This window comes from Micromonospora sp. NBC_01405, assembly GCF_045040155.1.
Lineage (GTDB): Bacteria > Actinomycetota > Actinomycetes > Mycobacteriales > Micromonosporaceae > Micromonospora.
The window spans coordinates 5,001-120,343 of record NZ_CP109532.1 but is presented as its reverse complement, the minus strand read 5'-3'; the positions used below and the strand labels follow the sequence as shown (position 1 = coordinate 120,343).

Sequence of the window (115,343 nt, the reverse complement as noted above, 5' to 3'; positions counted from 1 at the left end):
CGTACGTCCACCCCGCCGACCGGGAGTTGCTGGCCGACCCGGGCAAGGCGCTGTCGATGGACCTCACCCAGCTCTTCGGTGGCCGGCTGCCCTACACCGAGCCCGACGACGTCGCCGAGCTGACCGACGGGGCCACCCTCGCCCTGGCCGGCCTGGAGATCACCGTCGACCACGCCCCAGGCCATACCGGCGGGTCGGTGCTGTTCCGGCTGCCCGGCGCCGGCTCGCCCTGGGAGGCCGAGCAGGTCTGCCTCTCCGGCGACGTGCTCTTCGCCGGCTCGATCGGCCGCACCGACCTGTGGGGCGGCAGCATGCCCCGGATGCTCGCCAGCCTGCGGGACAAGATCCTCCCGCTGGCCGACGACACCGTGGTGCTGCCCGGCCACGGCCCCGCGACCACCATCGGGCGCGAGCGCGCGAGCAACCCGTACCTCGTCGAGGTGGCGGGCTCCGGCGGCGCGCGCCCCGCCGCGCCCACCCGCGGCCTCTAGATCCTCCGCCCGCGTCGCGCGGGCCACGACCTCACCGCGCCGGGCGGCGCGGAGCTGCAAGGAGTACGCCATGAGCAAGCCCACGCCCATCTCCGGCTTCCCCGAGTGGACGCCGGCGCAGCGGATGATCGAGCAGTTCGTCCTCGACCGGATCCGCGACACCTTCGAGCTGTACGGCTTCGCCCCCCTGGAGACCCGCTCGGTGGAGCCGCTGGACCAGCTCCTGCGCAAGGGGGAGACCTCGAAGGAGGTGTACCTGCTGCGCCGGCTCCAGGCCGACGCCGAGGGCCCGGCCGGGGACGACGCGCTCGGCCTGCACTTCGACCTGACCGTCCCGTTCGCCCGCTACGTGCTGGAGAACGCAGGCAAGCTCCAGTTCCCGTTCCGCCGCTACCAGATCCAGAAGGTGTGGCGGGGTGAGCGCCCGCAGGAGGGCCGCTACCGGGAGTTCCTCCAGGCCGACATCGACATCGTCGACCGGGACACCCTGCCCGCCCACTTCGAGGCCGAGATGCCGCTGGTCATCGGCGACGCGCTGCGGTCGCTGCCGATCCCGCCGGTGCGGATCCAGGTCAACAACCGCAAGATCTGCGAGGGCTTCTACCGGGGCATCGGGCTGACCGACCCGGAGGCCGCCCTGCGCGCGGTCGACAAGCTCGACAAGATCGGCCCGGCGAAGGTGGCCGAGCTGCTGGCCTCCACGGCCGGGGCGAGCGAGGCGCAGGCCAAGGCGTGCCTGTCCCTGGCCGAGATCTCCGCCCCGGACGCCTCCTTCGCCGACGCGGTGCGCGCCCTCGGGGTGAGCCACCCGTTGCTGGACGAGGGCGTCGACGAGCTGGTCGCGGTGGTGGAGACCGCCGCCGCGCACTCGCCGGGGCTGTGCGTGGCCGACCTGCGCATCGCCCGTGGCCTGGACTACTACACCGGCACGGTCTACGAGACGCAGCTGGTGGGCTACGAGCGGTTCGGCTCGATCTGTTCCGGCGGCCGGTACGACAACCTGGCCAGCTCGGGGGCCGCGCGGTTCCCGGGGGTGGGCATCTCGATCGGGGTGACCCGGCTGCTCGGCCTGCTCTTCGGCGCCGACGCGCTGTCGGTGTCCCGCAGCGTGCCGACCTGCGTGCTGGTCGCGGTCACCGCCGAGGAGCAGCGGGCGGCCAGCAACGCCGTCGCCGACGCGCTGCGCAGCCGGGGCGTGCCCACCGAGGTGTCGCCGAGCGCGGCGAAGTTCGGCAAGCAGATCCGCTACGCCGAGCGGCGCGGCATCCCGTACGTGTGGTTCCCGGGGGCCGACGGCGCGGCGGACGAGGTGAAGGACATCCGCTCCGGCGAGCAGGTGGCCGCGGCGGCGGGGGAGTGGACCCCGCCCCGGGCGGACCTGCGGCCGCTGGTCGGGCAGGGCTGAGGACCGCCGGCAACGCCCACGAGCTGGCGTTACTGGCGCGTACGTCGACGAGCACCTACGGTTGCGTAAGTTACGCCACCGTAGGTAGGGAGATCGTCGTGACCGCACTGAGCCAGACCGCCCTGCTCGTCGAGCTCGAGCCCGTCGTGGAGAAGAACCTCGACCGGCACCTCTCGATGGCCAAGGAGTGGTTCCCGCACGAGTACGTGCCGTGGAGCGAGGGTCGCACCTTCGACGGCCCGCTCGGCGGCGAGGCGTGGTCGGCATCGGACTCGACGATCCCCGAGGTGGCGCGCACCGCGCTGATCGTGAACCTGCTCACCGAGGACAACCTCCCCTCGTACCACCACCAGATCGCCACCCTCTTCGGCCCCGACGGGGCGTGGGGGACCTGGGTGGGCCGGTGGACGGCGGAGGAGGGGCGGCACGGCACCGCCATCCGGGACTACCTGACCGTGACCCGGGCGGTCGACCCGGTGGCCCTGGAGCGGGCCCGGATGGTGCACATGACGGCCGGGTACTCCAACTCCCACGACGACTCGATGCTGCGCTCGCTGGCGTACGTGTCGTTCCAGGAGTTGGCCACCCGGATCTCGCACCGCAACACCGGCCGGGTGACCGGCGACCCGGCCTGCGAGGCGCTGCTGGCCCGCGTCGCGGCCGACGAGAACCTGCACATGGTCTTCTACCGCAATCTGCTCGCCGCCGCCCTGGACCTCGACCCGAGCCAGACGATGCGGGCGATCGCCGAGGTGCTGGCGGACTTCCAGATGCCCGGCGTGGGCATCGAGGGCTTCGCCCGCAAGTCGGTGGCGATCGCCCTCGCCGGCATCTACGACCTGCGCCAGCACCGCGACGAGGTGGTCGCCCCGGTGCTGCGTCAGTGGGACGTGTTCAACGTCTCCGGCCTGGACGCCGACGGCGAGGCGGCTCGCGATGAGATCGCCGCCCACCTGGACACCCTCGAGACCCACGCGGCCCGCTTCGAGGAGAAGCGCGCCGCCCGCGCCGCCCGCCTCGCCGCCACCCGCTAGCCCCCACCCCCACCCACCCCTCTCCCGCGATCTTGCGGTTGCGGCCCCCGCAAAAGCCGCATCACGCCCAGTTCGCGGGCCCTAAGTGCAAGATCGCCGGGGGTGGGTGGGGGGTCAGGCTGGTCACCAGCCGAAGCCGGCGGCGGCATTGTCGTCGAAGTCGCGGTTCGGGCCGTACGCGGCGCACGCCTGGGCGAGCTGGGTGCTGTAGTCGACCACCCGCTGGCGGACCCGGGCCCGCCGGTCCACGTCGGCCTGCGTCGTGGAGGTGGGGTTGGCCGGCGGCGGCGAGGGCGGCCAGGACGCGTCGAACAGGGCTCATGGTGGCCTCCGGTTCATGAAAATCGGAGTTCATCGATTATATGGATCGATGTCAGTGGCCACAATGTCGCTGGTCCGCGTCGTGTTCGGCTCGGGTGGTGCAGGTGGATCTGGGCCTTGCCGGTGATCTTAAATATGTGAATACTTCACTTTGCCAGGTCGGTTCCCCCCAGATCCGGTCGCCTGGCCCTCGGGTCCGTCACCCCCGGCGCGACCCGTCACCCCCTTCCGGGAGGTTGTTGTATGCGACCCACGAGGTCATCGCTGCTCCGCGCCGCATCCGTAGCCGCAGCCGGAACCCTGGTCGCCGGCGCGCTGATCGGCGCGCCCGCCCAGGCCGCGCCCTCGCCCGCTTCGCCCGACGCCGCGGCCACCCTGGCCGAGCGGCTCGGTGACCGCTCCGCCGGCACGTACGCCGACGCCAGCGGCAAGATGGTCGTCACCGTGACCGACGAGGCCGCCGCCCGTCAGGTCCGCGCCTCCGGCGCGATCGCGCAGGTCGTGAAGCGGGGCGCCGTGGAGCTCAACCGGGCCACCGCCGAGCTGGAGCGCTCGGCGAAGATCCCGGGCACCGCCTGGTGGACCGACGCGGTCACCAACCAGGTCGTCGTCTCCGTCGACAGCACCGTCACCGGCGCCAAGCTGGAGCGGGTCAAGGCCGCTGCCGCCCGGACCGGCGGCGCCGTCCGCGTCGAGGCCGAGGCCGGCGTGCTGAGCACCCGGATCTCCGGTGGCCAGGCGATCTACGCCGGTGGCGGCGGTCGCTGCTCGCTCGGCTTCAACGTCCGCAACAGCGCCGGCACGACCTTCTTCCTGACCGCCGGGCACTGCACCAGAATCGCCGCGACCTGGTACTCCAACTCGGGCCAGACCAGCGTCCTGGGCACCCGCACCGGCAGCAGCTTCCCGGGCAACGACTACGGCATCGTGCGGCACAGCAACTCCGCCAACGCCACGGGCAACGTGTCCCTCTACAACGGCAGCTACCGGGACGTCACCGGCGCGGCCAACGCCTACGTCGGTCAGAGCGTGCAGCGCTCCGGCAGCACCACCGGCCTGAAGGGCGGCTCGGTGAACGCCACCAACGCCACGGTGAACTACGCCGAGGGCAGCGTTTCCGGCCTGATCCGCACCAACGTCTGCGCCGAGCCCGGTGACAGCGGCGGCTCGCTGTTCAGCGGCAGCAGCGCCGTCGGCCTCACCTCCGGGGGCAGCGGCAACTGCTCCTCCGGCGGCACCACGTTCTTCCAGCCGGTGACCGAGCCGATGAGCGTCTACGGCGTCAGCATCATCTGATCCACCGCACCGTCCGCGAAGCGGGTCGCCGGCCTCCCGGTGGCCCGCTTCCGGCGTACCGGGAGAAGGCGGCGACCGGCGGGCGCGTCCGAGCGCCGGCCGAAGGGCCGGTCACGGGGGACCGGCTGCTCGCCGTCGACCACCACGGAGGGCCAGCACCGCCAGCAGCGGGCAGAGCGCCTCGGCCCCGGCCGCCACCCGCTCGGCGAGGCCGAGTCGGGCGCCGCCGCCGACCAGCTCCACGACCAACCAGCCCACCAGGCCCAGCAGCAGCGCCGCCGCGGCCGTACCGGGGAATGCCGGCACCGCGGCGGCGTCGCCGGGCGGGCGGCGCGCGGGCGTGGCGAGCGCCGGCCAGAGCGCCAGCGCGCCGAAGGAAACCACGGCGGCGGCGCGGTGCGGGGCGGCGGTGCCGCTCATGGCCGGCAGCGGGAGGGCCGCCACGGCCAGCGTGGCCACCCCGCCGAGGGCGAGCAGCAGGCGGCCGGCGGGCCGCGCCGGCCGCAGCCCGGCCGCGGTGACGCAGTGGCACAGCCCCAGGCCGAGCAGCCCGACGGTCATGATCCACCGGTCCGCGGCGTCGACCGCCGCGAGCGCGCTGATCGTGCCGCCCACCTGGTCGAAGCCGCCCGGCTGCCGGCTCGCCGCGAGCGTCCAGCCACCGATCAGGAACACCGGGGCGGCGGCGGAGGAGAGCAGGGCCCAGCGGGGTACGGCGCGCACCGCCACACGGTACGCGGGCGCGCTCCGCGACCGCCATCGGCGGCGCGGGACGGGATCCGGCCGGCGTGCGCCGGGCTCGCCCGGTGGCGGCGCCGTCCGGGTGCCGTCCGCCGCCCGGTGGCGGCGGGGGGCGGGGCGCCCTGACAGAATGCGGGAGCAGACCGACCGCAGACGAGGGAGACGCAAGCCGTGATCCGTACCCATGACGCCGGCAGCCTGCGCGCGACGGACGCCGGCACCACGGTGACGCTCGCCGGGTGGGTGGCCCGCCGGCGCGACCACGGCGGTGTCATCTTCGTCGACCTGCGCGACGGCTCCGGCATCGTCCAGGTGGTCTTCCGCGAGGAGGACGCCCACGCGCTGCGCAACGAGTTCTGCGTGAAGGTGATCGGCGAGGTGACCCGCCGCCCCGAGGGCAACGAGAACCCGGAGCTGCCCACCGGCGGGATCGAGGTGACCGCCAGCGAGCTGGAGGTGCTCTCGGAGGCCGCGCCGCTGCCGCTGCCCGTCGACGACCAGATCGAGGCCGGCGACGACATCCGGCTCAAGTACCGCTACCTCGACCTGCGCCGGGGCGGCCCGGCGAAGGCGATGCGGCTGCGCTCGCGGGCCAACCAGCTCGCCCGGGGCGTGCTGCACGACCGGGACTTCCTGGAGATCGAGACCCCGACGCTGACCCGGTCCACCCCGGAGGGCGCCCGCGACTTCCTGGTCCCGGTCCGCCTCCAGCCCGGCAGCTGGTACGCCCTGCCGCAGTCCCCGCAGCTGTTCAAGCAGCTGCTCATGGTGGGCGGCATGGAGCGGTACTACCAGATCGCCCGCTGCTACCGGGACGAGGACTTCCGCGCCGACCGGCAGCCGGAGTTCACCCAGCTCGACATCGAGATGTCCTTCGTCACCGAGGACGACGTGATCGACCTCGGCGAGGCGATCGTCTCGGCACTGTGGAAGGACCTCGCCGACCACGAGATCTCCCGGCCGATCCCGCGGATCACCTGGCACGACGCCATGGCCCGGTACGGCTCCGACAAGCCCGACCTGCGCTACGGCGTCGAGCTGACCGAGCTGACCGACTACCTGCGCGGCACCGCGTTCCGGGTCTTCGCCGGCGCGATCGACGCGGGCGGGTACGTCGGCGCGGTCGTCATGCCGGGCGGGGCCGGCCAGAGCCGCAAGGAGCTGGACGGCTGGCAGGACTGGGCCAAGGCGCGCGGGGCCAGGGGCCTGGCGTACGTGGTGCTCGACGCCGAGACCGGCGAGGCGCGCGGCCCGGTGGCGAAGAACCTCTCCGCCGAGCACCTGGCCGGGCTGGCCGACGCCGTCGGCGCGAAGCCGGGCGACGCGGTCTTCTTCGCCGCCAGCACGGCCACCCGGGAGGCGCAGGAGCTGCTCGGCGCGGCCCGGATCGAGATCGCCAAGCGGGCCAAGCTGATCGACGAGTCCGCGTGGGCGTTCTGCTGGGTCGTCGACGCGCCCATGTTCGAGAAGACGGACGAGGGCGGCTGGACGGCCGTGCACCACCCGTTCACCTCCCCGAACACCGAGTGGGTCGACCGGTTCGAGGAGGCCCCGGACCGGGCCCTCGCGTACGCGTACGACATCGTCTGCAACGGCAACGAGATCGGTGGCGGCTCCATCCGTATCCACCGGGGGGACGTGCAGAAGCGGGTGTTCGACCTGCTCGGCATCACCCCGGAGGAGGCGCAGGACAAGTTCGGCTTCCTGCTGGAGGCGTTCAAGTACGGCGCACCGCCGCACGGCGGCATCGCGTTCGGCTGGGACCGGGTCTGCATGCTGCTCGCCGGCGCCGACTCGATCCGTGAGGTCATCGCGTTCCCGAAGACCCGGGGCGGGTTCGACCCGCTGACCGGCGCGCCGACGCCGATCACCGGGCAGCAGCGCGCCGAGGCGGGCATCGACGCCAAGCCGAAGTCGGCCGCCGCCGCGCACACCGGCACCGCCGGCCCGGCCGCCCCGGTGGCGGACCCGGTCTGACCGGTCTTTCGCAGGGTTCGGCGGGGCGTCACCGAGGTGGCGCCCCGCCGCCGTGGAGGGGGAAGAGCGTGACTCTGCTCGTGGTGGGCGCCAGCGGGTACCTCGGCGCCGAGGTGTGCCGGCAGGCCGTCGCGGCGGGGGAGCGGGTGGTCGGCACGTACCACGCGAACCCCGTCGAGCTGGCCGGGGTCGAGGCGCGCCGGGTCGACGTGACCGACCGGGCCGCCGTGCGCGCGCTGGTCGCGGCCGTGCGGCCCGCCGCCGTGGTGAGCACCCCCTACCGGTACGACGACTGGACGGTCACCGCCGACGGGGCGGCCCACGTCGCGTACGCCGCCGCCGAGGCGGGGGCCCGGCTGGTGCACCTGTCCAGCGACGCGCTGCACGCCGGCCGGCCCGAGCCGTACGCCGACGACGAGGTGCCCACCCCGGTCTTCCCGTACGGGGCGGCGAAGGCGGCGGCGGAGACCGCCGTGCGGGTGATCGACCCGGGGGCCGCGCTGGTGCGTACCTCGCTGATCGTGGGCGACGAGCGGAGCAAGCAGATCCGGCTCTGCCTGGACGCCCTGGCCGGCCGGGCGATCCTGTTCACCGACGAGGCCCGCTGCCCGGTCGACGTGGCCGACCTGGCCGCCGCCGTGCTGGAGCTGGTGGCGGGCGACCACGCCGGCCCGCTCAACGTGGCCGGCCCGGAGGCGGTCAGCCGCGCCGAGCTGGGGCTGCTGGTGGCCCGCCGGTTCGGCATTGACCCGGCCGGCCTCAAGACCGCCACCAGCGCCGCGTCGGGCCTGCTCCGCCCCATCGAGGTACGCCTCGACAGCTCCCGCGCCGCCGGCCTGCTGCGCACCCGCCTGCGCGGGGTCACCGAGCTTCTCGCCTCCTGAGCGTCCCCACGGTCGCTGTCAGATGTTGCACACTTTCTATGCACAATTATTGTGCATAGAAAGTGTGCATGGATACTGTGCAGGCATGGACAGCGAAACCTCGCCAGGAACGCCCAGTGCCGTCCGGCTGGACCACCGACAGGTGCGGGTGCTCGCGCATCCGCTGCGGCTGCGGCTGCTCGGCGCGCTGCGGGTCGCCGGCCCGGCGACCGCCACGGACCTCGCCGGGAAGCTCGACACCAACACCGGCGCCACCAGCTACCACCTGCGGCAGCTCGCCGAGGTGGGGCTGGTCGTGGAGGACCCGGATCGGGCCATCGGCCGGCAGCGCTGGTGGCGCGCCGCGCACGACGTCACCGACTGGGAGCCGACGGACTTCGACGACGACCCGGACGCCCGGGCCGCGATCGAGTGGATCCAGGGTGACCAGGTGCGACTGCTCGCCGAGCGGGCCGAGCGGTGGTTCGCCGCCCGCCCCGAATGGTCGCCCGCGTGGCGGGATGCCGCCGGCATGAGCGACGCCCTGCTCCACCTGGGACCGGCCCGGCTCCAGGCGCTCGAAGCGGAGATGTGGCAGGTCCTCATGCGCTACCGCGAGGAGTCCGTCCCCGACGAGTCGGACGTCCAGCCGGTGCACGTCTTCCTGGCCGGGTACCCGATGATCGGAGAGAACCGGTGAGCGCGCTCACCGTGCGCCAGGTCCGGTTCCGCTACCTCGCCCTCTACGGCCTGCGCTGGCTGCCCACCGGCCTGCTGATCCCGGTCATGATCCTGCTGATGCAGGAGCGCGGCCTGACGCTGTCCCAGATCGGCCTGGCCGTCACCGCGCAGGGCCTGGTGGTGCTGGCGCTGGAGCTGCCCACCGGCGGGGTCGCCGACGCGCTGGGCCGCAAGCCGGTGCTGGTCACCGCCGGGGTGCTCAACCTGGTCTCCCTGGCGCTGTTCGCGGTGGCCGACTCCGTCGCCCTGTTCTTCCTGGTCTTCGCGGTGCAGGGGGCCTACCGGGCGCTCGACAGCGGCCCCCTGGAGTCCTGGTACGTCGACGCCACCCTCGCGGCCGACCCCGACGCCGAGTACGAGCGTGGCCTCGGCCACGCCGGCACGGTCGCCGGCGTCGCCATCGCGGTCGGCGCGCTGCTCAGCGGCGGCCTCATCGCGCTCGGCCCGGTCGGCCCGGTGAGCGCGCTGACCATGCCGGTGCTGGTCGCCTTCGCGTTGCAGGCGGTGGCGCTGGCCGCGCTGCTGACGCTGCTGGTCGAGGTCCGGCCCGGCCGGGGATCCGGGGCGCTGCGCGCGTCGGTCGCCGAGGCGCCCCGGATGGTCGGCCAGGCGTTCGGCCTGCTGCGTCGCTCCCGGGTGCTGCTCGCCCTGGTGGCGGTGGAGCTGTTCTGGGGCTTCGGCATGGTCACCTTCGAGTCGTTGCTGCCGGTCCGCCTCGCCGAGGTGGTCGGCGACCCCGAGCGGGCCGCCGCCCTGCTCGGCCCCGCCAGCTCCGCCGCCTGGCTCGCCTCGGCCGCCGGGGCCGCGCTGACCCCGCTGCTGCTGCGCTGGCCGGGGGCGGCGCCCGGCGCCGCGCTGCTGCGGGTTCTCCAGGGCGCGACCGTGGTCGGCATGGGGTTGCTCGCCGGCCCCGTCGGGGTGCTGGTGGCGTACCTGGCCTGCTACACCGTGCACGGCGCGTCGAACCCGCTGCACCTGGGGCTGCTGCACCGGCAGGTCGACGGCCCGTACCGGACCAGCGTGCTCTCGCTGAACTCGATGATGGGCCAGCCGGCCGGCGCCCTGGGCGCGGTGGCACTGACCGTGCTGGCCGACCGCACCAACGTCAGCACGGCGATGCTGGTCGGCGCGGTGGTGCTCGCCCTGGCCGCGCCGCTCTACCTGCCGGCCTGGCGGGCCGCCCGTCGCGCGACCCCGGCCCCCGCGCCCGGTTCCGCGCCCGATCCCGCCGGGACGGTCGCCGCGTCCGTAGGGGCCGCCGACCCCGGGCGGTGACTGACCTGCGCGGACGGCCATCCACGGTGGAGATTGGCGACCGGACCGGTTGGGTACATCACCCGGCGACCTACTGTGAACCCCCACCGGAGGACCGACATGCTCGCCATTCTCGCGGCCATCGTCTTCGGCTTCGCCCTGTTGATCGACCTGCTCGACACCAACTTCGGCGCACCGGACCTTTTCAACGTACACACCCTGCTGATGCTCGGTCTGCTGCTGCTCTCCCTCTACCTGGCCGGCGTCGGCAGTGGCCCGCGCGGTGGCGGCGGCGGTGGCGGCGGTGGCCGCGGCCGCTGGTACCGGGGCCGGCGCCCGGGTCGAGGCTGACCGGAATCGATCACTCCGGGCCGGGTCCGCGCCGCAGTTCCGGCGGCGCGGACCCGGCCCGGTAGTGTCTTCCTGATGGAGTCCGACGCCCTCTTCTCCCTCGGTGCGCCCGCCGGGGCGCCCGGCGCCCCCACGGGGTCCGTCGGTGTCGACGGCTTCACCCCGGTGTCGGCCGACTCGCCCCTGCCCGTCCGGATGCGCCCGGCCGGCATCGACGAGCTCGTCGGGCAGGACCACCTCCTCGCCCCCGGCGCCCCGCTACGCCAGCTCGTCGGCGGCGTCACCCCGATGTCGGTGATCCTCTGGGGCCCGCCGGGCAGCGGCAAGACCACCATCGCCCACCTGGTGGCCCGGGCCACCGACCGCCGCTTCGTGGCGATGTCGGCGCTCTCCGCCGGGGTGAAGGACGTCCGCGCGGTGATCGACACCGCCCGCCGGCAGCGCCGCTCGGGCGGCCCGCCGACCGTGCTGTTCATCGACGAGGTGCACCGGTTCAGCAAGACCCAGCAGGACTCGCTGCTCGCCGCCGTCGAGGACCGCACGGTCACCCTGCTCGCGGCGACCACCGAGAATCCGTACTTCTCGGTCATCTCGCCGCTGCTGTCCCGGTGTGTGCTGCTCACCCTCCAACCGCTGGACGACGCCGCCGTGCGCGGCCTGCTGCGCCGCGCGGTCACCGACCCCCGCGGCCTCGCCGGCGCGCTCACCCTCGAGACCGAGGCCGAGGACCACCTCGTCCGCCTCGCCGGCGGCGACGTGCGCAAGGCGCTGACCGCGCTGGAGGCGGCTGCCGCCTCGGCCACCGCGCTGGGCGTCGAGCGGATCGAGCTGGCCACCGCCGAGCAGGCGGTGGACGTCGCCGCAGTGCGCTACGACCGGGCCGGCGACGCCCACTACGACGTCACCAGCGCCCTGATCAAGAGCATGCGCGGCTCCGACGTGGACGCCGCGCTGCACTGGCTGGCCCGGATGCTGGTGGCCGGTGAGGACGCCCGGTTCATCGTCCGGCGCCTGGTCATCTTCGCCAGCGAGGACGTCGGGATGGCCGACCCGACCGCGTTGGGCGTGGCCACCGCCGCCGCCCACGCGGTCGAGTTCGTCGGCCTGCCCGAGGCCCAGCTCAACCTCGCCCAGGCGGTGATCCACCTGGCCACCGCGCCGAAGTCCAACTCGGCGACCAGCGCGATCGGGGCCGCGATGGCCGACGTCCGCGCCGGGCGGGGCGGGGCGGTGCCCCGCAACCTGCGCGACGCCCACTACTCCGGGGCCCGCGGGCTCGGTCACGGCGTGGGCTACCGCTACCCGCACGACGACCCCCGAGGGGTGGTCACCCAGCAGTACGCTCCGGACGACCTCGTCGGGGCCGACTACTACCGGCCCAGCGGGCACGGCGCCGAGCGGTCGGTGGCCAACCGGCTGCCGTTGCTGCGCCGGATCGTCCGAGGGCTGCCCGCCCCGGCGCGTCCGGACGCGCCGGCCCCCGCCGGGAACGGCCGCCACCTGTCGGGCAACGGGCACGCCACCGTGGCGGACGAGGACGGCGCAGACGCCGTCGGGGAGGGTCAGCAGTGAGATCCCGTGGTTCGGAGCGACCGGAGGACGACCCCGACGAGCGGCGCGAACAACGCGCCAAGGGGCGTCGGTGGGGTCGGGGCCGACCCGACAGCGAGCCCGAGGAGCCGGTGAGCGGCGAGGAGTTCGGCTGGATCGACGACCTGCGGTCCGCCAAGCAGCAGCGCGCCGAGCTGGGCCCCGACGGCCTCCCACCCGGCGAGGTCCCGCCGTCGGGCCGCCCCGACCCGGCGGCCCGGCGCGGCCCGGCCGGCCCCCCGGCCGCGCCCCCGGTGCGCGGCGGTGAACCCGGCCCCGCCCGGCCCCGCCCGGTCGACGGGCCGTGGCCCGGTTCGCCGGAGCCGGGCCCCCGCCCCGCCCCGGCCGCCCCGCCCCGCCCGCCGCACGGCTCGCCCCCGTCAGCGGCGACCCCGCCGGTCCGCCCAGCTCAGGGCCCGACCGCTCCGGCCGCACCACCGACCGCTCCGGCCCACCCGCCGTACCCCGCGGCGCAGCCGGCCCACCCGCCGTACCCGGCAGACGCCGCGCCCCGGCCTCCGCAGGTCGGCCCGGAGCCGGCCCGCGACCAGCCTCGTGCGGCCGGTCCCGGCGGCCCGGTGGGCGGCCCGCCGGGGGACCGACCCCGGCCGCCGGGAGCCACGCCGGGGGCCGGCGTCCCCGGACACTCCCCCCGCCCACAGGGCCCGCCGGCAGCTCCGGCCGTAGGCGGGGGCCAGCCCCCGACCGGCGGCTGGCCGGTCGGCCCGGGTGGGCCGCCGCCCACCGGCCGGGCCACCGCCGCCGCACGCCGCCCGGCCCCGGAGCCGACCCCGCCGCCACGCCGCGCCACGCAGGCGCAGCCCCCCGTCGTCGGTGCGGCCCACCCGGCCCCGGCCGACCCGCCCCGGCACGAGCCGGGGGAGCACCCCGGCCGGGTCCCCGGCGGTCCCGTCGCGGCCGGGCCGGACGAGCCGACCGGCCGTGGTGTCGCCGGGCCGGTCCCGCCCGTCGCCCGCCCGACCGGTCGCCGGCGTGCCACCGAGGAGTCGCCGCCGGTCGTCCCGCTCAGCGGCAACGCCCCCCCGGTGCCCGGGCTGCCGGCCGGTCCGCCGCCGACCGCGGCCCAGGGCGAGGGCGGGCTGCGGACCGGCCGGCCCGAGCCGGGCCCGGACGAGACCGCCGCTCGCCGCCGGGTCACCCCCGCCGGCCCGGCGGACGAGGGCCCCGAGGAGCGGGGCGGGGCGACGTCGGGCAGGGGCGACCGTCCGCAGCGCCCGGCGGAGTGGCTCCGCCAGGCCGGCCGCGGCAGCCATACCGACCCCGCCATGCCGATGGTCAACCGTGCCGCCGTGCCGCCTGCGCCGCCGGCCGTCGTGCCCCCGGTCGGGGAACCGACCGGCGCCCGCCGGATCGTCGGCGAGGCCGGGCGGGCGTCAGTCGGCCGGAGCCGGCCGGGTGCCGCGCCCGCCGCTGGGCCGGGGGATTCCGGCCCGCCCGCCGCCGCCCGGGCCGCCGCCCCGCCCCGCCCGCCGGCGGCTCCCCGCCCCGGCGAGGTCGGGCCGCCCCGGGAACCGGGTACGGGCGAGATCCGGCCGCCGCACGAACGCGTCGCCGGTGAGGCCCGGCCGCCCCGGGAACGGATCCCGGGCGAACCGGGCACCGGCGAGGTCGGTGGGCCCCGCGACCCCGGGACCGGCCAACTCCGACCGTCGGGTCCGGCGCGGGGCACCGCCCGCCCCGGCGCGCCCGCTGACGCACCGCACCCGGGCCGGGCGGCCGTCCCCGAGGACCGCCGGTCGCCGGCCGGCCCGACCGGGCTCGTCCCGCGCCCTGGTGCCGCCCCCGCCCCTGGTGCCGCCCCCGCCCCTGGTGCCGCCCTGGCCCCTGGTGCGGCCCCCGGCGTCCGGCCGGGTGTCCGGCCCGGCGCTGCCGGTCCGCGCCCGGGTGTCGAGTCCGCCCCGGGAACTCCGCCGGAGGCCGGGGTCCGCCCAGGCGTCCCCGCAGGCCGGGCGGCCCCGCCCGGCGCTCCGCCCGGCCGGGCGACCCCGCCCGGCGCTCCGCCCGGCCGGGCGACCCCGCCCGGCGCGCCCGCCAACCCCGCCGTCCGTCCCCCCGCGGCCCGGGTGGCGGCCCCCGCCGGCCGGCCCGACAGCGGGCCAGAGGACCGGGTGGCCGGTCGGGCCGCCCCGCCACAGCACGAGCCGGGTCGCGGCGAGCCCGCCACCGGCCCGTCCCCGGCCCGGCCCGAGCAGCCACCCGCAGTCGCCCGGGCCACCGTGGTGGTGCCTCGCGCCGACGCCCCCGCCGACCGACCCGGGCCGGAGCCCGCCGGGCAGACCGCGGGCGGGGCGACGCTGCGGCCCGACGGCCCCGACGGCGCTGACGACCCCGCCGGGGACGCCACCGCCGGCCCCGGCGGCCTGCGCGGTGCCCGCTCGGAGCTGCGCCGGCGGATGCGAGAGCGCCGCCGGCTCCGGATGGGCGTGCTCGCCCTGGTCAGCCTGGTGCTGCTCGGCGCGATCCCGCTCTACTTCGGCCTCCGGGCGCTGAGCCACGACCCGGTCTTCGACACCCTGGACGAGCTGGACGTGCCCGGCTGGGCGGCCACGGAGAGCGTCGACAACGTCAGCGGCAGCCGCTGGTGCCTGGAGGAGTGCCGGCTGCGCGAGCGCACCGTCTCCTCCGAGCGGCCGGTGAAGGAGACCACGCAGGCGTACGAGCGAGCCCTGACCGGGGACGGCTGGCGGGCGTGGAAGGTGAGCCGCTGCCCGGAGCAACAGGCAAAGGGTGTGTACACGTGCTGGCGCCGCGACGAGCTGACCCTCGACCTGTGGGTGCGCGAGCCGACCTGCGTCCCGCCGCCGGTCGACGGCGAGCCCGCGCCGACGCCACAGGCCTCGCCCGCAGCGCGGGAGTGCACCGGCTCGTTGGTGTCGGTGAAGGTCCGCAACGCGATCGACGACGAGCGGACCCGGCCGCAGCCGAGCACCGACCCGTCACTCACCGGTGAGGATCCCTTCCCGACCCTGAGCGAGGATCCGCTCGGCGAGCCGACACCCTCACCGTCGTGAGCCGGGTTTCATAACTGACGGTAGGGTCTGGGGCTGGCAGGCCCGCCTGCTCCCGCTGATCCGGCGAGGGTCGTCGAGCGCCGGTGCGGGTATGACGGTCGCGCGTTCCGGGACGTCGGGTCCTGGAACTCTGCTTGAGGAGGACATGCGTGGATGGTGGACAGATCGCTGCGCTGATCGCGGCCGGCGCGTTCCTGATGCTGGTGCTCGTGCTGGCGGTGCCGATCCTGCGCCTGCGGCACACCGTGGATGCCACGACCCGGATGATCAACGATCTCAATGACCGCACCGCACCGCTGCTCGGGGACGTCAACACCACGGTGAAGAACGTGAACACCGCGCTGGAGCAGGTGCAGACCTCGCTGGACGGGGTGAACCTCCAACTGGCCAAGGTGGACACCATGACCACCCATGCCCAGAACGTGACGGCGAACGTGGCGAACCTGGCCACCGTGGTCTCCGCCGCCGCGGCGAACCCGCTGGTGAAGGTGGCCGCGTTCGGCTACGGCGTGCGACGGGCCGCTTCCGCCCGACGCAACGCCGAGACCGAGCGTGACGTACGCGACACCATCAAGCAGCAGCGTCGCGCGGCCAAGCGCGGCAACGGCTGAAGCCGGCCGGCGACGGAGGGATGAAATCATGAGGCGCCTGTTCTGGCTGGGCATCGGGCTGGCTGTCGGCGTGGTGGTGGTCCGTAAGGCGACGCGTACCGCGCAGGCGTACACGCCGGCCGGCATCGCCGGCGGCCTGTCACAATCCGCCGGCGGTCTGGTGGAGTCGCTGCGTGGCTTCGTGGAGGATGTCCGGATCGGGATGGCCGAGCGGGAGCAGGAGATCCACGAGGCATTCGCCCGGGGTGAGGCGTTCGACGACCAGTTCGCCGAGCTCCGGGAGGACCCGCACATCGGCGACCGAGAGATCTTTCCGGAGGATCGCCAGCGATGAGGACGGCGGAGATCAAGCGGCGGTACCTCGCGCACTTCGAGGCGAACGGCCATGCCGTGGTGCCGTCCGCTCCGCTGCCCGCCATCAGCGACCCGAACCTGCTGTTCGTCAACGCCGGCATGGTGCAGTTCGTCCCCTATTTCCTGGGGCAGCAGGCTCCGCCCCATCCCCGGGCGGTCAGCGTGCAGAAGTGCATGCGCACCCCGGACATCGACGAGGTCGGCAAGACCAGCCGGCACGGCACGTTCTTCCAGATGAACGGCAACTTCTCCTTCGGTGACTACTTCAAGGACGGGGCGATCTCGCTCGCCTGGGACCTGGTCACCAAGCCGGTCGCGCAGGGCGGCTTCGGGCTGGACCCGGAGCGCGTCTGGCCGACGGTCTACCTCGACGACGACGAGGCGTACGGCCTCTGGCGCTCCGTGGGCGTGCCGGCCGAGCGGATCGTCCGCCGGGGCCGGGCGGACAACTTCTGGTCGATGGGGATCCCCGGTCCGGCCGGGCCGAGCTCCGAGATGTTCTACGACCGGGGCCCGGAGTACGGGCGTGCGGGCGGGCCGGAGGTCGACGAGGACCGGTACATGGAGTTCTGGAACCTCGTCTTCATGCAGTACGAGATCGCCGACATCACCAGCAAGGAGCACTTCCGGATCGTCGGTGAGCTGCCGGCGAACAACATCGACACCGGCATGGGCCTGGAGCGGATGGCCTCCATCCTCCAGGGCGTCGACAACCTCTACGAGATCGACGAGGTCCGGCCGATCCTGGACCGGGCCGCCGAGCTGACCGGCAAGCGGTACGGCGCGCACTCCGGCCAGGTGGCCAGCGAGTCACACCCCGACGACGTGCGGCTGCGGGTGATCGCCGACCACGTCCGCACGGCGCTGATGCTGATCGGCGACGGCGTCACCCCGAGCAACGAGGGGCGCGGTTACGTGCTGCGCCGGATCGTGCGCCGCGCGATCCGGTCGGTGCGGCTGCTGGGCTACCAGGACCGGGCGCTGCCCGAGCTGCTGCCGGTGGCCCGGGACTGCATGGCTCCGTCGTACCCGGAGCTGGCGGCCGAGTTCGGCCGGATCTCCCAGTACGCGTACGCCGAGGAGGACGCCTTCCTCTCCACGCTGCGCGCCGGCACCACGATCCTGGACACGGCGATCGCCGAGACCAGGTCGGCGGGGAAGGCGGCGCTGACGGGCGACAAGGCGTTCCAGCTGCACGACACCTACGGCTTCCCGATCGACCTGACCTTGGAGATCGCGGCCGAGCAGGGCCTGACGGTGGACGCCGAGGGCTTCCGCCGGCTGATGGCCGACCAGCGCAACCGGGCCAAGGCCGACGCGCGGGCGCGCAAGACCGGGCACACCGACGTGTCGGCGTACCGGTCGGTGCTGGACGCGGGCGGGCCGGTGGAGTTCACCGGTTACACCGAGCTGAACCGGGAGTCCCGGGTCCGCGCGGTGCTGGCCGGCGGCGGCGAGGTCGGCGCGGCGGTCGAGGGCGACACGGTCGAGCTGGTGCTCGACACCACCCCGTTCTACGCCGAGGGCGGCGGTCAGCAGCCCGACCAGGGCCTGATCACCGTCGGCGGCGGGCAGGTCGAGGTCTTCGACGTGCAGCAGCCGGTGCCGGGCCTGATCGTGCACCGGGCCCGGGTGGTCCGGGGCGAGGTGCGCGCCGGCGAGACCGGGTACGCCGAGATCGACGTGACCCGGCGGCGGGCGATCTCCCGTTCGCACACCGCCACCCACCTGGTGCACCAGACGATGCGCAACTTCCTCGGCGAGTCGGCCACCCAGGCCGGTTCGCTGAACGCCCCGGGCCGGCTGCGGTTCGACTTCAACACCCCGACGGGGGTGGCGCCCAGCGTGCTGCACGACGTGGAGCAGCAGGTCAACGAGGTGCTCCTGGCCGACCTGGAGGTGCACGCCTTCATCACCACCCAGGAGGAGGCCCGCCGGATCGGCGCGATGGCGCTGTTCGGCGAGAAGTACGGCGAGCGGGTCCGCGTCGTCGAGGTCGGCGACTACGCCCGCGAGCTGTGCGGCGGCACCCATGTGGCCCGCTCGGCGCAGCTCGGCCTGGTCAAGATCCTCTCCGAGGCGTCGGTCGGCTCCGGGGTGCGGCGGATCGAGGCCCTGGTGGGCATGGACGCCTTCGGTTTCCTGGCCCGTGAGCACCTGCTGGTCTCCCGGCTCGCCGAGCTGTTCCGGGTGCCCGGCGACCAGGTCGCCGACCGGGTGGAGCAGACCGTCACCCAGCTCCGCGACGCGGAGAAGGAGCTGGAGAAGCTGCGCGCCCAGCTCGTGCTCGGCGGCGCGGCGGCCCTGGCCGGGCAGGCGAAGGACGTCCGCGGGGTGGCGTACGTCGGCACCGAGGCGCCCGAGGGCGCGGCCGGCAACGACGTGCGGACCCTGGCCCAGGAGATCCGGGGCAGGATCGACCCGGCGCGGCCGGCTGTGGTGGCCGTAGCGGCGCGTTCGAACGGCAAGGCGTCCCTGGTGGTGGCCGTGAACGCCGCCGCCCGGAGCCGGGGACTCACCGCGAAGGACCTGGTCAAGGCCGCCTTCTCCGGTCGGGGTGGCGGCAGCGACGACCTCGCCCAGGGCGGCGGCCTGCCGGCCGCCGAGGCGCCGAAGCTGCTCGCCACCGTCGAGAAGGCGATCGCCGACGCGTGAGCGGATCGCACGTCGAGGCAGGGCGGACCATGCCGGTTCGCCCTCACTCGTGCCAGGGCAAGGTGAAGGACTGATGACCGAATCGTGGCACGGAGTCCGCCTGGGGGTGGACGTCGGGCAGGTCCGGGTCGGGGTGGCCCGCTCGGATCCGCACGGGGTGCTGGCCACCCCGCTGGTGACACTCGCCCGGGACCTGACCAGCGCCGAGGACGCCGTGCCCCGCGACATGGCCGAGCTGGTGGGGCTGATCGCGGAGCACGAGTGCGTCGAGGTGGTCGTCGGCCTTCCGGTCAATCTCGCCGGTAAGCACGGCCCGGCGGCGCAGAATGTGAAGGCGTACGCTGACCGGTTGGCTGAGGTGATAGCCCCCGTTCCGGTAACGCTTACTGACGAGAGGATGTCGACCGTGGTGGCTTCTCGTAGGCTGGCCGAGCGTGGCGTCCGGGGAAAGCGCCAACGCGCGGTGGTGGATCAGGCCGCTGCGGTCGAGATCCTGCAGAGCTGGCTGGAAGCGCAGCGGAGGCGGACGCGATGATCGACGATCTGGAGCTCGGGTTCGACGACTCGGAGCAGGGCGGTGACAAGGGCAAGCACCGGCGCAGCTACGTGCGCAAGCGCAAGGGGGAGTCGGGCGGTGGCCGGGGCAAGACCGTCCTCGCCCTGCTCATGGCCTTCGTGCTGCTCGGGGTCATCGGCGGCGGGGCCTTCTACGGCTTCGACCGGATCCAGGGCTACTTCGTCACCCCCGACTACGACGGGTCCGGCACCGGCGAGGTGACCGTCGAGATCAAGGAGGGCGCGCTGATCGCCGACATGGCCAGCGCGCTCTACACCGCCGGAGTGGTCAAGAGCGCCAAGGCGTTCATCGAGGCGGCCGAGGCGAACTCGCGCAGCAAGAACATCCAGCCCGGCACGTACAAGGTGCGCAAGGAGATGAGCGGCGAGCGGGCTCTCGTCATGCTGCTGGACCTGAAGAACAAGGTCACCAACGGCCTCACCATCCCCGAGGGGACGACCGCCAAGCGCGTCTACAAGCTGCTGTCGGAGAAGACCGGGATTCCGGTCAAGGAGTTCGAGGCCGCCGCGAAGGATCCGAAGGCGCTCGGCGTGCCGGACTCGTGGTTCAAGCGCACCGACGGCAAGCCGGTCAAGAAGTCGATCGAGGGCTTCCTCTTCCCGGACACGTACGAGATCCCGCCGAAGGCCACCGCCGAGAGCATCCTCACCCTGATGGTGGAGAACTTCCTCGCCGTCACGGACGGGATGAAGTTCGTCGACCGGGTCAAGGAGGAGCGCGGCGGCATCAGCCCGTACGAGGCGCTGATCGTCGCGTCGCTGGCCCAGGCCGAGGCGGGCAACAAGGACGACCTCGGCAAGGTCGCCCGGGTCGCCTACAACCGGGTGTACGGCAAGTTCGACTGCAACTGCCTGGAGATGGACGTCACGGTCAACTACTACTTCGAGTCGATCGGCCAGGAGGGCAAGCGGTCGAAGGACATGACCGACGCCGAGCTGGACAACAAGAAGAACCCGTACAACCGCAAGCTGCGCGGGATGATCCCCACCCCGATCAACAACCCGGGCAAGCAGGCCCTGGAGGGGGCGATGGACCCGCCGGAGGGCAAGTGGCTCTACTTCGTGGCGATCGACAAGGAGGGGCACTCCGAGTTCGCCGAGACGTTCGAGGGTCACGAGAGGAACATGGCGAAGGCCAAGGAGGCCGGGATCATCTGATGACGACGCCTCGGCGGGCGGCGGTGGTCGGCAAGCCGATCAGCCACTCCCTCTCCCCGGTGATCCACAACGCCGGCTACGCCGCGGCCGGCCTCGCCGGGTGGTCGTACACGACGATCGAGTGCGCGGAGGCGGAGCTGCCGGCCATGGTGGCCGGCCTCGGCCCCGAGTGGGCCGGGCTGTCGGTGACCATGCCGTGCAAGGAGGCGACCCTCGCCCTCGCCGCCGAGGTGTCGCCGGTCGCCGCCGCGATGGGCGCGGCGAACACCCTGGTCCACCGGCCCGACGGCTCCTGGTACGCGGACAACACCGACGCCGCCGGGATGGCCGAGCTGCTGGCGGCGGCCGACGTGCGGCCCGGTGCCCGGGTGACCGTGCTCGGCGCGGGTGGCACCGGCCGGGCCGCGCTGGCCGCCGCCGCCCGCCTCGGCTCGGGAACCGTGACCGTGGTGGCCCGGCGCGCCTCGGCGATCGACGAGCTGCGCCCGGCCGCCGACGCGCTCGGCCTGCGGCTGACCGGCGCGGACTGGGCCGACGCCCTGCGCCACACCGACGCCGACGTGGTGGTCTCCACCGTGCCGAAGGGCGTCGCCGATTCCCTCGCCGCCGACGCCCCCTGGACGCCCGGCGCGGTCTACTTCGACGCGCTGTACGACCCCTGGCCGACCCCCCTCGCAGCCTCGGCCGGGGCCGCCGGGTGTCGGGTCGTGTCCGGTCTCGATCTGCTGGTCGCCCAGGCGGTCGGCCAGTTCGAGCACTTCACCGGCGTCCGCGCCCCGGTCGCGGCCATGGCCGCCGCGCTCTCCGCCGAGGTCGGCATCGAGATCCACCCGGTCCGGTAGCCCGGTCTCGCCAGCCCGGTCGAGCCGGCGCTCGGCGACCAGCAAGATCATTTGTTGGCGCATCCGGAAAGCATCAGCTCCGCGCGGAGGCGAGCGGCCCCGGGGGCGCCGCGACCGCCGAGGTCACCTGCACTTCACGGTGCGGGCCGTCACGGGCGGCGGCCCGCACCGCCCCTTTCACTGAATTTCCGGACGCGCCGGGATCAATCGGTGCATTGGTCTTCCAAGTTGATCGATCAACTCTTATTTCCCCAGCTGAGCCCGTTGCTGTTCGTGGTCGGTGGAACTTCCACGGGCGGCTGACCTGGCCTTTTGTGGGCGGCCCGGCGGTCGCTCAAAGTATTGATTGACCTGGATTCCTGACGCACCATAGCGTCCACGTCACTCAATGCCCAGTCGACCCCAGGGGAGGGCCGTCAGTGGCTCCTGCGCGTGCAAGATTCGCGTCAATCGTTCAAGTCGCCAGACTCAGCAGAACAGGACTGGGTCGCTTCACCCTCGCCGGGATGGCCGCGGTCCTCGCGGTCACCCTGGCCGACGTGCCCAACCGCCCGGTGCAGGCCGCACCGGCGAAGGCGCCGGACCGGGTGCTGGACCGCCCCGACGAGATGGCCGCGCTGGTCACCGCGCGGCTGACCGGCCAGCGGGTCCGGATCACCGGCATGACCACCGAGACCGCCGAGTACGTCGCCCACCCGAACGGGCAGGTGGAGGCGACCGTCCACGCCAGCCCGGTGCGGATCCGGCGCGACAACCGGTGGGTACCGGTCGACCTCACCCTCCAGCCCGCCGCCGACGGCTCGGTCCGCGCCCAGGCACACCCGCTGGACCTGCGGATCTCCGGCGCTCGCAAGGCCGGCGGGGAACTGGCCGCGGTCGGCTCCGGCGACGGCCGGCTGAGCATGGGCTGGGCCGGAGCCCTGCCCGCACCGGTGCTCGCCGGCAACCGGGCCACCTACCCGGAGGTGGCCGCCGGCATCGACCTGGTGGTCGAGGCCACCCGGACCGGCTTCTCGCAGTTCCTGACCGTGAAGAACCGGCAGGCGGTGGACCGGCTCCCGACGCTGGCGTTCCCGCTGACCGGCAAGGGACTCTCCTCGTTCAGCCAGGACAGCTCCGGCGGGCTGCTGCTCAAGGACGCCAAGGGCCGGCCGATCGCGGCCGTGCCGGCGCCGGAGATGTGGGACGCCCGACGGAACCCGGGCACGGAGGAGCCGACCCGGCGAAGGGTGGTGTCGGCGAAGTCCGAGCGGCCCACCGCGCGGTCGGGCCAGGCCAACGGCCTGACCATGCGGCTGAGCCCGGACCTGGCGTGGCTGAAGGACCCGGCGACCCAGTACCCGGTGACCATCGACCCGCAGGTCAACCCCCTCTACACGACGTTCGACACGTACGTGAAGGAGGGCGACAGCGTCGACCGGGGCGGGGCGAACGACCTCCAGCTCGGCCTGCTGGCCGGCACGCCGAACACCAAGGCCCGGTCCTTCGTGCACTGGGGCGTCTCCGCGCTGCGGGGCAAGCAGATCACCTCGGCGACGGTGAACTTCTGGAACTTCTGGTCGAACACCTGCACCGCCACCTCGTGGGAGATCTGGTCCACCGGCGCCGCCTCCTCGGCGACCCGCTGGGGCACCCAGCCGACCTGGGCGCAGCAGGAGGCCACCTCCACCCAGACCAAGGGCGGCACGGCCTGCGCCGACGGCTGGGTGGGCATCAGCGGCACGACGTTCTTCCAGCGGGCCGCCACCGCCAACCAGTCCACCGCCTACATGGGCGTGCGGGGCACCGACGAGACCAGCCTCAACAGCTTCAAGCAGTTCCGCTCCCGCAACGCGGCCGACAACAGTCAGGTCCCGTACGCGGTGGTGAACTACAACTCGTACCCGACCGTCGGCACCCGCTCCACGGTGCCGGCCACCGCCTGCGCGACCGGCGCGTCCCGGCCCAAGGTGAACACCGCGACCCCGCAGCTGAAGTCGGTCGTCGCCGACGCCGAGGGGTCGACGGTCAAGGCCGAGTTCGAGTGGTGGACGCTGACCGGCACCACCAAGCTCGGCAGCGCGATCACCGGCACCGCAGCGTCGGGCACGACGTTCAGCACCACCGTCCCGGCCGCGACGTTCACCCACAACACCTCGTACAAGTGGCGGGTGCGCGGCAACGACGGCACGGTCAACGGGACCTGGTCGCCGTTCTGCGAGTTCACCGTGGACACGTCGATCGGCAGCCCGCCCATCGTCAGCTCCACCACCTACCCGGAGAACCAGTGGGGCGGTGACGCGAACGTCGCCGGCAGCTTCACCTTCGAGGCCAACGGCATCGCCGACGCGGCGGCCTACGAGTACAGCCTCGACGTGCAGACCCTCAACAAGGTCGTCAACACCGCCACGCCGGGTGCCAACGCGACGGTGAGCATCACCCCGCTGACCCCGGGCTGGCACAACATCTGGGCGCGTACCCGCGACTCGGCCAACAACGTGACCGACGTGCGCAGCTACCCCTTCAAGGTGGGCACCGGCGCGGTGACCTCGCCGAAGGCCGGCGACGTCAGCGGGGCGAAGGTCGTGCTCGGCTCGACCGCCGCGCCGTCCTTCGCCAACGCCACCTACCAGTGGCGGCGGGCCGGCTCGGACGCCTGGGTCGCCATCCCCACCGCCCACGTCACGTACGCCGTCGGCGGCGGGGCGGTGACCTGGCCCGTCGCCCTCACCTCCGGCGTGGCCCCCAAGCTGAACTGGGACGTGGCCGCCACCCTCGCCTCGGTCGACGGGGCGAGCATCCCGCGCGACGGGCCGGTGCAGGTGCGGGCCTACTTCAACCTGAGCAGCAACGGGGCGCCGGCCGACAACGTGAAGTTCCGGTTCGACCGCAACCTCGCCTCGGCCGACACCGCACAGGTGGGCCCCGGTTCGGTCAACCTGATCACCGGCAACTACCAGATCTCCTCGGCGGACGTCTCGGTCGCCGGTCTGGAGATATCCCGTACGGTCAACAGCCGTCAGCCCCTCGGCCAGGACCCGCTGTTCGGTCCCGGCTGGGTCTCCGGCCTGGTAGCCACCAACGCCGAGTCCTCCTACGCCAGGCTGACGACCTACGGCAGCCTGGTCCAGGTGAAGATGCCGGACGACTCGACGATCGGCTTCACGAAGGTCGACAGCGCCGGGGTGAACTACGAGCCGCAGGTCGGCGCGGAGTCCTACACGCTGACCTTCAGCTCGGCCACCAGCACCTTCACCCTGGCCGACGGTGAGGGCAACACGGCCGCCTTCACCCGGGCCGCGACCGACCCGGCGAACGTCTACACGCCGGCCACGGCCGCCGCGCCCGGCGCGGGCAACACCACCACGTACCAGTGGGAAAAGGCCACGGTCGGGTCGAACGAAATCATGCGGCCGACCCGGATGTTGGCCCCCGTCCCGGCGGGGGTCACCTGCACCACTCTGGTCAAGGGCTGCCGGGCGCTGACCTTCACCTACGCCACGACGACGACCGCCACCGGCCTGGCCGACGGCACCTGGGGGGACTACGCAGGCCGGGTGAAGCAGATCTCCTACATCGCGTGGGATCCGGACCTGGCGACCCCGGCGATGCGGACCGTCGCGCTGGCCCGCTACACCTACGACAACGGCGGTCGGCTGCGGACCTTCTCCGACCCCCGCCTCGACCACACCAGCGGCGGAAGCACCCAGCAACTGCGGACCGTCTACTACTACAACGGTGATGGGATCATCGTCTCGCTGACCCCGCCGTCGCAGCAGCCGTGGCAGTTCTCCTACACGACGGTGCCGAACGACCCGGGCAAGGGTCGGCTGCACAAGGTGACCCGGTCCGCGCTCACCGCAGGCACGGCGGTCGAGACGGTCGTCTACCAGATCCCCACCTCCGGCGGCAGCGCGCCGTACGACCTGTCCGGAGCCCAGACCGCGAGATGGGGGCAGACAGAGCCGCCGACCGACGCCACGGCGGTCTTCCCGGCGACGCAGGTGCCCGCCGGCGATCCCGCCACCGGCACCCTGCCCAGCTCGTACGAGCGCGCGTCGGTGACCTACCTCGACGCCAACGCCCGGACGGTGAACACCGCGCGGTCCGGCGGTCGTGTCGACACCGCCTGGTACGACCGGTACGGCAGCACGCTGGGTCAGCTCAGCGCGGCCAACCGAAAACGCGCGCTGGACGCGTCGAGCAGTGACACCGCCATTGCCGAAGCACAGCTCGCCGGCCGGTTGTCGCAGCTCAGCGTGTACTCCGAGGACGGCCTGAACCTGCTGGAGACCTTCGGGCCGGAACACGACGTGGTGCTGCCCTCCGGCACCGTGGTGCGGGGTCGGGTCCACAACCGGTACACCTACGACGAGGGCGCTCCCGCCACCGGAGGGCCGTTCAACCTCGCCACCACGACGCAGGTCTCGGTCAGCCACGTGCAGGCGGGCCAGACTGTGGACAGCGACGTGCGGACCACCACGAGCCGGTACGACTGGGCCCTGCGTCAGCCGGTGCAGGTCGTCGTCGACCCCGGCGACCTGGAGTTGGTGACGACCACGACGTACGACATCTCGGGGAAGGTCACCTCGGTCACCACTCCGGGCGGCGGCAGCGTGGACACCACGCCGTCCACCCGCCGGACGGTCTACTACAGCGCCGGGCCGGGCTCCGGGCACACCGACTGCGACAACAAGCCGCACTGGGCGAATCTGCCGTGCCTGAACACCTTCGGTGGCACACCGTCGGCGGGGCCGCAGCTGCCGGCCTCCCTGACGACGTACGACCTCTACAACAACGCGGCCACGATCGTCGAGCGCACCGGCGCCGGCGTTCTGCGTACCCGCACCATCAGCCACGACGCCGCCGGCCGCGTGCTCGACGTGACCGTGGTGGGCGCCACCGGCACCGGGCAGGCGCTGCCGACCGGTCGCAGCGTGTACTCGCCCCAGACCGGTGAGCTGACGCAGAGTCAGTCCATCGGGTCCGGCGGTCAGGTTCTCGCCTACGTCGAGCGGCAGTACGACACCCTGGGACGCCTGACCTCGTACCGGGACGCCGACGGCAACGTGTCGACGATGACGTACGACATCGCCGGGCGGGTTGTCACGACGAACGACGGCAAGGCATCCCAAACCAACGAGTACGACGCTGCCTCCGATCTGACGCAGCCGGCGGTCGCGATGACCGACTCGACGGTCGGCAGGTTCGAGGCGGAGTACGACGCGGACGGGCAATTCGTGCGGGAGGAGTGGCCCAACGGGGTGCTCGTCACGGCCCAGGTGGACGAGGCGGGAGCGACCGTCGGGCTCACCTACGACAAGCCCGGCTGCGGAAGCGCGAACTGTGTCCTCTACGCGGACTCGGTGCTGCCGTCGGCGCACGGGCAGTGGCGGGAACGCCAGTCGACGATCTCCGGGCAGCGGTTGGCATACGACGACGCGGGACGGCTGCTCTCGGTGCGGGACACGGTCGGGTCGCAGTGCGAGACGCGGACGTACGTGTACGACGCGAGCACGAACCGTACCGGGGTTGCGGCCCACGCCCCGGCGGCCGGCGGGGCGTGCCAGGAGACCGTCGTTTCGGCGAGCCGCGAGTGGGAGTTCGACACGGCCGACCGCGCGAGCGGGGGGTACGACCACGACTCGCTCGGACGGGCGGTGACGGTGCCCTCGATCGACTCGCCGACCGTCGCCGACGGCAACATCAGCCTGAGCTACTACTCCAGCGACCTCGTCAGGTCGATCAGCAACGCGTCCGGGCAGACCGAGTACACGGTCGACGTGATGGGTGACCGCGTGCGGTCGTGGACCACGACCGGTCCGGGCGGCAGCGGCAGCGGCACCCACCACTACGCCTGTGACGGCGACAGCCCTGTCTGGACGGCCGAGGGCGCGGGCCGGTGGACGCGGACCGTCACCGGCCTGGCGGGTACGGCGGGGATCTGGGACAGCGTGAGCGGAGGCACCTGGAAGCTGACCAACCTGCACGGCGACTTCGTCGCGACGATCCCCGAGGGGCAGTCCACACCGTCGGCGACCCACGAGGCGACCGAGTTCGGACTGGCCCGCTCCGGAACCACGGCCGATCAGCGGTACGGCTACCTCGGCGCGTACCAGCGGGCGACGGATCCGACAGCGGGCCTCACCCTGATGGGGGTGCGCCTCTACAACCCGGTGAGCGGTCGTTTCCTCCAGGTGGATCCGCTCGTGGGTGGCTCGGCGAATCCCTACGAGTACACCGGTGGCGATCCCTTCGTCAACCTCGACACGGACGGTCGCGCCTGGAAGTGCGAGATCAGGTGCAACCTCGAGGGCATGGGTGGTAAGAACCCCTGGTGCAACGGGAAGCGCGTCTACGGGTACGGCGAGGGTAAGACGGAGTCCGAGGCAGTCAAGAACGGGAAGCATGATGCGGCGAGCAAAACCCCGAAAGGCTGTTATCCGCGCCACTGCAAGGCGACGAAGTGCTCCAAGAACAAGTTCATGCAGTGGGTCCGGGGCATCACCCGTGGGGCCATCCACAGCAAGAACGGGTCCGCCTGGCAGATGAAGCTGAACTACTACAGCGGCGGTCTCCTCTACCGCAACGAGCCCTGGGCAGGTGGCTGCGGCTGCTGGTAGTCGCGCCGTCCATCGCTTGAGCCGAAAGGGGGCGTCAATGTCGACACCCCCTTTCGGCGGGCCCGTTTCATTCGGGCCGGTCGGGTGGGTTGGTTCGGAGAGGCGGCTATGAGTTCCGAAGAGAAGAAGCTCTGGAAGATTCAGATCCCTGTCCTCGCGACCGGATCCGAGATCGAAGCGGTGACCGACGCCCTCGGGCGAGCCCTGTGCCCGGACGACGATCATGCGGGCAGTTGCCCGGTCCCGTGGTTCATCGTCGTGACCGACGGCGATTCGCTCGACCGACAGGAACGTCTCGACCTGGAGGAACTGCTGCACACGCCGGACGACCACGGTCCGGGCGAGGGCGGCTAGGCCAGGGCGCCTGACGGCGGCGGAGTCCCCCGCGCCGGCCGACGGACCAACGTCGTTCGCGTACGCGTTCCACGCTCGTGTCCGTAGGTCGGGACACGGCGGGCGGCGCGGTGGGACGCGACCCGGTCGTGACAGACTTGCCGACGTGTTGCGTTGGCTGACTGCAGGTGAATCGCACGGTCCCGCCCTCGTCGCGATGCTGGAGGGCGTGCCCGCCGGGATCGAGGTGACCACCGGCGAGATCGCCGGTGAGCTGGCCCGCCGCCGGCTCGGCTACGGCCGGGGCGCCCGGATGGCGTTCGAGCGGGACGAGGTCGAGGTGATCGGCGGGCTCCGGCACGGCGTCACCCTGGGCAGCCCGGTGGCCGTCCGGATCGGCAACTCCGAGTGGCCCAAGTGGCAGACGGTGATGGCCGCCGATCCGGTGGACCCCGACGAGCTGGCCCAGCAGGCCCGCAACGCGCCGCTGACCCGCCCCCGCCCGGGCCACGCCGACCTGGCCGGCATGCAGAAGTACGGCCACACCGACGCCCGTCCCATTCTGGAGCGGGCCAGCGCCCGGGAGACCGCCGCCCGGGTGGCCGTCGGCACCGTGGCGAAGGCCCTGATCAAGCAGGCCCTCGGCATCGAGATCGTCTCGCACGTGGTGGAGCTGGGCCCGGTCGCGGTGAAGCCGGGGCTGCGCCCGACGCCGCAGGACGCCGAGCGGATCGACGCCGACCCGCTGCGCTGCCTCGACGCGGAGGCCAGCGCCCGGATGGTCGCCGAGGTCGACGCCGCGAAGAAGGCCGCCGACACCCTCGGCGGCGTGGTCGAGGTGCTGGCGTACGGGGTGCCGCCGGGCCTGGGCAGCCACGTGCAGTGGGACCGCAAGCTCGACGCCCGGCTCGCCACCGCGCTGATGTCGATCCAGGCGATCAAGGGCGTGGAGATCGGCGACGGCTGGCAGCAGGCCCGCTCCCGTGGCTCCGAGGCGCACGACGAGATCATTCCGACCGCGACCGGGGTGCGCCGGGTCACCGACCGGGCCGGCGGCCTGGAGGGCGGCATCACCACCGGCGAGCCGCTGCGGGTGAAGGCGGCCATGAAGCCGATCTCCTCGCTGAACCGGGCCCTGGCCACCGTCGACGTGACCACGGGGGAGGCGGCGACGGCGATCAACCAGCGCTCCGACGTGTGCGCCGTGCCGGCCGCCGCCGTGGTCGCCGAGGCGATGGTGGCCCTCGTGCTCGCCGAGGCCGCCACGGAGAAGTTCGGCGGCGACTCGGTGGCCGAGATCCGCCGGAACCTGGCCGGCTACCTCGACTCCCTGGTGATCCGGTGAACCAGACGCGACCGGTGGTCGTCCTCGTCGGGTCGCCGGGCTCCGGCAAGACCACCGTCGGGACGGCGCTCGCCGCGCTGCTCGGGGTGGGGTTCCGGGACACCGACGCCGACATCGAACAGCTGGCCGGCAAGCCGATCCCGGAGATCTTCATCGACGAGGGGGAGGCGCACTTCCGTACCCTCGAACGGGCCGCCACCGCCGCGGCGCTGGCCTCCTGCGCGGGGGTGCTCGCCCTCGGCGGCGGCGCGGTGCTCGCGGAGGAGAACCGGGCCGCCCTCATCGGGCACACCGTGGTGCACCTGAGCGTCGAGCTGCCCGACGCGGTGAAGCGGGTCGGGCTGGGCGCCGGCCGGCCGCTGCTGGCGATCAACCCGCGGGCGACGCTGAAGTACCTGATGGACCAGCGCCGCCCGCTCTACGCCGAGGTGGCGACCGCGACCGTGGTGACCGACGGGCGGGCCCCGGAGGAGATCGCCGCCGAGATCGCGGCCCTGCTCAAGCCCTGACCCCGCCGGCCCCTGCGGCGCGGGGTCAGGAACGGGCCGGCTCCCGCGTCGGACGCGGCGGAGGTGTCGGACGCGCCGGCCTCGGGCCCTTGCGCACCGGTCGCCAGGTGGCGAGCAGCGCCAGGGCGAGGGCGATCTCGGCGAGGTCGCCCCCGTAGTACATGACCGTCGCCCCGGCCCGGAGCTGCTCGGGTGGTCCCGGCACGTCCACGGCGAGCCCGGCGTACAGGAGTTGGGCGAGGGCGGCGTGGGCGGCGACGGCGACGCCGAGCACCACCAGCCGGACCGGCACCCGGGGCCGGTGCGGGCCGGGGTCGGGGCCGGCGACCGACCAGGTGAACAGGCAGCCGGCGAGCAGGAAGTGCAGGTGCACCAGGTGGTGCGCCGCCGGGTGCGCCACCGTGGCCCGGTACAGCGGCGTCAGGTACAGCAGGTACAGCCCGCCGGCGGTCAGTGCCAGCCCGGTGACCGGGTGGGCGAGCGCGGCCAGGGCCGGCCGGCGTAGCAGCCGGACCAGCGCCCGGCCGCGCCGGCGGTCCACGGTGCGCAGCAGCAGGGTGCCGGGCGCGCCGAGCACCAGCCCCAGCGGCGCCAGCATGCCGATCAGCAGGTGCTGCCACGCGTGCCCGGCGAAGCCGCCCGCCGGCAGGGCGAGCCCGACCGCGAGCAGGCCCGCGCCGGTGCCGAAGGCCGCCGTCCGCCGGTGCGGCCACCCGCCGCCGCCCGGGCCCCGCTGCCGCAGCGCGGCGGCGAGGTAGACCCAGAACAGCGCCAGAGGTACGAGCAGCGCCGGCCCCGGGGCGAACGCGTCGTGGCCGGCGTGGGCCGGGGTCACCGCCGGTCGGCGCAGAGGTCCACGGCCGTGCCGCGCCGCTGCACCAGCCAGCCGCCGGCGACCAGCGCCGCGCCGAGCGCCAGGAACCCGAGGTCCCACCAGGTCTGGTACTCGCCGCCGCGCACGTGGTGGATGCCGAACAGGTGGTGGTCGACGACCCCCTCGACGAGGTTGAACAGCCCCCAGCCGACCAGCGCCCAGCCCCACAGCACGGGCGAGCGCCACAGCCGGCCCCGGGACCGGGTCACCCGGGAGTAGAGCAGGGCCAGGCCGGCCAGCACCGCCACCCAGGTCACCACGTGGAAGATCCCGTCCCACAGGGTGTTCATCTCCAGCCCGGGCACGGTGTCCACCGGGTACGACTTCACCCCGACGTTGTCGCTGCCGGTGCTGCTGAGCATGTGGTGCCACTGGAGCACCTGGTGCAGCACGATGCCGTCGGCGAAGCCGCCGAGGCCGACGCCGAGGATGGTGGCGGGCACCCGGATGTCGGCGCCGTCGATCGTGGCGGGCGCTCGGGTGTCGGTGTCGTCGGTCGTGGGTGTGGTCATCGCGGGTACCTCCGCCTCGTAGGCCGGTGCGTGCTGAACGCTGCCCCCCGCTCCTCCTGGCTAAACGCTTCCGGGCCGCACTGGTCACGCCCCGGTGACGATCCGCCCGCCACGGATTGGACAGTCGCCGCCGGGCCCCCGCCGGCTGGACTAGGCTGCCGGGCGATGGACGAGGTGACCCGTATTCCGGTCGGCGGCGAGCGGCCGTACGACGTGCTGGTGGGACGCGACCTGCTCGACGCGCTCCCGACGCTGCTGCCCGACGCGACCCGGGTGGCGGTGCTGCACGCGCCGCCGCTGAAGGGGCTGGCCGACGCGCTCGGCGCCCGCCTGGCCGCCGCCGGGATGACCCCGCTGACCCTGGAGGTGCCGGACGCCGAGGCGGGCAAGGCCGTCGAGGTGGCCGCCGCGTGCTGGGACCGGCTCGGCGAGGCGGGCTTCACCCGTACCGACGCGGTGGTCGGGGTGGGTGGCGGCGCGGTCACCGACCTGGCCGGCTTCGTCGCGGCCTGCTGGCTGCGCGGGGTGCGCTGGGTGGCGGTGGCGACCTCGCTGCTCGGCATGGTCGACGCCGCCGTCGGCGGCAAGACCGGGATCAACACCGCGGCCGGCAAGAACCTGGTCGGCGGCTTCCACCCGCCGGTCGGGGTGCTGTGCGACCTCACGGTGCTCGACAGCCTCCCGCCGGCCGACCTGGCGGCCGGCCTGGCCGAGGTGGTCAAGTGCGGGTTCATCGCCGACCCGGTGATCCTGGACCTGGTCGAGCGGGAACGGGTCGCGGCCACCGACCCGACGTCGCCGGTGGTGCGGGAGTTGGTCGAGCGGGCGATCCGGGTCAAGGCCGACGTGGTCTCCGGCGACCTGCGCGAGTCCGGGGTGCGTGAGGTGCTCAACTACGGCCACACCCTGGCACACGCGATCGAGAAGGTGGAGCGGTACCGCTGGCGGCACGGGCACGCGGTGGCAGTCGGGCTGGTCTACGCCGCCGAACTGGCCCGGCTCGCCGGCCGGCTGGACGCCGCGACGGCGGCGCGGCACCGCACGGCGCTCACGGCGCTCGGGCTGCCGACCGGCTACCAGGCAGACGCGTGGCCGCAGCTGCTGGCCGCGATGCGGGTGGACAAGAAGACCCGCGGCTCGCGGCTGCGGTTCGTGGTGCTCGACGGCCTGGCCCGCCCGACGATCCTGGAGGGCCCGGACGACGAGCTGCTGCACGCCGCCTACCGGGAGGTCAGCCCCCGGTGAGCGCGAGGAGTGCAGCGCAGCGGAGCCCCGCAGTCGCGAACGAAGGGCGGTAGAGCGTGAGGGTGTACGTGCTGAACGGGCCGAACCTGGGCCGGCTGGGCACCCGCCAGGTCGACGTGTACGGGGCGACCAGCTACGCCGACCTGGTGACGCTGTGCGCCGAGACCGGCCGGGAGCTGGGGCTGGACGTGGTGGTCCGGCAGACCGATGCCGAGCACGAGCTGGTCGGCTGGCTGCACGAGGCGGCCGACGAGGGCGCGGCGGTGGTGCTCAACCCGGCCGCCTGGTCGCACTACTCGATCGCGGTCCGGGACGCCTGCGCGATGCTGCGGGGCCCTCTCGTCGAGGTGCACATCTCCAACATCCACGCCCGCGAGGAGTTCCGCCGGCACTCGGTGGTCTCCGCCGTGGCGACCGGCGTGATCTGCGGCCTGGGCGTCGACGGCTACCGTCTTGCCCTGCACCACCTGGCGGCCCGCCCGGGCGCGGAGGCGGCCGGCGGTTGACGGCGGGCACGGCCGGCGGCGGCAGGCAGTAGACTTGCCAGGTCTGTCCGCCAATTGATGATCAAGGCAGGAAATGGCCTCCACCAACGACCTGAAGAACGGCCTGGTACTCAACCTCGACGGAGAGCTTTGGTCCGTCGTCGAGTTCCAGCACGTCAAGCCCGGTAAGGGTGGCGCATTCGTGCGTACCACCCTGAAGAACGTGCTGTCCGGCAAGGTGGTCGACAAGACCTTCAACGCGGGCACCAAGGTCGTAACTGCGACCGTGGACAAGCGCACCATGCAGTACCTCTACGCCGACGGCGAGGACTACGTCTTCATGGATCTGGAGACGTTCGACCAGATCACCGTCCCCGACGGCACCGTGGGGGATGCGGCCAACTACCTCCTCCCCGAGGCCGAGGCGACCGTCGCCACCCACGAGGGCGTGCCGCTGTACATCGAGCTGCCGACCTCTGTCGTGTTGGAGGTCACCTACACCGAGCCGGGCCTCCAGGGCGACCGCTCCACCGGCGGCAACAAGCCGGCGACCGTCGAGACCGGCGCGACCGTGCCTGTGCCGTTGTTCATCACCACCGGCGAGAAGATCAAGGTCGACACCCGCGACGGCCGTTACCTCGGCCGCGCCTGATGGCCGAGGGCGCCAAGCAGCAGATGCCGGCACGCCGCAAGGCGCGCAAGCGGGCGCTGGACGTGCTCTACGAGGCCGACCTGCGCAACCGGCCTCCGGTGGAGGTGCTCGCCGGCTACCTCGAGCGGATCGAGAAGCCCCACCCGGAGCACCTCGGGTACGCGGTCGGCCTCGTCGAGGGGGTGGCCGCGCACCTGGACCGGATCGACGAGCTGATCGCCAGCTACGCCGAGGGCTGGACGCTGGACCGGATGCCGGTCGTCGACCGCAATCTGGCCCGGATCGCGGTGTACGAGCTGCTCTACGTCGATGAGCTCGACGACCCGGTGGCGATCAGTGAGGCCGTCGAACTGGCCCGGCAGATGTCGACCGACGACTCGCCGCGCTTCCTCAACGGGGTGCTCGGCCGGATCGCCGAGTACGCCACCCGCTGAGCCGGCGGCGTCGCCGCACCCGTACGACGATGGAAGGGCCCGTGCCGACCGGCACGGGCCCTTCCGACTGTCGACCTCGGTCAGGAGGCGAAGAACGCCCGCGGGTCGGCGACGAGCACGCCGTGCTCGGTGAGGCGCTCGATCAGCCCGGACGGCGAGGCGTCGTAGACGATCGCCAGGGCACGCAGGTCGTCGGCGCGGATGGAGAGCACCCGGCCGTTGTAGTCGCCGCGCTGCTGCTGGATGGCGCGGGCGTACCGGGCGACGTAGGCCAGTTCCTCGGAGGCCTCGTCGTAGAGCCGCTCCAGGTCCAGCACGATCTTGCTGGTGGGCTCGTGACGCACTCCGCTGCCGTCGGGCAGTAGCTCGGAGACGGGCACCCGGTAGAAGTCGGCCAGCTCGGCCAGGCGGGACACCGTGACGGCGCGGTCACCGCGCTCGTACGAGCCGACCACCACGGCCTTCCACCGCCCGTTCGACTTCTCCTCCACCCCCTGCAGGGACAGGCCCTGCTGCTGGCGGATGGAGCGCAGGCGGGCACCCAGCGACTTGGCGTATTCAGAGGGCATTCGGACACTCCCAGTGCTGCTCGGGGTTCTCCCAGCGATCGCTACGGAGCGTGACGGTACGGGGATTGCGACACGTGGTCAAGTGGTCGTGACCCTGCTGTTGGGAGCGCAGGGTGAGTTATCCCGATTCGCCACCCTGATCCTGGGGTCAGTGCCGGCGGCGGAGGGGCCCGTGACCGCTGGTAACGTGGGGTGAAGCCCCGGCCCGGGCCGTTCGCGGTCCGCCGGAGGTGCCAGACATCCTTTAACGACCCGTCCCGTGAGGCGGGGAAGGAGGTCCGCCGTGGCCTACCCACCGGCTGCCCATCCGTCGCCACCGCGACAACCCTCGGTGAAGGTGATCCTCACCGCAGCGGACGTCTCGCGCGTGGTGGACCGCATCGCCCACCAGATCCTGGAGAAGACCCAGGGCGCCGCCGACACCGTGCTGCTCGGCATCCCCACCCGGGGCGCGCCGCTGGCGAGGCGCCTCGCCGCCCGGATCAGCACCTTCGAGGACGTCGCCGTTCCGGTGGGTGTGCTCGACATCACCCTCTACCGCGACGACCTGCGCCGCAACGCCACCCGCGCGGTCGGACCGACCCAGCTTCCGCCCGGCGGGATCGACGGCAAGCGGGTCGTCCTCGTCGACGACGTGCTGTTCTCCGGCCGCACGGTCCGGGCCGCCCTCGACGCGCTCGGCGACGTCGGCCGCCCCGCCTCGGTGCAGCTCGCCGTGCTGGTCGACCGGGGCCACCGGCAGTTGCCCATCCGCGCCGACTACGTCGGCAAGAACATCCCGACCGCGCTGGCCGAGAGCGTGCGGGTCACCCTCGCCGAGACCGACGGCGCGGACGAGGTCCGGCTGTACGGAGAGGCGCTCCCCTCATGATCCGTCACCTGCTCTCCGCCGCCGACCTGGACGCCGCCACCGCCACCCAGATCCTGGACACCGCGGCCGAGATGGCCACCGTCGCCGGGCGCGAGGTCAAGAAGCTGCCGGCGCTGCGCGGCCGGACCGTGGTGAACCTGTTCTACGAGGACTCCACCCGGACCCGGATCTCCTTCGAGGCGGCGGCGAAGCGACTCAGCGCCGACGTGATCAACTTTTCGGCCAAGGGCTCCAGCGTCACCAAGGGGGAGAGCCTGAAGGACACCGCGCTCACCCTCCAGGCCATGGGGGCCGACGCGGTGGTCGTCCGGCACCCCGCCTCCGGCGCGCCGCACCGGCTGGCCGACTGGGTGGACGGGTCGGTGGTCAACGCCGGCGACGGCACCCACGAGCACCCCACCCAGGCGCTGCTCGACGCGTACACGATGCGCTCCCGGCTGGGCCGGCTCGCCGGCCTGCACGTCGCGGTGGTCGGGGACGTGCTGCACTCCCGGGTGGCCCGCTCCAACGTGCTGCTGCTGTCGACCCTCGGCGCGAAGGTCACCCTGGTCGGCCCGCCCACCCTCATCCCGGTGGACATCGCCGCCGCCCTCGCCCCCGGCACCGCCGTCTCCTACGACCTCGACGTCGTTCTCCCCGACGTGGACGTGGTGATGATGCTGCGGGTGCAGCGGGAGCGGATGAACGACTCCTACTTCCCCTCCGCCCGCGAGTACGCCCGCCGCTACGGGCTCGACGGGCCGCGGCTGCGTCGGCTGCCCGAGCACGCGATCGTCATGCACCCCGGGCCGATGAACCGGGGCATGGAGATCACGCCCGAGGTCGCCGACTCGCCCCGCTCCACCATCGTCGAACAGGTCGCCAACGGGGTCTCCGTGCGGATGGCCGTCCTCTATCTCCTGCTCGGGGGGAACAAGCTGTGACCGCGTACCTGATCACCAACGTGAGCGTCGTCGGCGCCGCGCCGACCGACCTGCTGATCCGCGACGGCGTCGTCGCCGCCACCGGCGCGGGGCTGCGCGCGCCGGACGCCGCCGTGGTCGACGGCACCGGGCTGGTCGCCCTGCCCGGCCTGGTCGACCTGCACACCCACCTGCGCGAGCCGGGCCGCGAGGACGCCGAGACCGTCGAGTCCGGCTCCCGGGCGGCGGCTCTGGGCGGATACACGGCGGTCTGCGCGATGGCCAACACCTCCCCGGTCGCCGACACCGCCGGGGTGGTCGAGCAGGTCTGGCGGCTCGGCCGGGAGGCCGGCCTGGTCGACGTGCAGCCGATCGGCGCGGTCACCGTCGGCCTGGCCGGCGAGCGCCTGGCCGAGCTGGGCGCGATGGCCGACTCGGCGGCCCAGGTGCGGATCTTCTCCGACGACGGGCACTGCGTCGCCGACCCGTTGCTGATGCGCCGGGCCCTGGAGTACGTCAAGGCGTTCGACGGGATCATCGCCCAGCACGCCGAGGAGCCCAGGCTCACCGAGGGCGCGCAGATGCACGAGGGCGAGGTCTCCACCCGGCTCGGACTGACCGGCTGGCCGGCGGTCGCCGAGGAGGCGATCATCGCCCGGGACGTGCTGCTCGCCGAGCACGTCGGCAGCCGGCTGCACGTCTGCCACGTCTCCACGGCCGGCAGCGTCGAGGTTCTGCGCCAGGCCAAGGCCCGCGGCGTCCGGGTCACCGCCGAGGTCACCCCGCACCACCTGCTGCTGACGGACTCCAAGGCGGAGACGTACGACCCGGTGTACAAGGTCAACCCGCCGCTGCGCACCGCCACCGACATCGCCGCGCTGCGCGCCGCTCTCGCCGAGGGCGTGATCGACATCATCGCCACCGACCACGCCCCGCACGCCGTGGAGGACAAGGAGTGCGAGTGGGCGTACGCCCGGCCGGGCATGCTCGGGCTGGAGACGGCGCTGTCGATCGCCCTGGACGTGCTCGGCCCGCAGTGGGAGTTGATCGCCGAGCGGATGTCCCGCGCCCCGGCCCGGATCGCCGGGCTCGACACCCACGGCCTCGACCCGGCCCCCGGCGTCCCGGCCAACCTCACCCTGGTCGACCCGGCCGCCCGGCGGGTCATCGAGCCCGCCGAGCTGGCCAGCCACAGTCGCAACACCCCGTACGCCCGCATGACGCTCCCGGGTCGCATCGTGGCGACCTTCCTGCGCGGCGAGCCGACGGTCCTGGACGGAAAGGCTGTCAAGTGATTCGTGCGAGGAGTGCAGCGAAGCGGAGCCCCGCAGTCCGCATCGAAGGAAGTGCAGCATGAGAAGGCGTCCCGCGATTCTCGTCCTTGAGGACGGGCGCACGTTCCACGGCGAGGCGTACGGCAGCGTCGGGGAGACCTTCGGCGAGGCGGTCTTCAACACCGGCATGACCGGCTACCAGGAGACCCTGACCGACCCGTCCTACCACCGGCAGGTCGTGGTGCAGACCGCGCCGCACATCGGCAACACCGGCGTCAACGGCGAGGACGACGAGTCCGGCCGGATCTGGGTCGCCGGGTACGTGGTCCGCGACCCGGCCCGGATCGGCTCGAACTGGCGGGCCACCGGCGGGCTGGAGGACCGGCTCGCCGCCGAGGGTGTGGTCGGCATCGGCGGGGTGGACACCCGGGCGCTGACCCGGCACCTGCGCGAGCGCGGCGCGATGCGGGTCGGCATCTCCAGCGTCGACGACGACCCGCGCGCCCTGCTGGCCCGGGTCCGCCAGGCGCCGCAGATGGTCGGCGCGGACCTGTCCGCCGAGGTGACCACGCCGCAGCCGTACGTGGTCGAGGCCGACGGCGCGCACCGGTTCACCGTGGCCGCCCTGGACCTCGGCATCAAGCGCAACGTGCCGCGCCGGCTCGCCGCGCGCGGGGTCACCACCCACGTGCTGCCCGCCTCGTCGAGCATCGACGACCTGCTCGCCACGGGCGCGGACGCGGTGTTCATCTCGCCCGGCCCGGGCGACCCGGCCACCGCAGACGGCCCCGTCGGGCTCGCCCGGGAGGTGCTGAGCCGGCGGATCCCGCTGTTCGGCATCTGCTTCGGCAGCCAGATCCTCGGCCGGGCGCTGGGCTTCGGCACGTACAAGCTCGGCTACGGCCACCGCGGCATCAACCAGCCGGTGCTCGACCGGGTCACCGGAAAGGTCGAGGTGACCAGCCACAACCACGGCTTCGCGGTCGCCTGGCCGGGCCGTGAACAGGAGCCCGGCGCCGTGCCGACGCCGGGTGCGGTCGTCCCCGACCAGGTGATCGAGACCGAGTTCGGCGGCGTCCAGGTGTCGCACGTCTGCCTCAATGACAACGTGGTCGAGGGGCTGCGGGCGAGGGACGTGCCCGCCTTCACCGTCCAGTACCACCCGGAGGCGGCGGCCGGCCCGCACGACGCGGACTACCTCTTCGACCGCTTCGCCGAGCTCATCGAGGGCCGGACCCACAGCGAGGGGCGCACGAATGCCTAAGCGGACCGATCTCAAGCACATCCTGGTGATCGGCTCCGGGCCGATCGTCATCGGGCAGGCCTGCGAGTTCGACTACTCGGGCACCCAGGCGTGCCAGGTGCTGCGCAGCGAGGGGATCCGGGTCAGCCTGGTCAACTCCAACCCGGCGACCATCATGACCGACCCGGAGTTCGCCGACGCCACGTACGTCGAGCCGATCACCCCGGAGTTCGTCGAGCTGGTCATCGCCAAGGAACGCCCCGACGCCCTGCTGGCCACCCTCGGCGGGCAGACCGCGCTGAACACCGCGGTCGCCCTGCACTCCGCGGGCGTGCTGCAGAAGTACGGCGTGGAGCTGATCGGCGCGAACATCGACGCCATCAACCGGGGCGAGGACCGGCAGCTGTTCAAGGACGTCGTGGCGAAGGCCGGCGCCCGGATCGGCATCGCCGAGCCGACCGGCCTGGTGCCGCGCTCCCGGGTCTGCCACTCCATGGCCGAGGTCGAGGCCACCGTCGCCGAGCTGGGCCTGCCGGTGGTGATCCGGCCGTCGTTCACCATGGGCGGCCTGGGCTCCGGCATGGCGCACACGGACGCCGACCTGGCGCGGATCGCCGGGGCGGGGCTGACCGCCAGCCCGGTGCACGAGGTGCTCATCGAGGAGAGCGTGCTCGGCTGGAAGGAGTACGAGCTCGAACTCATGCGCGACCGCAACGACAACGTGGTGGTGGTCTGCTCGATCGAGAACATCGACCCGATGGGCGTGCACACCGGCGACAGCGTCACCGTGGCCCCGGCCATGACGCTGACCGACCGGGAGTACCAGCGCCTGCGTGACCTGGGCATCGCCGTGCTGCGCGAGGTCGGGGTGGACACCGGCGGCTGCAACATCCAGTTCGCGGTGAACCCGGCCGACGGCCGGATCGTCGTGATCGAGATGAACCCCCGGGTGTCGCGTTCCTCGGCGCTGGCGTCAAAGGCGACCGGCTTCCCGATCGCGAAGATCGCCGCGAAGCTGGCCATCGGCTACACCCTCGACGAGATCCCCAACGACATCACGCACAAGACCCCGGCGGCGTTCGAGCCGACCCTGGACTACGTGGTGGTGAAGATTCCCCGGTTCGCGTTCGAGAAGTTCCCCGGCGCGGACCCGGAGCTGACCACCACCATGAAGTCGGTGGGCGAGGCGATGAGCCTCGGGCGCAACTTCACCGAGGCGCTGAACAAGGCGATGCGCTCGATGGAGACCAAGGCAGGCGGGTTCTGGAGCGTGCCGGATCCGCAGGGGGCGACGAGGGAGGACACCCTCGCCGCGCTGCGCGTCCCGCACGACGGCCGGCTGTACACCGTCGAGCGGGCGCTGCGCCTCGGCGCGTCGATCGCCGAGGTCGCCGCCGCGTCCGGCGGGGTGGACCCGTGGTTCCTGGACCAGATCGCGGCGCTGGTGGAGCTTCGGGCGGAGATCGTGGACGCCCCGGTGCTCGACGGCGACCTGCTGCGCCGGGCCAAGCGGGCCGGTCTGTCCGACCGGCAGCTCGCCGCGCTCCGTCCGGAGCTGGCCGCCGAGGACGGGGTACGCACGCTGCGCCACCGCCTCGACATCCGGCCCGTCTACAAGACGGTCGACACCTGCGCCGCCGAGTTCGAGGCGACCACCCCCTACCACTACTCGACCTACGACTCCGAGACCGAGGTCGCGCCGTCGGACCGGCCCAAGGTGCTCATCCTGGGCTCCGGGCCGAACCGGATCGGCCAGGGGATCGAGTTCGACTACTCGTGCGTGCACGCCGTGATGGCGCTCAGGGCGGTCGGCTACGAGACGGTGATGGTCAACTGCAATCCGGAGACCGTCTCCACCGACTACGACACCGCCGACCGGCTCTACTTCGAGCCGCTGACCTTCGAGGACGTCCTGGAGGTCTGGCACGCCGAGGACTCGTCCGGCCGGGCGGCCGGCGGACCGGGCGTGGTCGGGGTGATCGTGCAGCTCGGCGGGCAGACCCCGCTGGGCCTGGCGCAGCGGCTGAAGAACGCGGGCGTGCCGGTGGTGGGCACCTCGCCGGAGTCGATCCACCTGGCCGAGGAGCGCGGCGCGTTCGGGTCGGTGCTGGCCCGCGCCGGGCTGCGCGCCCCCGCGCACGGCATGGCCACCTCGTACGAGGAGGCGAAGGCGATCGCCGAGGAGATCGGCTACCCGGTGCTGGTCCGCCCGTCGTACGTGTTGGGCGGGCGGGGCATGGAGATCGTCTACGACGACCCGACGCTGCGCGACTACATCGGCCGGGCCACCGAGATCTCCCCGGACCGCCCGGTGCTGGTCGACCGGTTCCTCGACGACGCCATCGAGATCGACGTGGACGCGCTGTGCGACGCCGACGGCGAGGTGTACCTCGGCGGGGTGATGGAGCACATCGAGGAGGCCGGCATCCACTCCGGCGACTCGTCCTGCGCGCTGCCGCCGATCACCCTGGCCGGTTCGCACCTGACGGAGGTGCGCCGGTACACCGAGGCGATCGCCCGGGGTGTGGGGGTGCGCGGCCTGCTCAACGTCCAGTACGCGCTCAAGGACGACGTGCTGTACGTGTTGGAGGCGAACCCGCGGGCGTCCCGGACGGTCCCGTTCGTGTCCAAGGCCACGGCGGTGCCGCTGGCCAAGGCGGCGGCCCGGATCGCACTCGGCGCCACCATCGCCGAATTGCGCGCCGAGGGGCTGCTCCCGCCGACCGGCGACGGCGGGACGATGCCGGCCGACGCGCCGATCGCGGTGAAGGAGGCGGTGCTGCCGTTCAAGCGGTTCCGCACCCCGTCGGGCAAGGGCATCGACTCGCTGCTCGGCCCGGAGATGAAGTCCACCGGCGAGGTGATGGGCATCGACACGAACTTCGGCCACGCCTTCGCCAAGAGCCAGGCCGCCGCGTACGGGTCGCTGCCGACCGCCGGGAGGATCTTCGTCTCGGTGGCCAACCGGGACAAGCGCGGCATGATCTTCCCGATCAAGCGCCTGGCCGACCTGGGCTTCGAGATCGTCGCCACCACCGGCACCGCCGAGGTGCTGCGCCGGCACGGCATCGCCTGCGAGCAGATCCGCAAGCACTACGAGTCCGGCGCGGGCGAGGACGCGGTCTCGATGATCCTCGGCGGCGACGTGGCGCTGGTGGTCAACACCCCGCAGGGCTCCGGGGCGAGCGCCCGCTCCGACGGCTACGAGATCCGCAGCGCCGCCGTGACGGCCGACATCCCCTGCATCACCACCGTCCCGGGCGCGGCGGCGGCGGTGATGGGCATCGAGGCCCACATCCGCGGCGACATGCAGGTCCGCCCCCTCCAGGACCTGCACGCCACCCTCCGAGCCACCCGATGACCCCACCCCGGCCCACAACCCCAACCCCCCGCCCGGTCGGCGTTGATCAAGAGGTTCCGGTCGCCCAGGGGCCCGTTCCCGGACGCAAACTTTGTGATCAACGCGGCGGTGCGACCCGGGGGAGGGTGTGGTGATTTTCGAGAAGGTGGTGCGGCCCGGGTTGTTCCGGGTGGGTCGGGGGGATGCCGAGGCGGCGCACGAGTGGACGCTGCGGCGGCTGGCCGCCGTGTCGCGGTCGCCCGCGGCGCTGGCCGGGCTGCGGGCCCGGTACGCCGTGCGGGCGCCCCGGACGGTGTTCGGGGTGGAGTTCCCGAACCCCGTGGGGCTGGCCGCCGGGATGGACAAGGACGGTGCGGCGCTGCCGGCGTGGCCGGCGCTGGGCTTCGGCTTCGTCGAGGTCGGCACGGTCACCGCGCACGCCCAGCCGGGCAACCCCCGGCCCCGGCTGTTCCGGCTGCGTGACAGCGAGGCCGTGGTGAACCGGATGGGCTTCAACAACGCCGGCGCGGTGGCGCTGGCGGGCCGGCTGGCCGCGCTGCCCCGCCCGATCGGGGTGCCGCTGGGGATCTCGCTGGGCAAGTCCAAGGTGACCCCGCTGGACGAGGCGGTGCAGGACTACCTCGCCTCCTACCGGGCGCTGCGCGGGCACGGCGACTACTTCGCGGTCAACGTCTCCTCGCCGAACACCCCGGGCCTGCGCGCGTTGCAGGACCGGTCGCACCTGGACGCGCTGCTGGCGGCCCTGGTGGGGGAGAAGCCGGTGCTGGTGAAGATCGCCCCGGACCTGACCGACCCGGCGATCGCCGACCTGCTGGAGGTCTGCCTGAGCCGGGGCGCGGCCGGGGTGATCGCCACCAACACCACCCTGGCCCGCGACGGGCTCGCCCCGGCCGACCGGGCGCGGGGCGCGGAGCAGGGTGGCCTGTCCGGCCGCCCGCTGGCCGCCCGCGCCCGGGAGGTGGTCTCCTTCGTCCACCGGGAGACCGGCGGGCGGCTTCCGGTGGTCGGGGTGGGCGGCATCGTCGACCCCGACGACGCAGCCCGGATGTTCGACGCGGGCGCGTCCCTGGTCCAGCTCTACACCGGGTTCATCTACCGTGGCCCGGCCCTGGTCCGGTCGGTGGCCCGCACGGCCGGCAGGGCGACAACCCCGGCCGATACCCGGTGAACGAGGAACCGGCGACATCGTCCCCCCGCCCCCTTTGCTCTGCTGCAGCGGGCGCAACGGCTGCCGTCCCGCGCCCGGACGGCGGGTGTTGCCTCCGTGGCAGCAGAGCAAAGGGTGACGTGAGGGTCGGGTCCGGTCCGCGCGACACACCCGTGAGGACACGGAGGAGGGTACGCGGATGACGCCCGAGGAGATCCTCGCCGCCGACCGGGAGCACGTGTGGCACCCGTACGCGTCGCTGCCGCCGGCCACGGCGCCGTATGTGGTGGAGAGCGCTCAGGGGGTGCGGCTGCGGCTGGCCGACGGCCGGGAGCTGGTGGACGGGATGTCGTCCTGGTGGGCGGCCATTCACGGCTACCGGCACCCGGTGCTGGACGCGGCCGTCACCGACCAGCTCGGCCGGATGAGCCACGTGATGTTCGGCGGGCTGACCCACGAGCCGGCGGTGCGGCTGGCCGGCACACTGGTCGAGCTGGCCCCGGAGGGGCTGGAACAGGTTTTCCTGTGCGACTCCGGCTCGGTGAGCGTCGAGGTCGCGGTGAAGATGTGCCTGCAGTACCAGCGGGCCGTCGGGCGGCCGGAGCGGCGCCGGCTGGGCACCTGGCGGGGCGGGTACCACGGCGACACGTTCCACCCGATGAGCGTCTGCGACCCCGAGGGCGGCATGCACCACCTCTGGGGCGACGTGCTGCCCCGGCAGGTGTTCGCGCCCGTGCCGCCGGGCGGCTTCGACACCCCGCCCGACCCGGCGTACGTGGCGGAGCTGGCGGACGCCGTGCGGCGGCACGCCGACGAGCTGGCCGCCGTGATCGTCGAGCCGGTGGTGCAGGGCGCCGGTGGGATGCGCTTCCACCACCCGGAGTACCTGCGGGTGCTGCGCGAGGTGACCCGGGCCCATGGCGTGCTGCTGGTGTTCGACGAGATCGCCACCGGCTTCGGCCGCACCGGGACGATGTTCGCCGCCGAGCATGCCGGGGTGAGCCCCGACGTGCTCTGCGTCGGCAAGGCGCTCACCGGTGGGTACCTGACGCTGGCCGCCGCGCTGTGCACGGCGGAGGTGGCGTGGGGCATCTCCCGCGACGGGGTGCTGGCGCACGGGCCGACGTTCATGGGCAATCCGCTCGCCTGCGCGGTCGCCAACGCCTCCATCGGGCTGCTGCGGGCCGGAGACTGGGCCGCCGAGGTGTCGAGGGTGGGCGCGGGCCTGCGGGCCGGTCTGGAGCCCCTGCGGGGCGCGCCGGGGGTGGCCGAGGTGCGGGTGCTCGGCGCGATCGGCGTGGTCCAGCTCGACCACGAGGTGGACCTCGCGAAGGCCACCGCCGCCGCGGTGGAGCAGGGGGTCTGGCTGCGGCCGTTCCGCGACCTGGTCTACGCCATGCCGCCGTACGTCACCGGCGACGCCGACGTCGCCCGGATCGCGGCCGGGATCGCCGCCGCCGTGGCGGTCGGCTGACCCGCGTCGCTGGTCCACCGGTCCGGATCGGCATGTCCCGGATCGGTCAGCCGCGCCGGTTGCGGGGCGCGGCGGGGCGCGGCGGGGCGCGGCGGGCGCCGCGCACCGGGGAGAAATCGAGAGAGGGAGAGGTCGGATGGAGAGCTTCGGTGGCCGGTTGCACCGGGCGGTGGCGGAGCGTGGACCGTTGTGTGTGGGCATCGACCCGCATCCGGGGCTGCTGGCCCGGTGGGGCCTGTCGGACGACGTCAACGGGTTGGAGCGCTTCAGCCGCACCGTGGTGGAGGCGATCGGCGACCAGGTCGCGGTCGTCAAGCCCCAGTCCGCGTTCTTTGAGCGCTTCGGCTCCCGCGGCGTGTCCGTACTGGAGTCAACTATCCGACAGTTGCGGGATTCCGGCTCGCTCGTTCTGCTTGACGTCAAGCGCGGGGACATCGGTTCGACCGTCGCGGCGTACGCCGCCGCGTACCTGGATCCATCCAGCCCGCTGTATGTCGACGCGCTCACGGCGAGCCCCTACCTGGGAGTAGGGTCGCTGGCGCCGATGTTCGAGCTCGCCGCCACGCACGGCGGCGGGGTCTTCGTCCTGGCGCTGACGTCCAACCCGGAGGGGGCCGCGGTGCAGCGCGCCCGCACCGCCGACGGGCGCACCGTCGCACAGACGGTGATCGACGAGATTACGCAGCTCAACCGGGGTGCCGAGCCGCTCGGCAGCTTCGGCCTGGTGGTCGGCGCGACCATCGGTGAGACGGGCCACGACCTCTCCGCCGTGCACGGTCCGCTACTCGCTCCGGGGCTCGGCGCGCAGGGCGCCACGGCGGCCGATCTGCGTACGGTCTTCGGTTCCAGCCTGCCGTCGGTGCTGCCGTCGTACTCCCGCGAGGTGCTGCACGCCGGGCCCGACGTGGCCGCCCTACGAGCCGCCGTGGACCGGGTCCTGACCGAGTGCCGGGCCGCACTCGGCGAGGCCTGACTGAGTGAAGGCTCGGTCACTTTGCCGTGGTCGCCGCGCGCCCACGTTGCCGAATGCGCCCGCGAACGCTAGTTTTCCCCGCGCCGGGAACCATGGACCCCTTTGGTTCCCGGCGACTTCACGTTTCACAGCTGCGGCGTGGCGTCCCGCCCGTCGCTATAGGGACCTGAGGAGAACTGGTGCCCCTCCCGTCACTGACCCCCGAGCAGCGCGCAGCCGCGCTCGAAAAGGCTGCGGAGATCCGCAAGGCCCGTGCTGAGCTGAAGGAGCAGCTCAAGCAGGGCAAGACCACCCTCGCCTCCGTCCTCGCGCGGGCCGAGGGCGACGACGTCGTCGGCAAGCTCAAGGTTTCGGCCGTTCTGCAGGCGATGCCGGGTATCGGCAAGATCCGGGCCACCCAGATCATGGAGAAGCTCAAGATCGCCGACAGCCGCCGGCTGCGGGGCCTGGGCGAGCAGCAGCGCAAGGCGCTGCTCGGCGAGTTCGCCGCCAACTGAGCACGACGGGTTCGCCGTCACCTGACCACGGCAGCGTGTAGAAACGAGCCGTGAGAACGGATGACGAGGCGCGCCCGGCGGCTCGGCTCACCGTCCTGGCCGGCCCCGGCGGGGCCGGCGTGGGCAGTGTCGTCGAGCTGTTCCGGGCGCGTTCTCCGTCGGTGTGGACGCCGGTGCCGGCCACCACCCGCCCTCGCCGGGCGGGTGAGCGGGACGGCGTCGACCGGCTGTTCCTCGACCCGGCGGAGTTCGACCGGCTGATCGCCGCCGGTCGGCTGTTGGAGTGGACCCGGGTCGGGCCGCACGCCCGCGGCACCCCGGCCGGGCCGGTCCTCGCGCGGCTCGCCGCAGGCCGGCCGGTGCTGCTCCCGCTCGACCTGCGCGGCGCGCTCGCCGTCCGTGCGGCACGCCCGGACGTCCGACTGATCCTGCTCGCCCCGCCAGGCTGGCGGCCGGAGCCGGCCGTCGCGGCCGTGACCGAGCACGTCGTGGCCCACGGCCTGACCGGGCGGGCGGTCGACGGGCTGGTAGGCTTGCTCGGTTCTTCTTTCCCGGCTCCGGCTCAACCGCGTCTGCGTGGTTGAGCGACCCACCGCGTCCGCGCGGTAACAGAGACGCAGAGGTTATTTCGTGGGATCCATCGCCAACCCCGAAGGCATCACCAACCCGCCGATCGACGAGCTCCTTGAGAAGACGACGTCGAAGTACGCCCTGGTGATCTTCGCCGCCAAGCGGGCCCGCCAGGTCAACGCCTACTACAGCCAGCTCGGCGAGGGCCTGCTGGAGTACGTCGGCCCCCTGGTGGAGACCACCCCCCAGGAGAAGCCCCTCTCCATCGCGATGCGCGAGATCAACGGGGGCCTGCTGACCGCCGAGCCCACCGACCAGCCGTAGTCCCGCCGCGCGTCGATGTCCGCCGAGATCGTCCTGGGGGTCGGCGGCGGCGTCGCCGCCTACAAGGCGTGTGAGCTGCTGCGGTTGTTCACCGAGTCGGGGCACCGGGTCCGCGTCGTGCCGACCGCGTCGGCGCTCCGCTTCGTCGGGGCGCCGACCTGGGCCGCCCTGTCCGGCCAGCCGGTCGCCGACGACGTCTGGTCCGACGTGCACGAGGTGCCGCACGTCCGGCTCGGGCAACGGGCCGATCTGGTCGTGGTCGCCCCCGCCACCGCCGACCTGCTCGCCCGTGCCGCCCACGGCCTCGCCGACGACCTGCTCACCAACACGCTGCTCACGGCCCGCTGCCCGGTGCTGCTCGCCCCGGCGATGCACACCGAGATGTGGGAGAACGCGGCCACCGTGGCCAACGTCGCCACGCTGCGCTCCCGGGGTGTCCGGGTGATCGAGCCCGCCGTCGGCCGGCTCACCGGCGCCGACAGCGGCAAGGGGCGGCTGCCGGACCCGGCCGAGATCTTCGCCGTCGCCCGGCGGGCGCTGGCCCGCGGCGTCGCCGCCCCGGCCGACCTGGCCGGCCGCCACGTGGTGGTGACCGCCGGCGGCACCCGGGAGCCGCTCGACCCGGTCCGGTTCCTGGGCAACCGCTCGTCCGGCAAGCAGGGGTACGCCTTCGCCCGCGCCGCGGTCGCCCGCGGCGCCCGGGTCACCCTGGTCTCCGCCAACGTGACGCTCGCCGACCCGGCCGGCGTCGACCTGGTCAGGGTCGGCACCACCGAGGAGTTGCGCGAGGCCACCCTGAAAGCCGCCGCGGGGGCTGACGCGGTGGTGATGGCGGCGGCACCCGCCGACTTCCGGCCCGCCACCTACTCACCGGGCAAAATCAAGAAATCGGACGCCGGGCCACCTACGATCGAACTCGTCACGAACCCGGACATCGCCGCCGAGCTGGGTCGGCGTCGCCGACCGGAACAGGTGCTGGTGGTGTTCGCGGCCGAGACCGGCGACGCGGAGGCCAACGGCCGGGCCAAGCTCGCCCGCAAACGTGCGGACCTCGTCGTCGTCAACGAGGTCGGCACGGACAAGGTCTTCGGCGCCGAGACCAACGCGGCGATCGTCATCGGCGCGGACGGCGCGGTGCACACCCTGCCCGAACAGTCCAAGGAGGACCTCGCCGACGGCGTCTGGGACCTCGTGGTGGCGCGACTGGCCGGGGGTGTCCGCATGGTGACGGCGACCTGACCGATCGAGTGCTGTGCGAGTGTGGACGACTACACTCCACGGAACGACTTTTCACATACTCTAGGAGTGCCGTGACACGCCGCCTCTTCACGTCCGAATCGGTCACGGAAGGCCACCCGGACAAGATCGCCGACCAGATCAGCGACGGCATTCTCGACGCACTGCTCACCCAGGACGCGCACAGTCGGGTGGCCGTCGAGACCCTGATCACCACCGGCCAGGTGCACGTGGCCGGCGAGGTGACGACCAAGGCATACGCCGACATCCCCACGATCGTCCGGGAGACGATCCTCGAAATCGGCTACGACTCCTCGAAGAAGGGTTTCGACGGGGCCTCCTGCGGCGTCAGCGTGTCCATCGGGGCCCAGTCCCCGGACATCGCGCAGGGCGTGGACAACGCGATGGAGCTGCGCACCGGTTCGTCGGAGAGCGCCCTGGACGCCCAGGGCGCCGGCGACCAGGGCATGATGTTCGGCTTCGCCTGCTCGGAGACGCCCGAGCTGATGCCGCTGCCGATTGCCCTGGCGCACCGGCTGGCCCGCCGGCTGACCGCGGTGCGCAAGGACGGCACGATCCCGTACCTGCGGCCGGACGGCAAGACCCAGGTCACCATCGAGTACGAGGGGCTGCGCCCGGTCCGGCTCAACACGGTCGTCGTGTCCAGCCAGCACGCGGCCGACATCTCGCTGGACTCCCTGCTCACCCCGGACGTGCGCGACCACGTCATCGCCCCGGAGCTGGACGGCCTCGGCCTCGACACCGACGGCTACCGGCTGCTGGTCAACCCGACCGGGCGGTTCGAGATCGGCGGCCCGATGGGTGACGCCGGCCTGACCGGTCGGAAGATCATCGTCGACACGTACGGCGGGTACGCCCGGCACGGTGGCGGCGCGTTCTCCGGCAAGGACCCGTCCAAGGTGGACCGCTCGGCGGCGTACGCGATGCGTTGGGTGGCCAAGAACGTGGTGGCCGCCGGCCTCGCCGAGCGCTGCGAGGCGCAGGTCGCGTACGCGATCGGCAAGGCCCACCCGGTGAGCCTGTTCATCGAGACGTTCGGCACCGAGACGGTGGCGGTCGCCTCGATCGAGAAGGCCGTGTCCGAGGTCTTCGACCTGCGCCCGGCCGCCATCATCCGGGACCTGAACCTGCTCCGCCCGATCTACCGGCAGACCGCGGCGTACGGCCACTTCGGCCGGGAACTGCCCGACCTGACCTGGGAGAGCACCGACCGGGCCGCCGACCTCAAGTCGGCCGCGGGAGCCTGACCGGCACCAGGCGCAGCGACCGGCGACCTGCGGACGGGTCGCCGGTCGCTCGTGTCTGCGTGGACGTCCCGCTGGCCCACCTCGACCGCCCCTTCGACTACCTGGTCCCCGCCGAGCTGGACGAGGCCGCGGCCCCCGGGACGCGGGTGAAGGTGCGCTTCGCCGGCCAGCTCGTCGATGGCTGGCTGCTCGAGCGGGCCGACGACTCCGGGCACACCGGCAAGCTCGCGTACCTGGAGAAGGTCGTCTCGTCGGAGCCCGTGCTGGCCCCCGAGGTCGCCGGGCTGGCCCGGGCCGTCGCCGACCGGTACGCCGGCAGCCTCGCCGACGTGCTCCGGCTGGCCGTGCCGCCCCGGCACGCCCGGGTGGAGAAGGAGCCCCACACCCCGCCCGAGCCCCCGGCCCCGCTGGCCTCCCCCGAGGCGGACGGCTGGCGGGCGTACCCGGCCGGGCCGGCGTTCCTGCGTGCCCTGACCGAGGGCCGGCCCGTCCGCGCGGTCTGGTCCGCCCTGCCCGGGGAGGACTGGCCCGCCCGGTACGCCGAGGCGGTCGCCGCCACCGTGGCCGGCGGCCGGGGCGCCGTCGTCGTGGTTCCCGACGCCCGGGACCTCGACCGCCTCGACGCGGCGCTGACCGTCGCACTGGGTGACGGCCGGCACGTCACCCTGGCCGCCGCCGCCGGCCCGGCCCGGCGCTACCGCGCGTTCCTGGCGGCCCGGCGCGGGGACGTACCCGTCGTGATCGGCACCCGGGCGGCCATGTTCGCCCCGGTGGCCCGGCTCGGCCTGGTCGCGATCATCGACGACGGCGACGACCTGCACGCAGAGCCGCGCGCGCCCTACCCGCACGCCCGCGAGGTGCTGCTCACCCGCGCCCAGCTCGCCGACGCGGCGGCCCTGGTCGGCGGGTACGCGCGCAGCGCCGAGGCGCAACTGCTGGTGGAGACCGGCTGGGCCCGGGAGGTGGTCGCCGACCGGGCCACGGTGCGGACGCGTACTCCCGCCGTCGCGCCGACCGGCGACGACCCGCAACTGGCCCGCGACCCCGGCGCGGCCACGGCCCGGCTGCCCAGCCTGGCCTGGACCGCCGCCCGCGACGCGGTCCGCGCCGACGCGCCGGTGCTGGTCCAGGTGCCCCGCCGCGGCTACCTGCCCTCGATCTCCTGCGCCGAGTGCCGGACCCCGGCCCGCTGTCCGCACTGCGCCGGGCCGCTCGCCCTGCCGTCGGCCGACGGCCCGCCCACGTGCCGCTGGTGCGGCCGGATCGCCGCCGCATATGCCTGCCCGGAGTGTGGGGGGCGGCGGTTGCGGGCCTCCGTCACCGGCGCCCGGCGCACCGCCGAGGAGCTGGGCCGGGCCTTCCCCGGCGTGCCGGTACGCACCTCCGGTCGGGAGGAGGTGCTCACCGCCGTGCCCGGCGGAGCCGGCCTGGTGGTGGCCACCCCCGGCGCCGAGCCGGTCGCCGAGGGCGGCTACGGCGCGGTCCTGCTGCTCGACTCGTGGGCCCTGCTCACCCGGGCCGACCTGCGGGCCGGCGAGGAGGCGCTGCGCCGCTGGCTGGCCGCCGCCGCGCTGGCCCGCCCCGCCGGGGCCGGCGGCCGGGTGGTGGTGGTCGCCGACGGCGCCCTCGCCCCGGTGCAGGCGCTGCTGCGCTGGGACGCCGCCTGGTTCGCCGCCCGGGAACTGGCCGAGCGCCGCGAGCTGGGCTTCCCCCCGGCGGTGCGGATGGCCAGCGTCACCGGCTCGGCCGACGCGGTGGCCGACCTGCTGGCCGAGGCCCGGCTGCCCGAGGAGGCCGAGCTACTCGGTCCGGTTCCCGCCGACGGCGACCGGGAGCGGATGCTGGTCCGGGTGCCCCGGGCCCGGGCGGCGGCCCTGGCCGGGGCGCTGCACTCGGCCGCCGGGGTCCGCGCCGCCCGCAAGGCGGCCGACCCGGTGCGTCTCCAGGTCGACCCGCTGACCATGTTCTGAGTGAGCGCCGCCGCGCGGGCCGGCACGGCTCGCGCCCCGCCCACGGCCGGCGGCCGGTTCCGAGCGCCGTCACCGTCCGTGCTGGCGCCTGCGTGATAGCATCGCCCGTCATGCCTGGGCGCACGGATCGCGCGACGATGGCGGAAGCGCGTCGGTAGGACGCCATGTCGATGATGTCAATCAGCCGGTGATCAGGGGTGGACCAGTGGTGACCGTTCGTCAATCGATCGTCTTCAACGGTGACCTCGGCAGCGGCAAGAGCACCGTCTCCGTCGAGATCGCCAAGCGGCTGGAGCTGCGCCGGGTGAGCGTCGGCGACCTCTACCGCCAGATGGCGCAGGAGCGGGACATGACCGCGCTCCAGCTCAACCTGCACGCCGAGCTGGACCAGGCCGTCGACGGCTACGTCGACCAGCTCCAGCAGGACATCGCCGCCTCCGGCGAGAGCCTGGTGATGGACTCCCGGCTGGCCTGGCACTTCTTCACCGACGCGCTCAAGGTGCACATGATCACCGAGCCGACCGAGGCCGCCCGCCGGGTGCTGGCCCGCCCCTCCGGCCCGGCCGAGAGCTACGCCTCCCTGGAGGAGGCGAAGGCCAAGCTGCGCGAGCGCAGCGAGAGCGAGCGGGGCCGGTTCGTCGTCCGCTACGGCGTCGACAAGGCCCGGCTGCGCAACTACGACCTGATCTGCGACTCCACCCGGGCCAACCCGGAGCAGGTGATCAACCACATCATCGACGTGTACGAGGGTCGGATCGGTGCCGACGTGCTCCGCGACGCCCCCCCGCTGCTGCTGCTCGACCCGGCCCGGGTCTACCCGACGGAGGACATCGGCACGCTGCGCGGGCTGTGGGACGCCGGGTTCGTCGGTGAGGTCGCCGACGGCGGCGACGAGGCGCTGGAGCCGCTGACCATCGGCTTCACCGGGGAGTACTTCTTCGTCGTCGACGGCCACCGCCGGCTCAGCGCCGCCCTGCAGAACGGGTTCCCGCTGGTCCCCGCGCGGCTGGTCGCCGAGGTGGAGGAGCCGGTGGTCGGCGGGATGAGCGCGGTGGACTACTTCGCCGCCCAGGTCCGCCCCGGCATCGTGTACGACTGGGAGGCGGCCCACAAGATCCAGCTCCCGCTTCCGGAGCACTGCCTGCGCGCCGGGGAGACCGTGCTCGCGGGCGACCCGGCCCCGGGCGCCTGAGGGCCGATCCCGCGAGCCGGCGTGCGAGCGCCGGGCCCGGCTGACCCCGCGTGACTACGCCACCGGTGCCAGTCACCCTGCGCGACGAGTCCCCGGCCACCGATCGCGGTACGCCGGCCGGCGTCACCGAGCGCACTCCGTAGACTGGTACGGCACGACCGTCGTCCGACCGAAGGAGCACCCCCGAGTGACCGTCCAGCCCATCCGTCTGTTCGGGGACCCGGTGCTGCGCACACCGGCCGATCCGGTGGTCGACTTCGACGCCGAGCTGCGCAAGCTCGTCGCCGACCTGACCGACACGATGCGTGAGCAGAACGGCGCCGGCCTGGCCGCGCCGCAGCTCGGCGTGGGCCTGCGGGTGTTCGCCTTCGACGTCGACGACGTGCTCGGCCACCTGGTCAACCCGGTGCTGGAGTTTCCCGACGCCGAGGAGCAGGACGGCCCGGAGGGCTGCCTGTCCATCCCCGGGCTCTACTTCGACACCAAGCGCCGGCAGAACGTGATCGCCAAGGGCTACAACGGCTACGGCGACCCGGTGCAGTTCGTCGGCACCGGCCTGATGGCCCGCTGCGTCCAGCACGAGACCGACCACCTCGACGGCGTGCTCTTCGTCGACCGGCTGGACCCGGACGGCCGCAAGGAGGCGATGAAGGCGATCCGCCAGGCGGACTGGTACGACCCGACCACCCCGCCGACGGTCAAGCTCAACCCGCACGCCGTCGGCAGCCCCTTCGGTCTGGGCCGGTGACGCCGGTGCGCCTCGTCTTCGCCGGCACCCCGGCCGTCGCCGTTCCCGCCCTGGCCGCCGTCGCGGCCTCCGACCACGAGCTGGTCGCCGTCGTCACCCGTCCCGACGCCCCCGCGGGCCGGGGCCGGGGCCTGGTCCGCTCGCCCGTCGGCACGTGGGCCGACGAGCACGGCGTCGAGGTGCTCACCCCGGCCCGCCCGCGCGAGCCGGAGTTCCTCGATCGGCTGCGCGAGCTGGCCCCCGACTGCGTCCCGGTGGTCGCTTACGGCGCGCTGGTGCCCCCGGCCGCGCTGGAGATCCCCCGGCACGGCTGGGTCAACCTGCACTTCTCGCTGCTGCCCGCGTGGCGCGGCGCGGCTCCGGTCCAGCACGCCGTGCTGCACGGCGACGAGCTGACCGGCGCGAGCGTCTTCGAGCTGGAGGAAGGGCTGGACACCGGCCCGGTCTACGGCACCCTCACCGACGAGATCCGCCCCACCGACACCTCCGGTGACCTGCTGGAGCGGCTCGCCCACTCCGGCGCCGGCCTACTGGTGGCCGTCCTCGACGCGATCGCGGCCGGCACCGGCCGGGCCGAGCCGCAGCCGGCCGACGGGGTGTCGCTCGCGCCGAAGCTGACCGTCGAGGACGCCCGGGTGCGCTGGGGCGACCCCGCGTTCGCGGTGGACCGGCGGGTTCGCGCATGCACCCCGGCTCCCGGCCCGTGGACCACGTTCCGGGGCGAGCGGGTCAAGCTCGGCCCGGTCGTCCCGGTGCCGGACGCCCCCGAGCTGAAGCCGGGCGAGCTGCTGGTGGAGAAGTCCCGGGTGCTGGCCGGCACGGGCACCGTTCCGGTGGCCCTCGGCGAGGTGCGGGCGGCGGGCAAGAAGGCCATGCCGGCGGGCGACTGGGCGCGCGGCGCCCGGGTCGCCGCAGGGGAGGAGCTCGCATGACCGGACCGACGGAACGGCCCGCGCGCCGGTACGACGAGCAGCGCGACCGGCGTCCCGAGCGGTCGTCGGGCGGCCCGCGGGGCGACCGGCCAGGCTACGGCGACCGGCCAGGCTACGGCGACCGGCCAGGCTACGGCGACCGGCCAGGCTACGGCGACCGGTCGGCCCGGGGCGGTCGGGGCGGCGAGGACCGGCAGGGCGGCCGGCGGCCGGTGCGGCCCGCCGTGGACCTGCCCCGGTACGTCGCATACCAGGCCGTCGCGGCGGTGCACCGGGACGACGCGTACGCCAACCTGGTGCTGCCGGCGATGCTGCGCGAGGAGGGGCTGACCGGCCGGGACGCCGCCTTCGCCACCGAGCTGACCTACGGCTCGCTGCGGCACACCGGCACCCTCGACGCGATCCTCACCGACGCCGCAGGCCGGGACGTGTCCCGGATCGACCCGCCGGTGCGCGACGCGTTGCGGCTGGGCGCGTACCAGATCCTGCACACCCGAGTGCCAGCGCACGCGGCTGTCTCCTCGACGGTCGACCTGGTCCGTACGGTCGGCATCAGCGCCACCGGCTTCGCCAACGCGGTGCTGCGCGAGGTGGCCAGCCGGGACGCCGACGCCTGGGTGGCGAAGCTCGCCCCGGCGTTCGAGACCGACCCGATCGGGCACCTGGCCCTGGCCTACAGCCACCCGCAGTGGATCGTGCGGTCGTTCGCCGAGGCGCTCGGCGGCGACCTGGGCGAGACCACCCGCCTGCTGATCGAGAACAACGAGCGCCCGCCGGTGCACCTGTGCGCCCGGCCGGGCCGGGCCGATCCGGTCGAGCTGGCCGACGAGGCCGGGGGCGCCCCCGGGGCGTTCTCCCCGTACGCGGTCTACCTCTCCGGGGGTGCCCCCGGCGACCTGCCGGCGCTGGTCGAAGGCCGGGCACACGTCCAGGACGAGGGCTCCCAACTGGTGGCCACCGCCCTGGCGGTCGCCCCGCTGGACGGCTCGGACAGCCACTGGCTGGACCTGTGTGCCGGGCCCGGCGGGAAGTCCGCGCTGCTCGGGGCGCTCGCCGCCCAGCGCGGTGCCCGGCTGACCGCCGTCGAGGTCGCCGAGCACCGGGCCCGGCTGGTCACCCAGGCCACCCGAGGGCTGCCGGTCGACGTGCTGCACACCGACGGGCGCACCGTCGGCGCCGACCCGGAGCTGCCGGAGGGGCACTTCGACCGGGTGCTGGTCGACGCACCGTGCACCGGGCTGGGCGCGTTGCGCCGCCGGCCGGAGGCCCGCTGGCGCAAGCAGCCGTCGGACCTGCCACCGCTGACCCGGTTGCAGCGGGAGCTGTTGGTGGCGGCGCTGCGGGCGGTTCGCCCGGGCGGCCTGGTGGCCTACGTGACCTGCTCCCCGCACACGGTGGAGACGCACGTGACGGTGACCGAGGCGGCCCGGCGTGCGGGGGTGCCGGCGGACTTCGTCGACGCCCGACCGTTGCTGCCGGCCGGGATGCCGGGGTTGGGCGACGGGCCGTCGGTGCAGTTGTGGCCGCACCGGCACGGCACCGACGCCATGTTCCTCGCCGTGCTGCGCCGGGGCTGAGCGACACGTAGAAGGAGGGGGCGGCCGGACCGGCCGCCCCCTCCTTCTACGTCAGCTCCCCGCCGCCCCGGCGGGTCGGGTCACTGGACCGGCAGGACCTTGGCCCCGGCGCCCTTCGCCGAGCGGGTGAGGTTGCGGTCGACCCAGAGGAAGCACTGCACCCCCCGGCTGCCGTCCTTCCACTCCTCCTCGCTGGGGTGGTAGAAGATCGTCCCCGCCCGGTACTGCAGGTCGCTGTTGTCGGGGACCTTGGCGTACGAGGCGAGCAGGGACCGGCACCCCCGGTGGATGCGCAGCCGGTTCTTGTCGAGCTGGCCGTAGGCGATGTCCGGTGCCCGGTAGACCCCGACGAACTCGACCCGGTGCTTGCTGGTGCACGGGGTGGGGGCCATCGACTTGACGTCGTCCTTGACGATCTTCGGGTTGAAGCAGCGGTGGACCAGGGTGGAGTTCCCGGTCAGCGCGCCCTTGAGGCTGCCGCTGCGGGGCACGACGCTGGAGTCGTCGACGCTCTCCACCTCGTTGAGGTCGCAGCGGAACCACCGCGCCCCGCCCGCCCACGCCTGCCGGGGCGGGAAGACCGTGGACAGGAACAGTCGGCCCGCGCGCCAGTCGGCGCCGACGGCCTTGTTGACCTCCCGGTCGCACTCGGCGCGGATGGCCTTCATTCCGGTCGACCCGGCGGTCGGGGGAGCACTCAGCTCGGCGGCCGGGCCGGTCAGCGTGCCGACGTGGAAGGTCTCCACCCGGTGGGTCGTGCCGCAGTCCACCGGGTTGTAGCCGCTGAGGTAGCCGACGTCGGAGAACGTGGTGTGGCAGGTCCCGGCGGCCGGCACGAACTGCGTCGGCGCGGCCATCGCCCGCCAGTCGTCGGCGAGGTCACCGTCGACCCCGGCCGGTGTGCCGCAGCCGGCCAACGCCACCGCCGCGCCCGCACCCACGGCGACCGCCGTCCACCATCGCCGCATCCGCCCGACCTCCCCGTCGCCGGTGGTCGCGGATCACCGGCCTTCGTCGCCGGTCGCGCCACGGTGCGGGAGCATACGGCACCGGCGTTCGTCCCGCATGGACTCTCGCGGCGTTCCGGTCGATCGGCCGGCGGGGCTGTCCGGCCGTCCGGATCTTCCGCCCGGCCCGGGGGAATACGCACGAGCCGTCACGGCCGGGTCGCAGAGTGTCCCGCATGGTGCCGCGCTGCGGGCGGCGGACGACCGCATTCGTACACTGGCCCGGTGACCGTACCGCCGCTGATCGTCGCGCCCAGCATCCTCGCCGCCGATTTCGCCCGTCTGGCCGAGGAGGTCCGCGCCGTCGAGGGTGCCGCGGACTGGCTGCACGTCGATGTCATGGACAACCACTTCGTGCCGAACCTGACCATCGGGCTGCCCGTGGTGCAGAGCCTGCGGGCGGCGACCGAGCTGCCGTTCGACGTGCACCTGATGATCACCGATCCGCACCGCTGGGCCCCCGGGTACGCCGACGCGGGGGCGTACAACGTCACGTTCCACGCCGAGGCGTGCGACAACCCGGTGGCGCTGGCGAAGGACCTGCGGGCCGCCGGGGCGAAGGCAGGGCTGGCCATCGACCGGGACACCCCGATCGAGCCGTACCTGGAGCTGCTGCCCAGCTTCGACACGCTGCTGATCATGACGATCAAGGCCGGCTTCGGCGGGCAGCGGTTCGTCCCGGAGCTGCTGGACAAGGTGCGGGCCGCCCGGCGGCACGTCGACGCGGGCCACCTGGAGCTGCGCATCGAGGTCGACGGCGGGATCGCCGCGGACACCATCGAACAGGCCGCCGCCGCCGGGGCGGACGCCTTCGTCGCCGGCACCGCGGTCTACGGCGCCGACGACCCCGCCGAGGCGGTCCGCCGCCTGCGGGGCCTGGCGGAGCGCGCGGTCACCGGGGTCTGAAGTGGAGCCGGCCGAGGAACGACCCGACGTCATCCTCGTCGTCGACGACGACGCCGACATCGCCCGGTTCGTCGAGTTCAACCTACGGCTGCACGGCTTCGAGGTGATCCACGCCGGCGACGGCCAGGAGGCGCTCGAGGTGATCGAGCGGCAGCGGCCGGACCTGGCGGTGGTCGACCTGATGATGCCGCGCATCGACGGGCTGGAGCTGACCCGGCGGCTGCGCGCCGACCCGATGACCTCCGCCCTTCCGGTGATCATGCTGACCGCCAAGGGGATGACCGTGGACAAGGTCCACGGGCTCAGCGCCGGCGCGGACGACTACCTGGTCAAGCCCTTCGACACCGCCGAACTGGTGGCCCGGGTCAGCTCCACCCTGCGGCGCAACAAGGAGTTCCGCGAGGTCTCCCCGCTGACCGGCCTGCCCGGCAACTCCCGGATCCGCCGGGAGATCACCGACCGGGTGCGCAGCGGCGTCGACTACGCGGTCGGCTACGTCGACATCGACCGGTTCAAGAGCGTCAACGACCGGTACGGCTTCGTCCGGGGCGACGAGTTCATCTCCGCGTTGGCCCGCAGCCTGCACCGGGCGGTCGTCGCGATCGGGCTGCCACCGGCCTTCCTCGGTCACGTCGGCGGCGACGACTTCGTCATCGTCTGCGCCCCCGAGCAGGTCCGGCCGCTGACCTCCCGGGCGGTCGTGGACTTCGAGACCGCCGCCGACCGGCTCTACGACCCGTCCGACGCCGAGCGCGGCTACGTCGAGCTGAAGGACCGCCGGGGCAACATCCGGCGCGCGGCGCTGGTCACCCTGTCGATCGGGGTGTCCGTGTCCGACGGCGGCAAGCGGCTCATCAATCCGCTGGAGGCGATCGCGGCCGCCTCCGAGATGAAGTCCGTGGCCAAGAGCCAGCCGGGTTCGTACGTGGCGGTCGACCGGCGACGCAGTCTTTCTTGAATATTGCCTACCTGTGTGAGGTAGCTCCCCGAGGGCAGACGCGTGGCGCGTGTCGTGCCACACTTCTGAGGTACCCACCACGCGCTGGCGGGACTCGGTGTAATTCCGAACCGGCGGTGATCCACGGTGCGACCGTGGTAAGCCCGCGACCCGGACGGCGACTGCCGCCCGGTGGACCTGGTGAGATTCCGGGGCCGACGGTTGGGGGCGGGCAAGCCCACCCCCAGAAAGTCCGGATGGGAGACAGCGCGCGGGACGGGGCGGGCCCTGCCGGCCGCTGACCTCAGCGCTGTCCGGGCTTCCCCGGGGTCGGCTTCGCCGTCCCCGGAATCCGCCGCCGCCTGCCCGTGCCCTCCCGACCCGCCCGCGCGCGGACCGGCGAGCGAGAGGGCAGGGGCGATGGACAGCGGCTCCGTGGACGAGGCGATGCGTCGGGCGATCGCGCTCGCGGCCCGCGGGCTCGGCACCGCCAGCCCCAACCCCGTGGTCGGCTGCGTGCTGCTCGATCCGGACGGCGAGGTCGTCGGGGAGGGATTCCACGCGTACGCGGGCGGACCGCACGCCGAGATCGTCGCGCTCGCCCAGGCCGGCCGGCGGGCCCGGGGCGGTACCGCCGTGGTCACCCTGGAGCCCTGCGACCACACCGGCCGCACCGGCCCGTGCAGCCGCGCCCTGATCGTCGCAGGCGTCTCCCGGGTGGTCGTCGCCGTGCCCGACCCCGACCCGGTGGCGGCCGGCGGCGCCGCCACCCTGCGCGCCGCCGGCGTACGGGTCGAGTTCGGGGTGCGCGCCGCCGAGGCCGAGGCCGGGAACGTCACCTGGCTCACCTCCGTGCGCCGGGGCTGGCCGTACGTGGTGTGGAAGTTCGCGGCCACCCTCGACGGGCGCTCCGCCGCCGTCGACGGCACCAGCATGTGGATCACCTCGGAGGAGGCCCGAGCCGACGTGCACGCGCTGCGCGGCACGGTCGATGCGGTGATCGCCGGGGTGGGCACCGTCCTGGCCGACGACCCCCGGCTCACCGTGCGCAACCTGCGCGACGGCACCCTGGCCATCCGGCAGCCGCTGCGGGTGGTGGTGGACAGCCTCGGGCGTACCCCCGCCGGGGCCCGGGTCCGCGACGGCGCCGCCGAGACGTGGATCGCCACCGCCGGGCAGGTCGGCGCCGGCCCGGACGGCCGGGTCGACCTGCCGGCGCTGCTGGCGGAGCTGCACCGCCGGGGGGTGCGGGCCGCGCTGCTGGAGGGCGGCCCCAGCCTGGCCGGCGCGTTCCTCTCCGCCGGCCTGGTCGACCGGGTCGTCGGGTACGTCGCGCCGAGGCTGCTCGGCGCCGGGCCGACCGCGCTGGCCGACGCCGGGGTGACGACCATCGCCGACGCCATCGACCTGGAGATCACCGACGTTACGCAGATCGGTCCCGACCTGCGGATCACCGCGCTGCCCCGGAAGAGGGAGGGCTGACATGTTCACCGGCATCGTCGAGGAGCTGGGCGAGGTCGTCGCAGTGACCGAGACCGGGGGTGACTCGGCGCTGGTCGCCGTTCGCGGCCCGCTGGTCACCGCCGACGCGAGGCACGGCGACTCCATCGCGGTCAACGGAGTCTGTCTCACCGTGGTCGACGTCGGCGCCGGCGCCTTCACCGCCGACGTGATGGGGGAGACGCTGCGCCGCTCCGCCCTCGGCGGGCTGGGGCCCGGCGCGCCGGTCAACCTGGAACGCGCCGCCGCGCTGAACAGCCGGCTCGGCGGGCACATCGTGCAGGGCCACGTCGACGGGGTGGGCGAGGTGCTGTCCCGGGAGCCGGCCGAGCAGTGGGAGACGGTCCGCTTCCGCCTCCCCTGCGCCCTCGCCCGGTACGTGGTCGAGAAGGGCTCGATCACCGTCGACGGGGTGTCGCTGACGGTGGCCGACGTCGGGCCGGACTGGTTCGCCGTAGGGCTGATCCCCACCACCCTCAAGCTGACCACCCTCGGCGCCCGCGCCGTTGGCGACCCGGTCAACCTGGAGGTGGACGTGCTGGCCAAGTACGTCGAGCGGCTGCTCGGCGACCGGGCCGCCGGCGGGGGCCAGCGGTGACGGAGCCGCTCGGCTGGCTGCTCGACGCCCAGCTGCACGTCGCCGGCTCGCCGGTGCTGGTGCGGGAGATCGTCGGCAACGTCTTCGGCCTGGCCTCGGCGCTGCTCGGCCTGCGCCGCGTGGTCTGGGCCTGGCCGGTCGGCATGGTCGGCAACGCGCTGCTGCTGACCGTGTTCCTCGGTGGGGTGTTCGTCACCCCGCAGGCGCACGACCTCTACGGCCAGGCCGGCCGGCAGGTGTTCTTCTTCGCCGTCAGCCTCTACGGCTGGTGGCGCTGGTCGCGCAACCGCCGCCTCGGCGCCGACGGCGACCACGCCGCGGTCGTGCCGCGCTGGGCCACCGGCCGGGAGCGACTCGGCCTGCTGGTGGCCGCCGCCGTAGGCACCGCCGTCGCGTACCCGGTGCTGGCCGCGCTCGGCTCCTGGGGGCCGCTGCCCGACGCCTGGATCCTGACCGGCAGCCTGCTGGCCACCTACGGCATGGCCCGCGGCTGGGTGGAGTTCTGGCTGATCTGGATCGTGGTGGACGCCGTCGGCGTGCCACTGCTGCTGCGCGGCGGGTTCTACCCGTCCGCCGTCATGTACCTCGTCTACGGCGCCTTCTGCGCCTGGGGCTTCGCCGCCTGGTGGCGTGCCTCACGCGCCGTCCACCCGACCCGCGTCCCGCTCCCGTCCACCTACTCGGAGGCCGTCGCATGAGCACTTTCGCCAGCATCGAGCAGGCGGTGGCGGACATCGCCGCCGGCCGGCCCGTCGTCGTGGTCGACGACGCGGCCCGGGAGAACGAGGGCGACCTGATCTTCGCGGCCGAGTTGGCCACCCCGGAGCTGGTCGCGTTCATGGTCCGCTACACCTCGGGCTACATCTGCGTGCCGCTGACCGAGGGCGAGTGCGACCGGCTGGACCTGCCACCGATGCACCACACCAACCAGGACCGGCGGGGCACCGCGTACACCGTGACCGTGGACGCCCGGGAGGGGGTCAGCACGGGCATCTCGGCGGCCGACCGGGCGCACACCATCCGGCTGCTCGCCGCCGCGTCCACCGACCCGACCGACCTGGCCCGGCCCGGGCACGTGGTGCCGCTGCGGGCCCGCGAGGGCGGGGTGCTGCGCCGGGCCGGGCACACCGAGGCGGCGATCGACCTGACCCGGCTGGCCGGGCTGCGTCCCGCCGGCGTGCTCTGCGAGCTGGTCAACGACGACGGCACCATGATGCGGTTGCCCAACCTGGAGAAGTTCTGCGCCGAGCACGGCCTGACCCTGGTGACCATCGCCGACCTGGTGGCCCACCGGCGGCACACCGAGAAGCAGGTGGAGCAGGTGGCGGTGGCCCGGATGCCCACCCCGTACGGCGTGTTCCGGGCGCTGGGTTACCGCGCCGAGCACGACCCGGCCGAGCACGTCGCCCTCGTCTTCGGGGAGCTCGGCGACGGGGAGGACGTGCTGGTCCGGGTGCACTCGGAGTGCCTCACCGGCGACGTGTTCGGCTCGCTGCGCTGCGACTGCGGCCCGCAGTTGCAGGCCGCGCTGGCCCGGGTCGCCCGGGAGGGCCGCGGGGTGGTGCTCTACGTGCGCGGGCACGAGGGGCGCGGGATCGGGCTGCTGCACAAGCTCCAGGCGTACCAGTTGCAGGACCTGGGCCGGGACACCGTCGACGCGAACCTCGACCTGGGGCTGCCGGCGGACGCCCGGGACTACGGCACGGGCGCGCAGATCCTCTACGACCTGGGCGTGCGCTCGATGCGGCTGCTGACCAACAACCCGGCCAAGCGGGCCGGGCTGGAGGGGTACGGCCTGACCGTCACCGGCCGGGAGGGACTGCCGGTGCAGCCGCAACCGGAGAACGTCCGCTACCTGCGCACGAAGCGCGACCGGATGGGCCACCTGTTGGACGAGTTGGACGAGGTGACCGAGGCCCCGATGGGTCGCCCGGTCACCGACGACGAGATCGGAGCGTAGCGATGGCGGGATTCGGTGAGCCCGGGGTGACGGCGGTGGACGCCGCCGGGATGACGGTCGGGATCGTCGCCGCGCGCTGGCACGGTGAGCTGACCGACCACATGGTCGACCGGGCGGTGGCCGCCGCCGAGGCGTGCGGCGCGCGCGCCGTGGTGGCCCGCGTCGCCGGGTCGGTGGAGCTGCCGGTGGTCGCCCAGGCGATGGCCCGCCGCTTCGACGTGGTGGTCGCCCTCGGCGTGGTGGTGCGCGGCGCCACCGCCCACTTCGACTACGTCTGCCGCTCGGTCACCGACGGGCTGACCCGGGTCGCCCTCGACGAGGGCAAGCCGGTCGCGCACGGGGTGCTCACCGTGGACAGCCTCGAGCAGGCCCGGGACCGGGCCGGGCTGCCCGGCTCGGCGGAGGACAAGGGCTGGTCGGCCACGGTGGCGGCGCTGGACGCCGCGCTGGCCGTGCGCGGCCTGGCCGCCGCCGCCGGACAGCGGCTCGGCTTCGGCCGCTGACCGGTCCCGCCGGTCCACCGCCCCGTCGTTGACCGGCCCCGGTCCCGGAGCCGACCGGCGTGGAACCCGGCCCGGAGTTGGCCGGTGTGCAGGGCGCCCCGGCGCTCGCCGGTGGGGAGTGCGGCACGTACGGCGGCGGCCGGCGCCGGGAGTCATTCCCGAGGCCGGCCGCCGTGGCGGACCACCGAGATGCTCGCGCCGACCAGGTCGGCGCCTTCAGCCCCCGCAGCCAGCCCAGCACCACGAACTACGTCATCACCACTCGGCAAAACTCCGGGGGCCTCTACGTGCGGCGGTGGAGATCAGGTGGTGTAGAGGGTCAGGTGCCAGTGCGGGTTGTGGCTGGCGGAATAGGTGCACAAATAGTCGCGGTAACGCTCGTCCGGCCGGTCGACTGCATTGCTGCCGGCCTGGTAGCACGCGGTGCCGGAGGGGTACCACCCGCCGTTTACCGCGGCGGCGCTTGCGGGGGTCGCCGTCGTCAGCGAGACGGTGCCAGCGACAATCGCACTGAAGATGCCCAGACGTGTTCCTAATTTCCCGGTCTTGGTCACGACACTCCTTATCCTCCCTCGGTTCCGAGACCGCGCCCGTGTACCGAATGCGCGGTTCCGGAATCAGTATCGTTCCTCATATATACATGGGTGTATGGGAGCACACAAGAGAAGCGGTGCGGTCGCGCGGCTGCTACGCGCCGAGCGTCACGCGGTAGGAACCCGACCGGGTAACCGCGCCCTGACCTGCTTCTACCAGGCACTCCTCGTCCTGGCGTGGTTCCGTAAGGGCGAAGACAAGACCCACTCTCGCGGCCGGGCTCGGAGTGTCCAGGGCCACCGCCTACCTCCTTTCAGTCTCAGAGTCGGCCGGCGGCGATGATGCGGTGCAGGAACTGGCGGGTGCGCGGCTCGGTCGGTTCGCCCAGCACCCGTTCCGGTGGCCCGGTTTCGATCACCCGTCCGCCGTCGAGGAAGCAGACCTGGTCGGCGACCTCGCGGGCGAAGCTCATCTCGTGGGTGGCCAGCACCATGGTCATCCCGTCGGCCTTGAGGTCGCGGATCAGGTTCAGCACCTCGCCGACCAGTTCCGGGTCCAGCGCGGAGGTGACCTCGTCGAGCAGCATCAGTCGGGGGGAGTTGGCCAGGGCCCGGACGATCGCCACCCGCTGCTGCTGGCCGCCGGAGAGCTGGTCGGGGTAGGCGTCGGCCTTCTCACCGAGCCCCACCCGGTCCAGCAGTTCCCGGGCCTGCGCCTGTGCCTCGGCGCGGGCCCGCCGGTGCACCCGCACCGGGGCCAGGGTGACGTTGTCGAGCACGCTCAGGTGCGGGAAGAGGTTGTACGACTGGAAGACCATCCCGACCCGCCGGCGCACCCGGTCCGGGTCGACCCGGGGGTCGGAGACGTCCTCCCCGTCCAGCTCGATGGTGCCGTCGTCGAGGGTCTCCAGCAGGTTGACGCAGCGCAACAGGGTCGACTTGCCCGAGCCGGACGCCCCGATCAGCGCCACCACCCGGTGCTCGTCCACGGTCAGGTCCAGCCCGTCGAGCACGACGTGGCCGCCGTACGTCTTGCGCAGCCCTCGGCACCGCAGCAGCGACATCGTCAGCCCCTTCCCTGGCGGCGGGCCGCCCGCAGCGTCACCGCGTCGGTGACCGCGATCAGCGGGATCGCCAGCAGCACGAACAGCACCCCGGCCACCACGTACGGCGTGTAGTTGAACGTCTCGGCCGTGGCGATCTGCGCGGCGCGGACCGCGTCGATCGGGCCGGCGAGGGAGACCAGACCGACGTCCTTCTGCATCGCCACCACGTCGTTGAGCAGCGGCGGGGCCACCCGCCGGACGGCCTGCGGCAGCACCACGTGTCGCATGGTCTGCCGGTAGGTCAGCCCGAGCGAGCGGGCCGCGGCGAGCTGGCTGGGGTGGACCGACTCGATGCCGGCCCGGAACACCTCGGCCAGGTACCCGCCGTAGGTGAGCACCAGCGCCAGCCCGCCGAGCACCAGCACCGGCGGCATCCCCCGCAACCGCAGGCCGGGCATGCCGAGGGTGAGCACGTACAGCACGATGATCAGCGGCAGGCCCCGGAAGGTGTACGTGTACCCGGCCGCGAGGGCCCGGACCGGGAAGAAGACCGGGCCGCGCAGCGTGCGCAGGAGCGCGACCAGCAGCCCGAGCAGCAGCGCGCCGGCCGCGCAGCAGACCAACAGCCGGATGTTGAGCCACAGGCCGGTGAGCACCGCCGGCAGCGCGTCCCGGGCGATCGTCGGGTCTGCGAAGGACTCCCGGACCCGGTCCCAGCCGGGCGCGCCGGTCACGGCGACGACCAGCAGCGTGCCGAGCGCCGCCGTGGACGCGGCGGCGACCAGCACGCTGGTGACGGTCTGCCGACGGCGGTACGCGGCCCGCCGCCGCTGCGCCTGCGAGGGGAGGTGGGGTGCCAGGGTCACGTGAGCTCGGCCGCCCCCGCGACCTGGGCCAGCCACTTCTGCTCCAACCGCTTGAGCGTGCCGTCGGCGGTGAGCTGGCCGACCGCCCCGCTGACGCAGGGGGTGAGCGGGGAGTTGCGGTCCAGCAGCAGCCCGAACGCCTCGGGGGTGCCGACCTGGGGGAGCTGCCCGACGATCTTCGTGTCGGTGAGTTCCGCGCCGGTGATGTAGAAGGCGGTCGGCAGGTCCACCACGAGGCCGTCGATCTGCCCGTTCTGCAGTGCCTTCTTGGCGTCGTCGTTGCTGTTGTAGACCTGCGGCTCGGCCGTCGGCCTGATGACCTGGGTGATCGCCTGGTAGCTGGTGGTGCCGACCTGGGCGCCGAGTTTCGCGCCGCGCAGGTCGGCCAGGGTCTTCGTCCCGGCGATCTTCGCGGACTTCCGGGCGATCACGGCCTGCCGGACCAGATGGTACGGGCCGGAGAAGTCGACAGCCTTCTTGCGCTCCTCGGTGATGGAGAACTGGTTGATGTCGAAGTCGAACTCCTTCGGGCCGGGGGCGATGGCGGTGTCGAACTTCACCCGGGTCCAGGTGACGTCGGACTTGGCGTACCCGAGCTTCTCCGCCACGGCGTACGCCACGGCGGCCTCGAAGCCCTCGCCGTTGTCCGGCTTGTTGGCGGTGAACCAGGGTTCGTACGCCGGCTCGTCGGTGGCCACGGTGAGCTTGCCCGGCGTACGGGTCGGCAGGTTGTCCCTGGTGCAGGCCGGCCCCGCGGTGGCGGCGGGGGTGGCGGTGGCGGGGGGGGCGTCGTCCTGGGGCGCGCAGGCGGCGACCGCGACGAGGACGGTGCCGGCGGCGGTGAGCGCGAGGGCGCGGGGGCTGCTGGGCATGGCGGACAGCGTAGAGCCATCGACGGGCGTCGTGCAGGGTTGTCCCACCGTTCCGGTAGGGAATTCCGGCCGGTCGGTCCGCCGCCGCCGTGTCAACAGCCGGACCGGCGGGGACCCGCTGCGCGCCCCGACGTGCCGGTGCTGGAAGAATCGCACCCCGTGAAGACGTTCGAGGAGTTGTTCGCCGAGCTGCAGGCCAAGGCCGCCGCCGGCACCCCCGGCTCGGGCACGGTGGCCGCGCTGGAGAAGGGGGTGCACTTCATCGGCAAGAAGGTCGTCGAGGAGGCGGCCGAGTCGTGGATGGCCGCCGAGCACGAGGGCCCGGAGCGGGCGGCCGAGGAGATCTCCCAGCTGCTCTACCAGGCGCAGGTGCTGATGCTCGCCACCGGTCTCGAACTCAAGGACGTCTACCGACATCTGTGAGTGCCCCGTCCGCTGATCTTCTCCACCGATCGAGGGAGCACTCCGCCATGCTGCGTGTCGCCATTCCGAACAAGGGCACCCTGGCCGAGCCGGCCGCGGGGATGCTGCGCGAGGCCGGTTACCGGCAGCGCCGCGACCCCAAGGACCTGGTCTGCCGGGACGAGGCCAACGACGTCGAGTTCTTCTACCTGCGTCCCCGCGACATCGCCACCTACGTCGGCTCCGGCGACCTGGACCTCGGCATCACCGGCCGGGACCTGCTGGTCGACTCCGGCGCCCCGGCCGAGGAGGTGGTGGACCTCGCCTTCGGCGGGGCCACCTTCCGGTTCGCCGCCCGCCCCGACACCATCGCCTCGCCGAAGGAGCTGGGCGGGCACCGGATCGCCACCGCGTACCCGGGGGTGGTCCGCCGCTACCTCGACGACCACGGGCTGACCGCCGACGTGATCCGGCTCGACGGCGCGGTGGAGAACGCCGTCCGCCTCGGCGTGGCCGACGTGGTGGCCGACGTGGTCTCCACCGGGGCGACCCTGCGCCAGGCCGGCCTGGCGATCGTCGGCGACCCGCTGCTGGTCTCCTCGGCGGTGCTGGTCCGCCGCGCCGGGGCCCCCGAGCACGCCCAGGAGGCGCAACTCCTGCGCCGGCTGCACGGGGTGCTGGTGGCCCGCCGCTACGTGATGCTCGCGTACGACGTGCCGGCCGGGCTGCTCGAGCGGGCCAGCTCGCTCACCCCCGGCATCGAGTCGCCCACCGTCTCGCCGCTGCACCGCGAGGGCTGGGTCGCGGTGCAGGCGATGGTGCGGAGCGACGACGTGCACCGGATCATGGACGAGCTGTACGAGCTGGGCGCCCGCGCCATCCTGGTCACCAACATCCACGCCTGCCGGCTGTGAGGCCGCCGCCCCGGGCGGTCGCCCTCGCCCTGGTGGTGCTCGGCGGGGCGGGCTCCGCGGCGCAGGGGGCGGGCAACGCCACGCTGGGGGCGCGGGCCGGCGATCCGGTGCTCGGCGCGCTGGTCAACAACATCGGTGGGTGCCTGGTGGTCCTCGTGGGCCTGCTCGGCCTGCCGTCCACCCGGGCCGGGCTCGACGCGCTGCGGCGGGCCCGGCTGCCGTGGTGGACGTACCTTGGCGGGCTGGGCGGGGCGGTGATCGTGACGGTCGCCACGTATGTCGTCCCGGTGCTCGGGATCGCGGTCTTCACCATCGCCCAGGTGGCCGGGGGCAGCCTCGGCGGGCTCGCGGCGGACCGGGCCGGGCTGGCCCCGCTCGGGCGGCTGCGGCTGACCGGCCCCCGGGTCACCGGGGCACTGCTCGGCGTCCTCGCCGTCGCCCTGGCCCAGCTCGGCCGGCCGGTTGGCGGCGTCGCCGTCGGTGGGATCCTGCTCGCCGTCGTGGGCGGGGCGGCGGTCGCCCTCCAAGCCGCGCTCAACGGCCGGGTCGCCGCCGCCGGCACCGCCACGGCCGGCATCGCGATCAACTTCGCCGTGGGCACCGCGGTCATCGTGGTGGTGGCCGCGCTCGCCGGGGTCTTCACCGGCCCCGAGCCGACCTGGCCGGGCGACTGGTACCTGTATCTCGGTGGCCTGCTCGGCGTCGGCATCGTGCTGGCCCTGATGATCGGGGTCCGGGCGGTCGGGGTGCTGCGCACCGGGCTGGCCCTGGTCGCCGGCCAGCTCGGCGGCGCCCTGCTGCTGGACGTCGCGCTGCCCGGCGGGGCGGGGCTCCGGTGGCCGGTGCTGGTCGGCGCACTGCTCACCCTGCTGGCGGTGGTGGTCGCCGGCCGGGGCACCCGCCCACCGACTCCGGCCGGTCCGGTTGTCCCCCGGTCCCGGACGGGCCCGGCATCCCCGGCGGGTCCAGTGGCCCCGGTGCGCCCGGGGGACTCCCGGGACCAGGGCCCTTCCGGCACCGTGGATCGTCGGCGCGCTGGGCCTGCTGGCCACCGGGGGCCACCTGCCGAATCCCGCTGACCCGGTGCCCCGGGTCGCAGGTGCGGGCAGGTGGTCGCGTGTGGCGGTGGGTGGGCCGGCGGGCCGGATGGCAGACTGGTGGGGTGAGCGATACCGAACCGGTTACCTTGCGGCCCCGCCGGATCCGGCTGGTGTGCTGGGTGTCGGCCGCCGTCCTGCTGGTGGTGTTCAGCCTGGTGGCCACCTCGCTGACCGGCGCGACCGGCAATGGCTACGGCAGCTTCCAGCGCGGGGACCAGCTCGCCATGATCGGCCTGGGCGTCTTCGGCGCGCTCGGCATTCTGCTGTTCACCCGGCCCCGGGTGGAGGCGGACGCGCGCGGCGTGCGGGTGCGTAACGTCATCGGCTCGTACGAGCTGCCCTGGGAGGTCGTTCGGGGGGTGCGCTTCGACCGTGGCGCGCCGTGGGCGAGCCTGGAGCTGCACGACGACGACCTGCTGCCGATGGTGGCCCTCCAGGCAGCCGATAAGGAGCTGGCGGTCGAGGGGGTCCGCGCCCTGCGCCGGCTGCACCAGGCCCACCTCGCGGCCCTCGCCGCCCGCTGAGCCGTCCAGCTCAGGCCCCGGGCCGCGGGGGCGGCCGACCCGAGGGCTGAGTTGCGCGCCCGGTTTGGGAGCGGATCGGGTGGGGGTGTAGTCTTGCTGAGTCGACCAGACTGCCCCCGTGTCCCACGTGCGGGTGGTCTTGAAGCGGAGCGCCTGCTCCCACCCGAGTCGCCCCAGTCGGTGGCCGGGTCCGGTCACCGGTTCCGGGCACACCCCGGGGCCGGATGCGCGATCATGTGATCGTGCCGACCGGTCGAGCGGGCCCTGGCATACGCCGGGGCCTTCTGCTTTCCGGATCGGCCTCCACCATGGGGGCCGCGGAGTCGGCCACGCAGGAGACTCGACTCGAGGAGGCCCCATCAGCGTCGAACCACGCGTGAACGAGCAGATCCGGGCACGTGAGGTCCGCCTGGTCGGCCCCGAGGGTGAGCAGGTGGGCATCGTCCCGCTGGAGCGCGCCCTTCAGCTGGCCGCGGACGTCGACCTGGACCTGGTCGAGGTTGCGCCGATGGCGCGCCCGCCGGTGTGCAAGCTCATGGACTTCGGCAAGTTCAAGTACGAGAGCGCACTGAAGGCGCGCGAAGCGCGGCGTAACCAGCAGCAGACCGTCATCAAGGAGATGAAGCTCCGGCCGAAGATCGACCCGCACGACTACGAGACCAAGAAGGGTCACGTGGTGCGGTTCCTCAAGGCCGGCGACAAGGTCAAGGTGACGATCATGTTCCGCGGTCGCGAGCAGAGCCGCCCGGAGCTGGGCTACCGGCTCCTGCGCCGGCTCGAGTCCGAGATCACGGAGCTGGGATACGTCGAGGCCGCTCCGAAGCAGGACGGTCGAAACATGATCATGGTTCTCGCTCCGCACCGGGCCGTCAAGGCCTCCGCGGTCGCCGCGACGGCGTCCCGCGGTGCACCCCGGGACCGGGCTGCGGACGAGTTCGCCGCTCCGGCAGCCGGTGAGACCGCGGCAGTCGGCGAGACCGCACCAGCCGGTGAGACCGGCGCAGTCGCCGACAACAGCGGCGAGTAACAGGGGAGAAGACGTTTCAATGCCGAAGATGAAGAGCCACACGGGCATGGGCAAGCGGGTCAAGGTGACCGGCAGGGGCAAGCTCGTCACCGAGCAGGCCGGCAAGCGCCATCTCCTGGAGAAGAAGGCCTCCACCCGTACCCGCCGGCTGACCGGCACCGTCGAGGTGGCCAAGGCCGACGTCAAGCGCATCAAGAAGCTGCTCGGCCGCTGACGCGCGCCACCTGAACCGAATAAGGAGTTGAGATGGCACGCGTCAAGCGGGCTGTGAACGCCCAGAAGAAGCGTCGTACCCTGCTGGAGGCCGCGAGCGGCTACCGCGGTCAGCGCTCCCGGCTGTACCGCAAGGCCAAGGAGCAGGTGCTGCACTCGATGCAGTACGCCTACCGGGACCGTCGCGACCGCAAGGGCGACTTCCGGCAGCTGTGGATCACCCGGATCAACGCGGGTGCCCGCGCCAACGGGATGACCTACAACCGGCTGATCCAGGGCCTGCGCCTGGCCGGCGTCGAGGTCGACCGGAAGATCCTGGCCGACATGGCCGTCAACGACGCCACCGCGTTCGCCGCGATCGTCGAGATCGCCCGCGTCGCCGTGGCGGCCGAGGGCACCGGTGGCGCGGCGGCCCAGGCCGCCTGATCCGCCAGCACCCGGCCGAGGCGCCCCCCGTGTCGTCCACGACGCACGGCGGGCGCCTCGGCCGCGCTACGGAGCCGGACACCATGCCCTTCACCCCACGTACCCCCAGGGTCGTCGCCGCCCGCCGGTTGCACCGGCGCCGCGACCGCGAAGCCGCCGGCCGGTTCCTCGCCGAGGGGCCGCAGGCCGTCCGGGAGGCCCTCGTCCGCCCCGGCACCGTCGTCGAGCTGTTCGGCACCCCGGGAGCCCTCGACCGGTACCCCGACCTGGCCGCCCGCGCCGCCCACGCCGACGTGCCGGTCTCCGAGGTCACCGACGACGCCCTCGCCGTGCTCACCGAGACCGTCGCCCCGCAGGGCCTGGTCGCCGTCTGCCGGCACCTGGACGTGCCGCTGGACGACGCGCTCGCCGCCGGCCCCCGCCTCGTCGCGGTGCTCGCCGAGATCCGCGACCCGGGCAACGCCGGCACCGTGCTGCGCACCGCCGACGCCGCCGGGGCCGGTGCCGTGGTCTTCGCCGGCGACGCGGTCGACCCGTACAACGGCAAGTGCGTGCGGGCCTCGGCCGGCAGCCTCTTCCACGTCGACGTGGTCCGCGCGCCCGACGCCCTGGCCGTGGTCGCCGCGCTGCGCGCCGCCGGGCTCTCGATTCTCGCCACCACCGGGTACGGCGACAGCGACCTCGACGACCTCGCCGACGCCGGCCGGCTGGCCGCCCCTACCGCCTGGTTGTTCGGCTCGGAGGCGCACGGGCTGCCCGAGGAGCTGGCCGCCGCCGCCGACGCCCGGGTGCGGGTGCCGCTGCACGGGCGCGCCGAGAGCCTGAACCTGGCTGCGGCTGCCGCCGTGTGCCTGTACGCTTCAGCGAGAGCACTGCGCTGACGCCCGAGCGCGTCCGCACCCGGTGTCGGGTGCCCGGCCGGCGGCGCGGTTCCAGCACAGGGGAGTCGTCCACATGATGAACGCGCCACGGCGTTCGTTTAGCCAGCCCGCCGGTGTCGGCGGGCGGCGGGCCTGACCCTTCCCCCTGCGTGACCTCCCACCGGCGGGCTGCGGCACAGCCGCGCGTCCGTAGACTCGCTTCGCCGCCCGTGCAGGGCCGGTGCCGCCGTGAGGGAGTGCCCGTACGCCATGACCTATCGCAACGATCCGTACGACCCGAAGCAGGTCGCCCTGCTCGCCCCGGACGCCCTGGCCGGGGCCGTGGCCGACGCCGAGCAGGCGCTCGCCGCCGCCGCCGACCCGGACGCGCTGACCGCGCTGCGTCCCGCGCACCTCGGTGACCGGTCCCCGGTCTCGCTGGCCCGCCGGGAGATCGGCGCGCTGCCACCGGCCGCGAAGTCCGACGCCGGCAAGCGGGTCAACGAGGCCCGCCGGGCGATCGAGGCCGCCTACGCCGCCCGCGCCGAGGTCCTCGAACGCGAGCAGGCCGAGCGGGTGCTGGTCACCGAGCGGGTCGACGTCACGCTGCCCTACGACCGCCGGCCGCGCGGCGCCCGGCACCCGCTGAGCACGCTGATGGAGCAGATCAGCGACCTCTTCGTCGGGATGGGCTACGAGGTGGCCGAGGGGCCCGAGGTCGAGCTGGAATGGACCAACTTCGACGCCCTCAACATCCCCGCCGACCACCCGGCGCGCGGTCTGATGGACACCTTCCACATCGCACCGCCGCCGGGCGCGGAGAGCTCCGGGCTGGTGCTGCGCACCCACACCTCACCGGTGCAGGCGCGCACCATGCTGACCCGTAAGCCGCCGATCTACGTGGTGGTGCCCGGCCGGGTGTACCGCACCGACGAGCTGGACGCCACCCACGCCCCCGTGTTCCACCAGGTCGAGGGCCTGGTGGTGGACAAGGGGATCACCATGGCGCACCTGCGCGGCACCCTCGACCACTTCGCCCGGGCCATGTTCGGCGAGGGCGCGAAGACCCGTTGGCGGCCGCACTACTTCCCGTTCACCGAGCCGTCCGCCGAGTTCGACGTGTGGTTCCCGGAGCACCGCGACGGGCCGCGCTGGGTCGAGTGGGGCGGCTGCGGCATGGTCAACCCCCGGGTGCTGCGCGCCTGCGGGATCGACCCGGAGGCCTACTCCGGATTCGCCTTCGGCATGGGCATCGACCGGACCGTGATGTTCCGCCACGGGGTCAGCGACATGCGGGACATGGCCGAGGGCGACATGCGGTTCACCCGCGCGTTCGGGGCCGGGGCGTAGACGGTGCGGGCACGAGTAACGGAAACGGTGATCTGAGTCATGCGAGTCTCTGTCAGCTGGCTGCGGGAGTGCGTCGACCTCCCGACCGACCTGCCCGCCGAGGACCTGGAGCAGGCGCTGGTCGACCTCGGCATCGAGGTCGAGTCGATCGTGGACCTGCGGGCCACGGTCACCGGCGCCCTGGTCGTCGGCGAGGTCCTGGAGGTCGAGGAGCTCACCGGCTTCAAGAAGCCGATCCGGTTCTGCCGGGTCGATGTCGGCGCGGCCAACGGCACCGGTGAGCCGCAGGAGATCGTCTGCGGGGCGCGTAACTTCGCCCCCGGTGACCGGGTGGTGGTGATCCTCCCCGGCGGCGTGCTGCCTGGCGGATTCGCCATCGGCGCGCGCAAGACGTACGGGCGCAACTCCCACGGCATGATCTGCTCCGCCAAGGAGCTGGGCCTGGGTGACGACCACTCGGGCATCATCGTGCTGCCCGAGGACGTCAAGGCGCTGCCCGGCGACGACGCCCGACCGGTGGTCGGGCTCGACGACGTGGTCGTCGAGGTGGAGATCACCCCGGACCGGGGGTACGCCCTGAGCGTCCGCGGCATCGCCCGGGAGTTGGCGCACGCCCTCGGTGTGCCGTTCCGCGACCCGGGCCTGGCGCCCGCCCCGGCCGGGACGGCCGAGCCGGCGTACCCGGTCGAGGTGCGCGACACCGTCGGCTGCGACCGGTTCACCGCCCGGATGGTGCGCGGGATCGACCCGACCGTGTCGACCCCGGGCTGGATGCAACAGCGGCTCACCGTGGCCGGCGTGCGCAGCATCTCGCTGCCGGTCGACGTCACCAACTACGTGATGCTCGAACTGGGCCAGCCGATGCACGCCTTCGACGCCGACCGGATCTCCGGGCCGCTGGTGGTGCGCCGGGCCGGGGCGGGGGAGAAGCTGACCACCCTGGACGGGGTGGCCCGCGTTCTGACCGCCGAGGACATGGTGATCTGCGACGACAGCGGGCCCATCTCGCTCGCCGCGGTGATGGGCGGGGAGACCAGCGAGGTCCTCGCCTCCACCACCGACGTGCTGTTCGAGGCCGCGCACTGGGACCCGGTGATGGTCGGGCGCACCGCCCGCCGGCACAAGCTGTTCAGCGAGGCGGCGAAGCGCTGGGAGCGGGGCGTCGACCCGGCCCTGGCGCTGGTCGCCGTCGAGCGGGCGGTACGGCTGCTCACCGAGCACGCCGGCGGCACCCCCGGGGCCGAAATTCTCGACCTGGACCACGTCCGGCCGCGTACCCCGGTCACCCTGCCGGCGGACCTGCCGAGCCGGCGGGTCGGGGTCGCCTACTCCCCGGAGCGGGTGGTGTCCCTGCTGGAGCAGGTCGGCTGCCGTGTCACCCGGGGCGTCGACCGGCTGGGCGAGGACCCGGGCGCCGTCGGGGTCCCGGCCGCCGGGGGCGCCGACGTGCTCACCGTCGTCCCGCCGACCTGGCGCCCGGACCTCACCGACCCCGCCGACCTGGTCGAGGAGGTGGTCCGCCTCGACGGGTACGACCGGGTCCCGTCGGTGCTGCCCACCGCGCCGCCCGGCCGGGGGCTGACCTGGCAGCAGCGCCGCCGCCGGGCCGTGGCCCGCTCGCTCGCCGAGCGCGGGTACGTCGAGGTGCTCGCCCACCCGTTCGTCGCCGGTGAGCTGGCCGACCTGCTCGGACTGCCCGCCGACGACCCGCGCCGCCCGGCGGTGCGGGTGGCCAACCCGCTGTCGGAGGAGGAGCCGCTGCTGCGCACCATGCTGCTCGGCCCGCTGCTCGGCATCCTCAAGCGCAACCTCGGCCGGGGCCACCGCGACGTCGCCGTCTACGAGATCGGGACGGTCTTCCACCCGCGCGCCGGCGTCGGCGCCCCGCCCGCGATGGGCGTGGACCGGCGGCCCACCGCCGCCGAGTTCGCCGCCGCCGACGCGGTCGTGCCCGATCAGCCCCGGCACGTCGCCGTGGCGCTGGCCGGTGACTTCGAGCCGGCCGGCTGGTGGGGCGCCGGCCGGCCGGCCGGCTGGGCGGACGCGGTCGAGGCCGCCCGGGCGGTGCTAGCCGCCGCCGACATCCCCGCCGACCGGATCGAGGTGCGGGCCGCCGAGCACGCGCCCTGGCACCCGGGCCGCTGCGCCGAGCTGCTGGTCGACGGGGCCGTCGTCGGCCACGCCGGTGAGCTGCACCCGGCCGTGGTGGCCGCGCTGGAGCTGCCCCGGCGCACCAGCGCCATGGAGCTGGACCTGGATGCGCTGCCGCCCGCCCCGGTCGCCCCGGCCCCGACGATCTCCGGCTTCCCGCCGGCACTGATCGACGTGGCGCTGGTGGTGGACGAGCGGGTGCCCGCCGCCGAGGTGCAGCGGGCCCTCGTCGAGGGCGCCGGCGAGCTGCTGGAGGGCGTCCGGCTGTTCGACGTGTATGCCTCCGAGCAGCTCGGCGCGGGGCGCCGGTCGCTGGCGTACAAGCTGACCTTCCGCGCCCCCGACCGGACGCTGACGGTCGAGGAGGCGGTGGCGGCCCGCGACGCGGCCGTCGCCCGCGCGGCGGAGCGCTTCGGCGCCACCCTCCGGGGCGCCTGACCGGCCGGAGGACGGCCCCGTACCCGTGTGGTACGGGGCCGTCGTCGTCCGGTCGGTTCCATATCGGATCTCGGTCACCGGCGACCAGAGCACCGCGACGGAACGCCCTGGTGAGTGCCCTGTCGCACATCTGACAGGAGCCGGACAACCGCCACGTCGGTAGCCTGACCTTGCGGGGACGGCCGCAGCTGCCGGCAGGTGCCTTCGCGCCGCCCTCTGGTGGGCCGCTCCCGTCGCCCGGGGAGCGGGCCGGCAGCCGCCTCGGGAATCCCACACCACCGCGCACTCGTCCAGCCTGCCGACCGGGCGCACCGCCGGCGCAACGGTTGCCGTCCCTCAATGTTGTAGGAGTAGCGCAATGATCGAGGTCATCGTTTCCGCAGCACTCGTCAAGCTCGCCGAGGGATCCGGGTCGGCACTCGTCGACGCCATCCGCAAGCGACTCGTCAGGCAGCGCGAACCGGAGGAGACGATGGAGTCGCTGGACCGGGCCGCGCAGGGTGCGCCGTCCGCGGAGGACATCGCGAGACTGCGGGAACTCCTCGTCAGGTGCGCCGCCGAGGATCCGGACTTCCTGCGGGAGCTCGCGCAGGGCGGCACGCCGGCCGGCGCCACGAACGTGGTGGCTTCCAGCAACGTCGGCAAGCTGGTCCAGGCTCAGCGCGTCGGGGACGTCGCGATGTAGCCGAACCGTTCGTCTCCTGGTTGCCGCGCCGGTCGGCGCCTGCGACGTCCGGCCATGGTAGAGCCGAAAGGTGACCGACATGGGCCCCGCACCCGAGAACACCTCGCACAACATCGCCGAGGGCCTTTCGGCGAACCAGATCCTCCAGGTCGGTTCGTCCGGTGCCATCTACGTTCAGCAGCCGCGCGCCGCGCGGTGGTCCCCCGAACCACCGCACATGCTTCCGGGCGGGATCGGGAGAATCGTCGGCCGGCACCATCTGCTGCAGGAGATGGACGAGGCGATGAACGCGCCCGGGTCGCGCTGCTGCATGCTGTGGGGCCTGGCCGGCTCGGGGAAGACGACCCTCGCCCTCGCCTGGGCCAGTTCGCGTATCGCCAACTACCCCGACGGGCAGTTCTTTGTCGACATGTGCGCGTACTCGGGCACGCCGCGGGTCGAACCGCGGGACGCCCTGCGCACCTTCCTGGCCACGCTCGGGATCAACCGCGCCGACCTGCCCGACAACGAGGCGGAATGGGGCAGCATCTTCCGTGCCGTCACCGCCGGGAAGCGCTGCCTGGTCATCATCGACAACGTGGGCTCCTACGACCAGATCCGGGAACTCGTACCGGGCTTCGGTTCGGTCCTGGTGGTCACCAGCCGCCGTGCCATTCCCGAGATGATCGTCCGGCACGAGGCCAGGGTTCTCAAACTTCCCCTGCTGACCATCGAAGAGGGAGTCGAACTGCTCGCCGAGCGGGTCGGGTTCATCCGGGTGGAGCGCGAGGACCACAGCGCCCGACGCATCGTCCACCTCCTGGAGGGGCACCCGCTGGCGCTGGCCATCGTCTCGGCGAAACTCGCCATCCACCCCAGTTGGACGATCCGGGACGCGGCGCGGGGGATCGAGGCGGAGCGGACCCCGCTTCGTTTCCTCGACGACGCCGGGCTGGGCATCGAAGTCGGACGGGTCATTTCCTGGTCGCTGGACGACCTGGACGCGCAGACCAAGCGGATCCTCTACGTCGCCTCCATGCTGCCTAGCACCGAGTGGTCCGTCTCGGTGCTAGGCATGGTCGTCGACGAGCCCGTGCGTGACTGCGACCGGAGCCTGCAGATTCTGTGCCTGTCCTCACTCATCGACGAGATCGGCCCCGGCCGCTACCGCTTCCACGACATCATGAAGGCATATCTGTCGGAGACGCTCTCGCAGGTGCTGGACAGCTCCGAGCAGGAGGAACTCGGGCGGCGTGTCCGGACGGTGTACCTGGCGCTCAGCTACGCCGCGGACCGGGCCATCGATCCGAACCGGAACCCCCTGCCGTTGGACGGCGAGCTGGCGGCCCTCACCGCAGCCACCGGGTTCGGCATCGCCGAAGCCCTCGCCTGGTTCGAGTCGATCACCCCGTCCATGACCTATCTCATCGAGGCTGCCCGGACCGGTCGGGACTTCGCGTTCATCACCCGGTTCGCCTGGTCCGTGAACACGTTCCTCTACTGGCGGCAGGACGTCACGAGGACGTTGTCCATCCAGCAGGAGGCCGTCGATGCCGCGGTCGCCGGCGACCGGCCGATGGAGGCGCTGTCCCGGCGAGGACTGGGACGGGCCTACGCGGACGCCGGGCAGCTCGAGCCCGCGAAGCAGGCACTCCGTGCCTCGATGGAGCTGGACGCGGCGCATGGCGACGACACCGGGCTGGCGTCCGCCCAGCACGCCATGGCGGAGCTCGCCCTGCGATCGGGTGACCACCGGGAGGCGCTGCGGTGGGGCCTGCGGGCGGCACGGGAGTCCAGACGGAGCAACAATTCGGTGCGTGAGGCGCGCGGGCTCTACGACGCCGCCCGAGCCCTCAACGAACTGGACCACCATTCGTGGGCGCAAGCGCTCGGGCTCCGCAGCCTGGCCATGTGTGAAGATCAGGGAAACGCCTATGGCCGGGCCCTGGCTCTCCGGCTGCTCGGCGGCGTCGGCCTCAGGTCCGGTGATCTCGAGGAGGCCTGCACCTGGCTGGAGCGCGCCTGGCGGGTCGAGGAGTCCCTCGGCAACGTCCGTTCGGTACGGACGATGCTGCGCCAGCTCGAGGACGCCTACGGCCGGCTGGGCAACGCGAGCGCCGTGGCGGAGGTTCAACGTGCCCTGGCCCGCCTTGAGCACTACCCCGATCCCACCCGCTCCACACTGGTGATCGGGACGCCGGCCACATGACCGCGCGGTATGCCCCGCTCGTCCCGTTCGACGAGGTGGCCAGCCCCCGGTCGTACCGGCAACTGCGCCGGCAACGGGAAGACGACAGCTTCCGTTGTGACATCGAGGCGGTCATCCGTCATGCCTGTCGGGATGAGGAGAACGGTCCGGTTCTCCTCGCCACGTTCCTCGCCCTGACCCGGGAACTGGCGACCGAAGGAGCGCTGAGCTTCACCGGACTGGTCCCGCCCGCGCGTTTCGACGGCGCGCGGCGGGCGTACGACTCGGCGATCAGCGCCAAGGGCAGCAGGGGTTCGCTGCACAACTATCTGAACGTCGCGGACTGCGATTTCCTGCTCGATGATCCCCACTTCCGGGAAGTGTTCACGCACCCGCTCCTGGTGGCGCTCGTCGCGCATGCTCTCGGCGCGCCCATGAAGATCATCGACCTGCGGGCGAAGGACACCCACCCGGTCGACGTCGTGGCTCGGGACAACACGTTGCACGTCGACAACAGCCCGTTCATGGACGAGTTCAAGGTGATCGTCGCGTGGACCCTGGGCACGGGTCTGGGGCCTTCTGGGCAGGGACTCACCTACCTGCCCCGGACGAACCGGCTGCTCAGGCAGTGCTACCTGGCTCCCGACGGCGAGGCGTGGAGCGACGAGGACAGCTGCATCTTTCCCTCCGGGGCCCGGGTGGACGAGGCACTCGCCGCCCAGGCGCGCCTCTTCGACGACCGCCTTCCTCGCGTCGTCCACCTGAAGGACATGGCGGCGCCCTGCCACACGATCTTCGCCGCGAGCCGGCTGGTCCACCATCGGTACCGGACCTCCGCGGGCGGGGCGCGCAGTGCGATCATGGCGTCCTTCCACCGGATCGACGACGGCACCGGCTTCCTCGGCGTCGGCGACGTCGCGGGCGGGGACCTCGACCGCTTCCTGCTGACGGGCGGAGGGGACCGCTCCTTCCTGAGCCTCCTGACGGACCAGGGGGCGTCGATCGTCGCGGCACTGAGGGCGGCGGCGACCTGGCCGGGCCTCGTCGTCGATCCGGACCGCCACCTCCTTCGCGGCGCGGCACTGCGCGCCTGGTACGCGCGGCAGAGCGGGGGCGTCTCCCTCAACCAGCTCCGCTCGGCCACGCTGGCGAGGTTCGCCGGCCAGGAATCGTCCGCCGCGGGGCGACTCGTCCTGCGCATGCAGTACGACCTGCAGGGTGCCCTCAACATGCCGCTCTACGTCGACCTCAGGGAGGAGACCCGCAAGCGCGCGCGGATCGTGGTTCGGGAGATGAGGCCGGAGCACATCCTCGGCATCGTTACGCAGCAGGACCCGGATCTGATCCTCCGGGACGCGGGCGCGGGGTCGCACCGGGGGCTCGGCGAACTCACCGACCAGCTCTGCTCCGGCCTGCTGGCCCTGGAGCGGCTCATGTCGACCGCTCGGGTGTCCGGCTCGGCCGGCCCCGTCTGGGGATCGACCGACGGGCGGGCCGCGGCTGTCTCCCTGCACCGCTTCGTTGTCGACCTCGGCGTGGCGGCGAGGCGCGTGGCGGACAGCGACTCCCTCGTCACCGCCGCCGTCTTCGGTGCCCTCGCGGCGGCGCTGGCTGGCGACCTCTTCGACCTGGGCGATCGGGGCCCCGCCCTCACGGCCGAACTGTTCGGGATGTACGCGGATCTGGTGGCCCCCTCGCTCCGGGACCGGGAATCCGGTGCACCCTGAGCGGGAGAAGCTCGACACGTATCTCCAGTTCGTCAACGAGGAGATGCAGACGGCCAAGCTGGCGTCCGAGATGTGGTTCCGCAGCGCGCCCGGCGCGGTGGTGGCCGAGAACGACCACTTCGTGCGGTCGGTGTTACGGCGGGGCCTGCCGCACGCAGAGCCACCATCGGAGTCGGGGGACGTCGAGCCGCTGCTGACCGGTCCCGCCGCGCTCAGGGCGCGCTACTGGCAGCGCGTGGTGGACGCGAAACCCGTGGCGGTGCACTTCGGTGCGGCCGACCTTGACGGTCTGGACGACTACTTTGACGTGGCGACGGACCGGAGCAGCCAGGCTGCGGTCGCCCGCCTCCGGGCGGAGACGACCCCCCGCTCGCCGGCGGATTCTCTCCTGCGCAGCGTCGAGCGGGTGGCGGCCGTGCTCGGGACGTCGCATTCCGAGTCGTGCCGGCAGACCATGAACCTCTTGTCGACGGACTGGTGCGATCTCGTCCGGCGCTGCCGGAACGGACCGGAGCCCGCGCTGCCGACCGCGGACCGGGTCCTCTCCGCGTTCTACGCCTCGATCTCTCCGGAGCTCGTGCGGCAGCGTCTCCTGACGCCCCCGTCGCGCTCCCGACACCGGCACAGGGGAGCGGCCGAGGCGTCGCTGACCAGTAGCCAGGCGCGGGAGTTGGCTCGCTCGTACATGCTCGCCCGCCTGTGCTTCAGTGCCGAGGAGGTCCGAGTCGCCCGGCGGCTGGCCAGCCACCCGCGCCTCCAGTACGCCCTGCTGGCGACGCAGCTGCATCTGGTTGCCGCGTCGTCGCATCGGGCCCGGCAGCTGACCCGCGACTGGGGAACGGCCAGGGTCCTCCTGCCCTTCACGGAGGTGTTCGTCAGTAGCAACGGCTACCGGTCGTCGGTCACCGACCTCGCGCCGAACCCGAAGCTGATCACCGTGCTCTGCAACAACCTGCTGCCGGCGGTCGCCGGTGAGCTGCTCATCAGAGACGCCGGTCCGGACGACCTGGACGCGGGGACCCTGGCCGCCGGTGTCCAGGCCGCCTACCAGCGCGGCGTCTTCGCCGTCACGATCGGTCTCTTCCACGGGACCGCCGAGCCGGGCGTCGTGTCGCTGTCCGGCTTCAGCAGGCGGGTCTGCCCAGCGGCGAGGCCGTTCGCCGCGTTCTGCCGACGATGGCTCCCGTACTTCTTCGAGCGCTACCCGGGACCTGGGCGACCTCGCCGCCGGTCGGGATCTCCGCCCGCGCGGACGGCGAAGGCCGGCCCGTAGCGAAATTGAGGGTACTAAGAGGATGAAACGGGCCGTACCGGCCTTCCGCTGTCGGCGGATTCATGCGCTGGACCGTATGGATTTGCAGCGCGTCGCCCCGACCGGGTAGTCTCCGCTGCATAGTCATGCGGAGGTGGGAATGGGTATCCGAGTTGCGGTAGCGGGGGCGAGCGGCTACGCCGGGGGCGAGCTGCTGCGCCTGGTCGCCGGCCACCCCGAGCTCGACCTGGTCGCCGCCACCGCGCACCGCCAGGCAGGCGCACCGGTCACCGCCGTACACCCGCAGCTCGTCGGGCTGGACCTGGTGTTCGCGGCGACCACCCCGGCGACCCTGGCCGACGCGGACCTGGTCTTCCTGGCCCTGCCGCACGGCGAGTCGGCGGCCCTGGCCGCCGCCCTGCCGGAGACGGTGCGGGTGGTCGACCTGGGCGCGGACCACCGGCTGCGCGACGCCGCCGCCTGGACGCGGTACTACGGCGGTGAGCACGCCGGGGCCTGGACCTACGGCCTGCCCGAACTGCCCGGTCAGCGCGCCGCGATCGCCACCACGACCCGGGTCGCCAACACCGGCTGCTACGCGGTGGCCACCACGCTCGCGCTCGCCCCGCTTGTCGCGGCCGGCGCGGTCGACCCCGCCGACGTGGTGGTGGTCGCCGCCTCCGGCACCTCCGGCGCGGGCCGGGCCGCCAAGACCAACCTGCTCGGCAGCGAGGTGATGGGCGACCTGTCCCCGTACAAGGTGGGGGCCCACCAGCACGTGCCGGAGATCAAGCAGGCCACCGGCGCGACCAGCCTCTCCCTCACCCCGCTCCTCGCGCCGATGCCGCGCGGCATCCTCGCCACGGTCACCGCCGTGCCGACCGGCTCCGGCATCGACCCTCGCGCGGTCCTGGCGGAGGCGTACGCGGACGCGCCGTTCGTGCACGTGCTGCCCGAGGGGGCCTGGCCGCACACCGCCGCCACCCTCGGCTCGAACTCCTGCCACCTCCAGGCGGGTGTCGACGTCGACTCCGGTCGGGTGATCGTGGTCAGCGCGATCGACAACCTCGGCAAGGGAGCTGCCGGCCAGGCCGTGCAGTGCGCCAACCTGATGCTCGGCCTGCCGGAGACCATGGGCCTGTCCGTCTGGGGGGTCGCACCGTGAGCGCGAGGAGTGCAGCGGAGCGGAGCCCCGCAGTCGCGAACGAAAGGTGGGCTCCTGTGAGCGCGAGGAGTGCAGCGGAGCGGAGCCCCGCAGTCGTGAACGAAAGGTGGGCCCTGTGACCGTCACCACGCCGAAGGGATTCCGGGCCGCCGGGGTTGCCGCCGGGCTCAAGGGCAGCGGCGCCAGCGACATCGCCCTGGTCGTCAACGACGGCCCGGACGCCGGGATCGCCGGCGTCTTCACCGCCAACCGGGTCAAGGCCGCGCCGGTGCTGTGGACCCAGCAGGTGGTCCGCGGCGGCGTGGCCCGCGCCGTGGTGCTGAACTCCGGTGGCGCGAACGCCTGCACCGGCCCGGCCGGCTTCCAGGACACCCACGCCACCGCCGAGCACACCGCCGCCGCGCTGACCTCGGCCAGCCCCCGGCTGCGGCTCGGCGCCGCCGACGTCGCGGTCTGCTCCACCGGCCTGATCGGCGAGCGGCTGCCGATGCCGAAGCTGCTGCCCGGCGTACGGGCGGCGATCCGGGGCCTGTCCCGCGACGGCGGCACCGCCGCGGCCGAGGCGATCATGACCACCGACACCCGGCCGAAGACCACCGTGGCCGCCGGCAGCGGCTGGACCGTCGGCGGCATGGCCAAGGGCGCCGGCATGCTCGCCCCGGCCATGGCGACGATGCTCTGCGTGTTGACCACCGACGCGGTGGCCGGGCCGGCGGCGCTCGACGCCGCGCTGCGCGCCGCCTGCCGGGTCACCTTCGACCGGATCGACTCCGACGGCTGCATGTCCACCAACGACACCGTGCTGCTGCTGTCCAGCGGCTCGTCCGGCATCGAGCCGACGCAGGCGGAGCTGACCGCCGCCGTCACCGCCGCCTGTCACGACCTGGCCCAGCAGCTCATCGCCGACGCCGAGGGTGCCACCAAGCAGATCACCATCGACGTGGTCGGCGCCGCGAGCGAGGACGACGCGGTCGAGGTGGGCCGGTCGGTGGCCCGCAACAACCTGGTCAAGACGGCGCTGTTCGGCAACGACCCGAACTGGGGTCGGATCCTCGCCGCCGTCGGCACCACCGCCGCCGCGTTCGAGCCGGACGCCGTCGACGTCGCCGTGAACGGGATCTGGGTGTGCCGCTCCGGCGCCGCCGCCGAGGACCGCTCGAAGGTGGACCTCACCGGGCGGGACGTGACGATCCGGATCGACCTGCACGCCGGCGACGCGGAGGCCACCGTGTGGACCAGCGACCTGTCGCACGCCTACGTGCACGAGAACTCGGCGTACTCCACATGAGTCTCAGCGCGGATCTCACCCGGGCCCAGGCGAAGGCCGAGACCCTGATCGAGGCGCTGCCCTGGCTGGCCCGCCTCTCCGGCACCACCGTCGTGGTCAAGTACGGCGGCAACGCGATGGTCGACCCCGACCTCCAGCGGGCCTTCGCCGCCGACATGGTGTTCCTGCGCTACGCCGGCCTCAAGCCGGTCGTCGTGCACGGCGGCGGGCCGCAGATCTCCGCCATGCTCGGCCGGCTCGGCATCGACAGCGAGTTCAGGGGCGGCCTGCGGGTCACCACCCCCGAGGCGATGGACGTCGTGCGGATGGTGCTGGTCGGCCAGGTCGGCCGGGAGCTGGTCGGGCTGATCAACGCGCACGGCCCGTACGCCGTCGGCCTCTCCGGCGAGGACGCCGGCCTGTTCACCGCCGTGCGCCGCCCGGCGTACGTCGACGGGGAGCCGGTGGACGTCGGCCAGGTCGGCGACGTCGAGTCGGTCGACCCGTCGGCGGTGACCGACCTGATCGCGGCCGGCCGCATTCCGGTGATCTCCACCGTCGCGCCGGACGTCGACGGGGTGCTGCACAACCTCAACGCCGACACCGCCGCCGCCGCGCTCGCGATCGCGCTCCAGGCCCGCAAGCTGGTCGTCCTCACCGACGTCCCCGGCCTCTACGCGAACTGGCCCGACACCGACAGCCTGGTCAGCGAGATCACCACCGACGACCTGGCGGAGCTGCTGCCGTCCCTGGAATCGGGGATGGTCCCGAAGATGGAGGCCTGCCTGCGGGCGGTGCGCCACGGCGTGCCCGCAGCGCACGTCGTCGATGGCCGGGTCGCCCACTCCACGCTGCTTGAGGTCTTCACCTCGGAAGGGTTCGGAACGATGGTCGTGAGCGCGAGGAGTGAGCCTGCGAGCCCCGCAGTCGGGAACAGGAAAGGCTCGGTTTCGTCATGAGCACTTTGGTGGACCGCTGGCGGCAGTCGTTGATGGACAACTACGGCACCCCGCCGCTCGCGCTGGTGTCCGGCTCCGGCGCGGTCGTGGTCGACGACGCCGGCCGGGAGTACGTCGACCTGCTCGGCGGCATCGCGGTCAACGCCCTCGGCCACGCCCACCCGGCCGTGGTGGCCGCCGTGTCCCGGCAGGTCGCCACCCTCGGGCACGTGTCGAACCTGTTCGTCGCCGAGCCGCCGGTGGCCCTGGCCGAGCTGCTGCTGGCCCTCGCGGGCCGGCGCGGCCGGGTCTTCTTCGCCAACTCCGGCGCCGAGGCCAACGAGGCCGCGTTCAAGCTGTCCCGGCTCACCGGGCGTACCCACGTCGTGGCGACCGTCGGTGGCTTCCACGGCCGGACCATGGGCGCGCTCGCGCTCACCGGCCAGCCCGCCAAGGCCGACCCGTTCCGCCCGCTGCCCGGCGACGTCACCCACGTCCCGTACGGCGACGCGGCGGCCCTCGCCGAGGCGGTGACCGACGCGACCGCCATGGTCATCCTGGAGCCGATCCAGGGCGAGAACGGCGTCGTCGTCCCGCCGGCCGGCTACCTCACCGAGGCCCGGCGGATCACCGCCCGGCACGGCGCCCTGCTGGTCCTCGACGAGGTGCAGACCGGCGTCGGCCGCACCGGGCACTGGTTCGCCCACCAGGCCGAGGGCATCGAACCCGACATCGTCACCCTCGCCAAGGGCCTCGGCGGCGGCCTGCCCATCGGCGCCTGCCTGGCCTTCGGCCCGGCCGCCGACCTGCTCAGGGCCGGCTCCCACGGCACCACCTTCGGCGGCAACCCGGTGAGCTGCGCCGCCGCCCTCGCGGTGGTGTCGACCATCGCCAGCGAGGGGCTGCTCGACCACGTCAAGCGGGTCGGTGAGCGGCTGCGCCGGGGCGTCGAGGCGCTCGGCCACCCCCTCGTGGCCGAGGTGCGCGGCGCGGGCCTGCTGCTCGGGATCGTGCTCACCGCCGACGTGTCCGGCCCGCTGGCGACCGCGCTGCGCGAGGCCGGGTTCCTGGCCAACCCGGTGCAGCCCGGCGTGGTCCGGCTCGCCCCGCCGCTGGTCCTCACCACCGACCAGGTCGACGCCTTCCTGGCCGCCCTGCCCGCCGCCCTCGACGCCGCCACCACCCCGGAGGCCACCGCATGACCCGCCACCTGCTGCGCGACGACGACCTCTCGCCGGCCGAGCAGTCGGCCGTGCTGGACCTGGCCGCCCGGATGAAGGCCGAGCGGTACACCCACAAGCCGCTGGCCGGCCCGCGGTCGGTGGCGGTGCTGTTCGACAAGCAGAGCCTGCGTACCCGGATCTCGTTCGACGCCGGCATCGCCGAGCTGGGCGGCCACCCGCTCGTGGTGGACACCCAGGTCACCCACTTCGGCCGGGGCGAGGCCCTCGCCGACGCCGGCCGGGTGCTGTCCCGGTACGTGGCCGCGATCGTGCTGCGCACCCACGGTGACGACCGGATCGCCGAGGTCGCCGCCGGGGCGAGCGTGCCGGTGATCAACGCCCTCACCGACGGCTTCCACCCCTGCCAGCTCCTGGCCGACCTGCTCACCGTCCGCGAGAGGTTCGGCGACACCCGGGGCCGCACCCTGGCGTACGTCGGGGACGCGGCGAACAACATGGCGCACTCGTACCTGCTGGCCGGGGCGACCGCCGGGATGCACGTGCGGGTCGCCGGGCCGGACGGGTTCGACCCCGACCCCGAGGTGGTCACCCGGGCGGCGGAGATCGCCGCCGGCACCGGCGGGTCGGTGCGGGTGCTGCGCGACCCGGTGGAGGCGGTCCGGGACGCCGACGTGCTGGCCACCGACACCTGGACATCGATGGGGCAGGAGTCCGACGGGCTGGACCGGATCACCCCGTTCCTGCCGTACCAGCTCAACAAGGAACTGATCGGGCACGCCGCGCCGGACGCGATCGTGCTGCACTGCCTGCCCGCGCACCGGGGTGAGGAGATCACCGACGAGGTGCTCGACGGCCCGCAGAGCGCGGTGTTCGACCAGGCGGAGAACCGGCTGCACGCCCAGAAGGCGCTGCTGGCGTACCTGCTGGAGGGCCCGCAATGACCGCCCCGCTGACCCGAGCCGCCCGGCACGCCCGCATCGTCGAGCTGATCCGCGACAAGGCGGTCCGCTCGCAGACGGAGCTGGCCGACCTGCTCGCCGGCGACGGCGTGGGCGTCACTCAGGCCACCCTGTCGCGGGACCTCAAGGAACTGGGCGCGGTCACCGCCCGGGGCGGCGACGGGCGGCTCCTGTACGTCATCCCCGAGGACGGCCACCGGCCGCTGCGCGACGCTGAGGCCGCCCCGGCCCGGCTGATCCGGCTGTTGCGGGAGCTGCTCAACGAGGTCGACTCCAGCGGCAACATCGCCGTGCTGCGCACCCCGCCGGGCGCAGCCCAATACCTGGCCAGCGCGTTGGACCGAGCGGGCCTGCCCGAGGTCGTCGGCACCATCGCCGGCGACGACACCATCCTCGTCGTGGCCCGCGAGGCCGTGGGCGGCGCCGCGCTGGGCGAGAAGCTCGCCGCGTGGTCCCGCCGGGAAGAGAACGTTGAAGGGAGCAACACACCATGACCGAGCGGGTCGTCCTTGCGTACTCCGGGGGGTTGGACACCTCCGTCGCGATTCCGTACCTGGCCGAGCAGACCGGCGCCGAGATAATCGCGGTGGCGGTGGATGTCGGGCAGGGCGGCGAGGACCTCGACGCCATCCGGCAGCGTGCCCTGGACTGCGGGGCCGTCGAGTCCGAGGTGGTGGACGCGCGCGACGAGTTCGCCGCCGAGTACTGCCTGCCGGCGATGCGGGCCAACGCCCTATACATGGACCGGTATCCGCTGGTCTCCGCGCTGTCCCGGCCGCTGATCGTCAAGCACCTGGTGGCCGCGGCCCGCAAGCACGGCGGCACCATCGTGTCGCACGGCTGCACGGGCAAGGGCAACGACCAGGTCCGCTTCGAGGTCGGCCTGGCCGCGCTCGCCTCCGACCTGAAGATCATCGCCCCGGCCCGGGACTTCGCCTGGACCCGGGACAAGGCGATCGCCTTCGCCGAGGAGAAGGGCCTGCCGATCGACGTGTCGGCCAAGTCGCCGTACTCGATCGACCAGAACCTGTGGGGCCGGGCCGTGGAGACCGGCTTCCTGGAGGACATCTGGAACGCTCCCATCGAGGACCTGTACTCGTACACGTCGGACCCGGCGCAGGAGCGCGACGCCGACGAGGTGGTCATCACCTTCGACGCCGGCGTGCCGGTCGCGATCGACGGCGAGACCGTCACCCCGTACCAGGCGATCCTGGAGCTGAACCGGCGGGCGGGCGCGCAGGGCGTCGGCCGGCTCGACATGGTCGAGGACCGCCTGGTCGGCATCAAGAGCCGCGAGGTGTACGAGGCCCCCGGCGCGATCGCGCTGATCGCCGCCCATCAGGAGCTGGAGGCGGTCACCGTCGAGCGGGACCTGGCCCGGTTCAAGAAGGGCGTCGACCAGCGCTGGGGCGAGTTGGTCTACGACGGCCTCTGGTTCTCGCCGCTGAAGAAGGCCCTGGACGCCTTCATCGACGACGCCCAGCAGCAGGTCTCCGGCGAGGTGCGGCTCACCCTGCACGGCGGCCGGGCCACCGTCACCGGCCGGCGCTCCGAGGCCAGCCTGTACGACTTCGGCATGGCCACCTACGACACCGGCGACACGTTCGACCAGTCCCTGGCCAAGGGCTTCGTGCAGTTGTGGGGCCTGCCCAGCAAGATGGCCGCCGCGCGGGACGCCCGGTTGGCCGGCTCCTGACCGTGGGAACCACAATGGGTGGCGTGGACGACAAGAGCCTCACCGAGAACAGCGCCGCGACCAACCGTACGAGCCTGTGGGGCGGCCGGTTCGCCGGCGGCCCCTCCGAAGCCCTGGCCCGGCTGTCGGTCAGCGTGCAGTTCGACTGGCGCCTCGCCCCGTATGACCTCGCCGGGTCCCGGGCGCACGCCCGGGTCCTGGCGGGCGCGGGCCTGCTCGACCCGGAGGAACTGGGTCGCATCCTCGCCGCCCTGGACGACCTGGAGGCCGCCTGCGCCTCCGGTTCGTTCCGCCCCACCGTGGACGACGAGGACGTGCACACCGCTCTGGAACGCGGGCTGCTGGAGCGCCTCGGCAGCCTCGGCGGCAAGCTGCGCGCCGGCCGGTCCCGCAACGACCAGGTCGCCACCGACCTGCGGCTCTACCTGCGCGACCACGCCCGGGGCGTGGCCGCCCGGCTGGTCGAGCTGGCCGAGGCCCTCACCGAGCAGGCCGAGCGGCACGTCGACACGGCCGCGCCGGGGATGACCCACCTTCAGCACGCCCAGCCGGTCACCTTCGGCCACTGGCTGCTGGCCCACGTGCAGCCGCTGCTGCGCGACCTGGACCGGATGCGGGACTGGGACCACCGGGCCGCGGTCAGCCCGCTCGGGGCGGGCGCGCTCGCCGGTTCCGGCCTGCCGCTGGACCCGGTGGCCGTCTCGAAGGAGTTGGGCTTCCGCACGTCCTTCGCCAACTCGATGGACGCCGTGGCTGACCGGGACTTCGTCGCCGAGTTCCTCTTCATCACCGCGATGATCGGGGTGCACCTGTCCCGCCTCGGCGAGGAGGTGGTGCTGTGGACGTCGCACGAGTTCGGCTGGGTCGAGCTGGACGACGCTTTCGCCACCGGCTCGTCGATCATGCCGCAGAAGAAGAACGCGGACATCGCCGAGCTGGCCCGGGGCAAGTCCGGCCGGCTCGTCGGCGGCCTGGTGAGCGTGCTGACCATGCTCAAGGGCCTGCCGATGGCGTACGACCGGGACATGCAGGAGGACAAGGAGCCGGCCTTCGACGCGGTCGACACCCTGGAACTGCTGCTGCCGGCCCTCGCCGGGATGATCTCCACGATGACCGTCCGCGTCGACCGCCTGGTGGCCGCCGCCCCCGTCGGCTTCTCCCTGGCCACCGAGGTCGCCGACTGGCTGGTCCGCCGCAACGTGCCGTTCCGGGACGCGCACGAGATCACCGGCAGGCTGGTCGCGCTCTGCGCGGTCCGCGAATGCGCCCTCGACGAGGTCTCCGACGCCGACCTGGCGACGGTCAGCGAGCACCTCGACCCGTCGGTGCGCGACGTGCTCTCGGTCTCCTCGGCGCTGGCCGCGCGGATCACCCCTGGCTCCACCGGCCCCGGCCCGGTCGCCGACCAGCTCGCCGCCGCCGCCGACCAGCTCGCCGGCTGGCGGGAGTGGGCCGCCGAGCAGGTAGTGCCCCGCTGACGACGCGTCCTGACGCGGCGCGCGGGAACCCCCCGCGCGCCGCGTCGGTCGCCGCGCCGCGCTCAGCCGGCCGCCGGGCGGTCCCGCTTCGGCAGCTTCGCCACCACCGCCTCGTACGAGGCGTCCACCGCCTCGCGCAGCTCGTCGCCGTCGATCGCGCCGGTCAGTCGCAGGCTGTTCCACCCGAACCTGCCGATGTGCGAGGACGCGACGGCGTCGTCGGGGAACCGGTGTAGCCACTCGTCGGCAATCTCCCGGGTCGGGCCGCACTTGACGCCTACCCGATCGGCCGACTCCGGGCCGAGGAAGGCGAAGATCCGGCCGCCCACCTTCACGACCTCGCCGTCGTCCCAGGGCTGGTCCAGCGACGCCCCCGGCTTCGCCAGGCAGTACGCCAGCAGCTCCGCGCGCTCCATCACCTGCCCCGCCCGTCGTCGTGCCGTACGCCATTGTCTTCCCGCCGACCGTCGTCCGGGGCGTCGCTCCCGGCCCCAGCGTCGACCCGGCCGGTGAGCCGCTCGAAACGCTGCCGGGCGGCCTGTGCCGAGCCGAGCCCGAGGCCGTGGGCGATGGACTGCCAGGTCAGCCCCCGGTCGCGGGCGAGTCGGAGCAGCCCGGCCTCCAGCGCGTCCAGCTCCGCCCGCACGTGCGGCACGAGGGTGAGCGCGGCCACCAGGTCGGCGGAGTCGACCGGCTCCTCGTCGGCGGTCAGCTCGGCCCCGCCGGCGGCCAGCGCGGTCACCAGGGCCACCGCCTCGTACGGGTCCGGCACGTACGGGTTGGTGTGGCGTCGGCGGCGCGTGTCGTCGGACGCGTGCCGCTCGGCGATCCGGGTCAACGCGGCATAGGTGCGCTGCGCCCGGGCGCGGCCGGGGTCGGGGGCGGTGAACGGATCCTGCTGCGTTGCGGTCATGCCACCGAGTCCAGCAGCCAAACTAGCCGTTGTCAACGAAGTGTTTAAAGTTCCTGCTTGCCGAGGTTGGGCCGGCGCAGGAAGCGCGCGCCTCGGCCGCTCGCTGGTTGTGCCGGGCGGGTCGTAAGCTCGCGGGATGGCATCGCTGATCACGGTGACCGCTGATCCGGAGCGAGTGGACGCCGCTGCGCGGATCTGGGCCGAGACCACGGCGGCGCGGGACGGTGCTGAGGACGTCGCGCCGCTTGAGTTGGCTCGTCCACTGATCCGGACTGTGCTGGACAGTTCCCCGCGGTCGGTGCTGCTCGTGGCTGACGACGATGGGCGGACAATCGGATTCGCGGCGATGGAACCGTGGGGGCGGGCCCGCGAGGGTCAAGCGATCGCGGAGGTCCGCTATGTCGGGGTCAGCCCGGGTGCCTGGGGTGCAGGCGTCGGACGACGGCTGATGGCGGCGGTCCCGGCCGTGCTGGCGCAGGCAGGGTACGAGCAGGCGGTGCTGATGGTTTACACCGACAACACGCGGGCCGTGCGGTTGTACGAAGGCCTCGGCTGGCGTGTCCAGGGGACGCCGGTACCGCATCCGCGCAGCGGCAGGCTTGAGCAGTTGTACGTCCTCGACGTATCCGGTGGCGACGCGCGATGAGCCTCAGAGTGGGTCGAGGCGGGCCTTGAGCAGGCAGAACTCGTTGCCTTCGGGCGGGATCGGACACTCCGCGACTTTGCCGGGGCCCTGGGCAGCCGGGCACGGCTGGTGGCATGCAATAGGGAAGCTGAGTTCATCACCCTCACTGCTGCCCTCATGACGAACAGAAGAGCGTGCGGGCAGACGCCCTGAGCTGACCCCTCCGGAGCGGGACCTCCCGGGGGATTCCTGCAAAGGAATTCGGAAAAGGAAAGGGTGCCTATCCGTTGTGGAGGGTGCCCTTTCTGTGCGCGTACTCGATGGCGGTCGGCTTGTCGCAACAGCGCCGGTGGTGGTTGTATGTGGACTCGACGCGTGCAATTCCCGTGGCGGAGAAAAGGGGCATACCTATGATCAGAGTGGCCGTGACCAGTGTCTTCGTCGACGACCAGGAGAAGGCGCTGCGCTTCTACACGGACGTGCTGGGCTTCGCGGTGGGGCACGACGTCCCGCTGGGCGGTGGTGCCCGGTGGCTCACCGTCGTCTCGCCGGCCGACCCCGACGGCGTTCACCTGCTGCTGGAGCCGAACGGCTCGCCGGTGGCGCAGGCGTACCAGCAGGGGCTGCGCGCGGCCGGCCTGCCGGTGATGATTTTCGCCGTGGACGACCTGGCGAAGGAGCACGAGCGGCTCACCGGTCTCGGCGTCACGTTCACCGCCCCGCCGGTCCCGACCGGGCCGGTCGTCTCGGCGGTCCTCGACGACACCTGCGGCAACCTGGTCATGCTTCAGCAGCCGCTCGGCTGAACAGCCGGGCTGCGAAGGCGAGACAGCGCCGAGAAGCCTGTTCCAGCGAGGAAGCACCCCGGTGTAGGCGGGCGGCGGCCAGCGCCGCTCCCGGTTAAATGGCGAGCCACGGCCACCTGACCCCGGTATGGTCTTGGGCGTGCCACGGGAGCGTTCACGCTGCCGGAAATCAACTGCCGCACCAGGCGTAACCCCGGCCCCGCCCGGCGGTTGCCGGGTTGGGTTGATCGGGCGAGTGCTCGCCGACGTACGAGTCAACCGGCCTCCCGAACCGAGCCGGGCCGTTCGCCAGTGCCCCGATGGCGTCACACCCTGCGGTTATCTTTGCCGTCGCCGCTGACGAACTGCCCTGATTGAGGAGACCGTGCCCGAGACAAGTCTTGCCCCCGAGAGCAGTCCCGCGCCGGCACCCGCACACTGGAAACGCAACGTCGCGCTCTTCCTGTCCGGCCAGACCGTGTCGCTGTTCGGTTCAATGGTCGTCCAGTACGTGGTCATGTGGTACGTCACGCTGGAGACCAAGTCCGGCCTGGCGATCGCGCTCTACGCCGTCTGTGCGTTCGCCCCCCAGGGTGTCGTGTCGATCTTCGGCGGGGTGCTGGCCGACCGGATGAACCGCAAGACGCTGACGATCATCGCCGACGCGGGCATTGCGGCGGCGACCCTGGTCCTGGCCCTGTTGATGTTGAACGGCATCACGGAACTGTGGGTGATCCTGCTGGCGGTCGCGGTCCGCTCGTTCGGGGCCGGGGTGCAGACACCGACGGTGCAGGCGATCATTCCGCAGATCGTGCCGGCCGACCAGCTGATGCGGGTCAACGGCATGTTCCAGACCATCAGCTCCGCCATGGCCCTGCTGGCTCCGGCGGTGGCTGCCGCCATCTACGCCGGTTTCGGAGTGGTGCCGGTCTTCTTCCTGGACGTGATCACCGCCGTGCTCGGCATCGGGCTGCTGACCCTGGTCGCGGTGCCCACCCTGGATCGGGCGACAGAGACCACGACCACCTACCGGCAGGACCTGGTCGAGGGCATGCAGTACATCTGGACCCACCGGATCGTCCGCTGGCTACTGCTGGTCTTCGCGATCATCTTCATGCTCACCGTCGCGCCGTCGTTCGTCACGCCGCTGATGGTGGCCCGCACCTTCGGTAGCGAAAAGTGGATGCTGGCCGTACTGGAGATCGCGTTCAGCGTGGGAATGTTGCTCGGCGGAGCGCTGATCTCCACCTGGCTGGCCAAGCGCAGCCGGATCGGACTCATCCTGATCTCCACCTTCAGCTTCGCGATCCTCACCGTGGCGCTGGGCCTCAGCACCAACCTGTGGGTCTTCTACGGCTTCATGTTCTTGTTCGGGCTCGCGGTCCCCCTGTTCTCCACCCCGTTCATGACCTTGATCCAGGAGACGGTGGAGCCGGAGAAGCACGGCCGGGTGTTCAGCTACGTCGGCATCGTGATGGCCCTGGCCACCCCGATCGGCATGGTGGTGTTCGGCCCGCTGGCCGACGTGCTCAGCGTCCAGACCCTGCTGATCGTGGCTGGCCTGGTCACGATCGCCGTGATGATCGTGGCGATCATGGTGCCGTCCGGGCAGGCCGCGATCGCCGCCGCCCGAGCCACGTCGTCGCCAGTGGCCGAGGGCCAAGCTGCCGAGGAGCCGCTGGCAGCCCCTAGCTACATTTAGCAAGATCGGGCTGGAAGAGGCTCACTGTTGGTTCCACAGACGCCACGCAGCACAATGTTCCATTGCGCGAACCGGCTTCGGGCGCTCGCAGCCCGCTTTGGCTGCGTACACTGTGGACGTGTTGATTGAAGAGCATCTAACCACGGTTCCGGACGTGATAGATGTCGTGCTTGATCTATCTAATGTTGTGCGCGAGCGTGGGCTTTGCAGTGAACGGAAAGCCGACCTGCGCCGCCTGCCGGCGTTGGTCAACGGTCTCAAGGTCTACCTGCAGGACGAGACCGTTCGGGTGTACGCCGTGACCGACTGGTCGCTCTGCCGCCGGGAGGACCTGCTGCCGCCGGCCGACAGGCGCGCGCTGAAGCGCTGGATTGATTTCGGCTGGGTCGAGGCCCGGGACGGCGCGGACGATCGCCTCCTTGAGATCGCTGATGTCACCGGTGCCAGGATTGTCAGCCACGACACCTTCAAGGGCAGGCATCGGGTTTTTCCCTGGATCCCGGGCAGCTCCGACCGCTTCCTCGGCATGGCGCCCGACGGCGACGGCGTCCGGGTCATCGCGCGGGAGATCCCGATCTACCCTGAACATCTGCTGTCCAGCGCCGAGGAGCATGATCTGCTGCGGGAGGCAGGGCTGTACGACCGGGAACGCCAGCTGCGGCGCGCCCCTCTGTCGCGTGCTTGGCTGTGTCCCGAGCCGGACTGCCCGCTTTTCGGCGCCGAACGTGCCGATGGCCAACCGCTTCCGGTGTACCGCAACGGTCGGGTGTGCTGCCCGACGCACCGGCAGACGATGGCCGACCTCGGCCCGCTCGTACGCCCGTTGCAGATCAAGGTATCTGTGGACCGTAAAGTGGTCGATCGTTTTCAGGTGCCGCCGGGAGAGCCGGTGATCGTCAGCCGGGAGTTGCTCCAGCGCGTGCCAGCGGCGCTCCTGGAGTGGATCAGCCGGCGTCACGCCGAGATCCGCTGGGACGGCCAGGCGCTGACGATAACCGATCTACGCAGCAGCCACGGTGTGCGCATCAAAGGCCGCCGGCTCGCGCCCGGCCGGCCGGAGCGGTGGAACTTCCGCGATGCGGCCGCCCTGCATGACCGGGTCAAGCTGGTGGTCAGCGGCCGACACTACGTCTTTGACGTCGGGCCGTCATCGCCTGCCGAGCCGCCCGCTGTGGCGTTCGACGCGCAGACTCGCGAGCACCGGGATCACCCGTGATCGGCTGGCGGCTGGATGATCGCTACATCCTTAATGAGTGCATCGGCGCCGGCGGCTTCGGGCAGGTCTTCCTGGCACGGGACACGAAAATGGACCGGGATGTCGCGATCAAGGTGGTCAAGGATGAGGGAGAGCCGGCTCACCTCGCCCGGTTGCTGCGCGAAGCGAAGGTGCTCGCCGGGATCCGGCACCCCAACATCGTCTACATTCTCGATGTCGGTGACAGTTACATCGTCATGGAACGGCTCACCGGTCCGGATCTGCTGAAGTTCGTGAAGCCGCGGCTGCCGCTCCCGGTGGACGAGGCGGCCAGCTACGGGGTCGCGCTGGCCGGCGCTTTGACGGTCCTGCACGACCGGGCGGACCCGATCGTGCATCGCGACATCAAGCTGGACAACATCATGCTGGACGGTGAGCGCGGCCGTCAGCAGGTCAAGCTGGTCGACTTCGGGCTCGCCGCCGCCCCGAACCTGACCCGGGTGACCCAGATCGGTGTGGTGGTCGGCACGCCTGGCTACATGGCGCCGGAGCGGCGCAAGGGACTGCTCAGCGGTCCGCCCTCCGATGTCTACGCGCTCGGCGTTACCCTGCACGTGCTGCTCAGTGGGTCGATGCCGGTCGCGGCGGACCCGAGCTCCGGACGGGCCGCCCGATCGCTCGCGCAGCTGCGGCCGGCGCTGCCGCCAGGCCTGGCGGACCTCGTCGATCGCATGCTCGCCGCTGATCCGGCCGTGCGACCCGGCGCGGCGGAGGTCCGCGACGCCCTGGCCAGTGTCGGCGGGGCGCGGGCCGCGGCGGAGGCCGTCGCCTCCCGGCTGGCCGGCCAGTTCACTGAGATCCAGGTCCAGTTCGGTCAGGGACGCGAGGCTTTCGCGGCCTTCGCGCTGGTGCGGCTGCTTGCTCGGGCTGGGGCGGAGCTGGGCTCCGACCATTCGCTGGTACGTCGTATCAAGGCGTATGCCGAACTCAGGCGAACTCCGTAGTGGCCCACACCGTCGCCTTCGCGGTGTTCCCCGCGGTGAAGCCGCCACTGATTTTCGTGATGGTGGCGTAGCCCACCAGGCCCTTTTCGGTCTGGAAACAGAAGATCGAGTTCTTCTGGACCACGAGACGGGTGGTCCCGACCGTCGAGATCAGGTCATGGCAGGTCCGGGGCGATGGCTGGGCGCCCGCGGGCAGGTGCGCGACGCTGGTCTCCCGTCCGCCGCCGATTCCGTCGATCGTGGATTCCAGGTCATTAGTAAGGCCGAGTTCCAGGTCGATCACGCCGGCGTTCGGGTCCACGGTGGGAGGGATCCGGTCCATGTCGATGCCATCGCGGTTGATCCGGATGACGCCCGTCCACCCGACCTCGTCCGCTGTCGGAGATGGAGATGGGGACGGAGATGGCGGGCTGGCCGCCGCCGCTGTGCCGCTGACCTGAGCAGCCGGCGTCGATGACGAGCCGGCCAGCTCCTCGGGGTCCCTTCCCGGGTCGGCTGTTGACCCCGCGAGCAGTTTGACCGTGACCAGGATCGCTGCCGTCAACACCACGGTCGCGGCTCCGGCGGCGATCAGCCACCGCAGGGCGCTGTTCCGGCGGGGCAGGACCTCAGCCGGCGGTGCGGGTTGGGCCGCGATGCGAGCCAGCTCCGCCGTACGTGCGGCGATGTCGGTCGTCATCGCCGGAGGCAGCCAGCCCTCGGCCGGCCTGGGCGTGCCGGCGCATTCGGCGATCACCTCTGCGGTGGTCGGCCGACCGGTGGGGTCGACCGACAGGCAACGCTCGATCAGGCTTCGCAGCTCCTGCGGGCAGCCGGTCAGGTCCGCCTCGCCGTTGGTGATCCGCAGGAGCTGGCTGGCAAACGTCCCGTCACCGTAGGCTGATCGGCCGGTCGCGGCGAAGTACGCGATCGCGCCGAGGGCGAAGACGTCAGAGGCTGGCACGGCCTCCCGACCGAGCGCAACCTCCGGAGCCATGAAGCCGGGCGTGCCGATGGGCGTGCGCGTCATGAGGCTCTTGGTGATGTCCGTCGCGCGGGCGATGCCGAAGTCGATGACCCTCGGGCCGTCGGCGGCGATGATGACATTGCCTGGCGAGAGGTCCCGGTGGATGACATCGCATGAGTGGATGTTCTGCAGCGCGGAGGCTATCGCAGCGATCAGCGTCTGCGCGGTTGACAGCGGCAGGGGGCCATACGCGCGTACTGCGTCCAGCAGCGTCGGCCCGATCACGTATGCCGTCGCCAGCCAGGGCACGGGCGCGTCCGGGCCGGCTTCCAGCAGCGGCGCCGTGTACCGGCCCGATACTTCCTGGGCCGCCCGTACCTCGTGCGCGAACCTGGCTCGGAAGGCCGGATCATCGGCGTACTCCGGGCGTATCACCTTGATGGCCAGCGGGCGTCCTCCCGGCGCGAAGCTGAGGTAGACCTCGCCCATGCCTCCGGCACCGAGCCGGGCGCGCAGGCGATACCCGCCGATCTCTCGCGGATCGCGATTGTTCAAGGTGGACAGCACAGGCATCAGCCTAAGGCAATGCCGTCTCCATGGGGCGGCCGTGTTGCCGGATGACGCGTTGAAGAGCGGGTCGAGCATGTCGAGGCAGGCGTTGAGCCATTCTCATCGTGGGTAGCGGGCGTCCCCGGCGGCTTGGAGGGCGAGGACGGGCCTGGATGATCGGGGTGACGGGGCGGGGGAGGGTATCGCCGTTGCGCAGGTGGGCCAAGGCCATCAGCGCTTGCTGCTGTGCGGGCAGCCGACGCCAACGACCGCCGAGCGCGCGGCGTCGATCGGGGATCAGCTCGGTCGGGCAGGTCGGGCTTCGCGTGGACAGCGGGATGCTGGAAGGATAGGTCAGCAACGAAGCCGTGCTGGGCAGTGCGTCTTGGTCGGCTGCTGTCCTACCGGGAGTTTCGTCCTATCTGGAGCAACGACGCGCCGCCGCGCACCTGCTCAGGCGCTCTTGATCACGATGAAAATCCCGACGGCGTCCACCTGCTGCTGGAGCCGAACGGCTCGCCGGTGGCGCAGGCGTACCAGCAGGGGCTGCGCGCGGCCGGCCTGCCGGTGATGATTTTCGCCGTGGACGACCTGGCGAGGGAGCATGAACGGCTCACCGGTCTCGGCGTCACGTTCACCGCCCCGCCGGTCCCGACCGGGCCGGTCCTCTCGACGGTCCTCGACGACACCTGCGGCAACCTGGTCAGCCTCCAGCAGCCGCTCGGCTGAACCGCCTGGAGCCGGGAACCCCGGAGCGCGACGGCCGCCGGGGTGGTGGACGACGCGGTCGCCGGGGCGGTGGTCGCCGGGCGCACCGGACCGCCCCCGGTTAGGCTCGGGCCATGGTGTCGCCCTCCGCCAGGCCGACGCGCGACGTCGGCCTCGCCGCGCTGGCCGAGCTGCTGGCCGGGCCGGTCGTGCCGGCCGCCCGGGGCCTGCTCGGCTGCCGGCTCTCGACCGACGGGGTCACCGTCCGGATCACCGAGGTCGAGGCTTACGCCGGCACGGCCGGCGATCCGGCCTCGCACGCGCACCGGGGCCGTACCCCGCGTAACGCCGTGATGTTCGGCCCGGCCGGGCACGCCTACGTCTACTTCACCTACGGCATGCACTGGTGCGTGAACGTGGTGACCGGGCCCGACGGGGAGGCGTCGGCGGTGCTGCTGCGGGCCGGCGAGGTGATCGAGGGCGTCGAGGCGGCCCGGGCCCGGCGCACCGCCGTACGCCGGGACGTGGACCTGGCCCGCGGGCCGGCCCGGCTCTGCGCCGCCCTCGGCATCGACAAGGCGGTGTACGGGTGCCACCTGCTCGGCGACGGGCCCGTGCGGCTGCGCCCGGCTGCCGAGCCGGTGCCCGACGCGGCGATCGCGGCCGGCCCCCGGGTCGGGGTGACCGGCGCGCACGACGTGCCCTGGCGGTTCTGGATCTCCGGCGACCCGACGGTGAGCGGGTACCGCCGGCACGTGCCCCGCTCCCGCCGCTGAGCCGGCGGCGACCGCCCCGGTGCGTCTGCCGGGATTCTGTCGGGCCCCGTGGCCATAATCACGCCACCTGCCCCGGCTGACCGGAGGAACGCCCATGACGACCCTGCTCGCGATCGGCACCGGCAAGGGGCTCTTCCTCGCCACCAGCACCGACGGCCGTCGAAGTTGGCAGATCGGCGGCCCGCACTTCCCGATGACCGGGGTCTACGCGGTGGCGGTGGACAAGCGGCGCGCCGTTCCCCGCCTGCTCGCCGGGACGTCCAGCTCACACTTCGGGCCCAGCCTGGCGACCAGCGACGATCTGGGGTCGACCTGGCAGGAGCCCGAGCACGCCCCGGTCGCCTTCCCGGCCGACGCCGCGGCGAGTCTCGGTCGGGTCTGGCAGATCACCCCCGGCGGGCCGGCGGAGCCGGACGTGGTCTGGGCCGGCACCGAGCCGTCGGCGCTGTTCCGTTCCGTCGACGGCGGGCGCACCTTCGAGCTGGTCCGCGGGCTCTGGGACCATCCCCACCGCCCGCAGTGGGGCGCGGGTTTCGGCGGGCAGGCGGTGCACAGCGTCCTGCCGCACCCGCGCGACCCGGCCCGGCTCGTGGTGGCCATGTCGACCGGCGGGGTCTACCGGTCCGACGACGCGGGGGCGAGCTGGGCCCCGGGCAACACCGGCATCCACGCCCGCTACCTGCCCGACGAGTGGCCCGAGTTCGGCCAGTGCGTCCACAAGATCGCCCGGGACGCCGGCGACCCCGAGCGGCTCTACGCCCAGAACCACCACGGGGTCTACCGCTCCGACGACGGGGGGCGCACCTGGGCCTCGATCGCCGCCGGCCTGCCCAGCGACTTCGGCTTCCCGATGGTGGCCCATCCCACCCGCCCCGGCATGATCTGGTCGTTCCCCCTCGCCGCCGACTCGGAGCGCTTCCCGGTGGACCACCGCTGCCGGGTCTACCGGTCCGCCGACGCCGGTGGGACGTGGGAGCCGCTCTCCGCCGGCCTGCCCGACGGCCCGTTCTACCCGGCGGTGCTGCGCGACGCGATGTGCGCCGACGACGCCGACCCGGCCGGGGTCTACTTCGGCACCCGCTCCGGCGAGGTCTATGCCAGCCGCGACGAGGGCGACTCCTGGTCCCTGGTCGCCGCCCACCTGCCCGACGTGCTCTGCGTCCGGGCCGCGGAGGTCTGAGTGGTCACCGTCCTGGTGCCCGGTCCGCTGCGCGGCGAGGTCGGCGGGGCGGCGCGGCTCACCGTCCGGGCCCACGGCACGCTGCGGGACGTCCTCGACGAACTGGCCGACGGCTGGCCCCGGCTGTCCCGCCGCCTCCGCGACGAGCGTGGTGACCTGCGCCGGTACGTCAACGTCTACGTCGACGGGGAGGACTGCCGGCACGCCGGCGGCCTGGCCGCGCCGGTCCGCCCCGGTGCCGAGGTGCGGGTGCTTCCCTCGGTGGCCGGCGGCTGACTCCGGCCCGGCCGGCGGGGCCCCGCCCGACGGAATAGTTGACTCGTCAAATAGGTTGTGCGCTGCGTCCGAGGGTAGCCAGACGGCCCCGGTAGTCAGCGAGGAGTGGGTCATGCAGTTCGGGATCTTCAGCGTCGGAGACGTCACCGTCGACCCGACCAACGGGCGGGAGCCGTCCGAGCATGAGCGGATCAAGGCGATGGTGACGATCGCCCGCAAGGTGGAGGAGGTCGGCCTCGACGTCTTCGCCACCGGCGAGCACCACAACCCCCCGTTCGTGCCGTCGTCGCCCACCACCATGCTGGGTTGGATCGCGGCCCGCACCGAGCGGCTGCTGCTCTCCACCGCGACCACGCTGATCACCACCAACGACCCGGTGAAGATCGCCGAGGACTACGCGATGCTCCAGCACCTGGCCGACGGCCGGGTCGACCTGATGCTCGGCCGGGGCAACACCGGCCCGGTCTACCCGTGGTTCGGCAAGGACATCCGCGCCGGCATCCCGCTGACCATCGAGAACTACGACCTGCTGCACCGGCTGTGGCGCGAGGACGTCGTCGACTGGTCCGGCAAGTTCCGTACCCCGTTGCAGTCCTTCACCGCCACGCCGCGCCCGCTCGACGGGGTGCCGCCGTTCGTCTGGCACGGCTCGATCCGCAGCCCGGAGATCGCCGAGCAGGCCGCGTACTACGGCGACGGCTACTTCGCCAACCACATCTTCTGGCCCCCCGAGCACACCCAGCGGATGGTCGGGCTCTACCGGGAGCGCTTCGCCCACTACGGGCACGGCTCGCCGGAGCAGGCGATCGTGGGGCTCGGCGGGCAGGTGTTCATGCGGCGCAACTCGCAGGACGCGGTGCGGGAGTTCCGTCCGTACTTCGACAACGCCCCCGTCTACGGTCACGGCCCGTCGCTGGAGGAGTTCACCGAGCAGACCCCGCTGACCGTGGGCAGCCCGCAACAGGTGATCGACCGCACTCTGGGATTCCGCGACTACGTCGGCGACTACCAGCGGCAGCTCTTCCTGATCGACCACGCCGGCCTGCCGCTGAAGACCGTGCTGGAGCAGCTCGACCTCCTCGGCGAGGAGGTGGTCCCGGTGCTGCGCCGGGAGTTCGACGCGCTGCGCCCCGCGCACGTGCCCGAGGCGCCCACCCACGCGTCGCTCGTCGCCGCCCGGGCCGCAGAGTCGGCCGCCGCCGGTTCTGCCGCCGTCGGGTCGGGGACGGAGGCCAGCCGATGAGCCGTCGAACCCTGGCCGTGGTGTCCGCCGGGCTCTCCCAGCCCTCGTCCACCCGGCTGCTCGCCGACCAGCTCGCCGCGGCCACCCGCGACGAGCTGGCCGGGGCGGGCGTCGAGGTCGAGCTGCGCCCGGTCGAGCTGCGCGACCACGCCCACGACGTGGTGAACAACCTGCTCACCGGCTTCCCGTCGCCGGCGCTGCGGCAGGCCCTCGACGCGGTAGCCGGGGCCGATGGTGTCGTCGCGGTCACGCCGATCTTCAACGGGTCGTACAACGGGCTGTTCAAGTCGTTCTTCGACGTGCTCGACTCCGGATCGCTGGTGGACCGGCCGGTGCTGATCGCCGCCACCGCCGGCACGGCCCGGCACTCCCTGGCCCTGGAGCACGCCCTCCGGCCGATGTTCGCGTACCTGCGGGCGGTGGTCGTGCCCACGGCGGTCTTCGCCGCGCCGGAGGACTGGTCCGGTGGGACCGCCGAGGGCGCCCTGCGCGCCCGCATCGTTCGCGCGAGCGGGGAGCTGGCCGACCAGGTGCGGCGGCGGCCCACCGCCGCCCCGCCCGACCCGTTCGCGCTCACCACCAGCTTCGACGACCTGCTCGCCGGCCGCGACCGGCCCTGACCGGAGCCGGCCCGTAACCCCACCCCGCCGGCCGCCCTCGGTCCCGGTCGACGTTGACCGGCGCCGACGGGCCGGCGCCGACGGGCCGGCGCCGTCGGGGCCGGGGTGGTCGGGGCCGGGGTGGTCGCCCGGCCGCTCAGCCGGCGTCAGCCGGGTACGGGTGGGCGACCAGCACCGGGCAGTGCGCGTGCTGCACCAGCGCCTGGCTGACCGAGCCGAGCAACAGCCCGGCGAAGCCCCCGCGCCCACGGGAGCCGACCACCACCAGGGTCGCGTCCCCGCTCGCCTCGATCAGCGCCTGCTCGGGCTTGGCCGCCCGCAGAGACCGCCGCTCGACGGTCAGGCCCGGGTGCGCCGCCTCGACCTCGGCGGCGGCCCCGTCGAGCAGGTCCGTCGAGTCGGCCCGGGCCGCCGCCCCCGACTCCGCGACCTCGTCGGGCACCGGGCGGGCGTCGTCGGCCGGTGCGGCGTGCGCCAGCACCAGGTTGATGCCCCGGTGGGCCGCCTCGGCGGCGGCGAGGGCGACGGCGAGCCGCCCCGGCTCCGACCCGTCCACCCCGACGACCACCGGGCCGCCGACCGGGATCGGCTGCTCCTCGGGGCGGACGACCAGCACCGGGCAGTGCCCGTGCCCGGCCACCTGGGCGCTGACCGAGCCGACGAGCAGGCCGGCGAAGCCGCCCAGCCCTCGGCTGCCGACCACCACCAGCTCCGCCCGGCGGGACTCCTCGACCAGGCTCGCCGCAGGACCGCCGGCCACCTGGCGCACCTCGACGTCCACGGCGGGCCAGCGCCCGCGCAGCTCGGACGCCATCCGGTCGAGCATCCGCCGGGACTCGTCGGTCGGCGCGGGCACCCCGAGGTCGTACGGGTTGATCGGCACGCCATAGCCGAGCGGGTGCAGGTAGCCGTGCACCAGCAGCAGGGGCCGGGACCGCCATGCGGCCTCCTGCGCCGCGTGCTCGGCGGCGACCAGGCTCGACGGCGATCCGTCCACGCCCACCACGACAGGTCGGTTCATCAGCTCTCCCGGGCTCGATCAGAGGCCATTGTCGACGGCCTTGCCGCCGATCACCGGCATTTGCCCGGACACGCCGCCGGGCACGCCCGCCGGGAAGGAGGCCGGAGGTCGTCCCGGCAGACGTCGTGCCCGGCCCGGTGCCCGTCACCAGGACACCCGTCGTGCCCACGCCGGGCGGGGGAGCGGCCGACGCGGGCACGACACGGGTACGACGCGGGGTCAGCCGTGGTCGGCGTCCCGGCGGTGCCGCACGATCGCCAGCGGGGAGCGGGCGTGGTGCAGCACGGCGTGGCTGACCGAACCGAGGAACAGCCCGCCCCACGCGCCCCGGCCGTGCGCGCCGACCACGGTCAGCTGGGCGGACGCGGACTCCTCGACCAGCATCCGGGCCGCCGCGCCCTGGACCAGGCGCCGCCGCACCCGCACCTGCGGGTACCGCTCCGACCAGCCGGCGACTGCCTCGGCGAGCGCCCGCTCCTCCTCCTCGACCAGCGCGTCGACGTCGTACGCCGGGGGCAGGACCTCGCCGGAGCCGACCGGCGTGGGGTAGAGCCAGCTGTGCACCGCCACCAGGTCGGTGTTGCGCAGCGCCGCCTCCTCGAAGGCGAATCCGATGGCCTCGGTGGACAGCGCCAAGCCGTCGACGCCCACCACCACCGGTCCGTCGGCACGGGCCTCGCCGCGCACCACGAGCACCGGGCAGTCGGCCCGCGCCGACACCTGGACCGCCGACGAGCCGACCAGCAGCTCGGCGAAGCCGCCGAGGCCGCGGGAACCGAGCACCAGCAGCGCCGCGTCGCGGGACTCCCGCAGCAGCACCGGGGTGGGGGAGCCGTCGACGATTTCGCCGACCACGTCGACCTCGGCAGAGACCTTCTTCGCCTCGGCGACCGCCTCGGCGACGATTTCCTGCGCGTGATTGCGCGGCCCCGCCTCGGGCGGGCTGCCAGCCAACGCTCCGAGCGCGGCGCCGATCAGCGGCCAACTGAGGGCGTGCACCACCCGCAGCGGGCGGTTGCGCGCCGTGGCCTCGCGGCTCGCCACCCGGACCGCGTCCAGGGCCGAGGCGGAACCGTCCACAGCCACCACGACCGGGGCACCGCAAACGTTGGTCATCGCATCCTCCTTCGTCCGGTTCCAGCCTGCTCCGGTGCGGGCGCGACGGTCAGGGCCGCTGGCCCCGACCTGCGGGCCTTTGGTCCCGGGTCCCCGTCGCCAGCGGGGTCGGGCACCGCGTCGGCGGGGCCGGGATCCTCGCGGGGCTCCGCCGAGGTGGGGCCCGGTCCGGTGTGGGCGCCGCCTCGGCGCGGGCGCAGCAGGCGCAGCGCCAGCCCCGGCAGCACGGCGACCGCCGCGCACGCCGCCAGCTCGGTCGCCCCGAGCGGGTCGGTGCCGAGCAGCGTCCGCAGCGGCTCGACCAGCACCCCGCCGACCTGGAGCAACGCCGAGCCGGCCACCGCGACCAGCAGCGCCGGGTTGCCCGCCCGCCCGCCTGCAGGCCGGGGCGCCCGGACCGCCAGCGCCACCCCGAGCTGCGCCAGGCCCAGGACCACGAACACCACCGACTGCCAGGGGCGGTCCCACCGGGCGGCGGCCACCCCGGCACCGAGCACCACGGCCGCGATCAGCCCGCCGGTGACCAGGACGTCCCGGCCCAGGCCGGCGCCCAGCACCGACTCCTGCGGCGAGCGCGGCGCGCGGCGCAGCGTCCCCGGCTCGGCCGGCTCCGCCCCGAGCGCCACGCCCGGCACCCCGTGGGTGAGCAGGTTGATCCAGAGGATCTGCGCCGGCAGCAGCGGCACGGGCAGCCCGAACAGCGGGCCGAGCAGCATCACCGCGATCTCGGCGACCCCGCCGGAGAGGGCGTAGCGCAGGAACCGGCGGATGTTGTCGTAGATGCGCCGGCCCTCGCCGATCGCGGCGGCCACGGTGGACAGCTCGTCGTCGACCAGCACCAGGTCGGCGGCCTGCCGGGCCACCTCCGTGCCCCCGCCCATCGCCACCCCGATGTCGGCGCGGCGCAGCGCCGGGGCGTCGTTGACCCCGTCGCCGGTCATCGCCACCACGTGCCCCCGGGACTGCAACCCGGCGATGATGTCGAGCTCCCTGTTGCCCCCGCGACGCGTCACCGGGCACGCCATCCCCTCCACGGTCGTCCGTGCGAGCCGCCGGCGGCAGGGGCGTTGCGCCCGGGCGGCCCGGGACCAACGGCCCTGCCCCCGACAGCGCACGAGGGGTTCGGATGGGGGTGGGACCATCGACAGGAGGTCGAAGCTGTCCACCGTTACGAGGTTCCCGGGCGATGCGCGGGGGCCCCGCGCCGAGGCGAGAAGAGGCGCCATGACCCCGCTAGACATGCTCCGCGACCACCCGTTCCTGGCCGACGTCCCCGAGCCCTGGCTGACCCGGCTGACCGGGTACGCCCGACCCGTCGTCTGGCACCCCGGCCACCGGCTGTTCCGGGCCGGTCAGCCCGCCGAGCGGTTCTGGCTGGTCCGGGGCGGGGAGGTCGCCCTGGACTTTCCGGTGCCCGGTCGTGGGGACGTGGGGATCGAGACGATCGGCCCGGGCGGGGTGCTCGGCTGGTCCTGGCTCTTCCCGCCGTACCACTGGCAGTTCGGGGCGGTGGCCGTGCGGCGCAGCACCGCCGTCGAGTTCACCGCCGTCGGGGTGCGCCGGCTGATGGAGTCCGACGACGCGTTCGGCCGGCAGCTCACCGCCCGGTTCATGAGCGTGGTGGTGGACCGTCTCCAGGCGTCCCGGGTACGCCTGCTGGACCTGTACGGCTACCCCGCGGCCCTGCCCCCGACGGGCTGACCGCCCCGTCCCGCGCCGCCCGTCCCGTGGGCGGGGCGAAGGGCGGCAGCTCCCGGAGGGCCCCCGTCACCCGTCGTGGGTGGACCCCCGGGCGGGATCGCCGCCGACGCGCCGGCGCACGATCAGCTCGTCGACCTCCAGCCGCCCGATGCGCAGCTCCCGAATGACGGCCCGACGGATCGTCAGCCGACCGATCGCGACGACGGCCACGGCGACGGCCCCGCCGGCCAGCGCCGCGACGGCGAGCGAGCCGGTCGCGGCCGCGCCCACCGCCCGCGCCCCGACCGCGAGGGCACCCGTGGCGTGCGCCGGTGCCACCCGGGTCCGGAGCCAACGGGACGTCCCTGATCCGTTCATGTCGTGATCCTGCCACGGCCGGCTGTCCCCTTCGTACCTGCCGCCGCCCGCCACGCCGACCCCACCCATGCCTTCCGGCCTTGGCGTGACGCAAACCTCTTGATCAGCCCGTCGGTGAGGGAGGGCGCCCGGCCCGTCCCAGCGGCCGGTACCCTGCCCCGGTGACCGCCGAGGACCTGCGCCTGCGCCCGGTATGCGACGACGACCTGCCCCACCTCTTCGCCTTCGAGCAGGACCCGGAGGCCAACCGGGTGGCCGCCTTCGGCCCCGCCGACCCGACCGACCGGGCGGCGTTCGACGCGCACTGGCGGCGCATCCGCGCCGACCCGGCCATCGTCACCCGCACCGTCACCGTCGACGGCGCGGTCGTGGGCCACGTGGCCGCCTTCCCCGTCGAGGCCCAGACCGAGGTCAGCTACTGGATCGACCGGGCCCGCTGGGGTCGCGGTTACGCCACCCGGGCCCTCGCCACGCTGCTGGCCGAGCTGCCGCAGCGACCGGTGCACGCCCGCGCCGCCAAGGACAACGCCGCCTCCCTCGCCGTGCTGCGCAAGTGCGGCTTCGTCGTCCGCGGCGAGGACCGGGGGTACGCCAACGGTCGCGGCGCCGAGATCGAGGAATGGGTCCTGGAACTCGCCGGCTGACCCGGGCGCGGCAAATTGGGCTGCGCACCAGCAGGCGGACTCAGCCGGTTACCACTAGTCTCGCGGGGTGAACTGGCTGGACTTGATCGGCTGGATCGGCTCCGCGCTGCTGGTCTGGTCGCTGCTGCAGGCGCGCGTCCTCCGGCTGCGTGCGCTCAACCTCGTCGGCTGCCTCGTGCTGATCGGCTACAACGCCGCCCTCGCCGTCTGGCCGATGGTCGGGCTCAACGTGGTGCTCGCCGTGATCAACGTGTGGTACCTGCGGAAGATGCTCGCCACCCGGCACGACGAGCAGACGTACGAGGTGGTGGAGGTGGGGGTCGACGACCAGTTCCTGGCCCACACCCTGCGGGTGCACGCCGCCGACATCGCCCGGTTCAACCCCGGCTTCCGCTGGGGCGGGCACCCCACCCGGCGTTCGGCGTTCCTGGTGGTCCGGGCCGACGAGGTGGTCGGGGTGGTGCTGTCGCACGCCGAGGGCGACGACGTCGCCCAGGTCGACCTGGACTACGTCACCCAGCGGTTCCGTGACTTCACCCCCGGTGAGTTCGTCTACCGGCGCAGCAGCCTCTTCACGGACCGGGGATTCCACCGGGTGGTCAGCCCGCCCGGCATGGTCGCCCCCTACTATTCCCGGCTCGGCTTCCGCCCCGTGGGCGGCTCCTACGTACTCGATCTGCCCGCCCCGCCCGTCGCCGACCGGGTCTGACCCGCCGCTCGCGGAACCCTGACCAGCAGCTCGGCCCGGATGATCGGCCGGTTCGCGGGGGCAGGGTTCGCGGACCCGCGCACGGGGCACAGAGAGCCCTACGCCGGCCGGGTCCTCGGGCGGCGCCGCCGGTCCTACCCGACCGGGTCGTCCTCGTGAGGGAGAGAACCGGGCGTGCAGAGCTACTGGAGCCAACTGGCCCTGGTCGGAGTCCTGGTCGTCCTCAACGCGATCTTCGCCGGCAGTGAAATGGCGCTGGTCTCGCTGCGGGACAGTCAGATCCAGCGGTTGGAGCGCACGAGCCGGGCCGGGCGGGTGCTGGCCCGTCTCGCCAAGGACCCCAACCGCTTCCTCGCCACGATCCAGATCGGCATCACCCTGGCCGGCTTCATGGCCTCGGCCGCCGCGGCCGTCTCCCTGGCCAAGCCACTGGTGCCGCTGCTCGGGGTGTTCGGCAGCGCCGCCGACACCGTCGCCATCGTGGCGGTCACCCTGGTCCTGACCTTCGTCACCCTGGTCTTCGGCGAACTGGCGCCCAAGCGGATCGCCATGCAGGCCGCCGAGCGCTGGGCGCTGCTGGTGGCCCGCCCGCTGGACCTGCTGGCCACCCTCACCCGGCCGGCCGTCTGGGCGCTCGGCACCACCAGCGACCTGGTGGTCCGCCTCGTCGGGTTCAACCCGAAGCACGAGCCGGACGAGATCGGCCCCGACGAGCTGCGCGACATCGTCGCCGGCAACCACGGCTTCACCAAGGAGCAGCGGACCATCATCGCCGGCGCGGTGGAGATCGCCGACCGGCGGCTGCGCGCGGTGCTCGTACCCCGGTTGCAGGTCTTCACGCTCGACAGCGGGACCACCGCGGAGGCCGCGCGGCTGGTGCTGGCCGCCACCGGGCACTCCCGCGCGCCGGTGGTGCGCCACGGCGGCCTCGACGACGCGGTCGGCGTCATCCACCTGCGCGACCTGGTCGGCGTGCCCGACGACCGTCCCGTCGACGAGTGCGCCCGCCCGCCGATGCTGCTGCCCGACTCGCTGCCGGTGGTCGACGCGTTGCGCCAGTTCAAGGCCGAACGCCAGCACATCGCCCTGGTCGTCGACGAGCGCGGCGCGGCCGACGGGATCGTCACCCTGGAGGACATCCTGGAGGAGATCGTCGGCGAGATCTACGACGAGACCGACCGGGACGTGCACGGGGTACGCACCGAGGCCGACGGCGCGATGCTGCTGCCCGGCACCTTCCCGGTGCACGACCTGCCCGACATCGGCGTCGACCTGCCCGGCCGACCGGCCGGCGACTACACCACGGTCGCCGGACTGGTGCTCACCCTGCTGGGGCACATCCCCACCGTCGCCGGCGAGGACGTCACCAGCGACGGTTGGGAGCTGCAGGTCGCCGACATCGACCACCGGGCCATCACCGCGGTACGGCTGCGCCGGGCCGCCGCACCTACGGAGCCGGACGCCGCCGAGACCCAGGACGCCGAACCCGCCCTCGACCCGGCACGCGGCTGACCCGACGCCTCGGCGTGCCGGCCCACGCCTCGGCGCGGAGGCCGGACCCGACGCCTCGGCGTGCCGGCCCGGCAGCACCTCCGGGGCTCAGGGCGGGTCCCCGAACGGGAAGCCGGGCACCGGCGGAACCAACCGGATCATGTCGGTCGGCACCTGCTGGCTGTTCCGGCCGAGCAGCCGGGCCACCCAGCGGATCAGCCACGGCCCCGACGGGTGCCGCTCGGGGCCGATCAACCGGCCGACCATCCGGCTGTACCAGTGCCTCGCGACGACCACGTCGGTCAGCCGCAGCCGCCCGTCCGGGCCGTCCCCGCGCACCACCACGTCCACCACCCGGCCCAACCGCCGCCCGCGCAGGTCGTACGCGGTCCGGCCGAGCAGCTCACCCGCTCGCACGGTGCGATCCCGGGATCCGGTCGATCAGGTGCCGGCGCAGCCACTCCTCCATCGGGGAGCCGGGCAGCTCGTCGAGGCCGACCCGCAGCCGAACCGCGCTGTCCACCCGCTCCACCAGGGGGTACGGGACGCGCAGCGGCGGCACCGGCGGGTCGTCGACCAACCGGTCCGCCACCGCGAGGAGGAGCCGCCCGACCCGGCCGCCGATCCGCTGCGCGAGCGCCCCCTGCCCGCTCAGCAGGGCGGCCACGTACGGCGTTCCGTCGGTGTCGACCCCGAACTCCACGTCGTCGACCTTGCCGACCAGCCGCCCGTCCCGGTCGACGATCTGCCGGTCGAGCAACTGCCGGCCGACCTGCATCCTCATCGGCCCATCCTCGTCGCCAACGCCAGCGGGATCGCCGCCACCGCCGCGGCGACGATGAGCAGCAGGAACACCGCCCCCAGCAGGTTCAACACCGGCCCGTTCACCCGGTCGCCCAGGTACGTCCGGTCGTTCGCGACGATCAGGATCGGCAGGTACGTCAGCGGCAGCGCCACCGCAGTGATGATCAGCATGTACTCGGTCAGCGTCACCGGGTCGACCGTGGTCAGCAGCACCAGCACCCCGAGCAGCACGCTGACCAGCAGCACGCTGTGGAACCGGGCTGCCTCCCGCGGGCTCACCCGCTTGCCCCACTGCCAGCCGAAGTACTGCGCGGCGGCGTACGCGGCGCCCAGCCCGGTCTCCAGCGCGGCGCCGAAGGTCACCGCGAAGAACGCCAGCACCGCCACGGCCAGCCCCACGCCCCCGAACGCGAGCACCACCGGCTGCGCCACCTGGTCGAGGGAGTCCAGCGACGCCCCGCTCGGGTGGTACACCACCGCCGCCGTGGCGATCAGCGACAGGGCGAGGAACCCGCCGACCGGGAAGCCGATCAGCACGCTGGTCCGGGCGTCGGCCAGGTCCGCTTCGCCCCAGTTCTCCTCCACCCCGCCCGAGGAGAAGAAGAACACCTCGTACGGGCTGACCGTCGAGGCGAACAGGGCCACCGCCACGAACCAGTACGCCCCCCAGCCCTGTCCCGCCGCCCCGCCGTGCAGCGCGCCCCGGCCGAGCGCCGCCCAGTCGGTCGGCAGCCAGAACAGCGCCACCGCGAACACCACCAGGGTCAGCCCGGCCAGCCCGAACACCCGCTCCATCAGCTGGAAGCGCATCCGCCACAGCACCAGCCAGACGGCCAGGGCGGCGACCGGCACCCAGATCAGGTAGCTCACCCCGGAGGCCAGTTGCAGGGCCAACGCCACGCCGCCCAGCTCGGCGGCGAGGGTCAGCACGGTCACCAGGTAGGAGGCGACCAGGTTGAGCAGCGCCACCCGCGGCCCCAGCCGCTCCCGGACCAGGTCGAACACCGCCCGACCGCTGACCGCCGCGATCCGTCCGGCCATCTCCGCGTACGCGCAGATGCCGACCACCCCGAGCAGCAGCACCCAGGCGTGCGCCATGCCGAAGCGCGCCCCCGCCTGGCTCGCCGCCACCAGGTCGCCGATGTCCACGAACCCACCGACGGCGGAGAGCACGCCGAGCGTGGCGGCGAGGAGCTTCTTCACCTCGGGTACTGGTCAGCGAATGCCATCGCCGCGACGATAACCGGGCGTACCGCCCTTCATGCCCCGAACCGGGCATCCGGCGGGTGGCTCAGTCTGCGGTCAGGTTCTGCAACCGGACCTGCCCCCGGGAGACCAGCCGCCCGGCGGCGTCGGAGATCTCCACCTGCCAGAGCTGCTGGCTGCGGCCCCGGTGCACCGGCGTGCCGACGGCCGTCAGCTCGCCGTCGCGCACCGCCCGCAGAAAGTCCGTCTGGTTCGACACCCCGACCACCCGGCCCCGCTCGCCCAGCCACAGCGAGCCACCGATGCTCGCCGCCGTCTCCACCACCGCGCAGTACACCCCGCCGTGCTGGATGCCGTGGGGCTGGTGCAGCTCGGGGCGGACCCGCCACCGGATGACCACCCGGTCCCCGCTCACCTCGTCGAACTCCAGGCCGAGCAGGGCCATGAAGCCCCCGGCCGGGTCGGGCATCTCCACGACGGCTCCTCCTCGGGTACGGAAGGGGCCAGCCTAGCCAACCGTGATCAGAGCCAAACCCGGTACGGCTCGACCCCGGGGATGGGGGAGAATCGGTGACCGTGACCGACAGCAGCCCCCCGCCGACCGCGCGGGACCCCCTGACCGAAGACCTGCAGTGGCGAGGCCTCATCCAGGACTCGACCGGCCCCGACGAGCTGCGCGCGCTGCTCGACGGCGGGGTCGCCACCTTCTATGTGGGCTTCGACCCGACGGCGGCGAGCCTGCACGTCGGCCACCTCATGCAGGTCGCCACGGCCCGCCGGCTCCAGCTCGCCGGGCACCGGCCGCTGCTGCTCGTCGGCGGGGCCACCGGCCAGATCGGTGACCCCAAGGAGAGCGCCGAGCGGACGTTGAACCCGCCCGAGGTGGTCGCCGGCTGGGTGGGCCGCATCCGCGACCAACTCTCGCCCTTCGTGTCGTACACGGGGGAGAACGCGGCGCAACTGGTCAACAACCTGGACTGGACAGCCGAGATGTCGGTGGTCGAGTTCCTCCGCGACGTCGGCAAGCACTTCCCGGTGAACAAGATGCTGGCCCGGGAGGTGGTCAGGGCCCGGTTGGAGAGCGGCATCAGCTTCACCGAGTTCAGCTACCAGCTCATCCAGGCCAACGACTTCTACGAGCTGCACCGCCGGCACGGCTGCCAGCTACAGTTCGGCGGCTCCGACCAGTGGGGCAACATCACCGCCGGAGTGGACTACGTCCGGCGCCGGGGGGCCGGGCCGGTGCAGGCCTTCGTCACCCCGCTGGTGACCAAGGCCGACGGCACGAAGTTCGGCAAGACCGAGGGCGGCGCCGTCTGGCTCGACCCCGAGCTGACCAGCCCGTACGCGTTCTACCAGTTCTGGCTCAACGCCGAAGACCGGGACGTGGTCCGCTACCTGCGCTACTTCAGCTTCCGCCCCCGTGAGGAGATCGAGCAGCTGGAGAAGGAGACGGCGGAGCGGCCGGCGGCCCGGCTCGCCCAGCGGGCCCTCGCCGAGGAGCTGACCACCCTGGTGCACGGCGAGCGGGAGATGGCCCAGGCGGTCGCCGCCAGCCAGGCGCTGTTCGGCCGGGGGGCGCTGGACGAGCTGACCCCGGAGACGCTGCGGGCGGCGCTGACCGAGGCCGGGCTCGTCCACCTCACCGAGCTGCCCGACGTCGCCGGCCTGCTCAAGGAGTCGGGCCTGGTGTCGAGCATGAAGGAGGCCCGGCGGGTGATCGCCGAGGGCGGCGCGTACGTCAACAACAACCGGATCACCGAGGTCGACGCCGGGGTCTCTCCGGCGGACCTGCTGCACGGCCGGTACCTGGTGCTGCGCCGCGGCAAGAAGTCCTTCGCCGGCGTCGAGCTGCTCGACCAACCAAGTACGTCGAAAGTGTGACGCGGGACGCCCCCGGCTGATTTGACGAGCAATCAGCCGGGGGCGTAACTTTCTCTCTGCCAGCGCGGAACGGACGAAACGGGCGGAAGCCCGCTAGGCCGGAGCGCGGGAATGAGCTTCGGGCGGCGAGGGTGGTATTCCTCGGGGCCCGGGCCGGGCGGGGCCCCGGATCTGCCGCAGGGCGGATTTGGCGAGGCGAGACCGACCGGGTATGGTTCATCGCCGGTAGGGCACCGGGCAAGCTAGCGGGTAACCGCAGCGGCCGGCCTGCCGGAAACCACGAACAAGGCGGCGAAAGTCGGCGAATGCGTGGTGCCCGTAAATTGGGTGGAAGCGGGTCGGATCGGGTTACACCGGTTTGACACAGCGGAAATCGGCGGGTAACGTAGTAAAAGTGCCCGGCGCGAGAGCGGCGGGTGCGGGTACGGTAAAGCCCCGGACGGGGCCCTCCTGGTGGGGGTTTTCGGATGGTGTGTGGTTGTTCTTTGAGAACTCAACAGGGTGCTTGATAAGCCAGTGCCAATTATGATTTATACCCGGGCTGGTCGGGCTTTAGGGCTTCGGCTGGTTTGGATTCCTTTGGCAACACTTTTGTTGCCGGGACAGTTTTTCAACAAGTTTTTGTTGGAGAGTTTGATCCTGGCTCAGGACGAACGCTGGCGGCGTGCTTAACACATGCAAGTCGAGCGGAAAGGCCCTTCGGGGTACTCGAGCGGCGAACGGGTGAGTAACACGTGAGCAACCTGCCCTAGGCTTTGGGATAACCCTCGGAAACGGGGGCTAATACCGAATATGACTGCTGGCCGCATGGCTGGTGGTGTAAAGT

109 protein-coding genes and 1 rRNA gene (2 of these 110 cut by a window edge) are annotated in these 115,343 nt (G+C 73.2%); 89 read left to right on the top strand and 21 right to left on the bottom strand.

The window, feature by feature from the left end; genetic code table 11:
- The 3 genes from OG559_RS00560 to OG559_RS00550 form a co-directional block, all read left to right on the top strand.
- Positions 1-491, top strand: partial view of an MBL fold metallo-hydrolase gene (locus OG559_RS00560; protein WP_387019319.1) — the 3' portion only. The gene continues 229 nt to the left of window position 1, outside the view; 491 of the gene's 720 nt are visible here — the last part of the coding sequence; the start codon falls outside the window, past its left edge; it ends in the stop codon at positions 489-491.
- 70 nt (positions 492-561) lie between these two features.
- Positions 562-1,896 carry a histidine--tRNA ligase gene (gene hisS, locus OG559_RS00555; protein ID WP_405110946.1) on the top strand — a complete coding sequence of 445 codons (1,335 nt, stop codon included), beginning with the start codon at positions 562-564 and terminating at the stop codon, positions 1,894-1,896.
- A gap of 98 nt (positions 1,897-1,994) precedes the next feature.
- Complete coding sequence (locus tag OG559_RS00550; RefSeq protein WP_405110943.1) at positions 1,995-2,930, top strand: acyl-ACP desaturase; 936 nt, start codon at positions 1,995-1,997, stop codon at positions 2,928-2,930.
- Positions 2,931-3,053: 123 nt separating this feature from the next.
- Here the strand turns inward: OG559_RS00550 and OG559_RS00545 are convergent, their stop codons facing one another.
- Positions 3,054-3,179 carry a hypothetical protein gene (locus tag OG559_RS00545; protein WP_405110941.1) on the bottom strand — a complete coding sequence of 42 codons (126 nt, stop codon included), beginning with the start codon at positions 3,177-3,179 and terminating at the stop codon, positions 3,054-3,056.
- A gap of 315 nt (positions 3,180-3,494) precedes the next feature.
- Here OG559_RS00545 and OG559_RS00540 point away from each other — a divergent pair, with 315 nt between their 5' ends.
- Complete coding sequence (locus OG559_RS00540) at positions 3,495-4,547, top strand: S1 family peptidase (RefSeq protein WP_405110938.1); 1,053 nt, start codon at positions 3,495-3,497, stop codon at positions 4,545-4,547.
- Positions 4,548-4,658: 111 nt separating this feature from the next.
- Here the strand turns inward: OG559_RS00540 and OG559_RS00535 are convergent, their stop codons facing one another.
- Positions 4,659-5,270, bottom strand: a complete 612-nt coding sequence (locus OG559_RS00535) for a DUF998 domain-containing protein (protein WP_405110935.1) — start codon at positions 5,268-5,270, stop codon at positions 4,659-4,661.
- Between the two features lie 189 nt (positions 5,271-5,459).
- On the opposite strand from OG559_RS00535, the gene aspS reads away from it, so the two are divergent.
- The 17 genes from aspS (at position 5,460) to OG559_RS00450 (ending at position 30,081) form a co-directional block, all read left to right on the top strand.
- The gene (gene aspS / locus OG559_RS00530; protein WP_405110932.1) at positions 5,460-7,265 is read left to right on the top strand and encodes an aspartate--tRNA ligase; all 1,806 of its coding nucleotides are present in this window, start codon (positions 5,460-5,462) and stop codon (positions 7,263-7,265) included.
- A 68-nt stretch (positions 7,266-7,333) separates the two neighbouring features.
- Positions 7,334-8,149, top strand: coding sequence for a sugar nucleotide-binding protein (locus tag OG559_RS00525; RefSeq protein ID WP_405110929.1), 816 nt, complete (start codon positions 7,334-7,336; stop codon positions 8,147-8,149).
- Positions 8,150-8,234: 85 nt separating this feature from the next.
- Positions 8,235-8,828 carry a helix-turn-helix domain-containing protein gene (locus OG559_RS00520; RefSeq protein ID WP_405110926.1) on the top strand — a complete coding sequence of 198 codons (594 nt, stop codon included), beginning with the start codon at positions 8,235-8,237 and terminating at the stop codon, positions 8,826-8,828.
- On the top strand, positions 8,825-10,144 hold the full coding sequence (locus tag OG559_RS00515; protein ID WP_405110923.1) for an MFS transporter: 1,320 nt from the start codon (positions 8,825-8,827) through the stop codon (positions 10,142-10,144). The genes OG559_RS00520 and OG559_RS00515 overlap by 4 nt, the downstream gene beginning before the upstream one ends.
- Before the next feature lie 99 nt (positions 10,145-10,243).
- Positions 10,244-10,474, top strand: coding sequence for a hypothetical protein (locus OG559_RS00510; RefSeq protein ID WP_161691417.1), 231 nt, complete (start codon positions 10,244-10,246; stop codon positions 10,472-10,474).
- A gap of 75 nt (positions 10,475-10,549) precedes the next feature.
- Entirely contained in the window at positions 10,550-12,046 is a 1,497-nt protein-coding gene (locus OG559_RS00505) for a replication-associated recombination protein A (protein ID WP_405110920.1), read from the top strand.
- Between the two features lie 2,432 nt (positions 12,047-14,478).
- Complete coding sequence (locus OG559_RS00500; RefSeq protein ID WP_396674065.1) at positions 14,479-15,096, top strand: hypothetical protein; 618 nt, start codon at positions 14,479-14,481, stop codon at positions 15,094-15,096.
- Between the two features lie 149 nt (positions 15,097-15,245).
- Positions 15,246-15,707 (top strand): DUF948 domain-containing protein, encoded by a 462-nt coding sequence (locus OG559_RS00495; protein ID WP_161691421.1) that lies wholly within the window; start codon positions 15,246-15,248, stop codon positions 15,705-15,707.
- 28 nt (positions 15,708-15,735) lie between these two features.
- On the top strand, positions 15,736-16,041 hold the full coding sequence (locus tag OG559_RS00490; protein WP_405110917.1) for a hypothetical protein: 306 nt from the start codon (positions 15,736-15,738) through the stop codon (positions 16,039-16,041).
- Positions 16,038-18,716, top strand: coding sequence for an alanine--tRNA ligase (gene alaS / locus OG559_RS00485; protein ID WP_405110915.1), 2,679 nt, complete (start codon positions 16,038-16,040; stop codon positions 18,714-18,716). The genes OG559_RS00490 and alaS overlap by 4 nt, the downstream gene beginning before the upstream one ends.
- A gap of 73 nt (positions 18,717-18,789) precedes the next feature.
- Positions 18,790-19,251, top strand: coding sequence for a Holliday junction resolvase RuvX (gene ruvX, locus OG559_RS00480; RefSeq protein ID WP_350882440.1), 462 nt, complete (start codon positions 18,790-18,792; stop codon positions 19,249-19,251).
- Positions 19,248-20,450, top strand: a complete 1,203-nt coding sequence (gene mltG / locus OG559_RS00475) for an endolytic transglycosylase MltG (protein ID WP_405110912.1) — start codon at positions 19,248-19,250, stop codon at positions 20,448-20,450. Before ruvX ends, mltG begins: the two co-directional genes overlap by 4 nt.
- Positions 20,450-21,292 carry a shikimate dehydrogenase gene (locus OG559_RS00470; protein WP_405110909.1) on the top strand — a complete coding sequence of 281 codons (843 nt, stop codon included), beginning with the start codon at positions 20,450-20,452 and terminating at the stop codon, positions 21,290-21,292. The genes mltG and OG559_RS00470 overlap by 1 nt, the downstream gene beginning before the upstream one ends.
- Before the next feature lie 506 nt (positions 21,293-21,798).
- Entirely contained in the window at positions 21,799-27,894 is a 6,096-nt protein-coding gene (locus tag OG559_RS00465; RefSeq protein WP_405110906.1) for an RHS repeat-associated core domain-containing protein, read from the top strand.
- A 108-nt stretch (positions 27,895-28,002) separates the two neighbouring features.
- Complete coding sequence (locus OG559_RS00460; RefSeq protein ID WP_405110903.1) at positions 28,003-28,248, top strand: hypothetical protein; 246 nt, start codon at positions 28,003-28,005, stop codon at positions 28,246-28,248.
- A 145-nt stretch (positions 28,249-28,393) separates the two neighbouring features.
- Positions 28,394-29,572: a chorismate synthase gene (aroC, locus tag OG559_RS00455; protein WP_405110900.1), complete on the top strand. Its 1,179-nt coding sequence runs from the start codon at positions 28,394-28,396 to the stop codon at positions 29,570-29,572.
- The gene (locus OG559_RS00450; RefSeq protein ID WP_405110896.1) at positions 29,569-30,081 is read left to right on the top strand and encodes a shikimate kinase; all 513 of its coding nucleotides are present in this window, start codon (positions 29,569-29,571) and stop codon (positions 30,079-30,081) included. The genes aroC and OG559_RS00450 overlap by 4 nt, the downstream gene beginning before the upstream one ends.
- 25 nt (positions 30,082-30,106) lie before the next feature.
- Here the strand turns inward: OG559_RS00450 and OG559_RS00445 are convergent, their stop codons facing one another.
- Both OG559_RS00445 and OG559_RS00440 read right to left on the bottom strand, forming a co-directional pair.
- Positions 30,107-30,916, bottom strand: coding sequence for a cytochrome c oxidase assembly protein (locus tag OG559_RS00445; RefSeq protein ID WP_405110893.1), 810 nt, complete (start codon positions 30,914-30,916; stop codon positions 30,107-30,109).
- Entirely contained in the window at positions 30,913-31,467 is a 555-nt protein-coding gene (locus tag OG559_RS00440; protein ID WP_405110890.1) for a DUF2243 domain-containing protein, read from the bottom strand. Before OG559_RS00440 ends, OG559_RS00445 begins: the two co-directional genes overlap by 4 nt.
- Before the next feature lie 165 nt (positions 31,468-31,632).
- On the opposite strand from OG559_RS00440, the gene aroB reads away from it, so the two are divergent.
- From aroB to nusB, 4 genes are all read left to right on the top strand, one after another.
- Entirely contained in the window at positions 31,633-32,712 is a 1,080-nt protein-coding gene (gene aroB, locus OG559_RS00435; protein ID WP_405110887.1) for a 3-dehydroquinate synthase, read from the top strand.
- 56 nt (positions 32,713-32,768) lie between these two features.
- Positions 32,769-33,218: a type II 3-dehydroquinate dehydratase gene (gene aroQ, locus OG559_RS00430; RefSeq protein WP_396673857.1), complete on the top strand. Its 450-nt coding sequence runs from the start codon at positions 32,769-32,771 to the stop codon at positions 33,216-33,218.
- Positions 33,219-33,291: 73 nt separating this feature from the next.
- Complete coding sequence (gene efp, locus OG559_RS00425; RefSeq protein ID WP_396673856.1) at positions 33,292-33,849, top strand: elongation factor P; 558 nt, start codon at positions 33,292-33,294, stop codon at positions 33,847-33,849.
- A gap of 23 nt (positions 33,850-33,872) precedes the next feature.
- Positions 33,873-34,283, top strand: a complete 411-nt coding sequence (nusB, locus tag OG559_RS00420; RefSeq protein WP_396674064.1) for a transcription antitermination factor NusB — start codon at positions 33,873-33,875, stop codon at positions 34,281-34,283.
- Positions 34,284-34,363: 80 nt separating this feature from the next.
- On the opposite strand, the gene OG559_RS00415 is transcribed toward nusB, so the two are convergent.
- Positions 34,364-34,852 carry a transcriptional regulator gene (locus OG559_RS00415; RefSeq protein WP_091436620.1) on the bottom strand — a complete coding sequence of 163 codons (489 nt, stop codon included), beginning with the start codon at positions 34,850-34,852 and terminating at the stop codon, positions 34,364-34,366.
- Between the two features lie 283 nt (positions 34,853-35,135).
- On the opposite strand from OG559_RS00415, the gene pyrR reads away from it, so the two are divergent.
- The 18 genes from pyrR (at position 35,136) to OG559_RS00325 (ending at position 56,411) form a co-directional block, all read left to right on the top strand.
- The gene (gene pyrR, locus OG559_RS00410) at positions 35,136-35,723 is read left to right on the top strand and encodes a bifunctional pyr operon transcriptional regulator/uracil phosphoribosyltransferase PyrR (RefSeq protein ID WP_405110883.1); all 588 of its coding nucleotides are present in this window, start codon (positions 35,136-35,138) and stop codon (positions 35,721-35,723) included.
- Positions 35,720-36,646: an aspartate carbamoyltransferase catalytic subunit gene (locus tag OG559_RS00405; protein ID WP_405110880.1), complete on the top strand. Its 927-nt coding sequence runs from the start codon at positions 35,720-35,722 to the stop codon at positions 36,644-36,646. The genes pyrR and OG559_RS00405 overlap by 4 nt, the downstream gene beginning before the upstream one ends.
- Positions 36,643-37,920 carry a dihydroorotase gene (locus tag OG559_RS00400; RefSeq protein WP_405110877.1) on the top strand — a complete coding sequence of 426 codons (1,278 nt, stop codon included), beginning with the start codon at positions 36,643-36,645 and terminating at the stop codon, positions 37,918-37,920. Before OG559_RS00405 ends, OG559_RS00400 begins: the two co-directional genes overlap by 4 nt.
- A gap of 58 nt (positions 37,921-37,978) precedes the next feature.
- The gene (gene carA / locus OG559_RS00395) at positions 37,979-39,163 is read left to right on the top strand and encodes a glutamine-hydrolyzing carbamoyl-phosphate synthase small subunit (RefSeq protein ID WP_405110874.1); all 1,185 of its coding nucleotides are present in this window, start codon (positions 37,979-37,981) and stop codon (positions 39,161-39,163) included.
- On the top strand, positions 39,156-42,503 hold the full coding sequence (gene carB / locus OG559_RS00390) for a carbamoyl-phosphate synthase large subunit (protein WP_405110871.1): 3,348 nt from the start codon (positions 39,156-39,158) through the stop codon (positions 42,501-42,503). Before carA ends, carB begins: the two co-directional genes overlap by 8 nt.
- Before the next feature lie 130 nt (positions 42,504-42,633).
- A complete protein-coding gene (locus tag OG559_RS00385) occupies positions 42,634-43,671 on the top strand; it encodes a quinone-dependent dihydroorotate dehydrogenase (RefSeq protein WP_405110869.1) in 1,038 nt (345 codons plus the stop codon).
- A 178-nt stretch (positions 43,672-43,849) separates the two neighbouring features.
- The gene (locus OG559_RS00380; RefSeq protein WP_405110866.1) at positions 43,850-45,124 is read left to right on the top strand and encodes an adenosylmethionine--8-amino-7-oxononanoate transaminase; all 1,275 of its coding nucleotides are present in this window, start codon (positions 43,850-43,852) and stop codon (positions 45,122-45,124) included.
- Between the two features lie 136 nt (positions 45,125-45,260).
- Positions 45,261-46,097, top strand: a complete 837-nt coding sequence (gene pyrF, locus OG559_RS00375) for an orotidine-5'-phosphate decarboxylase (RefSeq protein WP_405110863.1) — start codon at positions 45,261-45,263, stop codon at positions 46,095-46,097.
- 179 nt (positions 46,098-46,276) lie between these two features.
- Positions 46,277-46,594: an integration host factor, actinobacterial type gene (gene mihF, locus OG559_RS00370; protein ID WP_161691465.1), complete on the top strand. Its 318-nt coding sequence runs from the start codon at positions 46,277-46,279 to the stop codon at positions 46,592-46,594.
- A gap of 50 nt (positions 46,595-46,644) precedes the next feature.
- Positions 46,645-47,178: a guanylate kinase gene (locus tag OG559_RS00365; RefSeq protein ID WP_405110861.1), complete on the top strand. Its 534-nt coding sequence runs from the start codon at positions 46,645-46,647 to the stop codon at positions 47,176-47,178.
- A 46-nt stretch (positions 47,179-47,224) separates the two neighbouring features.
- The gene (gene rpoZ / locus OG559_RS00360) at positions 47,225-47,488 is read left to right on the top strand and encodes a DNA-directed RNA polymerase subunit omega (protein WP_074318577.1); all 264 of its coding nucleotides are present in this window, start codon (positions 47,225-47,227) and stop codon (positions 47,486-47,488) included.
- 15 nt (positions 47,489-47,503) lie between these two features.
- Positions 47,504-48,727, top strand: coding sequence for a bifunctional phosphopantothenoylcysteine decarboxylase/phosphopantothenate--cysteine ligase CoaBC (gene coaBC / locus OG559_RS00355; protein WP_405110858.1), 1,224 nt, complete (start codon positions 47,504-47,506; stop codon positions 48,725-48,727).
- Between the two features lie 71 nt (positions 48,728-48,798).
- Positions 48,799-49,992, top strand: coding sequence for a methionine adenosyltransferase (gene metK, locus OG559_RS00350; RefSeq protein WP_396673845.1), 1,194 nt, complete (start codon positions 48,799-48,801; stop codon positions 49,990-49,992).
- Between the two features lie 59 nt (positions 49,993-50,051).
- The gene (locus OG559_RS00345; RefSeq protein ID WP_405110854.1) at positions 50,052-51,962 is read left to right on the top strand and encodes a primosomal protein N'; all 1,911 of its coding nucleotides are present in this window, start codon (positions 50,052-50,054) and stop codon (positions 51,960-51,962) included.
- A gap of 208 nt (positions 51,963-52,170) precedes the next feature.
- Positions 52,171-53,154 (top strand): AAA family ATPase, encoded by a 984-nt coding sequence (locus OG559_RS00340; RefSeq protein WP_405110851.1) that lies wholly within the window; start codon positions 52,171-52,173, stop codon positions 53,152-53,154.
- Between the two features lie 187 nt (positions 53,155-53,341).
- The gene (def, locus tag OG559_RS00335) at positions 53,342-53,902 is read left to right on the top strand and encodes a peptide deformylase (protein ID WP_405110848.1); all 561 of its coding nucleotides are present in this window, start codon (positions 53,342-53,344) and stop codon (positions 53,900-53,902) included.
- A gap of 5 nt (positions 53,903-53,907) precedes the next feature.
- Positions 53,908-54,834, top strand: coding sequence for a methionyl-tRNA formyltransferase (fmt, locus tag OG559_RS00330; protein WP_405116289.1), 927 nt, complete (start codon positions 53,908-53,910; stop codon positions 54,832-54,834).
- Positions 54,831-56,411 (top strand): RsmB/NOP family class I SAM-dependent RNA methyltransferase, encoded by a 1,581-nt coding sequence (locus tag OG559_RS00325; RefSeq protein ID WP_405110846.1) that lies wholly within the window; start codon positions 54,831-54,833, stop codon positions 56,409-56,411. Before fmt ends, OG559_RS00325 begins: the two co-directional genes overlap by 4 nt.
- A gap of 80 nt (positions 56,412-56,491) precedes the next feature.
- Here the strand turns inward: OG559_RS00325 and OG559_RS00320 are convergent, their stop codons facing one another.
- The gene (locus OG559_RS00320) at positions 56,492-57,379 is read right to left on the bottom strand and encodes a septum formation family protein (protein WP_405110843.1); all 888 of its coding nucleotides are present in this window, start codon (positions 57,377-57,379) and stop codon (positions 56,492-56,494) included.
- A 264-nt stretch (positions 57,380-57,643) separates the two neighbouring features.
- On the opposite strand from OG559_RS00320, the gene rpe reads away from it, so the two are divergent.
- From rpe to ribH, 7 genes are all read left to right on the top strand, one after another.
- Positions 57,644-58,324 (top strand): ribulose-phosphate 3-epimerase, encoded by a 681-nt coding sequence (rpe, locus tag OG559_RS00315; protein WP_396673838.1) that lies wholly within the window; start codon positions 57,644-57,646, stop codon positions 58,322-58,324.
- A 1-nt stretch (position 58,325) separates the two neighbouring features.
- Positions 58,326-59,282 carry a response regulator gene (locus OG559_RS00310; RefSeq protein ID WP_387019190.1) on the top strand — a complete coding sequence of 319 codons (957 nt, stop codon included), beginning with the start codon at positions 58,326-58,328 and terminating at the stop codon, positions 59,280-59,282.
- A 399-nt stretch (positions 59,283-59,681) separates the two neighbouring features.
- Positions 59,682-60,743, top strand: a complete 1,062-nt coding sequence (gene ribD / locus OG559_RS00305; protein ID WP_405110838.1) for a bifunctional diaminohydroxyphosphoribosylaminopyrimidine deaminase/5-amino-6-(5-phosphoribosylamino)uracil reductase RibD — start codon at positions 59,682-59,684, stop codon at positions 60,741-60,743.
- A gap of 1 nt (position 60,744) precedes the next feature.
- Positions 60,745-61,359 carry a riboflavin synthase gene (locus tag OG559_RS00300; protein WP_405110835.1) on the top strand — a complete coding sequence of 205 codons (615 nt, stop codon included), beginning with the start codon at positions 60,745-60,747 and terminating at the stop codon, positions 61,357-61,359.
- Complete coding sequence (gene pnuC, locus OG559_RS00295) at positions 61,356-62,057, top strand: nicotinamide riboside transporter PnuC (RefSeq protein ID WP_405110832.1); 702 nt, start codon at positions 61,356-61,358, stop codon at positions 62,055-62,057. The genes OG559_RS00300 and pnuC overlap by 4 nt, the downstream gene beginning before the upstream one ends.
- A complete protein-coding gene (locus tag OG559_RS00290; RefSeq protein ID WP_405110829.1) occupies positions 62,054-63,319 on the top strand; it encodes a bifunctional 3,4-dihydroxy-2-butanone-4-phosphate synthase/GTP cyclohydrolase II in 1,266 nt (421 codons plus the stop codon). The genes pnuC and OG559_RS00290 overlap by 4 nt, the downstream gene beginning before the upstream one ends.
- 2 nt (positions 63,320-63,321) lie before the next feature.
- A complete protein-coding gene (ribH, locus tag OG559_RS00285; protein WP_405110826.1) occupies positions 63,322-63,822 on the top strand; it encodes a 6,7-dimethyl-8-ribityllumazine synthase in 501 nt (166 codons plus the stop codon).
- A 302-nt stretch (positions 63,823-64,124) separates the two neighbouring features.
- Here ribH and OG559_RS00280 read toward each other — a convergent pair whose 3' ends face one another.
- From OG559_RS00280 to OG559_RS00265, 4 genes are all read right to left on the bottom strand, one after another.
- Positions 64,125-64,376: a hypothetical protein gene (locus OG559_RS00280; RefSeq protein ID WP_405110823.1), complete on the bottom strand. Its 252-nt coding sequence runs from the start codon at positions 64,374-64,376 to the stop codon at positions 64,125-64,127.
- Between the two features lie 299 nt (positions 64,377-64,675).
- A complete protein-coding gene (locus OG559_RS00275) occupies positions 64,676-65,419 on the bottom strand; it encodes an amino acid ABC transporter ATP-binding protein (protein WP_405110820.1) in 744 nt (247 codons plus the stop codon).
- Between the two features lie 2 nt (positions 65,420-65,421).
- Positions 65,422-66,267 (bottom strand): amino acid ABC transporter permease, encoded by an 846-nt coding sequence (locus OG559_RS00270; protein WP_405110818.1) that lies wholly within the window; start codon positions 66,265-66,267, stop codon positions 65,422-65,424.
- The gene (locus OG559_RS00265) at positions 66,264-67,139 is read right to left on the bottom strand and encodes a transporter substrate-binding domain-containing protein (protein WP_405110815.1); all 876 of its coding nucleotides are present in this window, start codon (positions 67,137-67,139) and stop codon (positions 66,264-66,266) included. Before OG559_RS00265 ends, OG559_RS00270 begins: the two co-directional genes overlap by 4 nt.
- A 159-nt stretch (positions 67,140-67,298) precedes the next feature.
- On the opposite strand from OG559_RS00265, the gene OG559_RS00260 reads away from it, so the two are divergent.
- The 22 genes from OG559_RS00260 (at position 67,299) to argH (ending at position 91,062) form a co-directional block, all read left to right on the top strand.
- A complete protein-coding gene (locus tag OG559_RS00260) occupies positions 67,299-67,562 on the top strand; it encodes a phosphoribosyl-ATP diphosphatase (protein ID WP_036375234.1) in 264 nt (87 codons plus the stop codon).
- Positions 67,563-67,609: 47 nt separating this feature from the next.
- Positions 67,610-68,455 (top strand): ATP phosphoribosyltransferase, encoded by an 846-nt coding sequence (hisG, locus tag OG559_RS00255; protein WP_405110812.1) that lies wholly within the window; start codon positions 67,610-67,612, stop codon positions 68,453-68,455.
- Entirely contained in the window at positions 68,452-69,534 is a 1,083-nt protein-coding gene (locus tag OG559_RS00250) for a DMT family transporter (RefSeq protein WP_405110809.1), read from the top strand. Before hisG ends, OG559_RS00250 begins: the two co-directional genes overlap by 4 nt.
- Before the next feature lie 83 nt (positions 69,535-69,617).
- Positions 69,618-70,079: a PH domain-containing protein gene (locus tag OG559_RS00245; RefSeq protein WP_405110806.1), complete on the top strand. Its 462-nt coding sequence runs from the start codon at positions 69,618-69,620 to the stop codon at positions 70,077-70,079.
- 376 nt (positions 70,080-70,455) lie between these two features.
- Positions 70,456-71,106: a translation initiation factor IF-3 gene (gene infC, locus OG559_RS00240; RefSeq protein WP_396673825.1), complete on the top strand. Its 651-nt coding sequence runs from the start codon at positions 70,456-70,458 to the stop codon at positions 71,104-71,106.
- Positions 71,107-71,125: 19 nt separating this feature from the next.
- Positions 71,126-71,320 carry a 50S ribosomal protein L35 gene (gene rpmI, locus OG559_RS00235; protein WP_320067918.1) on the top strand — a complete coding sequence of 65 codons (195 nt, stop codon included), beginning with the start codon at positions 71,126-71,128 and terminating at the stop codon, positions 71,318-71,320.
- Between the two features lie 32 nt (positions 71,321-71,352).
- Positions 71,353-71,745 carry a 50S ribosomal protein L20 gene (gene rplT / locus OG559_RS00230; protein ID WP_396673824.1) on the top strand — a complete coding sequence of 131 codons (393 nt, stop codon included), beginning with the start codon at positions 71,353-71,355 and terminating at the stop codon, positions 71,743-71,745.
- A gap of 29 nt (positions 71,746-71,774) precedes the next feature.
- Entirely contained in the window at positions 71,775-72,626 is an 852-nt protein-coding gene (locus OG559_RS00225) for a TrmH family RNA methyltransferase (protein WP_405110801.1), read from the top strand.
- Between the two features lie 249 nt (positions 72,627-72,875).
- Positions 72,876-73,955: a phenylalanine--tRNA ligase subunit alpha gene (gene pheS, locus OG559_RS00220; protein ID WP_405110798.1), complete on the top strand. Its 1,080-nt coding sequence runs from the start codon at positions 72,876-72,878 to the stop codon at positions 73,953-73,955.
- Between the two features lie 39 nt (positions 73,956-73,994).
- The gene (gene pheT / locus OG559_RS00215; protein WP_405110795.1) at positions 73,995-76,544 is read left to right on the top strand and encodes a phenylalanine--tRNA ligase subunit beta; all 2,550 of its coding nucleotides are present in this window, start codon (positions 73,995-73,997) and stop codon (positions 76,542-76,544) included.
- 358 nt (positions 76,545-76,902) lie between these two features.
- Positions 76,903-77,229 (top strand): hypothetical protein, encoded by a 327-nt coding sequence (locus OG559_RS00210; RefSeq protein WP_405110792.1) that lies wholly within the window; start codon positions 76,903-76,905, stop codon positions 77,227-77,229.
- 79 nt (positions 77,230-77,308) lie between these two features.
- The gene (locus tag OG559_RS00205; RefSeq protein WP_405110789.1) at positions 77,309-79,417 is read left to right on the top strand and encodes an NB-ARC domain-containing protein; all 2,109 of its coding nucleotides are present in this window, start codon (positions 77,309-77,311) and stop codon (positions 79,415-79,417) included.
- The gene (locus OG559_RS00200; protein WP_405110787.1) at positions 79,414-81,123 is read left to right on the top strand and encodes a hypothetical protein; all 1,710 of its coding nucleotides are present in this window, start codon (positions 79,414-79,416) and stop codon (positions 81,121-81,123) included. The genes OG559_RS00205 and OG559_RS00200 overlap by 4 nt, the downstream gene beginning before the upstream one ends.
- Positions 81,113-82,396 (top strand): hypothetical protein, encoded by a 1,284-nt coding sequence (locus tag OG559_RS00195; RefSeq protein WP_405110784.1) that lies wholly within the window; start codon positions 81,113-81,115, stop codon positions 82,394-82,396. The genes OG559_RS00200 and OG559_RS00195 overlap by 11 nt, the downstream gene beginning before the upstream one ends.
- A 139-nt stretch (positions 82,397-82,535) precedes the next feature.
- On the top strand, positions 82,536-83,540 hold the full coding sequence (gene argC / locus OG559_RS00190) for an N-acetyl-gamma-glutamyl-phosphate reductase (RefSeq protein ID WP_405110781.1): 1,005 nt from the start codon (positions 82,536-82,538) through the stop codon (positions 83,538-83,540).
- Between the two features lie 115 nt (positions 83,541-83,655).
- The gene (gene argJ / locus OG559_RS00185; RefSeq protein ID WP_405110778.1) at positions 83,656-84,828 is read left to right on the top strand and encodes a bifunctional glutamate N-acetyltransferase/amino-acid acetyltransferase ArgJ; all 1,173 of its coding nucleotides are present in this window, start codon (positions 83,656-83,658) and stop codon (positions 84,826-84,828) included.
- Positions 84,825-85,766 carry an acetylglutamate kinase gene (argB, locus tag OG559_RS00180; RefSeq protein ID WP_405110775.1) on the top strand — a complete coding sequence of 314 codons (942 nt, stop codon included), beginning with the start codon at positions 84,825-84,827 and terminating at the stop codon, positions 85,764-85,766. The genes argJ and argB overlap by 4 nt, the downstream gene beginning before the upstream one ends.
- Positions 85,763-86,947 carry an acetylornithine transaminase gene (locus OG559_RS00175; protein WP_405110772.1) on the top strand — a complete coding sequence of 395 codons (1,185 nt, stop codon included), beginning with the start codon at positions 85,763-85,765 and terminating at the stop codon, positions 86,945-86,947. Before argB ends, OG559_RS00175 begins: the two co-directional genes overlap by 4 nt.
- Complete coding sequence (argF, locus tag OG559_RS00170) at positions 86,944-87,870, top strand: ornithine carbamoyltransferase (RefSeq protein ID WP_405110769.1); 927 nt, start codon at positions 86,944-86,946, stop codon at positions 87,868-87,870. Before OG559_RS00175 ends, argF begins: the two co-directional genes overlap by 4 nt.
- On the top strand, positions 87,867-88,382 hold the full coding sequence (locus OG559_RS00165) for an arginine repressor (protein WP_405110765.1): 516 nt from the start codon (positions 87,867-87,869) through the stop codon (positions 88,380-88,382). Before argF ends, OG559_RS00165 begins: the two co-directional genes overlap by 4 nt.
- The gene (locus OG559_RS00160) at positions 88,379-89,584 is read left to right on the top strand and encodes an argininosuccinate synthase (protein ID WP_405110762.1); all 1,206 of its coding nucleotides are present in this window, start codon (positions 88,379-88,381) and stop codon (positions 89,582-89,584) included. The genes OG559_RS00165 and OG559_RS00160 overlap by 4 nt, the downstream gene beginning before the upstream one ends.
- A gap of 14 nt (positions 89,585-89,598) precedes the next feature.
- Positions 89,599-91,062, top strand: coding sequence for an argininosuccinate lyase (argH, locus tag OG559_RS00155; protein ID WP_405110759.1), 1,464 nt, complete (start codon positions 89,599-89,601; stop codon positions 91,060-91,062).
- A gap of 62 nt (positions 91,063-91,124) precedes the next feature.
- Here the strand turns inward: argH and OG559_RS00150 are convergent, their stop codons facing one another.
- Both OG559_RS00150 and OG559_RS00145 read right to left on the bottom strand, forming a co-directional pair.
- Positions 91,125-91,478, bottom strand: a complete 354-nt coding sequence (locus OG559_RS00150; protein ID WP_405116287.1) for an MmcQ/YjbR family DNA-binding protein — start codon at positions 91,476-91,478, stop codon at positions 91,125-91,127.
- Positions 91,478-91,975: a DNA-binding protein gene (locus OG559_RS00145; protein ID WP_405110756.1), complete on the bottom strand. Its 498-nt coding sequence runs from the start codon at positions 91,973-91,975 to the stop codon at positions 91,478-91,480. Before OG559_RS00145 ends, OG559_RS00150 begins: the two co-directional genes overlap by 1 nt.
- Before the next feature lie 136 nt (positions 91,976-92,111).
- Here OG559_RS00145 and OG559_RS00140 point away from each other — a divergent pair, with 136 nt between their 5' ends.
- From OG559_RS00140 to OG559_RS00120, 5 genes are all read left to right on the top strand, one after another.
- Positions 92,112-92,621 (top strand): GNAT family N-acetyltransferase, encoded by a 510-nt coding sequence (locus OG559_RS00140; protein ID WP_405110753.1) that lies wholly within the window; start codon positions 92,112-92,114, stop codon positions 92,619-92,621.
- 392 nt (positions 92,622-93,013) lie between these two features.
- A complete protein-coding gene (locus OG559_RS00135; protein WP_405116284.1) occupies positions 93,014-93,406 on the top strand; it encodes a VOC family protein in 393 nt (130 codons plus the stop codon).
- 364 nt (positions 93,407-93,770) lie between these two features.
- The gene (locus tag OG559_RS00130) at positions 93,771-95,087 is read left to right on the top strand and encodes an MFS transporter (RefSeq protein WP_405110750.1); all 1,317 of its coding nucleotides are present in this window, start codon (positions 93,771-93,773) and stop codon (positions 95,085-95,087) included.
- Between the two features lie 118 nt (positions 95,088-95,205).
- Positions 95,206-96,303 (top strand): FHA domain-containing protein, encoded by a 1,098-nt coding sequence (locus OG559_RS00125; RefSeq protein WP_405110747.1) that lies wholly within the window; start codon positions 95,206-95,208, stop codon positions 96,301-96,303.
- Positions 96,300-97,286: a serine/threonine-protein kinase gene (locus tag OG559_RS00120; protein WP_405110744.1), complete on the top strand. Its 987-nt coding sequence runs from the start codon at positions 96,300-96,302 to the stop codon at positions 97,284-97,286. The genes OG559_RS00125 and OG559_RS00120 overlap by 4 nt, the downstream gene beginning before the upstream one ends.
- On the opposite strand, the gene OG559_RS00115 is transcribed toward OG559_RS00120, so the two are convergent.
- Complete coding sequence (locus OG559_RS00115; RefSeq protein WP_405110741.1) at positions 97,270-98,799, bottom strand: serine/threonine-protein kinase; 1,530 nt, start codon at positions 98,797-98,799, stop codon at positions 97,270-97,272. The two genes, OG559_RS00120 and OG559_RS00115, sit on opposite strands and share 17 nt — an antisense overlap.
- Positions 98,800-99,159: 360 nt before the next feature.
- Between OG559_RS00115 and OG559_RS00110 the strand changes: the two genes are divergently transcribed.
- The 6 genes from OG559_RS00110 (at position 99,160) to OG559_RS00085 (ending at position 103,584) form a co-directional block, all read left to right on the top strand.
- Positions 99,160-99,510: a VOC family protein gene (locus OG559_RS00110; protein ID WP_405110738.1), complete on the top strand. Its 351-nt coding sequence runs from the start codon at positions 99,160-99,162 to the stop codon at positions 99,508-99,510.
- Between the two features lie 113 nt (positions 99,511-99,623).
- Positions 99,624-100,265 carry a DNA-3-methyladenine glycosylase gene (locus tag OG559_RS00105; RefSeq protein WP_405110735.1) on the top strand — a complete coding sequence of 214 codons (642 nt, stop codon included), beginning with the start codon at positions 99,624-99,626 and terminating at the stop codon, positions 100,263-100,265.
- A gap of 94 nt (positions 100,266-100,359) precedes the next feature.
- Positions 100,360-101,445: a WD40/YVTN/BNR-like repeat-containing protein gene (locus OG559_RS00100; protein ID WP_405110732.1), complete on the top strand. Its 1,086-nt coding sequence runs from the start codon at positions 100,360-100,362 to the stop codon at positions 101,443-101,445.
- The gene (locus tag OG559_RS00095) at positions 101,446-101,721 is read left to right on the top strand and encodes a ubiquitin-like small modifier protein 1 (RefSeq protein WP_396673807.1); all 276 of its coding nucleotides are present in this window, start codon (positions 101,446-101,448) and stop codon (positions 101,719-101,721) included.
- Between the two features lie 112 nt (positions 101,722-101,833).
- Positions 101,834-102,964, top strand: a complete 1,131-nt coding sequence (locus OG559_RS00090; protein ID WP_405110729.1) for an LLM class flavin-dependent oxidoreductase — start codon at positions 101,834-101,836, stop codon at positions 102,962-102,964.
- On the top strand, positions 102,961-103,584 hold the full coding sequence (locus OG559_RS00085; RefSeq protein ID WP_405110726.1) for an FMN reductase: 624 nt from the start codon (positions 102,961-102,963) through the stop codon (positions 103,582-103,584). The genes OG559_RS00090 and OG559_RS00085 overlap by 4 nt, the downstream gene beginning before the upstream one ends.
- A 136-nt stretch (positions 103,585-103,720) precedes the next feature.
- Here OG559_RS00085 and OG559_RS00080 read toward each other — a convergent pair whose 3' ends face one another.
- The 3 genes from OG559_RS00080 to OG559_RS00070 form a co-directional block, all read right to left on the bottom strand.
- A complete protein-coding gene (locus OG559_RS00080; protein WP_405110724.1) occupies positions 103,721-104,605 on the bottom strand; it encodes a universal stress protein in 885 nt (294 codons plus the stop codon).
- A 219-nt stretch (positions 104,606-104,824) separates the two neighbouring features.
- Positions 104,825-105,721, bottom strand: a complete 897-nt coding sequence (locus OG559_RS00075) for a universal stress protein (protein ID WP_405110721.1) — start codon at positions 105,719-105,721, stop codon at positions 104,825-104,827.
- On the bottom strand, positions 105,718-106,734 hold the full coding sequence (locus OG559_RS00070) for an HAD-IC family P-type ATPase (protein ID WP_405110718.1): 1,017 nt from the start codon (positions 106,732-106,734) through the stop codon (positions 105,718-105,720). The genes OG559_RS00075 and OG559_RS00070 overlap by 4 nt, the downstream gene beginning before the upstream one ends.
- Positions 106,735-106,945: 211 nt before the next feature.
- Between OG559_RS00070 and OG559_RS00065 the strand changes: the two genes are divergently transcribed.
- Positions 106,946-107,422 carry a cyclic nucleotide-binding domain-containing protein gene (locus OG559_RS00065; RefSeq protein WP_396673801.1) on the top strand — a complete coding sequence of 159 codons (477 nt, stop codon included), beginning with the start codon at positions 106,946-106,948 and terminating at the stop codon, positions 107,420-107,422.
- A gap of 66 nt (positions 107,423-107,488) precedes the next feature.
- Here the strand turns inward: OG559_RS00065 and OG559_RS00060 are convergent, their stop codons facing one another.
- Complete coding sequence (locus tag OG559_RS00060; protein WP_405110715.1) at positions 107,489-107,779, bottom strand: hypothetical protein; 291 nt, start codon at positions 107,777-107,779, stop codon at positions 107,489-107,491.
- Between the two features lie 161 nt (positions 107,780-107,940).
- Here OG559_RS00060 and OG559_RS00055 point away from each other — a divergent pair, with 161 nt between their 5' ends.
- From OG559_RS00055 to OG559_RS00045, 3 genes are all read left to right on the top strand, one after another.
- Positions 107,941-108,423: a GNAT family N-acetyltransferase gene (locus tag OG559_RS00055; protein WP_405110712.1), complete on the top strand. Its 483-nt coding sequence runs from the start codon at positions 107,941-107,943 to the stop codon at positions 108,421-108,423.
- Between the two features lie 67 nt (positions 108,424-108,490).
- On the top strand, positions 108,491-109,132 hold the full coding sequence (locus OG559_RS00050; protein WP_387019291.1) for a hypothetical protein: 642 nt from the start codon (positions 108,491-108,493) through the stop codon (positions 109,130-109,132).
- Between the two features lie 174 nt (positions 109,133-109,306).
- The gene (locus OG559_RS00045; RefSeq protein ID WP_405110709.1) at positions 109,307-110,644 is read left to right on the top strand and encodes a hemolysin family protein; all 1,338 of its coding nucleotides are present in this window, start codon (positions 109,307-109,309) and stop codon (positions 110,642-110,644) included.
- An 87-nt stretch (positions 110,645-110,731) separates the two neighbouring features.
- Here OG559_RS00045 and OG559_RS00040 read toward each other — a convergent pair whose 3' ends face one another.
- The 4 genes from OG559_RS00040 to OG559_RS00025 all read right to left on the bottom strand — a co-directional run bounded on the left by OG559_RS00040 (position 110,732) and on the right by OG559_RS00025 (position 113,102).
- Entirely contained in the window at positions 110,732-111,040 is a 309-nt protein-coding gene (locus OG559_RS00040; protein WP_405110707.1) for a PRC-barrel domain containing protein, read from the bottom strand.
- Entirely contained in the window at positions 111,027-111,407 is a 381-nt protein-coding gene (locus OG559_RS00035) for a hypothetical protein (protein ID WP_405110704.1), read from the bottom strand. The genes OG559_RS00040 and OG559_RS00035 overlap by 14 nt, the downstream gene beginning before the upstream one ends.
- Complete coding sequence (locus OG559_RS00030) at positions 111,404-112,630, bottom strand: NRAMP family divalent metal transporter (RefSeq protein ID WP_405110701.1); 1,227 nt, start codon at positions 112,628-112,630, stop codon at positions 111,404-111,406. Before OG559_RS00030 ends, OG559_RS00035 begins: the two co-directional genes overlap by 4 nt.
- Before the next feature lie 88 nt (positions 112,631-112,718).
- Positions 112,719-113,102: a PaaI family thioesterase gene (locus OG559_RS00025; RefSeq protein ID WP_405116281.1), complete on the bottom strand. Its 384-nt coding sequence runs from the start codon at positions 113,100-113,102 to the stop codon at positions 112,719-112,721.
- Between the two features lie 107 nt (positions 113,103-113,209).
- Between OG559_RS00025 and tyrS the strand changes: the two genes are divergently transcribed.
- Both tyrS and OG559_RS00015 read left to right on the top strand, forming a co-directional pair.
- The gene (tyrS, locus tag OG559_RS00020; RefSeq protein WP_405110699.1) at positions 113,210-114,517 is read left to right on the top strand and encodes a tyrosine--tRNA ligase; all 1,308 of its coding nucleotides are present in this window, start codon (positions 113,210-113,212) and stop codon (positions 114,515-114,517) included.
- Positions 114,518-115,138: 621 nt separating this feature from the next.
- Positions 115,139-115,343, top strand: a 16S ribosomal RNA gene (locus OG559_RS00015) (it continues 1,312 nt past the right edge of the window).

Bases quoted from the DNA above. Each gene is read 5' to 3' on its own strand.
- OG559_RS00415 (WP_091436620.1), bottom strand. From the start codon at position 34,852: ATGCCCTCTGAATACGCCAAGTCGCTGGGTGCCCGCCTGCGCTCCATC.
- OG559_RS00165 (WP_405110765.1), top strand. From the start codon at position 87,867: ATGACCGCCCCGCTGACCCGAGCCGCCCGGCACGCCCGCATCGTCGAG.
- pheT (WP_405110795.1), top strand. From the start codon at position 73,995: ATGCGAGTCTCTGTCAGCTGGCTGCGGGAGTGCGTCGACCTCCCGACC.
- pheS (WP_405110798.1), top strand. From the start codon at position 72,876: ATGACCTATCGCAACGATCCGTACGACCCGAAGCAGGTCGCCCTGCTC.
- OG559_RS00200 (WP_405110787.1), top strand. From the start codon at position 79,414: ATGACCGCGCGGTATGCCCCGCTCGTCCCGTTCGACGAGGTGGCCAGC.
- argB (WP_405110775.1), top strand. From the start codon at position 84,825: ATGAGTCTCAGCGCGGATCTCACCCGGGCCCAGGCGAAGGCCGAGACC.
- OG559_RS00510 (WP_161691417.1), top strand. From the start codon at position 10,244: ATGCTCGCCATTCTCGCGGCCATCGTCTTCGGCTTCGCCCTGTTGATC.
- OG559_RS00405 (WP_405110880.1), top strand. From the start codon at position 35,720: ATGATCCGTCACCTGCTCTCCGCCGCCGACCTGGACGCCGCCACCGCC.
- carB (WP_405110871.1), top strand. From the start codon at position 39,156: ATGCCTAAGCGGACCGATCTCAAGCACATCCTGGTGATCGGCTCCGGG.
- OG559_RS00080 (WP_405110724.1), bottom strand. From the start codon at position 104,605: ATGAACCGACCTGTCGTGGTGGGCGTGGACGGATCGCCGTCGAGCCTG.
- OG559_RS00460 (WP_405110903.1), top strand. From the start codon at position 28,003: ATGAGTTCCGAAGAGAAGAAGCTCTGGAAGATTCAGATCCCTGTCCTC.
- OG559_RS00470 (WP_405110909.1), top strand. From the start codon at position 20,450: ATGACGACGCCTCGGCGGGCGGCGGTGGTCGGCAAGCCGATCAGCCAC.
- OG559_RS00065 (WP_396673801.1), top strand. From the start codon at position 106,946: ATGACCCCGCTAGACATGCTCCGCGACCACCCGTTCCTGGCCGACGTC.
- OG559_RS00025 (WP_405116281.1), bottom strand. From the start codon at position 113,102: ATGCCCGACCCGGCCGGGGGCTTCATGGCCCTGCTCGGCCTGGAGTTC.
- OG559_RS00140 (WP_405110753.1), top strand. From the start codon at position 92,112: ATGGCATCGCTGATCACGGTGACCGCTGATCCGGAGCGAGTGGACGCC.
- argC (WP_405110781.1), top strand. From the start codon at position 82,536: ATGGGTATCCGAGTTGCGGTAGCGGGGGCGAGCGGCTACGCCGGGGGC.
- aroB (WP_405110887.1), top strand. From the start codon at position 31,633: ATGGACGAGGTGACCCGTATTCCGGTCGGCGGCGAGCGGCCGTACGAC.
- OG559_RS00490 (WP_405110917.1), top strand. From the start codon at position 15,736: ATGAGGCGCCTGTTCTGGCTGGGCATCGGGCTGGCTGTCGGCGTGGTG.
- nusB (WP_396674064.1), top strand. From the start codon at position 33,873: ATGCCGGCACGCCGCAAGGCGCGCAAGCGGGCGCTGGACGTGCTCTAC.
- OG559_RS00210 (WP_405110792.1), top strand. From the start codon at position 76,903: ATGATCGAGGTCATCGTTTCCGCAGCACTCGTCAAGCTCGCCGAGGGA.
- OG559_RS00090 (WP_405110729.1), top strand. From the start codon at position 101,834: ATGCAGTTCGGGATCTTCAGCGTCGGAGACGTCACCGTCGACCCGACC.
- rpmI (WP_320067918.1), top strand. From the start codon at position 71,126: ATGCCGAAGATGAAGAGCCACACGGGCATGGGCAAGCGGGTCAAGGTG.
- efp (WP_396673856.1), top strand. From the start codon at position 33,292: ATGGCCTCCACCAACGACCTGAAGAACGGCCTGGTACTCAACCTCGAC.
- hisS (WP_405110946.1), top strand. From the start codon at position 562: ATGAGCAAGCCCACGCCCATCTCCGGCTTCCCCGAGTGGACGCCGGCG.
- OG559_RS00205 (WP_405110789.1), top strand. From the start codon at position 77,309: ATGGGCCCCGCACCCGAGAACACCTCGCACAACATCGCCGAGGGCCTT.
- ruvX (WP_350882440.1), top strand. From the start codon at position 18,790: ATGACCGAATCGTGGCACGGAGTCCGCCTGGGGGTGGACGTCGGGCAG.
- hisG (WP_405110812.1), top strand. From the start codon at position 67,610: ATGCTGCGTGTCGCCATTCCGAACAAGGGCACCCTGGCCGAGCCGGCC.
- OG559_RS00540 (WP_405110938.1), top strand. From the start codon at position 3,495: ATGCGACCCACGAGGTCATCGCTGCTCCGCGCCGCATCCGTAGCCGCA.
- OG559_RS00325 (WP_405110846.1), top strand. From the start codon at position 54,831: ATGACCGGACCGACGGAACGGCCCGCGCGCCGGTACGACGAGCAGCGC.
- OG559_RS00105 (WP_405110735.1), top strand. From the start codon at position 99,624: ATGGTGTCGCCCTCCGCCAGGCCGACGCGCGACGTCGGCCTCGCCGCG.
- OG559_RS00035 (WP_405110704.1), bottom strand. From the start codon at position 111,407: ATGAGGATGCAGGTCGGCCGGCAGTTGCTCGACCGGCAGATCGTCGAC.
- alaS (WP_405110915.1), top strand. From the start codon at position 16,038: ATGAGGACGGCGGAGATCAAGCGGCGGTACCTCGCGCACTTCGAGGCG.
- coaBC (WP_405110858.1), top strand. From the start codon at position 47,504: ATGTCCGCCGAGATCGTCCTGGGGGTCGGCGGCGGCGTCGCCGCCTAC.
- ribD (WP_405110838.1), top strand. From the start codon at position 59,682: ATGGACAGCGGCTCCGTGGACGAGGCGATGCGTCGGGCGATCGCGCTC.
- OG559_RS00300 (WP_405110835.1), top strand. From the start codon at position 60,745: ATGTTCACCGGCATCGTCGAGGAGCTGGGCGAGGTCGTCGCAGTGACC.
- mltG (WP_405110912.1), top strand. From the start codon at position 19,248: ATGATCGACGATCTGGAGCTCGGGTTCGACGACTCGGAGCAGGGCGGT.
- OG559_RS00075 (WP_405110721.1), bottom strand. From the start codon at position 105,721: ATGACCAACGTTTGCGGTGCCCCGGTCGTGGTGGCTGTGGACGGTTCC.
- ribH (WP_405110826.1), top strand. From the start codon at position 63,322: ATGGCGGGATTCGGTGAGCCCGGGGTGACGGCGGTGGACGCCGCCGGG.
- OG559_RS00160 (WP_405110762.1), top strand. From the start codon at position 88,379: ATGACCGAGCGGGTCGTCCTTGCGTACTCCGGGGGGTTGGACACCTCC.
- rplT (WP_396673824.1), top strand. From the start codon at position 71,353: ATGGCACGCGTCAAGCGGGCTGTGAACGCCCAGAAGAAGCGTCGTACC.
- pyrF (WP_405110863.1), top strand. From the start codon at position 45,261: ATGGAGAGCTTCGGTGGCCGGTTGCACCGGGCGGTGGCGGAGCGTGGA.
- OG559_RS00290 (WP_405110829.1), top strand. From the start codon at position 62,054: ATGAGCACTTTCGCCAGCATCGAGCAGGCGGTGGCGGACATCGCCGCC.
- OG559_RS00275 (WP_405110820.1), bottom strand. From the start codon at position 65,419: ATGTCGCTGCTGCGGTGCCGAGGGCTGCGCAAGACGTACGGCGGCCAC.
- argH (WP_405110759.1), top strand. From the start codon at position 89,599: ATGGGTGGCGTGGACGACAAGAGCCTCACCGAGAACAGCGCCGCGACC.
- OG559_RS00505 (WP_405110920.1), top strand. From the start codon at position 10,550: ATGGAGTCCGACGCCCTCTTCTCCCTCGGTGCGCCCGCCGGGGCGCCC.
- OG559_RS00380 (WP_405110866.1), top strand. From the start codon at position 43,850: ATGACGCCCGAGGAGATCCTCGCCGCCGACCGGGAGCACGTGTGGCAC.
- OG559_RS00100 (WP_405110732.1), top strand. From the start codon at position 100,360: ATGACGACCCTGCTCGCGATCGGCACCGGCAAGGGGCTCTTCCTCGCC.
- OG559_RS00440 (WP_405110890.1), bottom strand. From the start codon at position 31,467: ATGACCACACCCACGACCGACGACACCGACACCCGAGCGCCCGCCACG.
- carA (WP_405110874.1), top strand. From the start codon at position 37,979: ATGAGAAGGCGTCCCGCGATTCTCGTCCTTGAGGACGGGCGCACGTTC.
- OG559_RS00520 (WP_405110926.1), top strand. From the start codon at position 8,235: ATGGACAGCGAAACCTCGCCAGGAACGCCCAGTGCCGTCCGGCTGGAC.
- OG559_RS00265 (WP_405110815.1), bottom strand. From the start codon at position 67,139: ATGCCCAGCAGCCCCCGCGCCCTCGCGCTCACCGCCGCCGGCACCGTC.
- OG559_RS00145 (WP_405110756.1), bottom strand. From the start codon at position 91,975: ATGACCGCAACGCAGCAGGATCCGTTCACCGCCCCCGACCCCGGCCGC.
- OG559_RS00320 (WP_405110843.1), bottom strand. From the start codon at position 57,379: ATGCGGCGATGGTGGACGGCGGTCGCCGTGGGTGCGGGCGCGGCGGTG.
- argF (WP_405110769.1), top strand. From the start codon at position 86,944: ATGACCCGCCACCTGCTGCGCGACGACGACCTCTCGCCGGCCGAGCAG.
- OG559_RS00085 (WP_405110726.1), top strand. From the start codon at position 102,961: ATGAGCCGTCGAACCCTGGCCGTGGTGTCCGCCGGGCTCTCCCAGCCC.
- OG559_RS00060 (WP_405110715.1), bottom strand. From the start codon at position 107,779: ATGAACGGATCAGGGACGTCCCGTTGGCTCCGGACCCGGGTGGCACCG.
- OG559_RS00500 (WP_396674065.1), top strand. From the start codon at position 14,479: ATGCGAGAGCGCCGCCGGCTCCGGATGGGCGTGCTCGCCCTGGTCAGC.
- OG559_RS00465 (WP_405110906.1), top strand. From the start codon at position 21,799: ATGGCCGCGGTCCTCGCGGTCACCCTGGCCGACGTGCCCAACCGCCCG.
- OG559_RS00175 (WP_405110772.1), top strand. From the start codon at position 85,763: ATGAGCACTTTGGTGGACCGCTGGCGGCAGTCGTTGATGGACAACTAC.
- OG559_RS00150 (WP_405116287.1), bottom strand. From the start codon at position 91,478: ATGGAGCGCGCGGAGCTGCTGGCGTACTGCCTGGCGAAGCCGGGGGCG.